Genomic DNA, 112610 nt, shown 5'->3' with positions numbered 1-112610 from the left:
CCACAGCGACCGTGTGTTGATCTGCTTGCCTTCCTTGACTTCACCGGCCAACTTCACCTGTGCGTCGAGTTTGCTGTAGAAGATTTCCAGCGGGCTCTGACCACCGACAACACCGGTCGTTGCGGAAGACTTGAGAAGTTCGAGAGCGTTTGCCATTTCGTTTAGTCCTTTGCACCAGCAGCACCATTGCTGCCGTGCTTCGGTCCTGCTACCAGAACGGGAACAGGGCAACCGGAGATTTACTCAAGCGAGCAATCTTTTTTCTCCATGCGACGGAGAAGACGAACAACTTGACCGGTACCCCATTCCGCACCACGTGGCGTCCGTATAGCGGCGGCGTTAAGGGCTTTAGCAATTGCTGCTGGCGTGTCGATGCCGCTGTCTATGAGCCCCTGTAGGACTTCTTGAAGCGATCCGGCGAAGGCATCTGCTTTAGCGATTTTATCGGGATGGGCGCCGCCAAGTTTGACCCCACGAGATTTCGCCACGGCCAGAGCCACTTTGACCCGCTTGCTGATCTGTTCGCGTTCCTCCTGTGCGACAGCTGCAAGGATACGTATTGTGAGTGGAGTGGCATGCGGCTGATCCACCGCAATAAAGTCTACACCGGCTTCCAGCAAATTGTTAATGAAAGCGGAGTTGCGAGACAGCCGGTCCATCTTCGCAATAAGCAGCGTGGCCTTGTTCGCCTTTGCATGATCTAGGGCCAATGCGATCTGTGGCCGGTCGTTTTTGCCCCCGGACTCAACTTCGGTGAACTCGGCTATTACATTGCCATTGGCGAAAGCCGCTACAGCATTGCGCTGCGCTTCGATCCCCAATCCGTCTGCACCCTGCTTCTGAGTGGATACACGGTAATATGCGACATACTGTTGTGGTTGCATTGGTTGCAGCGTCCTTGTGACATCGGTTAACTATCCGTTGTCTGCTGCCAAACTTTTTAAAGGGCGAGCGATCTTTTCGGTTGCCCTTTGACCCAAGTGGAAATAACGCGCGTGACGAATTCCTGACCGTTTTGGTGCGGAAATATCGGCGGGCAACTGGCTGCGGGCCGGTTGGTGTGTTGAGTTAATGGGAAGTGGATTGCAGCCCTGATATCGTACTGATCGGAATGCGCAGTGTTCCAATCGGAATTGCGGTTATTTCCGTTCCTGCCTGCTTCACGACCTTTCCGACGGCTAACGTTTGTTCGTCAAAGGAAGATGATCCCATACGACAAAGCCGTTGTTCTCAGCCCACTCCTTATACGTGGTCTTGCTCTGCTTGCTGATTGTGGCGCTGGGATTGCTGAAAACAAGAACGATTTCCCAATCCGGGTATGCCGCTCGTACTGCTTTCATCTTGGACCTGTCCGTGGATGGGAAAAAGCCCTTTGTTTCGATTATGCGCTTGGCTTTCTCATCGATGAAGTCAGGCAGATATGTTCGGTGTTTCGTCTCTGTGTATGGGAATTTGCGGGCTTCATACTCGTAGGAATTGCCGAGGATTTCTCCGACTTTCTTTTCCAGATTGTTGCGATAGCTAGGTGTTGTCATGCCACTAGTTATGTCGCGGGCATTGCCTTTGTTTCCGTTTTGTTCTAGGCTGGTTTTATGGCAAACTCATCAGAACTAAGCGAAACCATTTGCTCTCTTTTGCAGGAGAAAGCCGGGTTTGAACCCATCAATTTGCTGGAGATTGGGCCGACGCTCGTTGTGGATCTGGGCTTTACGCAGGAGCAGATTGTCAACGCCTTGTTCTGGCTGGTCTCGCAGAAGCAGATTGAATTGCTAGCTCATAACCGGGTGCGATTGCTGCCGAAGGAACCACCGGAGAACGTCTATAAGCGGGCATGAAAAAGCCCTAACTGAGTCCGGGCAGCTAGGGCAATTCAAACAGCGCGGGCATCAATCGTGGCCCGATGAATAACCACCACCGCGTCTGCCTTCTATTTAGCTGACATGGAAACACCACCCGAAACGACGAGTGGTGCGCCATGCAACAATCATTAAAAATGCCGCGACCATTCGCGACTTCATATTTAAGCAGGCATGAAAAAGCCCGCCGGGGTTAACAGCGGGCTTTCCTACGTGAATTTATGAAGCATGCCCTAACGATCAAATTGTGCATGTTCCATCAGGAACGACGTTCTATTTTGTCGCCCATATTTATGCGCCGATCACCGAGAAGCCCGATGGGATCGGCAAAGTTGTCTGTCCCGGTGCAAATCGCGACGTGATCTCGCAGCCAGTGAGGAATGCAAAACCTACGGGATATAGCATGTCCGTGCCGAGCATCGAGATATCAATGCCGCCGACACCTGTTGCGGGATCGAAAGGCTCGCTACCCTCAGCAGCTCCACCATTCCATGCGCCGTTGTTTCTGCGTACCCACATGCGGCGAGTATCCGCGTCGAAAGCAATGCCAACGATATCGCCGTTCTCGATCTGCCCCATGAAGGCGATATCCGTACCCATGTAGCGGATAGTTCCTTCATTGCTTTGGTAGCCAATCGCGTTCTCGTCCTGCCCCGGATCGATCCAGTCGGCTTCCAAGTGCGTGGCGTAATCGATGTTCATCAAGCCGATGCCTGTGAACTTGTCGTTGCCTACGCTGTTGTGGACAGTCTCGAAATACCACTTACCAGAGGACTTGCCGATTGCACCTCTTACGCAAGCGTTGGTGAAACCATTATCTGGCCAGTACACGGTGCGATCCGAGTTCTTCAACGCCAAACTCTTACTCATATCCGGCGTGAACCATGTCGGCGGTAGTGCCTGCCTTGTGCCAGGAGCGGTGATTGCCGCTTGTAGTGTTGGGCCGTAAATCCCTGCCAGCGCTGCATAGCCTGCATCGGTTAGGTGATTTCGGTCACTAGCGTACCACGTCGTATTGTTGGCGTCCGTTGCCATGTCAAAACGGCTATCAGCGGAGAAGTCGAAAAGGCCATCGCAATCCAAGTCGGAAGCCCAATATGCGCGAACCCACGTATTGAACTGGACATCAGCGACGTTCCAACTCTGGTAAGGTGCATCGCCTTCATTGCTCGCGATCATCGAGCCGACGATACGGCGTTGATAGCCCTTGCGTTTTGCCGCGACGAGTACACGACGCAGGTTCACATAAGCCTGACGGTCATTATAGCCCTGTGAGCGATCGTTTGCGCCGAGCATTACGCTGAACACATTCATGTCCTTCGTCTCATCGAACGCAGCGCCGCCGCGATCATCAAATTCATCAGCTACGTTCTGACCTGTGTAACCGCCCGTTGCGATGTTACTCAAGCTGTAGGTTGGACCAGCTGCCAGTGTTGCGACTGCTATCGGAGGATATGCATGAGCCTCGTCAGATGCCAATGCACCTGCTGTCAGGGAGTCGCCCTCTGACACGATCTTGATGAACTGAGCGGGCTGCTCAATCGGGCCGACTTCACTTGATGTCGCCACTGTCGAACCGCCGAGGTTGGTTGCTGTTACGCGGAAGGATACCAGTTTGCCCTTATCCGCGTTGTCCAGCGTGTAAGTGGTGTCGGTTGCACCGCTGATAGCAACGCCATCACGGAGCCATTGATAAGTGAGGCTTGGGCTGTTCGTCCATGTACCAGCGGAGCCCGTCAACGTCTTCGTGACCTGTGCGAGACCGGAGATCGATGGAGCTACCGTATTCGCTGGAACACTCTGGCTAACCGGTCCTACACTCGGAGTGAAGGCGTCGGTCGAACCCACAACGTTAGTCGCGGTCACTCTTGCATAGAAAGTCGAACCGAAATCGTCCGCGATCAACGCGAAGACATTGGCTGTAGCTCCTGAAAGCGCGGTGCCGTTCTTGAACCACTGATACGTATAGCTGGCCGGGGAGTTTGCCCAAGTGCCGGTCGATGTCATCAACGTGGAACCTACGAGAGCATTGCCAGTGATCGCAGGGAGAACCGTGTTCGCTGGCTTGACCGTGACCGGCTTAGCTGTAACTGCGCTGGTTGCTGCCGATGTCGCGCTAGCAGAGCCGAAACTGTTCGTTGCCGTTACAGTGACGGTGATGGTCTTGCCGACTTCATTGTCGGTTAGATCGTAGGTGCGGTTGGTTGCGCCGGAAATATTCGTTCCCGCCGCCTTCCATTGGTACGCATATCCGCTTGGGCTCTGTGTCCAAACGCCGAATGTCGTTGTGAGCGTGCTGCCGCTTTGGGCTGTGCCGCTGATCGCAGGGGCTGTCGAGTTCGTCGGTGCCGCTGTCGGTGGAGCCGGTGGGGTTATTGTACCTTGGGGGCTCAGCGAGAATGAAAAGCCGAAACCCATATTAGCGTGTCACCTGATATCCGCGAAGTTTCACACTCGTCGCTGATGGAGCGCGGGCATAAACCTTATCCGTCGCGTTCAGGGGGAAACTAATCGACACGTCGCGCTGACGGTCAAAATGCAGGAAGTCATCTGAGGTAGCAGCTGGTGTGGACTGTGCTACTGCGAGAAATACGCTTGTGCTTGTGGGATCGAGTTGAATGCCGCAACTGGCGATGGTCGTGCCATCAACGATCTGCGTCCATGCGCTAGAAGTTGCTGTTGCGGAGAATGTGTTTGTGACGGCCATACGGGGCACTCCTTCTGGAATTGTGCCCGTATTTAGCTGGATCCGTCAGATTGCAGCGTTTTAGCCGTTCGCGAGTTTGACCTCATTCGCTCTATCCTGCGTAGGAAACGCGAATGTCACAATCGCTCGGTAACTATCGCCTTCCTTTGCAAGGTTATGAACACCTACCGTCCGGTGGAAGTCGTTTGCATAGCGTCCCATTTCTCGGATCTCCATGTGGACCAAACGCGGGTGATCCGTGGTGGCTGCATATGCCAACTGGCGGTGAACCACACCATAATCGGGGCCGAGATCTGCGTGCCATTTCTCCTTTGCGCTCATACGAGGTGTTGTCGGCAAGATTGCAATCTCGGACATGTCAACAGAAGTCTGTGCGCGGCGTGGAGTGACAGCGATAGCGGGTTCTTCTTTCGGCATATCAACATGCTTTGATTGAGTGCCGAACAACGCGGCTACTATTTTGCGAATGATGCTCACGCTGCACCTCCATCCCATGTGAGTTTGAAGAGCATCGCGTCTGCACGGTTCGCAAACAGCAGATCGACGTAGAATGTTCTGAAATCTCGCAGTTCTGACATCGCTACGCCGATCACGTCATTGTCGCGCTCGTAGTAGAAATTGAACAGGTCGAGGAACCAAGCCCGCTTTGCTTCGTCTCCAAGCGGCAGCGGATATGTTTCGCTGTAAATGTTGTCGGAAATCCTGTCGAAACGGCAGAGCGGGTAGTTCAACAACCAGCCACCGCCTTCGGGAACCTCAAATCCCCATTTGATTCTGCACGGTTCGCTCATGCCTCACCTCCACCGTAGGAGAGTTTGAAGAGCATTGCCGAACGCTTGTCGGGAAATGCAAAGCAAACCTCGACCCCGCGTGTCATTGGAACTATGTGAGTGCCGGTCGTGACTGCCGGCTTCATCGCGAACTCATTCGCCACGACCCCTTGCAGAGCGCCGCTGTCAATTGCTGCAACTCGCAACGCTTCGGCCTCTTCAAAATTAGAGACTGAGTGCGTGAAGCGGCAAATGTGTCGGCGCTTCCAGAAATACACCTGCTTGTCCCAATGCGCTTCGATTTTATCGATATCGAAATATGGGGGAGAGTAACGTTTGACTGGCTGCATGATCACACCTCCTTCGCCGGAACCGCGATGCACTCGCCACCAACTGCCGTGATGATCTGATTGATCGCCGTCAACTGCTTCACGCTAAGGTCTTCACCACGACGGCCACGAACGTACTTGTGCGGCTTCTTCAACTTGTCAGAGACGCCCTCTAGCACCTCACGCAGCGTGGAAAACTTGCGCAGCTGACTTCCCCAAATGCCGCTGCTCTTGTCGAGAATGTTGTTCAGCGCGAGGAAATCCGTGGGGTGTGTCTTGTCCTGGCGGATGCGGTTCAAGCCATCCACCCATTGCGTGAGATCGCGATGCTCGTTGTCGCTCAATCGGACATATTGAACCGGCGCTTTTGTTGACGTTGATGGTCGCTCGATTAGCTCGGACACTGCGACTGTATCAACGATGCGTCCCGCAACACTTGCCGGGGCCTGTGCGGGGATATCGAATAGGTTTGTGTCTAGGTCTGTCATGGGAGTTTTCTCCTTCTTATTCTTGGGTCAGGATCAACAAGGCGCGCTTTGCGGCCTCGTAGTCGCTGATTTCTTCTGGTGCCTCGATAGCCTTCTCGGCTTCGAGCGCGTCGATGCGCTGGTTTAGATAGTCAATGCTGTTGACGAGATATTCGAGCCACTGCTTGGGGTTCGGGTGCGGATTGCCGACTGGTCTATTTGGTTTACGTGTCATTGGGATTTTCCTCCTTCTTATTGTTGGGAAAGTTTGGCGAGTAGAACGTCTTCACCGTCGAGCCACAAATTGCCAAATTTGTTCAGGTCTGCATGAGCACGACCTAATGCTTGGAATGCAATAAACGCTTCCTCGGTATTGAATCGAGTTCCACCAATGCCCCAGTGTTGGTCCGATTGAACGTTGCTGTCGTTTGCGATCGCTTCGTGTGCGTCCGCGACTTTTCTGAGATGAGCACGAAGCACTTCAAGCATCGCCGCATCGTTACGTGAGACGCGGACAGTAGCAGCACGGACACGCGCCATACCTGCCTGACGTGCCGCAACATGCTGTGGGGATTGCTTCTTACCCTTGAGCGCCTTTGAAACTGCCGCAGCCTTAGCCGCGACATGTTCCGGTGATTGAGTGTAGCCCTTCTTCGGCATCAGGAGTTACCTCCTTGGGACGGAGGTATCAGGCCGACGTTCTCCGAGCTGTCCATACGCACTATCTTGCCCGGATATACGTTGAGACGAGCATCAGCTGTGAAGGCTTCGACCTCTTCGTTCAGATGTTCGATGCTGTGGAGGAAGAATTCGATCCACTGTCTCGAATTCGCGCCGATGGGCGGTCGTGTTGGTTTCTTAGTCATTTGGGATTTTTCTCCTTCTTGTTTTTGTCTACGTAGTATTTATGCCTGAGCGCTCAGGACCGCCTCAAACAGCGTCAAACGGACAGTCTCAGTTTCGCGACGAGGAAATGATCACCGTCCTGATAGAACTGCTCCATCTGTGCGAGCCGTTGGTGTAGAAGGCGAAACTCATCCTCGAAACGATCCAGCAGATCATTGCATCGAGAGTATTTCGGATCGTCGTCATCGTAATGATCGCGTAGCGCCATGACCCAATCGTAATAAGTGCCAACGCGGGCATATCGTTTGTCGTGAGCAGTTCGCCAATCGACCCACAACAGGTGTTCGGCTTCGTCAAACTTGTATGGAAGTTCCGACATGCTCAGAACTCCTTCTTGATTTTCGACAGTTTGTCGCGAAGGATACTGCCGCTAGTAGCTTGCGGTGACGTCTTTGCTTTTGGTGCTTCCGGCAGCAACGCTTTGAAATTCTCCATCAGCGTTTTACCGTTTACGCACATGGACGAATTGCCGTCTCGCTGGAAACCGTTGTGTGCGCGGTACGCATCGATGAGCAGGTCTAGTTCGTGTGCCGGGATTTGACCAAGAAGTTCAAAGCGGGCTTCCTCAAGACGCTTGTGCGCCTCGCGAAGTGTCGCGGTTGTCATTGCGCTATGTGGCTTTGGGATCGCGGACAGTTCTTCAATTGTCTTGCGAACGGAATCATATCCGTAGTTGGACATTGGGTGTTCTCCTTGTTTTTGTTCTTATTTTTGGAGTTTACGTGATGCGATTTCGAAATCGCAATATTTGATTATCGGAAGTCTGCCTTTGTCTTGATCTTGAATTTCTTCTTCGCCGTGTCGAGATCAACGTCCAAGTGCTGACGAGCCGGATCGCGGTAAATGCCTTTTTTGAAGATCGTGCTTCCGGGCGTGCGGTTGAATTCGAAGTCCAGCGTGAGCGTGTAAATCTTGTCGTCGTAGAACAGGATTACAGTTGGCTCTTGGTTCTGGACTTGGAACATGATGCCCGCTGCGTAGCCGATGATTTCGCTGCTACCGTCGTCGCGGATCAACTCCTTGAGAACAGCCAGTTTCGGGGCAATTTCGTAAGCTACAAGCATGTTTGAATAGCGATCAAACTCGGCCTTGAAGTGCAGGTACCAAGGGTCGTTCTCGACTTCCATTTCCTTCAAGCGCTTGTTAATTTCACGGTTGCGGTTGAAGAAGTCGAGCATGAACACATCAGCGTCTTTGGCCGTCGTTGTTGGCTCGGCACGGATCATGAGTTTGGCGCGGTGGATAGTCGATTTTTTGCCACTGCCGCTGTTGTCGAACAGGTCGGTTTTGATTTCGTAGAATGTGCTGTTCTGCTCGTCGTCGGCGGGGGTCATGTCCGCGCAGCCATTGTCAACTTGCTCTTGTTCGGCGGATGAGCAGGGCGAAGTAGCCGTGACTTCACTGGCCGTCGTGGCGGATGCCGCGTGGCTCTTCACTCCGTATTCAGGTGTCGAACAGCCAACTTCACTAGAAGCGGTAACGCCTTCAGGCGCGCTTCTATTAAGTAACTTCTCTCCACTTGAATAACTTAATAGATGCGCGCCTTTATCCGCAAAAAAAGCACCAGATACGTCGGTTGCGCGTCCGCTCTTAATAGATGCGCGGCTGTCATCATTTGCAGCCCATTCCGATACGATCGATGTCTTTCCTTCGTTCGCACGAGCCATTGCACTCTGTTTTACCAGAGCCAAGATTTCCGCTGTAGTTTTACGATTGGTTGTCATTGCAGTTTCCATTCTTTTTCTTGTCGTTTGAAACAATGAACCCACCTGCTGTCGTCGGAGTAGCAAGTGGGTCCAAGTAGAAAAAGAGGAAACCAACGTTGTCTGCGGAGTTTTCGAACACTCCGTTTTCCGACGACGCTGTGTTCACATATTATTTATTGAATTTAACAGATAAACGCTTGAAATAGCGATATATTTCTTAATAGATGCGCGCCTTTTCTGCATTTAATCTCGCTGGTCAGCCAGTACATGCAGGATCAAATCTTCGCCACGCATATACGCTTCAAATGCTTCCCATTCCGCGCTTGTGATGTACGGGGTCCAGCTTGCCGTGATGGGTCCGAGGTTGTGAGTATGGCCGGGCGAAGAGAGCGAGTGCGAATGCCCTGACATCGCCGCGTATTGCTGTTGAAGGGCGATCTGCAACGCATAACTCTGGTGCTGACCCGACTGCGAATTGACCAGCCCGTTTAGCTGAGCGAACGACGAATAAGCCTGCTGCGCGAAGGCAACCCGTGTCAGGTGTTCCTCACGGTGTTCGGCCAATCGTGCCCATCTTCTTGAACAGGACGAAGGCAGCGACATCGTTGCGTGAGAGTTCTGTCTGGCTCATGCTGCGCCTCCTGTATAGGAGAGTTTCGCGACAATCGGATCGATGCCATCCAAATAAGCATTGGTCATGTAGTGATCAAAAGCGGCGAATTCCTTCTGGGCTTTGATAAAGGCCATTTGGAGTTGCCAGCCATCAGAACCGAGGATTTTCATGCCGTTGATCGACCGATATTTGTCAATCTCGGCTTCTAGTTCCTTGACGCGAATTTCATAAGGGTTCGGTGCGTTGTAATAATCTTGCCAGCGTTTCGCCAGATTGCTCGTCATGGGAATTTTCTCCTTCTAGTTACGGTCAACTATTTACCGGCTCAAAGAAAAACCCCACTGCTCTAGGAGGAAACAGTGGGGTCCCGTTCGGAGTGTGATCCCATGACTAGAAAGATCACAGACTATTTACCGATTTCGGCTTTCCACTCGGCCACCGTCAGCACACGGCTATCAGGATAGCCATCAACGGGATCACCAGCACGCGACGACCGACTGAGTTTCGTAGAGGGCTTCACTTTGGGTGAAGGCTTTTTCCGTGCGACTTGGAAATTCGTTGGCGAGTATGGCAGCTTGCTGTTGGGCCGTGACACGGTGGACGATCCGACACCGAGAAACTTATCGACCATCAGCGGATGATTGTCCCAAAATGCAAGCCAGCTGTCCTCGGTGAAATCCCAATGCCCTCTGTGAGCAGACCTGAGAACCTTGTACCATTTGATGTAGAATGCTTTTTGCTGCGCGTTCATTGCGGCTCCTTTTTCCCTCATTATGCAGCCGCTGAGCCGAGCTAGTCAGTATTGAAATGACTACGGACTCGACTGAATGCCGAGCCCGTTGAGCAGCCAGATTTCTGAATTCTTGAGGTGTTTGAAATCCGAAGGTATTTACCTGCCAATCGCTAAATACTGGCAGAACAGGCTTTCATGGTTTGCTCTGTTTTCCTCTTGTAGCCCTTCCCGCGCTTGTCATCGTGGGGAGGGTTTTTCGTTTCCCGGTAAATATCCAGACAACAACGTTTGGAGAACCACATGACTATCTACCTCATCTATTTCCTCGCCATCATCGGTATTATCGCGATCTGCTTTTTCGCCTTCGAGCAATTCAGACTTTGGAAGCACAGAAAGATTGTCTGGGGAGAATCATCGGAAGAAGAGCGCCGCAAGTGGGCGTCTGGTGCGCGCCATTATGAAATTCACGCACACGCACCGATTTTTGGTTTTTACCTGACCACCGATTACCTATACACCCGGCCGACGCTCGCGCGTCTAGACGTAACAAATATGCAATCTGTGGTCACCCGTGTTTCTGGATACCAAGCAGCTATTGAAACGCTCAATCGCGCACGAAACGAGTTTGGTGACAAAGCAGCTGAAGTCGTCGAGGTTCGAGCAATATCTGACAAATCACCAGAAATCGACTTAGCGTTTTTCTTCGCTAATGCCACCGATGCGATGATGTTCAAACTCGCAAATTCTTGACATGGAAATGCCCCGGAAGACCGGGGCATTATCGTTTCAGGGTTCTACGTAACCACCAGCACGACGAGCAGCCGCCGTGTATGCGGACAACGGTTTCGTCGGGTGCCAATGCAGGTCACGTTCGATCCGTAATCCCACCGGCCCGCGAATGCTCTCCAATTCCTCCACGCTGACATATCCGAGTTCAGGGGTGCCTTGGCCGAGATCGCAAAGGCCGAAGCACAAGCCATCGGGCTCCATTTCCGTGATGATCCATGTTGCACGCGCCCACGGCGTGAACCACTTCACCACCGGGATATGATCAGCTTCGCGTGCTTCGACATTGTTGCGGATCAACTGCGCACGTAGTTCCGGGGTCAACAGGATCATACCGAAGCCATCCCCTGCACTTCTACGGCAAACTGTTGTTCGATCAGTTTACGCTCTGCACGCCATTCCTTGACGCTCTGGAAGACTTGTTCGAATGCCTTGCCGTCGATCTTGCCCCAAACTCGAAACTTCATTTGCTCTACTCCTGTTTGTGTTAATCACAATCCAGAAGTATTTCCAGTTGAGTATCAGGGCGAGCGCTCATTCCATCCAAAGACAACCTTTTTATCAGCGTTTTCAACTGCTTAGATTTAGGTTGAGGGCAAAACGCACAATTGTTATATGCAGCGGCCCGCATTGCAACGGCACCGACAAGGCGGCGCTTCGCCTCGCAAGACTCGGCTACCGGGTCAAGGTAATGATCGGCGGCATGACCGGCTGGGCGGACGAAGGCTTCGATTTCGAAGCCGGATCGTCCAACGCGACAGCATAGCGGCGATCATATGCGCCGAACGGGGAGATTGAGTTTTCCGCGCCGGCGCGCATAGTCATCGCATGCTCAAGAGGTGGCCCGCATGACCCGTCATATCGTTGCCATCGGCCCGCTGCCGCCGCCGCTCCACGGCTTCTCCTTCGCCACAGCGGCGATGGTGGACCTGCTCTTGGAAGACCACACCGTCGTCACCAGCAACCTCTCGCCACCGGCAGGCGGTTCCCGCCTTTGGCGGCATCCGGCGAAGGTTGTCCGGGTCTTCGCCGCGCTCGCCAGCCTCGCACGCGAGCGCGGACGTCTAGACAAGGCCTGCTACCTCGCCTGCGACGGCGGCTTCGGCCAGCTCTACACGCTGCTCCTGGTGGCCTTCGCCCGGCTCTTCGCCTACCCGACTTACCTGCACCACCACAGCTTTCGCTATATCGACCGGCCGCGCCTCACCATGCGCGCCATCCTGGCGCTCGCCGCTCCCGACCTCATCCATGTCTTTCTCTGCGGCATGATGCGCGACCGCTTCGCCGACGCCTATGACAAGCGCCTGCACACCGCCATCATCTCCAACGCCGCCTTCGTGCCCCCGCAGAGCGAGGACGCGGCGATCCCCACCCGGCCACTGACCATAGGCATGCTCAGCAACCTCAGCCGCGCCAAGGGATTGGAGACGTTTCTCGATCTGCTGCGACAGGCAATCCTGCAGGGATTACCGATCCGCGCCGTCCTTGCCGGCCCGGCGACTGATAGCGCCGACCGCGCCATGATCGACGCGGCGCTGAATGAATTCGCCGGTGCGCTCGATTATCGCGGCCGCGTGCTTGGCGACGACAAGGCGAAGTTCTACCGCGATATCGACGTCTTCGTCTTCCCGACAACCTACGCCAACGAGGCCCAGCCCCTCGTCGTCTTCGAGGCCAAGGCCGCCGGAAACGACGTCATTGCCTTTGATCGCGGCTGCATCCGCAAGCAACTCGATGAGACCGATCTCCTCATCCCCGCCGACGGTGCGTTCACGGACATAGCCATCGCCTGGCTCTCGGAAATTCCCTCGGACGACAGGCGAGACCAGCGGAGACATGAGGTCCGGCAGGTCTACGAGATCAGGCAGAAAACCGCGCGCAGACAGGCGAAGTCCTTGATGCTGTGAAATTTCCTGCCCGGCGGGTGGAAATCTGGATGGCTTGACGCATATTTTCAATCCTGCTCATTAGAGATCTATCTCGCGTCCCGAACCGAAAACTGGAAATCCCACAGCATGCCCCCTTGCAGCGCGCTTCGCGCCCACCCCAGCGATTGCCACGCAGCGGCAGACGTTTTTCCAGTTCGCCCGATGGCAGACGCTGCCCCGTATGATCGGGAGCATGGCCCGTCGTGAACGAGAATTCGAGCGAGAATTTCGGCAAGGTCGACCTCACCAATTGCGACCGCGAACCCATTCACCGCCTGGGCGCGATCCAGCCTTTCGGCTTCCTGCTCGTCGTATCCTCGGACTGGATGGTGGCGCGCGCTTCCGCCAATCTCGAACAGTTCGTCGGCATCGCCTGCGATGAGATCATCGGCCAGCCTGTGTCGCGCGTCATCAGCGGCAAGACCATGCACACCCTGCGCAACCGGCTGAGCATCATGCGCGGCCCCGACGTGGTCGAGCGCCTCTTCGGCATCGAGCTTTCCGAAGGCGGCCCGCTCTTCGATATCGCCATCCACATGAGCGACGAGCAGGTGGCGATCGAGGCCGAGCCCTCGCAGGAGGGCGCGCAAGGCGGCTCGCCCGTGTCGATCCGCAGCATGATGGGCCGCCTCGACCAGGCCGAAACGCTGGAAGCCTTCTTCCGCGAAGGCGCCCGCCAGGCCCGCGCGCTGACCGGCTTCGACCGCGTCATGGTCTACCGCTTCGACGAAAGCGGCGCAGGCGAAGTGGTGGCGGAAGCAGCGCGCGCCGGCATCGGCTCGTTCCTCGGCCTGCATTACCCCGCCTCCGACATTCCCGTGCAGGCGCGGGCGCTCTACACCCGCAATCTCTTCCGCATCATCGCCGACATCGATGCCGTCAACGTGCCGCTTGTGCCGGAGATCGATGCGCATGGACGCTCGCTTGATCTCTCCATGTCGATCCTGCGCTCGGTGTCGCCCATCCATATCGAGTATCTGAAGAACATGGGTGTCGGCGCGTCGCTGTCGATCTCGATCGTTGTCGACGGCAAGCTCTGGGGCCTGTTTGCCTGCCACCACTACTCCGCGCGCCTGCCCTCCTTCGAGCGCCGCACGACATCGGAACTGTTCGGCCAGATGTTCGCGTCACGGCTGGAAAGCCGCGAGCGGCGGCTTGCGCTCGAGTTCGAAACCAAGGCCCGCCAGATCGCCGACCGGCTGCTCACCTCGGTCGCCGACAATGCCAGCCTGCTCGACGACCCCTCCTGGCTGATCGATGCGCTGGCCGACGCGATCCCCGCCGATGGCATCGGCGTCTGGATCAACGGCCGCTCCGCGCTGAACGGCATCACCCCGTCGCAGACCGAATTCGCCGAACTCGTCCGCGTCCTCAACCGCAACTCGGCCGGCCGCGTGTTTTCGACAGACAGCATCGCCGAGACGTGGCCGGGGACAATGTCCGGCGACATCGTGGCCGGGCTGATCGCCATTCCGATCTCGCGCTCGCCGCGCGACTACGTGGTCCTGTTCCGCCAGGAGATCGTGCGCTCCGTGCGCTGGGCCGGCGATCCGCACAAGCCCGTCGAATACGGCCCGAACGGCCCGCGTCTGACGCCGCGTAAGAGCTTCGAGACTTGGTCCGAGCTGGTGCGCCAGCACTCGCAACCCTTCTCTGCCGCCGAACGCCGCGTTGCCGAAACCATTCGCGTCACGCTGATCGAGGTGGTGCTGCGCCTGACCGACGAGGCGAACGCCGTGCGCCAGCAGGCCAACGAACGGCAGGAACTGCTGATCGCCGAACTGAACCACCGTGTGCGCAACATATTGAGCCTCATCAGCGGCCTTATCCGCCAGTCGCGCGGCACGACGGATAGCACCGACGAGTTCATCGGCCATCTCGAAGGCCGCGTGCAGGCGCTGTCGCGCGCCCACGACCAGATCACCCGCGACCACTGGGCGCCGGCGCCGCTGCGCGCGCTGCTGCAGGCCGAAGCCGCCGCCTATCTCGGCCCGAATGCCGCGCGCATCATCATGAACGGGCCGGAAGTGCTGCTGGCACCTCAGGCATTCTCCATCTCAGCGCTGGTGTTCCACGAACTGGTGACCAACAGCGCCAAGTACGGCAGCCTCTGCGACAGCGGCACGGTCGGGGTCGATTGGCACAAGGACGACGCCGGCAATCTCGTCATCCATTGGCGCGAAAGCGATGGCCCGCCCGTCAAGCAGCCGACCCGCCAGGGCTTCGGCACCACGATCATCCGCCGCTCGATCCCCTATGAGCTCGGCGGCCAGGCGGATGTGCGCTACGAGCCTGAAGGCCTTGAGGCGCATTTCCTGATCCCCGAGAAGTTCGCGACCTTCGCCGATGGCGCGGTGTCGCTTTTGCCGGAGCAATCGCTGCAATCGGCCAAGGCCATTCTGGAGACAATCAAAGACCGGCCGCTGGATGGGCTCGACATCCTGCTCGTCGAGGACAATCTCATCATCGCCATGGATGGCGAGGACATCTTCCTGCAACTCGGCGCCCATAGCGTGTCGCTTGCGCCAAATGTCTCGAACGCCTTGGCGGTCATCGACAGCCGCAAATTTGACCTGGCCGTTCTGGATGTCCATCTCGGCGAGGAAACGAGCATCGCCGTGGCCGAACGGCTGGCGGCAAAGGGCGTGCCGCTGATCCTGGCGACGGGTTATGGCGAAGGGGTATCGCAGGCATATGGCGCCCTCGGCGCCAATCTGCTGCAGAAGCCTTACACGATCGAGAGCGTCGCAAGCGCTTTGTCGCGCATCGCGCCGATCGTCAAATCATGACGCCGGCTGGTTCGTCCGCACGCTGAGACCATCCACGAAGAGCTGCTCGAGAAAACGCGCCGCGTCCTCGAACCGCCCCTCGCCCGATTGCCCCTGCCCAAGCACGGCGCGCACCTGCACGTCGAAGTCGGCGTAGTGCTGCGTCGTCGACCAGATCGAGAAGATCAAATGGTAGGGATCGCACTTGACGATCTTGCCGGCCTTGGCCCAGGCGCGGATGACCGCGGCCTTCTCGTCGACCAACTCCTTCAGCGGCCCCTTCAGCTCGTCCTCGATATGCGGCGCGCCCTGCAGCACCTCGTTGGCGAACAGGCGACTTTCACGCGGAAAATCCCGTGCCATCTCAAGCTTGCGGCGGATATAGCCGCGGATCTCGCTCTCGGGATTGCCTTGCGCATTGAAAGCGCGCAGCGGCTCGAGCCAAGTGAACAGCACGCGGTCGATCAGCGCCCGGTGCATCGCTTCCTTGGTGCGGAAGTAATAGAGCAGATTGGGCTTCGACATGCCCGCCACCTCGGCGATCTGGTCGATTGTCGAGCCGCGAAAACCGCTCACCGAAAACACATCGAGCGCCGCTTCCAGGATCTGTTCTTCTTTCTCCTCCTGGATGCGGGTGCGCCGCTGTGTTTTCGCAGCTCTAGGTATCGCCATGTCGCTAATTTTTCTCTTTCAAATTCAACTATTTCAGTCAACTTTAAACGGCGACCATCCGCTGCCGAAAAACCGGGCATATGCCCTGAATTTTGTCTGTATTTTTCCTGATTTTCGCCTTGAGCCCGACGCCGGAAGTTGTAATGTTTACCAGTCGGTCAAATTATCCGTCAGAAGCAAATCAAAGGCAACTGACGATTTTCAGACGCTAACAAAACAACAACGGCGCTGAAACTGACCACGGGAACAAGCGGACATGCCTCACGCATGCGCCGCATAAAACTGGTGAGGAATACGGATATGGTGGCAGCACCAGGCGAGAACATGCGCGTCAACGGGGACCGTCTCTGGGACAGTCTCATGGACATGGCGAAGATCGGCCCGGGGATCGCGGGCGGCAACAACCGCCAGACGCTGACCGACGCCGATGCCGAGGGCCGCAGCCTCTTCAAGACATGGTGCGACGCCGCCGGCATGACCATGGGCGTCGATAAGATGGGCACGATGTTCGCCACCCGCCCGGGCACCGATCCCGACGCGCTTCCCGTCTATGTCGGCTCGCATCTGGATACCCAGCCGACCGGCGGCAAGTATGACGGCGTGCTCGGCGTTCTGGCTGCGCTCGAGGTCGTGCGCACCATGAACGACTTGGGTATCAAGACCAAGCACCCCATCGTCGTGACCAACTGGGCCAACGAGGAAGGCGCCCGCTTCGCCCCCGCCATGCTCGCCTCCGGCGTCTTCGCCGGCGTCCACGACATCGACTACGCCTATTCCCGCAAGGATCCCGAGGGCAAGACCTATGGCGACGAGCTGAAGCGCATCGGCTGGCTCGGCGAGGAAGAGGTCGGCGCGCGCAGGATGCACGCCTATTTCGAATATCACATCGAGCAGGGTCCAATCCTCGAGGCCGAAAACAAGCAGATCGGCGTCGTCACCCACTGCCAGGGCCTCTGGTGGCTGGAATTCACGCTGACAGGCCGCGAAGCCCACACCGGCTCCACCCCGATGAACCTGCGCGTCAATGCCGGGCTCGCGATGTCGCGTATCATGGAAATGGTGCAGGCCGTGGCGATGGGCGAACAGCCGGGCGCCGTCGGCGGCGTCGGTCAGGTCTTCTTCTCGCCGAACTCGCGTAACGTACTTCCAGGCAAGGTGGTCTTCACCGTCGATATCCGCACGCCCGATCAGACCAAGCTCGACCGCATGCGCGCGACGATCGAGGCCGAGGCCGCCAAGATTTGCGAAGCGCTCGGCGTCGGCTGCTCGGTCGAAGCCGTCGGCCATTTCGACCCCGTCACCTTCGACCCGAAGCTGGTGGACGCCGTCCGCAACGCCGCTGACCGTCTCGGCTACAGCCACATGAACATCATCTCCGGCGCCGGCCACGACGCCTGCTGGGCCGCCAAGGTGGCGCCGGCAACCATGGTCATGTGCCCCTGCGTCGGCGGCCTCAGCCACAACGAGGCCGAGGAGATCTCCAAGGAATGGGCCTCGGCCGGCGCGGACGTTTTGTTCCACGCGGTGGTGGAGACGGCGGAGATTGTCGGATGACCATGCAGCCGCTATATTTGATACCGGCTGAACTCGCGGAGACCATTGCATGTCTTCCTCTACAGAAAACCTCGTCCTTGAACATCTGCGCGCGATCCGCGCCACGCAGGATCGTCACTCGGACGACCTCATCGAGATCAAGGAGCGACTTGGCTTTCTTGAACAGCAATATGCGAGCATTTCACGGCGTGTCGATCGCATCGATGAACGCCTTGAACGCGTCGAGCGCAGGCTCGATCTCGTGGAGACCTGACAGCAAGCAGTACCCGGTACGTCAATCCTATCCATCTCCCCGGTCGAACCTGATCAATAAGCTGGCGGGGGAGTTTATCCGATGATCGCACGCTTCGCGCCCGGAGCCCCCTCATCCGACCCTACGGGCCACCTTCTCCCCGCTGGGGAGAAGGGAAGCGAGGCGGCTGCGGCGTGTTCCCCCTTCTCCCCTCGGGGAGAAGGTGCCCGAAGGGCGGATGAGGGGGCCACGAGCGCGACGAAAATTATCCGGCCCGATATCCGCAAGCACCGTCCGGCCAAAACTACACAAGCGCGACAGCTTCGTCAGAATGAAACCGAGGAGGAGTACCACCTCTGGAGCGATCTGCGCGCCCGCCGGCTCAATGGCTACAAGTTCGCAAGGCAAGTTCCGCTCGGCCCGTTTATCGTCGATTTCCTCTGCCGCGAAGCCCGGCGGTCGTTGAGATTGATGGCTTCCAGCATGCCGAAAGCGCTGCCGATCAAGGCCGCACCGGGTGGCTCAATGCCAACGGCTACTCCGTCCTGCGCTTCTGGAATCAGGAAGTCTCACGCGAACGACGCTCGGTTCTCGAAACGATCCTGGCTGCATTGCAGGGCCGGATTGAATTCAGCACCGAACTGCCAAGCTTCTATTCACCTGCCGAAAAACGATAAAAACAGGGAACCCGACCAATGAGCACAGTCATCAAGAACGGCACCATCGTCACCGCCGACCTGACCTACAAGGCGGATGTGAAGGTCGATGGCGGCAAGATCGTCGAGATCGGGCCCAACCTCTCCGGAACAGAGACGCTTGACGCCACCGGCTGCTACATCATGCCCGGCGGCATCGATCCGCACACCCATCTCGAAATGCCCTTCATGGGCACCTATTCCTCCGACGACTTCGACAGCGGCACGCGCGCGGCCCTTGCCGGCGGCACCACTATGGTGGTCGACTTCGCCCTTCCCGCCCCCGGCCAGTCGCTGCTCGAAGCGCTCACCATGTGGGACAACAAGTCCACCCGCGCCAATTGCGACTATTCCTTCCACATGGCGATCACCTGGTGGAGCGAGCAGGTCTTCAACGAGATGAAGACAATCGTTCAGGACAAAGGCATCAACACCTTCAAGCACTTCATGGCCTACAAGGGCTCGCTGATGGTGAACGACGACGAGATGTTCGCTTCCTTCCAGCGCTGCGCCGAGCTTGGCGCGCTGCCGCTGGTCCACGCCGAAAACGGCGACGTCGTCGCCTCCATGTCGGCCAAGCTGCTCGCTGAAGGCAATAACGGCCCCGAGGCTCACGCCTATTCCCGCCCCGCCGAAGTCGAGGGCGAGGCCACCAACCGCGCCATCATGATCGCCGATATGGCCGGATGCCCCGTCTATATCGTCCACACCTCGTGCGAACAGGCCCACGAAGCCATCCGCCGCGCCCGTCAGAAGGGCATCCGCGCCTATGGCGAGCCGTTGATCCAGCACCTGACGCTCGACGAGACCGAATATTTCGACAAGGACTGGGACCACGCCGCCCGCCGCGTCATGTCGCCCCCCTTCCGCAACAAGCAGCACCAGGACAGTCTCTGGGCCGGCCTCGCCTCCGGCTCGCTGCAGGTCGTCGCCACCGACCACTGCGCTTTCACTACGGACCAAAAGCGTTACGGCGTCGGCGATTTCACCAAGATCCCGAATGGCACCGGCGGCCTGCAGGACCGCATGCCGATGCTCTGGACCTACGGCGTCAACACTGGCCGCCTGACGATGAACGAATTCGTCGCCGTCACCTCCACCAACATCGCCAAGATCCTCAACATCTACCCCCGCAAGGGCGCCATCCTCGTCGGCGCCGATGCCGACCTCGTGGTCTGGGACCCGAAGCGCTCCAAGACGATTTCGGCGAAAAGCCAGCAATCGGCGATCGACTACAACGTCTTCGAGGGCAAGCAGGTCACCGGCCTGCCGCGCTATACGCTGAGCCGCGGCGTTGTCGTGGTCGAAGAGGAGACGATGAAGACCCGCGAGGGCCATGGCGAGTTCGTCAAGCGCGAACCGGTCACCGCCGTCTCCAAGGCGCTCTCCACCTGGAAGGAAATCACCGCGCCGCGCAAGGTCGAACGATCCGGCATTCCGGCAAGCGGGGTGTGATCGATGGCGCGCGGCAGGCTGGTTTTTACTCTCGTTTCGCTGGCCGCGCTGACCTCCGCGGCAAGCGCCGACACCTTGCCGATCAAGGGGAGCTACGGCAACAAGGATGGATGCGCCTATGCCAAGTCGGGCGAATCCACCGGATCGGAAAATTTCTTCCTGCTGACATCAGAAGCCATCACCACGGCGGCCTCCGCCTGCACCATCGAGAAGGTGTTGAAGACCGAGGGCAAGAACTTCACCGCCAAGGTTTCTTGCGAGGCCGAAGGCGAAGAAACGGCAAGCGAGGACACGGCAAAGATCACCTATGGCCCGAAGGGCTATACGATTGGCTTCACCTCGGATGCCGGCATAAAGTGGGGGCCGCTGCCGCTATGCAAGTGACATCATACCGGCACGTTCCCATCCAGCTCCGGCAACAGCACGACGCTCTCCTGCTCGTTGGGATCGGTGCGCGCGATGATCGCCGTGCAGGGCGTGCTGCTGAGATTGGCCGGCAGGTGCGGCACGCCGGCGGGGATGTAGAACAGCTCACCGGCATGCACGATGACGTGGTGCTCGAGATCGTCGCCGTACCAGGTGTGCGCCTCGCCCGACAGCATGTAGATCGCCGTCTCGTGCGCCTCGTGCAGATGCGCCTTGGCGCGCACGCCGGGCGGGATCGTCAGGAGATGCATGCAGATGCCCTTGGCGCCGACCGTCTCGGCGGCAATGCCCTGGAAATAGCTCAGCCCCTGCTTTCCGTTGTAGGAATGGTCGGGGCGCACGATATGGCAGGTCGGTTTTGATGTCGCATCCATCGTCGTCCTCCTCAAAGCTTGCCGGCGCGGCCCAAACCGCCGCTCATGATATCACGCAAACCGCCGCCGCGCGGGGAAAACAGGATCGATCCGCATTGACGCAAGCTGCCTCCGTCGTATCCGCCAAGGATCTGTGTCTCACCTACCAGGCCAATGACGCGCCGGTGCATGCGCTGAGCAACGTCAACCTCGATGTCCGCAAGGGCGACTTTGTCTCCTTCATCGGCCCATCCGGCTGCGGCAAGACCACCTTCCTGCGCGTCATCGCCGATCTCGAGAAGAAGACCTCGGGCGATATCACAGTCAACGGCATGACGCCGGAGGAAGCCCGCAAGGCACGCGCCTACGGCTATGTCTTCCAGGCGCCGGCGCTCTATCCCTGGCGCACCATCGACAAGAACATCGCGCTGCCGCTCGAGATCATGAACTACCCGGCCGATGAGCGGCAGAAGCGCATCGCCGAGGCGCTCGATCTCGTCGGTCTGACAGGCTTCGAGAAGAAGTTCCCCTGGCAACTGTCAGGCGGCATGCAGCAGCGCGCCTCGATCGCGCGCGCGCTGGCCTTCGACGCCGATCTGCTGTTGATGGATGAGCCCTTCGGCGCGCTGGATGAAATCGTCCGCGACCATCTGAACGAGGAACTGTTGAAGCTCTGGGCACGCACCAACAAGACCATCTGCTTCGTCACTCACTCGATCCCCGAGGCGGTCTATCTGTCCACCAAGATCGTCGTCATGTCCCCCCGCCCCGGCCGCGTCACCGACATCATCGACTCGCCGCTTCCCCGCGAACGCCCGCTGGATATCCGCGAGACCCCGGAGTTCCTCGAGATCGCCCACCGCGTGCGGGATGGGCTGAGAGCGGGGCATAGTTATGAGCATTAGAGGCTTGCAGTCCGTGGCTACCCCCCTCTGCCCTGCCGGGCATCTCCCCCACAGGTGGGGAGATAGGCTGGGCGCAGCCGCTCGTTCCACTTTCAACGTTTGGCAGGGAGCAAGCCACGAGTCGATCTCCCCCCTTGTGGGGGAGATGTCCGGCAGGACAGAGGGGGGTAACCCACGGCACACCCTCGCCAATGCGAGGCAAGCCGCATGACCCCCGACACCCTCAAGGACAAGATCATCCCCGTCACCACCATCCTGGCCGCCCTCGTCGCCATCTGGTACGTCGCGGCCATCCTGATGAACGCCTCCTTCCAGCGTGACATGGACACCCGCGCCGGCCAGACCCCGACCACGATGGAGTTCATCGAAAAAACCCTCTCGCAGCCGAAGCCCCTCCTGCCCGCCCCGCATCAGGTGGCGCAGAACGTCTTCGAGAACACCTTCCTGCGCAAGCTCACGAGCAACCGCAGCCTCGTCTATCACTCGGGCGTCACCCTCTCCTCCACCGTGCTCGGCTTCACCCTCGGCACACTGCTCGGCATCCTCATCGCCGTCGGCATCGTCCATATCAAGGCGCTCGATCGCAGCCTGATGCCATGGATCATCACCTCGCAGACCATCCCGATCCTGGCGATCGCACCGATGGTGATCGTCGTCTTGGGCGCCATCAACATCACCGGCCTGATCCCCAAGGCGCTGATCTCGACCTATCTCTCCTTCTTCCCCGTCACCGTCGGCATGGTGAAGGGCCTGCGCTCACCCGAGGTCATGCTCCTCGACCTGATGCGCACCTATAACTCCTCCCCCGCCCAGACCTTCTGGAAGCTCCGCGTGCCCGCCTCTGTGCCCTATCTCTTCACCTCGATGAAGGTGGCGATCGCAGCCAGCCTCGTCGGCGCCATCGTCGGCGAGTTGCCGACGGGAGCGGTGGCCGGTATCGGCTCCAAGCTGCTCGCCGGCTCCTATTACAGCCAGACCATCGACATCTGGGCGGCGCTGATCGCCGGCTCGCTGCTGGCAGCACTATTGATCATGGTCGTCAGCATTGCTGCGAAGATCGTCGATCGCGCCATGGGCGGGAGGTCGGCATGAAGAACGCGTCCTGGCAGGCAATCGTCGCCCTCCTCCTCACCATCGCGGCCGCGGCAACGCTGCCGCTGTTCTCCACCACATCGGGCAAGCCGCCATCGACAGGCATGGCGGCGATCACCTTCATCCTGATCGCGGCATCCGCCCTCATCTCCCTGCTGCCGCAATCGAAGACCAGCCGCGCAACGGTGCTCTTCATCGGCGCCCATGGCGGCGCCTGGCTGCTGCTGTCGAGCCTGAGTGGGAACGAAGGCTACGCGGCAAAACCCTTCTTCCTGCTGATGGCGGCGTGCTGGCTGCTTGCCTGGCGCACGGTGAGCGAGATCGTCGAGATCAAAACCAGCTCGCGCGCCGATGATACCGCCCTACGGCTCTTGGTGCCCGCCATCTTCGGCGCCTGGATCCTGATCCTGTGGGAAACCGCCACCCGCGGCGCCGGCATCCCCTTCGTACTCCTGCCACCGCCGAGCGCGATTGCGGCGCGCATCGTCGGATCGCTCCCGATCCTCGGCGATGACGTCAGGCAGACGATCTTCAAGGCGGTGCTTGCGGGATATGTCATCGGCTGTGGCGCCGGCTTCGTCGTCGCCATCCTCGCCGATCGCGTCGCCTTCCTGCGCCGTGGCCTGCTGCCGATCGGCAACATGGTCTCGGCCCTGCCGATGATCGGTGTTGCTCCGATCATGGTCATGTGGTTCGGCTTCGACTGGCAGTCCAAGGCCGCCGTCGTCGTCATCATGACTTTCTTCCCGATGCTGGTGAACACCGTCGCCGGCCTTGCCGCATCCGGTCCGATGGAGCGCGACCTGATGCAGACCTACGCCTCCAGCTACTGGCAAACGCTCCTGAAACTGCGTCTGCCGGCGGCCATGCCTTTCATTTTCAATGCATTGAAGATCAACTCGACGCTGGCGCTGATCGGTGCCATCGTCGCGGAGTTCTTCGGTACGCCGATCGTCGGCATGGGCTTCCGCATCTCCACCGAGATCGGCCGCATGAATGTCGACATGGTCTGGGCCGAAATCGCCGTTGCGGCGCTGGCAGGCTCGATCTTCTATGGCGTCGTCGCCCTCGCTGAGCGGGCGGTGACGTTCTGGCATCCGTCTATCCGTGGTGGCTAGGCGTCGCTTATTCCCGACACTGGGGTCGGGCGTAAAGAAAGAAAAAGGGAACAAGAAAATGAAAAAACTGGTTCTTGCAATGATGGCGAGCGCCATGGCGATGGCGGCAAGCCACGCGATGGCCGCAGACAAGGTGACGCTTCAGCTGAAGTGGGTCACCCAGTCTCAGTTCGCCGGCTACTACGTCGCCAAGGAGAAGGGTTACTACGAGGAAGAAGGCCTCGACGTCGACATCAAGCCGGGTGGCCCTGATATCGCGCCTGAGCAGGTGATCGCCGGCGGCGGCGCCGACGTGATCGTCGACTGGATGGGCGGTGCGCTGGTTGCCCGTGAAAAGGGCGTTCCGCTCGTCAACATCGCCCAGCCTTTCCAGAAGTCCGGCATGGAACTGATCTGCCGCAAGGACGGCCCGATCAAGACCGAAGCCGACTTCAAGGGCCACACGCTTGGCGTCTGGTTCTTCGGCAACGAATATCCGTTCTTCGCCTGGATGAACAAGATCGGCCTGAAGACCGATGGCGGCAAGGACGGCGTGACCGTGCTGAAGCAGAGCTTCGACGTTCAGCCGCTCCTCCAGAAGCAGGCCGATTGCATCTCCGTCATGACCTATAACGAATACTGGCAGGCGATCGATGCCGGCTTCAAGCCTGAGGAACTGACGGTCTTCAACTACACCGCCATGGGCAACGACCTGCTCGAGGACGGCCTCTACGCCAATGAAGAGAAGCTGAAGGACCCGGCCTTCAAGGAAAAGATGGCCAAGTTCGTCAAGGCTTCGATGAAGGGCTGGAAGTACGCCGTCGAGAACCCCGATGATGCGGCAGGCATCGTCGTCGATGCCGGCGGTCAGGACGAAAACCACCAGAAGCGGATGATGAGCGAAGTGGCCAAGCTGATCGGCGACGGGTCAGGCAAGCTCGACACCACGCTCTACGACCGCACCGCCAAGGCCTTGCTGGACCAGAAGATCATCAGCAAGGAGCCGACGGGCGCCTGGACGCACGACATCACCGACGCGGCCGCCAAGTAACGGGCGGCGACCAAGTCGCATCGAATAAACAAGGAACGCGCGGGCTGGCACCGCGCGTTTCTCATTTAAATCATAAAAAATTCGTGGCGTTGTCGGATTAGCGTCGGCTGGCGCGTCATAGGAATGACGGAATTGCGGATCAACAAACCGAATGCCGGCATCACGGAATGGTGATTGATATCGGCCGTCGAGATTACTAATGTGCGCCGCGAGGAATTATTTTCTGCCGGGCTTGCGGGTGGTGCAAAACGATACCACCTACATGTCGGATTTGCCGGACGAGGGTCATCTTACGAAGTAAGATACGGCAATGATGCGGGAATATTTCTGAGCTTGCACTTACGGGAGAAGGCCTTCGCGAGCTGAGGACAAGGCGCGAGTTTGGCCAACCTTTTTCAAAGACTGGACAAAGACGCATGGTACGCATGACGCCTAAAACTCTACGCGCCTCCGCCCTGATCGCGGCTGCCTTTGCCGCATCGGTCGCTTTCGCGCAGGAAAACCAGCCGCCAAAGGCACAGCAGAACCTGCCCGTGATTGTGGTCACGACCGCCGCCAAGCGCGCGCTGGTCGATCGCGTCATCGGCACCGGCACGATCCGCCCGATCGAGGAAGTCTATATCCAGCCGCAGGTCGAGGGTCTCTCTATCCGCGCACTCAACGTCGATGTCGGCGACAAGGTCGAGGCCGACAGCACGCTTGCGACGCTGAACGATGATGCGCTGGTGCTGCAGAAGGCGCAGATGATGGCGACGAAGGCCAAGGGCGAGGCAAGTCTCGCCCAGCTCCGCGCCCAACTGGTTGAAGCCAAGGCCAATGCCGAGCAGGCCCGCCTGCAGCAGTCGCGCGCCGACGAGATGGGCAAGAAGGGAACGGTCTCCACCGCCCAGGTCGAGCAGGCCGACGCCACCGCGGCGACCGCCAATGCGCGCGTCTCCTCGGCGGAACAGGCAATTGAGGTTGCGATCGCCGACCTGAAGGTGATCGACAGCCAGATCGCCGATGCCGACCTGAAGCTCGCGCGCACGGACGTGAAGACGCCGGTGTCAGGCGTGATTTCGGCCAAGAACGCCCGCATCGGCGCCATTGCCGCCGGCACCGGCGAGCCGATGTTCACCGTCATCAAGGATAGCGCGATCGAGCTCGTCGCCGAGCTCTCGGAAACCGATATCCAGAAGATCAAGGTCGGTCAGCGCGCCATCGTGACGCTGTCCGGCAACCGCACGAAGATCGAAGGCAAGGTCCGGATCGTCTCCCCGACGGTCGACCAGTCGACCCGCCTCGGCCTCGTGCACATCTATATCGACGACGAGAGTGCTGCCCGCTCCGGCATGTATGCCAGCGCCGACATCATCGTCGCCGAAAAGAACGACATCGCCCTTCCCCTGTCGGCGGTCACCACTGGCCGTAACGGCTCCACCGCCCGCAAGGTCGAAGGCGGCGTCGTCAAGCAGGTGAAGGTGACGACAGGCATCCAGGATGGTGGCTTCGTCGAGATCTCGGAAGGCCTGAAGGAAGGCGACACCGTCGTCGCCAAGGCCGGCGCCTTCGTTCGCGATGGCGACAAGATCACCCCCGTCACCGAAGCCGTATCGGCACAATCGAACTGACCGAGGCCAATCCATGAATTTCTCCGCATGGTCGATCCGAAATCCGATTGCGCCGCTGCTCGCCTTCGCGCTGCTGGTGTTCGTGGGCATCCAGGCCTTCTACAAGCTGCCGATCACCCGCTTCCCGAATATCGACGTTCCCGTCGTTTCCATCACCGTCACGCAGAGCGGCGCCTCGCCGGCCGAGCTGGAAATGCAGGTGACGAAGGAGGTCGAGGACGCGGTCGCCTCGATCAGCGGCATCGATGAAATCCAGTCGACGGTCACCGACGGCCAGTCGCAGACGGTCGTCGTCTTCCGCATCGAGAAGCCGACCGCCGAAGCCGTTCAGGACACCAAGGACGCCGTCGACAAGATCCGCAGCGACCTGCCCGCAGGCATCGAGGAGCCGATCGTCACCAAGGTCGATGTCGAAGGACAGGCGATCCAGACCTTTGCCGTCTCGTCTCCAAACATGACACTCGAGGAGCTGTCCTGGTTCGTCGACGACACCGTCAAGCGCGCCCTTCAGGGCCAGCCCGGCATTGGCCGTATCGACCGCTACGGCGGCGCCGACCGCGAAGTGCGTGTCTCGCTCGATCCCGGCAAACTCGACGCCTATGGCATCACCGCCGCCGACGTGAACCAGCAGCTGCGCGGCACCAACGTCAACCTCGGCTCCGGCCGTGGCCAGGTCGCCGGCAACGAGCAGACGATCCGCACGCTCGGCGACACGCGCGACGTCTCGCAGCTCAACACCACCACGATCAGCCTGCCCAACGGCCGCTTCGTGAAGCTCTCCGAGCTCGGCACGATCGACGACACCTACGAGGAGCAGAAATCCTTCTCGCGCTTCAACGGCACCCCATCGGTCACCTTCGCCGTCTTCCGTGCGAAGGGCGCCAGCGAAGTCTCGGTTGCAGAAACCGTTTCGGAAAGCCTGACGGAGATCCGCAAGGCCAATCCGAACGTCAAGATCGAGATGGTGGATGACAGCGTCTACTTCACCTACGGCAACTACGAGGCAGCCCTTCACACGCTGATCGAAGGCTCGATCCTCGCCGTCATCGTCGTCTTCCTGTTCCTGCGCAACTGGCGCGCGACGCTGATCGCCGCCGTGGCGCTGCCACTGTCGGCCATTCCGACCTTCTGGATCATGGACATCATGGGGTTCTCGCTGAACCTCGTGAGCTTCCTGGCGCTGACGCTGGCGACCGGTATTCTCGTCGACGACGCGATCGTCGAGATCGAGAACATCGCCCGCCATATCAAGATGGGCAAGACGCCCTACAAGGCAGCGCTGGAAGCGGCAGACGAAATCGGCCTCGCCGTTATCGCCACCAGCTTCACCATTATCGCCGTCTTCGTGCCGGTGTCGTTCATGCCAGGCATCGCCGGCCAGTATTTCATCCAGTTCGGCCTGACGGTCGCCTTCTCCGTCTTCTTCTCGCTCGTTGTGGCGCGCCTCATCACACCCTTGATGGCCGCCTATCTGATGCGCGCGGAAGACGGCATGGAAGACCATCACGACAATGACGGCACGATCATGCGCGGCTATACGCGCCTGGTCACCGGCACCACACGCAAATGGTACTGGCGCTACACCACGCTGCTCTGCGCCATCGCCTTCCTGATCGGCTCGATGATGCTCTTGAGCCGCGTACCGGGCAGCTTCATGCCGCCGGACGATTCCTCGCGCGTCGTGCTCTCCGTCGAACTCCCGCCGAACGCAACGCTCGAAGACACGGCCGCCGCATCGACCAAGGTCTACGACGCCGTGCGCGGGATCGACGGTGTGGAAAGCGTCTTCGTTCTCGGCGGCGCCTCGCCCAAGGGCGATCTCGAGCTGCGCCGCGCAACCGTCCGCGTCATCCTCGGCAACATCGATCACTCGCTGCTGAAGACCCTCGTCAACAAGGGTCTCGGCGGGCTGCCTGTTATCGGCAACCTGATCCCGAAGATGGAAGAACACGGCCGCACGCGTCCGCAGTGGGATGTCGAAAAGGATATCTTCGCCGCTGTCCGCGGTATCCCTGACGTACGCATCTCCAAGGTCAACGACCGGGCCGAGCGCGACCTCACCTTCAACTTCCTCTCCTCCAACGAGGACGATCTGAACGAGGCCGTCAGTCTGCTGGAATCGAAGCTGCGCGCGTCGCCGATCCTGGCGAACGTCTCCTCCGAAGGCGCCCTGCCCCGTCCGGAGCTGCAGATCCGCCCGCGCATGGCCGAAGCCTCCCGCCTCGGCATCACGCCGCAGCAGATCTCCGAGACCATCCGCGTCGCCACCATCGGCGATATCGACGCCAACCTCGCCAAGATCTCGCTCGACGACCGGCAGATCCCGATCCGCGTGCAGGCATCGCTCAATGTCCGCCGCGATCTGGCCGCCATCCGGGCCATCAAGATCAAGACGGCGAGCGGCGCCAGCGTGCCGCTCTACAGCGTCGCCGATGTCGACTATTCGGAAGGTCCGAGCTCGATCAAGCGCAACAACCGCAACCGCGTCGTCGCCATCGGCTCCGACGTGCCCTTCGGTACCGCGCTCGATACCTCGACCGCCGAGTTCAAGCGCATCGTCTCTGAAACGCAGCTGCCGAAGAGCGTGCATCTGGCCGAAAGCGGTGACGCCAAGGTTCAGGGCGAAATGGTCCAGAGCTTCGGCAATGCCATGCTGATGGGCCTGATGCTGGTTCTGGTCGTGCTGATCCTGCTCTTCAAGGATGTGATCCAGCCCTTCACCATCCTGTTCTCGCTGCCGCTTGCGATCGGCGGCGTGGCACTGGCGCTGATCGTCACCCAGAACGCGCTCTCCATGCCTGTTCTGATCGGCATCCTGATGCTGATGGGCATCGTCACCAAGAACGCCATCCTGCTCGTCGACTTCGCGATCGAGATGAAGCGGCATGGGATGGAGCGTGTCGAAGCCATGGTGGAAGCCGGCCGCAAGCGCGCCCGCCCGATCATCATGACCTCGATCGCCATGTCGGCGGGCATGCTGCCCTCGGCGCTCGGCGTCGGCGAAGGCGGCTCGTTCCGCTCGCCGATGGCGATCGCCGTGATCGGCGGCATCATCGTCTCCACGGTGCTCTCGCTCGTCGTCGTCCCCTCCTTCTTCCTGATCATGGACGACCTCTCCCGCCTGCTCGGCTGGCTGTTCGGCCGCCTTGTCGGCAAGAAGGACGAAGAGCAGTTGCCGCTCTCGCCCGAGGAACTCACGACCGCCGTCACCAGCCTCGACGGCCGCGTCACCGCGATCGAGAAGCCCGACGACAAGAAGGGCAAATCCGGCGGCAACGTCGTCCGCCTGCCGCCCTTCGCAGCGGAGTAAACGCATCATACGAAAAAGCCGGGGTTCGCCCCGGCTTTTTCATTTCTTGCTCCCACTTGATGCAGATCAACTTTCCGCATGGCCATTCCGGCTATTTTAGCCGAATGGCAGGCGCGGCCTGCGACCGACGAATGTGGAGAAAGAGATGACGACGGGCTTGAAACTAAGCAATGTCCACAAGACCATGCTTGGCGAAACCATTCTTTTTTCCGGCCTCAACCGGGATGAACGCAACGCGCTTCTCGCCTGCGCGACCATCGTGCGCTACCAGATGCACGACATCCTGTTTCACCAGGGCGAACGGGGCGAGTATTTCTATTGCGTGCTGACGGGCTTCGCTCGGCTCTACCGGCTTGGCGGCGACAATCAGGAAGGCGATATCCGCATCTGCGAGCCCGGCGACAGCTTCGCCGAATGCCTTGTCACCGATGGCGGCGATTATCGCTATGGCGCCCAGGCCATGGAGCACTCGATCTTGGCGCGCTTCAATCTCGAACAGGTCCGTGCGTTGGTCGAGCACCGGCCGCATATCGGCATCGCGATCATGCGCAGCCTCTCTAAGCACCTGCTATCGACGATCGACTGCCTGGCGAGCGACCGCATGCAGACCGCACCCCAGCGCGTCGCGACCTATCTGCTCACCCATTGCAAGCAGGAAGGTCTTGAGGCGAAGATGCGGCTCCCCTTCCAGAAGAGCCTTCTGGCGCGAAAGCTCGGGCTGGCGCCCGAGGCGCTCTCCCGCGCCTTCTCCTCGCTGCGGGCCGCCGGCGTCACCGTCAGCGGCCGCTCGATCGAGATCAGCAATCTCAACGTCCTGAAGACGATACCGGCGATTACAAGCCGCCATGCACCTTGAGGAAGTCGACGATGGCGCCGATGCCGTCGCCGCGTTTCATGTCTGAGAACACGAAGGGGCGTGTGGCGCGCATGCGCGTCGCGTCCCGGTCCATCACGTCGAGATCGGCGCCGACATAGGGCGCAAGGTCCTTCTTGTTGATGACGAGAAGGTCCGACTTGGTGATGCCAGGCCCGCCCTTGCGCGGGATTTCCTCGCCCTGGCAGACAGAGATCACATAGATGGTGATATCCGCCAGATCAGGCGAAAAGGTCGCGGCCAGATTGTCGCCGCCCGATTCGATGAAGACCACGTCGAGATCGGGAATGCGCTCGTTGAGGCCGGCAATGGCCTGCAGGTTGATTGTGGCGTCTTCACGAATAGCGGTGTGCGGGCAGCCGCCCGTTTCCACGCCGACAATGCGCTCCGATGGCAGCGCCTGCATGCGCATCAGCGCCTCGGCATCCTCGGTCGTGTAGATGTCATTGGTGACGACGGCGACCGAATACTGGTCGCGCATCGCCTTGCAGAGCTTTTCCGTCAGCGCCGTCTTGCCCGAGCCGACCGGTCCACCGATGCCGACCCGCAGAGGTCCATTTCCTGATTTCATATCGTGCACTCCAATCGAGAATAATCATAGCGCGTCAACCGCAAGGCGGCCACCGGCAAATGGCGCAGATCGTTAGCGACAAGCGCCGCTATCACGACCGAAAAAGCCGCGTCGATTGCGTCTCGTGCCGTAGCGAGACGATATCGGCCTGCACCGTCGCCGAGCCCAGCTCATCGAGCGTCGAGCCCGCCGCCCGCCGCGCGAGCAGAGCGATATCCCCTTCCCGCGCCGCCACGATCGCGACGCCATCCTTCTGGCCGGCAACGCCGAGCCGGATACCGGCGGAGACGGCTTGCGAGACATAGGCGTGCAAGAATGCAGCGATCGCCTTTTCGGCGCCGATCCCATGCGCACCGGAAACGGCGCCGACGGCAACAGGATAAGCCACATGTTTCGGCAGCCGTGTGAACACCGCATCAGGCCATGCGCCGGCCGCCGACAGGAAGGCGTCGCCAAGCAACATCGTTTCCTGATGCCGCTCGCGCGATCCCGCCAACGCCTCGGCAAGCTCGGCCACCTCGGATAGCGCCGAAGCGTCGCCATGCATTCTGTTGCTCTCGGCAAGCAGCACGACGTCGTTCCAGACGGCGCCGTGATCCATCATGGCGCCCAGCCAATCACTGAGCGAGGCGGCATCGTGCACGAGCCCGTCATGCACCGAGCGCTCCAGCCCGCCCGAATAGGCGAACGAGCCCACCGGAAAGGCCGGCGAAAGCCATGCCATCAACCGCAGCAGGGCCTGCAGATCACCGTTCTCGGTCATGGCTCAGTCGTGCGAATGGTTGTGGCCGTGATCATGTCCATGGTCGTGCCCGTGGCCATGATCGTGTCCATGTCCATGCGAATGGTTGCCATGGGAATGATAGGCGCCGCGCGCCGGCTGGAACGGCTCGGTGACGTCTGACACCGTCGCGCCCAGTCCCTCTAGCATGGCGCGGATGACATGGTCGCGCAGGATCAGGATACGCTCTTCCTCGATCTGCGCACCCAGATGCCGGTTGCCGAGATGCCAGGCGAGCTCGATCAGATGCAGGCGATCACGCGCCTTGATCTCGAACAGCTTCTCGTCGGCCGCAACGATCTCCACCAGCTCGCCATCGCCGAGAACCAGCATGTCGCCATTGGCAAACAGCACCGGCTCCTTGAGGTCGAGCATGACCATCTCGCCATTGTCGAGATGCAGCAGCTTGCGCCTGAGGTGCCTCAGATCATGCGGCAGCACGACCTTGTGAGTGGGGTGGGAAGACGGCGTGCCGGCTGGCAGATAGGAGGTGATATACTGCATGATGTGTCCATTCCGGTTCAGGCGAGGAGCATGCAAAATCGGCTGGAACCGCGCAAGGGTCAAAACGCCGGTTTGCGCACTATACGCGTGTCGTTGCAACGCTTTAGTCTAATGAATGGCGGACGACCTGCCGTCGACATTGGTTTCATCCTGGCTGAGCCGCATGCGGCGCTGCAGGCCCTCGTCCTCGTGCACGACGCGATTGCGGCCGAGCGTCTTCGCCAGATAGAGCGCCTTGTCGGCCGCGGTATAGGCAGCCTGCGTGCTTCGCCCATCAAAAAGCTCCGCGATGCCGGCCGACATCGTGACATTGAAGCTGCAGCCATCGAGTGCGATCGTCCGTTCGGCAAGCCGGTTGCAGGCAGCCCGGATCTGCGCCACCCGCTCCTCTTTCAAGGGAGCAATGACGACAACCCCGAACTCCTCGCCGCCGAGCCGCGCGACAGTCGAGTCCGCGCTGAAAGCCGCCGACAGCTCCGCCGCGACGGCGACAATAACGGCATCGCCGCAGGCATGCCCATAGCGATCGTTGACAGCCTTGAAGCGGTCCACATCGAAAATCGCGAGACAAGCGGGCTCATCGACATCATCGAGCGCCTCGGTGAACGCCCGACGGTTCAGGAGACCGGAGAGCATGTCGGTGCGGCTCAGCTGCTCGAACTCGGCGCGCGAGACGCTGAGCTGATGCATGGCATAGCCTGCGACCAGGGCCAGCGCTCCTGATACGATCCCGCCGATCACCCAGGATAGCGCCACGCCATAGATCACCGCATGCTCCAGCGAAACCGGCAGCATACCGGCCCAATCGAGCGGCAACAGCAGCACCGCGATGACGAGCGAAGAGAGCATCACCGCGGCGAAACTCATCTTCAGCGCATAGGTATAAATCGTCAGGCGATTCCTGAAATCGCCGAGCTCCGCCTCGAGTAAAATGTGCATCCGAATCGACCTTCTAGCCCCTCGCCAAGTCTATTGATGAGACACGAACCGCTGCCGGGGTCTTAAGGGAATCACTAGGATTTTAGCGAGTTTTGTAAATTGTTCGTGCGCTGCACAATGGATCGAAACGCGACGAAAATGGCTCTGGAAATGGCCGCGAGGCCGCGCAGCTAAGAAATTGATAAATAACAGTTTTCAGGAATTCAATGGCCGCCACGTCCCATTTCGGACGCAACGCCCCATGGTGGAACAACACACAATTGCGATACAACTTTAAGAACGCATTGCTAAACGTGTATAAAGACATTGGCCGGCACCGGGGCGCCGGCCATTAAAGCTGATCAATACATGAAGTAGCGCTGCGCCATCGGCAGCGAGGTCGCCGGTTCGCAGGTGAGCAGCTCGCCGTCGGCGCGTACCTCGTAGGTCTCCGGATCGACCTCGATATGGGGCGTCAGGCTGTTGTGGATCATCGACGCCTTGGAGATGCCGCCGCGCGTGTTCTTGATCGCGACGAGATCCTTGGCGACCCCTAGGCGGCCCTTCAGGCCGGCGTCAAGCGAAGCCTGGCTGACGAAGGTGACCGACGAGTTGGTACGCAGCTTGCCGTAGGCCGCAAACATCGGGCGATAGTGCATCGGCTGCGGCGTCGGGATCGAGGCGTTCGGATCGCCCATAGGGGCTGCCGCGATCGAGCCGGCGAGCAGCACCATCTCGGGCTTCACGCCGAAGAAGGCCGGGTTCCAGAGCACCAGATCGGCGCGCTTGCCGACTTCGATCGAACCGATTTCGTGGCTTACCCCTTGAGCGATCGCCGGGTTGATCGTGTACTTGGCGATGTAGCGGCGGACGCGGAAGTTGTCGTTATCCCCCGTCTCCTCCTTCAGCGGACCGCGTTGACGCTTCATCTTGTCGGCCGTCTGCCAGGTGCGGATCGCGACTTCCCCGACGCGACCCATGGCCTGGCTGTCGGACGAGATGATCGAGAAGGCGCCGATATCGTGCAGGATGTCCTCGGCCGCGATCGTCTCCTTGCGGATGCGGCTTTCGGCAAACGCGATATCCTCGGGGATCGACGGCGACAGGTGGTGGCAGACCATCAGCATGTCGAGATGCTCGGAAATCGTGTTGACCGTGTAGGGCCGCGTCGGATTGGTCGACGACGGAATGACGTTCGACTGTCCGCAGATCTTGATGATGTCAGGTGCGTGCCCGCCGCCCGCCCCTTCCGTGTGAAAAGCGTGGATGGTGCGGCCCTTGAGCGCCCCGATCGTATCCTCGACGAAGCCGCTCTCGTTCAGCGTGTCCGTGTGGATCATCACCTGGATATCGTATTCGTCGGCAACCGAGAGGCAGCAATCGATCGCAGCCGGCGTCGTGCCCCAGTCCTCGTGCAGCTTCAGCGACGACGCGCCGGCCAGCACCATTTCTTCGAGTGCGGCCGGCAGCGAGGCGTTGCCCTTACCCGCGAGCGCGAGGTTCATCGGAAAGCCGTCGAAGCTTTCGATCATCCGCTCGATATGCCAGGCGCCGGTGCAGGTGGTGGCAAGCGTGCCGTGCGCCGGGCCAGAGCCGCCGCCGAGCATGCAGGTGATGCCGGACATCAGCGCTTCCTCGATCTGCTGCGGGCAGATGTAATGGATATGCGCGTCCATGCCGCCGGCGGTGATGATCTTGCCCTCGCCGGCAATCGCCTCGGTCGAGGGGCCGACGATGATGTTGACGCCCGGCTGCGTATCTGGATTGCCGGCCTTGCCGATGGCGTGGATGCGGCCGTTCTTCAGCCCGATATCAGCCTTGACGATGCCGGTATGGTCGATGATCACGACATTGGTGATGACGGTATCGACCGCGCCCTGCGCCCGCGTTGCCTGGCTCTGCCCCATGCCGTCACGGATGACCTTGCCGCCGCCGAACTTCACCTCTTCGCCATAGGTGGTGAAATCCTTCTCGATCTCGATGAAGAGCTCGGTATCGGCAAGCCGCACCTTGTCGCCGGTGGTCGGGCCGAACATGCCGGCATAGGCGGCGCGGGAAATCTTGTAGGGCATGGGTCAGGCTCCTTGGGAGGACGAACGGGATGCGGACGGATAAAACCGCGTGACGCGGCCGGCGGCGACGTAAGCGTCGACGAGCTGCCTTTCGGCGGCGAAGGGATGCCACTCCCAGCCTTGATGGCCGAAGCCGGCAAGCGCGATCGGGGCATCGGGAAATCGGTTCATGACCTCAGCGATCACGATCATGCCGCTGCTCGGCACGACGTAAGGCGCGGGGTCAAATGCGGCCAGCGCCTGGTCGACGCCATCATGAATCACTTTGTCAACGACCACATGCGTCTTGCCAGCGTCCTTGCAGAAGCTGCTGAATTGACTCGTATAGTCGTCGCAGAAATCGTCGAGCTCGGGATGCGAGATGGCAAGCGGGCCTTTCAGTGCGTCAAACTTCTCTGGATCGCGCACGCTCCAAATCTCCGAAGCTTCGACAACCGCGGGATGCGCGCGCCACGCTCCAGAAGACAGCATCGCCTTGGCGGGACGGCCGGTATTGCAGACGGCAACGACATCCGTGCGGCCGGGGCTCGCCTCATAGGATCGGCATTCGTTGAACCGGATGACGAAGCGTGCTGCGGCAACAGCCGCGGCCCCTTCCGCACCGATCTCACCATTGCCGACGATCATGATGCTCTCTGTCACCTCAGTTGCTCATCGCATCTTCGAGCGTCTTCAGCTCCTTAGTCCTGGCATCGGTCACGTTGGCGATGCAGCCGGCCACCAGCATCGGCTCCATCGTGCCGCCACGCGCCTGAAAGCCTTCGGCTTCGCATTGCGCATCACGGTAGGTGATCCAGGCACGCTGGGCAGTGACCAGAGCTTTTTCCGCACCCTTCATGTCGCCATCCTGATCGCTATCGATGGCGACCATCGCGGCGCGGGTCTTCTTGTATTGAACGTTGAGCGCCTTGTCGGCCTCGTCCTGACGCGCCCGCTCGCACAGCGTCATGTCGGTCTGCGTCGTCGGGCTTTTGCAGTCGATCTCCTCGGCGCCGGCGCTGCCGGCAGCCATCAGCGCCAGCAGCCCGAAACCCATAGGCATAAAGAAACGCATCATCTCCTCCCGAGACATGATCACAGCTTGCCCATCACCAACTGGCGGAAGCCGTAGACTTCGCGCTTGCCTGATAGCGGGATCAGCGTCACCGAACGGGTCTGGCCCGGCTCGAAGCGCACGGCGGTGCCGGCCGGAATATCGAGCCGCATGCCATGCGCCTTCTCGCGATCGAAGGAGAGCCCGGCATTGGTCTCGCCGAAGTGATAATGGCTGCCGACCTGAACCGGACGATCCCCGGTGTTCGACACCTCGATCGTAATCGTCGGCGCGCCGGCATTGAGTTCGATTTCGCCTGGTGCGGCAATGATTTCGCCTGGGATCATGATTTCTCCTCACGCAGCCTTCACGGGCGCGCAGCCCTCGGCCTTCAGCACGCGTTTCGTCGATGCCGGGTTGTTGATGAGCTTGCCCGCCGGGCGCACCGGCCGGCGCACCAGTTCGCCGCCGCAATTCGGGCAGATGCCTGAAAGCACGTTGTCGGCGCAGGCAGCACAATAGGTGCATTCGAAGCTGCACATCATCGCCTCGCGGCTTTCGGGCGGCAGGTCCTTGTCGCAGCATTCGCAATTGGGTCGAAGCTCGAGCATGGCGGCCTCAGCGGATGGGTTCGTGAACGGTCACAAGCTTCGTCCCGTCAGGGAACGTCGCTTCCACCTGCACGTCGTGGATCATCTCGGCGATGCCATCCATCACCTGGTCGCGGCCGATGACATGGGCGCCGGCTTCCATCAGCTCCGCCACCGGCCGGCCGTCACGCGCGCCTTCGACGACGTAGTCGGTAATCAGCGCGATGGCCTCGGGATAGTTGAGCTTGACGCCCCGCTCCAGCCGCCGCCGTGCGACCATCGCCGCCATCGAAATCAACAGCTTGTCTTTTTCTCTTGGTGTGAGGTTCATCGTGCATCCATCTGCTTGAACTAGAGATTCCAGACTTTCGGCACAGGCGCGCCGTTGCGCAAGGCTGAAATGATCGGGATCAGGATTTTTCGAAGAGCGAAGCCATCCGACGCCGCCAGCCGAACGACGAGCTTGCCCGCCCAGCAGCTGGCGCCGCCCATATGACCGTCGAGCAACGGCCTGACCGCATTGAGATAGCTTTCCGCCTGCAGTCCGACGTAGAGCAATGTAGCGAAGGCGACCTGGCCCGAAAGCACCGCCTGCTCGCGCGTCAGCGCCTGCACCTCGCCCGCGAACCTCAGATCCTCGGCATGGCAGAGCCGGCCTTCCCGGCGGATACGCCAGCGGTCGCGGAACAGCCCCGAGACAACCGCCTCGCCCATAGCCTTGCGCCCGAGCAGGATCGCTTCGACGGCCAAGAATTCCGCGCCCGCGTCGAGATCGACATCGAGGCGGCGATAGAGCGAGGAGCGATCGAAGAGGATCGTTTCCTGCGGCAGCCAGTCGACGCGCGCATTGGCGCCGACATGGATTTTCGTGGTGATCTCGGCTGTGCCGGCGGAAGCCTTGTAGATTTTCTCGCAGGCCTGTGTGGTCACGTCGATGCGCGTGCCGGGACCGGCCACGACGCTCCAGTCTATGCGGTCGCCACCGGTGAGCCCACCGGCCGTGTTGATGATGACGGCCTCCATCGAGGCATCGAAGGTATCCGGCAGCCGGATCTTCGCGGCGCCCTCCTGATAGAGCTCGCGGATGCGCGTGCGCCCGCCCAGCGACTTCGCGGCCAGATGCCCGCGGCCTTCGGCCCTTTGCGGTCTGGTGGATGCCGCGGCGTTCGTCATTCCATGCCCTTTTCATGCCGCCGGTTTGCCCGGCCGTTCTCATTCAATCCTGTAACTGATTGAAAGCAAGCAATTTCCATGCCGCGCGAAGGACGCCGCAATCCCGGCACCGGTCAACAGGGCGCATGTCGTCGAGTGCCTTTAAAAGCGGCGATTGCCGATCAGACGGTCAGATGCCGGCGCGCCTCCGGCGTATCCAGCGTCTCCGCCAGCCCCTCATGCACGATCTCGCCGCGATCCATGATGTAGACGTAATCGGCAAGCTCGCGGCAGAAATCGAGATACTGCTCGACCAGCAGGATCGCCATGCCGGTACTATCGCGAAGATAGCGGATCGCCCGGCCGATATCCTTGATGATCGACGGCTGGATGCCCTCGGTCGGCTCGTCGAGCACGAGGATCTTCGGCCGCGTCACCATCGCCCGCCCGATCGCCAGCTGCTGCTGCTGCCCGCCCGAGAGATCGCCGCCGCGCCGCCCGAGCATGGTCTGCAGCACGGGAAACAAGCTGAAGATGTCGTCGGGGATATTCTTGTCGCGGCGCGTAAGCGGGGCGAAGCCGGTCTCGAGATTCTCCTTCACCGTCAGCAACGGAAAAATCTCGCGCCCTTGCGGCACATAGCCGATGCCCTGCTTGGCGCGCGCATAGGGCGCTAGGCCGTTGAGCTTGGTGTCGTTGAAGGTCACCGTCCCTGAAGACAGCGGATGCTGGCCAGTGACGGCGCGAAGCAACGAGCTCTTGCCGACGCCGTTGCGGCCGAGCACGCAGGTGATCTTGCCCATCTCGGCCTTCAGCGAGATGCCGCGCAGCGCCTGCGCCGCGCCATAGTGGAGGTTTGCGTTTTCGACGGTCAGCATGGTGCCATCTCCTGGCGAATTGCGGATGTAAAGACCCCTCCCCAACCCCTCCCCACAAGGGGGAGGGACTGGGCTGCGGCGTCCATCGCCCCAAGCAGTCGTGAGCGGGCCTGGCAGAAAGGGTTCGCCCTGGTTAAGCCCCTCCCCCTTGTGGGGAGGGGTTGGGGAGGGGTTTTGCCTGCAACGAAAAGCGCCAACATCCCTCACCGCCCCAGATAATTCTCGATCACCTTCGGATCGGAACTCACAAAATCAATCGACCCCTCGGCCAACACCGAGCCTTCAGCGAGACACGTCACCTTCACCCCAAGATCGCGAATAAAGCCCATGTCGTGCTCCACGACGACCACCGACCGCGTCTTGGCGATCTCTTTCAAAAGGATCGCCGTCTCCGCCGTCTCCGCATCCGTCATCCCGGCCACCGGCTCGTCCACCAGCAACAGCTTCGGCTCCTGCGCGAGCAACATGCCGATCTCCAGCCACTGCTTCTGCCCATGGCTGAGATTGGCGGCGAGATCGTCGCGGCGATGCGTCAGGCGAACGGTCGCAAGGATCTCGTCGATGCGCGACCGATCCTCGCTCGACAACCGATAGAACAGCGTCGAAAACACGCCGCGCCTGCGATTCAGCGCCAGCTCGATATTGTCCCAGACCGTGTGGCTCTCGAACACCGTCGGCTTCTGGAACTTGCGGCCGATGCCGAGCTGGGCGATGTCGGCTTCGTCGAGCTTGGTGAGGTCGGTCTGGCCGTTGAAGAACACCTGGCCGGTGTCCGGCCGGGTCTTGCCGGTGATGATGTCCATCATCGTCGTCTTGCCGGCGCCGTTCGGGCCGATGATGGCGCGAAGTTCGCCCGGTTCGATCACGATAGACAGCGAATTCAGCGCCTTGAAACCGTCGAATGAGACGGAGACATTGTCGAGGTAGAGAACGCTGTTGGGTTTGACGTCAGGGATCATGGCGCTCACTCCGCGGGCTGGATTTCTGCGTCGACGCCGTCTTCGCGCTTGGCGGGCGGCGTGTCGCTGGAGGATGGCTTGCGCTTGCCGATATACTGACCGATCGTGCCGACGATGCCCTTGGGCAGGAACAGCGTAACGGCGACGAACAGACCGCCGAGCGCGAAGAGCCAGAATTCCGGGAAGAGGCCGGTAAAGATCGTCTTGCCGCCATTGACCATGATGGCGCCGATGATCGGCCCGATCAGCGTCGAGCGGCCGCCGACAGCCGTCCAGATGACGACTTCGATGGAGTTGGCCGGGGCGAATTCGCCGGGATTGATGATGCCGACCTGCGGCACGTAGAGCGCACCGGCGATCCCCGCCATCATCGCCGAGACGACGAAGGTGAAGAGCTTGAAGTGCTCGACGCGGTAGCCGAGGAAGCGCGTGCGGCTTTCCGCGTCGCGCACGCCGACCAGCACCTTGCCGAACTTCGAGCGCACGATGGCCGACGCGATCAGCAGCGACAGTGCAAGCAAAATCGCGGTGGCCGAGAAGAGCGCCGCGCGGGTGCCGTCGGCCTGGATGTTGTAACCGATGATATCCTTGAAATCGGTCAGACCGTTATTGCCGCCGAAGCCCATGTCGTTGCGGAAGAAGGCGAGCAGCAGCGCATAGGTCATTGCCTGGGTGATGATCGAGAGGTAGACGCCGTTGACGCGCGAGCGGAAGGCGAACCAGCCGAAGACGAAGGCGAGCAGCCCGGGCACGACAAGCACCATCAGCGCCGCAAACCAGAAATGGTCGAACCCATGCCAGAACCAAGGCAGTTCCTTGTAGTTCAGGAACACCATGAAATCGGGCAGGATCGGATCGCCGTAGCTGCCGCGCGTGCCGATCTGGCGCATCAGATACATGCCCATCGCATAGCCGCCGAGCGCGAAGAAGGCTCCGTGGCCGAGCGAGAGAATGCCGCAGAAGCCCCAGACGAGATCGAGCGCCAGCGCGAGCAGCGCATAGGTCAGATACTTGCCGAACAGCGACATGATGTAGGTCGGGATATGCAGAGGGCTTGATGCCGGCGTCATCAGGTTCAGGACCGGCACCAGCACGGCGAGCGCCAAGAGGATGAAGAGCGCGACGATGATCTTGCGATCGAGAGACCGGAGAAGGAAGGCCGTAATCATGCTTCCACCGCCCTTCCTTTGAGTGCGAAGAGCCCACGCGGCCGCTTCTGGATGAAGAGAATGATGAGCACGAGCACCAGGATCTTGCCGAGCACGGCGCCGGCGAAGGGCTCGAGGAACTTGTTGACGACGCCGAGCGACAGCGCCCCCACGAGTGTGCCCCACAGATTGCCGACGCCGCCGAACACCACGACCATGAAGCTGTCGATGATGTAGCTCTGGCCGAGATTGGGCGAGACGTTGTCGATCTGGCTGAGCGCCACGCCCGCCATGCCGGCGATGCCGGAGCCGAGCGCGAAGGTGAAGGCATCGACCCAGCCGGTGCGGATACCCATCGACGACGCCATTCGGCGGTTCTGCGTGACGGCGCGCATCTGCAGGCCGAAGGCGGAACGCTTGAGCAGCATCAGCAGCGTCACGAACACGGCCATCGAAAAGACGATGATCCACAGGCGGTTCCAGGTGATTGAGAGACCGCCGAGTTCGAACGCGCCCGACATCCAGCTTGGATTGCGCACTTCGCGGTTGGTCGGCCCGAAGATCGAGCGCACCGCCTGCTGCAGGATGAGCGACACGCCCCAGGTGGCGAGCAGCGTTTCCAGCGGACGTCCGTAGAGATAGCGGATCACGGTGCGTTCGATGACGAGGCCGACGAAGCCGGTGAAGATGAAGGCGGCGGGTACGGCGAAGGCCAGCGAATAGACTTCGAGGCTGGGGAAGGTCGAGGCGATATACTGCTGCACCACATAGGTCGTGTAGGCGCCGATCATCACCATCTCGCCATGCGCCATGTTGATGACGCCCATGACGCCGAACGTAATCGCAAGGCCGATGGCCGCAAGCAGCAGCACCGAGCCGAGCGACAGGCCGTACCAGACGTTCTGCACAACATCCCAGAGCGCCAGGCTGCGGTTGATCGTGTTGATATGCGTCTGGATCTCGCCCTTGAGTTCGTCAGGCGCGGTCGCCATGGCGGTCGTCAGGATCGTCAGCGCATTGCGACCGCCACGGGCGGCGATCGTGTCGATGGCGGCCTTCTTGTCCTCGGCGCCGACATCGCTCTTCAGCACCATCACGGCGCGGGCGGCCTCCATCGTCTCCTTGACCTCGCCGTCCTTCTCGGCGGCAAGTGCGGAGTTCAGCAGTTCGAGATTGGCGGGATCGGCATCGCGCAGCAGCCCCTGGGCAGCCGCGAGGCGGGCGCCGCGATCGGGGGAGAGCAGCGTCAGCTGGCTCATGGCCGAGGCGATGACGCCGCGCAGCGAATTGTTGATCCTGACCTTGGACATGTAGTCCGCATCGATATCGGCGACGGCCTCGCCGCTGATCGGATCGGAAAAGGTCGGCTCGTCCTCCGTGCCGCCCTGGAGCAGAACCGGGCCACCGCTTTCCGAATTCACGTAAAGCTGGCCGTCGCTGAGCTGCTGCAGGATCTGGCTGACATGGGCATCGCCGGATGCGACCAGCGCCTTGATGGCGACCTCGCGTTCCGGAAAATCGCCGACGCCGAGCGCGTCGACCAGCGCGTGGATATCTTCCTGCGCCTTCAGCGCCGTGGCGAATGCCGGCAGGGCCAGGCACAAGGTCAAAAGCAAAATCTTGATGGCGCGATACATCGGCTTTCTGCCTCGGTTATCGTTGGCCTTCCGGCGCAATCGGGAGAAATTCAGGCCTCTAACTCGGCAACTGCCGCCCGAAGCATCAAGGCCACGCTTCGGAGAGAGAACTTCCGCCCGGACAGGAGGGCCGGACGGAAGCTGTTTTCAGGCTTTTAGAGTGAAGGGGTGTCCACTCAGGAGCCCTTGCCGCCGCACTTGCCCGTTGCGACATTGAAGTTGCCGCAGTTCATGGGCTTGCGCCAATCGGAGATCAGGTCCTTGGAGTCAGGCAGGAAGTCGGACCATTCGTCGCCGACGACAGCAGGGGTCTGCTGGACGATTTCGAACTGGCCGTTCGCCTGGATTTCACCGATCAGCACCGGCTTGGTGATGTGGTGGTTCGGCATGACGGTGGCGTAGCCGCCCGAGAGGTTCGGAACCGTGGTGCCGATGATCGTGTCGAGAACCTTGTCGGTGTCGGTCGTGCCGGCAGCCTGGACCGCCTTAACCCATGCGTTGAAGCCGATATAGGCAGCTTCCATCGGGTCGTTGGTCACGCGCTTGTCGTTCTTGGTGTAGGCATGCCATTCCTTGATGAACTTCTTGTTCGCCGGGCTTTCGACCGATTCGAAGTAGTTCCAGGCAGCGAGGTGGCCGACGAGCGGCTTGGTGTCGAGACCGGCAAGCTCTTCTTCGCCGACCGAGAAGGCAACGACAGGGATGTCGGTTGCCTTGACGCCCTGGTTGCCGAGTTCCTTGTAGAACGGAACGTTGGCGTCGCCGTTGATGGTGGAGACGACGGCGGTCTTCTTGCCGGAGGCGCCGAATTCCTTGATCTTGGAGACTTCCGTCTGCCAGTCGGAGAAGCCGAACGGCGTGTAGTTGACGATGATGTCTTCCTTCGGAATGCCCTTCGAGATCAGGTAGGCTTCCAGGATCTTGTTGGTCGTACGCGGATAGACGTAGTCGGTGCCTTCGAGAACGAAGCGCTTAACGCCTTCCTTCTCCATCAGGTAGTCGACAGCAGGGATCGCCTGCTGGTTCGGAGCGGCGCCCGTGTAGAAGATGTTGCGCGAGGACTCTTCGCCTTCATACTGAACCGGGTAGAACAGGATGGAGTTGAGCTCTTCGAAAACCGGCAGGACCGACTTGCGCGACGAGGACGTCCAGCAACCGAAGACGGCCGCGACCTTGTCCTTTTCGATCAGCTCGCGTGCCTTTTCGGCAAACAGCGGCCAGTCGGAAGCCGGGTCGACGACGACGGCTTCGAGCTTCTTGCCGAGAAGGCCGCCCTTCTTGTTCTGCTCGTCGATGAGCATCAGCATGGCGTCTTTCAGCGTCGTTTCGGAGATCGCCATCGTGCCGGACAGCGAATGCAGAACGCCGACCTTGATGGTGTCGTCAGCCGCAACGGCTCCATGGAATGCGGCCGTGGCCGACATGACGGCGCCGAGCACGGCACCGGAAACATATGATCGCAGATTCATCTGGTTGATCCCCTCTTCTTGTTCCGACAACAGGCCTGAAACGGCGATTAACTGTTGCTTAAGGGACTATCCGGTGCTGCACTGCGAAAGCGTATACGCGAAATGACGTAGGTGACGGGGCGAAATGTGCAGTTTTGCGTTGCACCGCACTCTTAAGCCCCGCACTGTTCCATGTTACGAACGCATGACAAGGGGAACGAAGGGGCCGATTACGGGCATGGCAGCGCGGCAACGCATTATTCCGGTCAGGCGCGAATACAATCGCTGGGTCGCCAACCAGACGCTGGAAGACTATGCGCTGCGCTTCACCGCCAAGAGCGCCCGGCAGTTCTCCTCGCAGCGCATCTCGCAAACGGCGATCGGCGCCATCTCCTTCCTGGCGCTGGAAGCGATCGGCGGCGCCATCACCCTCTCCTACGGCACCACCAACGCCTTCTACGCCATCATCGTCGCGTCGATCGCCATGCTCGCCATCGGCCTGCCGATCAGCCGCTACGCGATCCGCCACGGCGTCGATATCGACCTGCTGACCCGCGGCGCGAGCTTCGGCTATATCGGCTCGACCATCACCTCGCTGATCTACGCCAGCTTCACCTTCATGCTGTTTGCGATCGAGGCGTCGATCATGTCCGGCGCGCTGGAGCTGACCTTGGGCATTCCCTTGTGGATCGGCTACATCATCAGCGCCGTCATGGTCATCCCGCTCGTCACCCATGGGGTCCGGCTGATCAGCCGCTTCCAGCTTTTGACGCAACCCTTCTGGATCGTCCTCAACATCCTGCCCTTCCTCTTCATCGCCGTGATGGACTGGGAGAAGTTCGATCTCTGGCGCGCCTTCTCCGGCATCCGCCATGCCTCTGGCCCGCCCGGCACCATCGCCCCCTTCGACCTCGTCGAGTTCGGCGCCGCCTCGGCCGTCATCCTGGCGCTGATGTCGCAGATCGGCGAACAGGCCGACTTCCTGCGCTTCTTGCCCCCGGAAAAGCAGACCAAGTGGCGCCACCGCCTCGCCGTCTTCCTCGCCGGTCCCGGCTGGGTGATCATCGGCGCACCGAAACTGCTCGCCGGCTCCTTCCTCGTCGTGCTCACTTTTGCTTCAGGTGTTCCCGCCGACCGTGCCGCCGATCCGGCGCAGATGTATCTCACCGCCTTCGGCTACATGATCCCCTGGCACAACGCCGCCCTTCTGCTGATGGCCGCCTTCGTCATGGTCTCGCAGCTGAAGATCAACGTGATGAACGCCTATGCCGGGTCGCTCGCCTGGTCGAACTTCTTCTCCCGTTTGACCCACAGTCACCCCGGCCGCGTCATCTGGCTGGTGTTCAACGTGGCGATCGCGCTGCTTTTGATGGAGCTCGGCATCTACCGGCTGCTTGAGGAGACGCTCGGCATCTTCTCGATCATCGCCATGGCCTGGCTTTGCACCATCTCGGCTGATCTCTTCATCAACAAGCCGCTCGGTCTCGCCCCTCCAGGCATCGAGTTCAAGCGCGCCCATCTCTACGACATCAACCCCGTCGGCCTCGGCGCCATGACGCTGTCGGCGACCATCGCGCTCATCGCCCACTTCGGCGCCTTCGGCACGATCGCGGCATCGCTCGCCCCATACATCACTCTCATCGTCGCCCTGATCGCCTCGCCCGCGATCGCCTGGGCCACGAAGGGCAAGTTCTACCTCGCCCGCAAGCCGCGCCAGAGCTGGAAGAACCTGACCAACATCACCTGTTCGGTCTGCGAACATCCCTTCGAGCCCGAGGACATGGCCTGGTGTCCCGCCTATGCCGCGCCGATCTGCTCGCTCTGCTGTTCGCTCGACAGCCGCTGTCACGACATGTGCAAGCCCAATGCGCATCTGAACGCGCAGGTCGGTTACGTCGCCAAGGCGGTGCTGCCCGAAACCATCGTCCAGAAGCTCACCACCCGCCTCGGCCGCTACGGCATCGCCGTCATTCTCGCGCTCACCGCTGTCGGCGCCATCCTGGCGATGATCGCGCATCAAGTCTCCGCGGCCTCGCCGGCAACAGCGGAAGTCGTCAACGGCACGATCCTGATCGTCTTCTTCGTCTTCGCCGTCATCGCCGGCGTCGTCTGCTGGTTTTATGTGCTGGCGCATGACAGCCGCGTCGTCGCCGAGGAAGAATCCTCGCGCCAGAACACGCTTCTGCTCAAGGAAATCGCCGCCCACAAGAAGACCGACGCCGCCCTGCAGGCCGCCAAGGAGACCGCCGAGGCCGCCAACCGCGCCAAGAGCCGATATGTCGTCGGCCTCAGTCACGAGCTGCGCACGCCGCTCAATGCCGTGCTCGGCTACGCCCAGATCCTCGAGCGCGACGAAACCATACCGACGCCGCGCCAATCCTCGATCAAGGTCATCCGCCGCTCGGCCGAACATCTCTCCGGCCTTATCGACGGCCTGCTTGACATCTCGAAAATCGAGGCCGGCCGCCTGCAGGTCTATTCTAACGAGATCAATATCCAGGATTTCCTCGACCAGATCGTCGACATGTTCCGCCCGCAGGCGCTCGCCAAGGGCTTGACCTTCAACCACCAGCGCGCGCCTGCCCTGCCCCAGTTCGTGCGTACCGACGAGAAGCGCCTGCGCCAGATCCTCGTCAATCTGTTGTCCAACGCCATCAAGTTCACCGACGAAGGCACCGTCACCTTCGACGTCGCCTATCGCAGCCAAGTCGCCACCTTCACCGTATCGGACACCGGCCGCGGCATCGCCGAGAAGGACCTGAGCCGCATCTATGAACCCTTCCAGCGCGGCGAGGCCGACAGCATCCGCCCCATGCCCGGCCTCGGCCTTGGGCTGACGATCACCCAGCTTCTGACCAACACGCTCGGCGGCGAAATCTCGGTGACCAGCGAAAAGGACAAGGGCTCGACCTTCAAGGTGCGCCTGATGCTCTCGGCCGTGCTGCGCGAGATGGCGGCCCCGCCGCAGGAAAAGAAGATCGTCAGCTATGACGGCCCGCGCCGCACCATCGTCGTCGTGGACGATAACGAGGATCACCGCGAGATGATGCGCGAGATCCTCGTCCCGCTCGATTTCGTCGTGCTGACGGCGGCCAGCGGCACGGATTGCCTGACGCTGATCGAAGGCATCCAGCCCGATCTCTTCCTCGTCGACATCCTGATGCCCGGGATGAACGGTTGGCAGCTGGTCTCGCGCCTGCGCGAAGCCGGCCAGACCGCTCCGATCGTCATGCTGTCGGCCAATATCGGCGACGCCGCTGCCCATGGCGACAGCGACGACAGCCACAATGACGCGATCGGCAAACCGGTCGACATCCGCCGCCTGCGCGACAAGCTCGCCTTGCACCTCGGCCTCAAATGGCTCTACGCCGAAGCGGCTCCCGCAACGCCTAAAAAGACCGAGCAAGTCCTGCAAAGTCCCGGCGACACGCATGTGCAGGAACTGCTGCGCCTCGGCGAGATCGGCTATATCAGGGGCATCGAGGCCAAGCTCGCCGACCTTGCCAAGGTGGAGGCAAATCAGCCATTTACCGAGGAACTTCGATCCTATGTCGCCGCCTTCGACCTGAACGGCTTCATGGCCTTCCTGCACCGCTTCGACGAAAAGGTGGAACACATTGGCTGAGCTCCCGCGCGACATCGTTCTGTTGGTCGACGACTCGCCGGAAGCGCTCGGCTTTCTTACCGACGCGCTGGAGCAATCCGGCTTCTCCGTATTGATCGCGACCTCCGGCCCGGCCGCACTCAACATCGTCGAGCGCATCACCCCCGACCTGATCCTGCTCGACGCGGTGATGCCCACCATGGACGGCTTCGAGACCTGCCGGCGGCTGAAGGCCAACCCGGCGATCAGCCAGATCCCCGTCATCTTCATGACCGGCCTGACCGAGACCGAACACGTCGTCCACGCGCTCGGCTCCGGCGGCGTCGATTATCTCACCAAACCGATCAACATCGATGAACTGCGCGCCCGCATCGGCGTGCACCTCAAAAACGCCCGCTCCGCGCAAAGCGCCCGCGTGGCGCTCGACGCCGCCGGCCGCCATCTGCTGGCGGTCAAGGGAGACGGCAACATCCACTGGTCGACGCCCCAGGCGACCCGCCTCGTCAACGCCGCCATGGGCAGCGACGACGGCATGGACACGGTGATCTCAACCATCGCCGCCTGGATGAAAGACCGCACCGCCTCCACCATATCAGTCGCCCATGGCGGCCAGGACGTGCTCCAGCTCGCCTTCCTCGGCACGATCGGCCCCGACGAATATCTCTTCCGCCTCACCGCCAGCCAGCGCGCCGACGACCAGGTGCTGCGCCAGCGCTTCGCGCTCACGAACCGCGAATCCGAGGTCCTGCTCTGGATCGCCAAGGGCAAGGCCAACCGCGACATCGGCGAGATTCTCGGCCTCTCCGCCCGCACGGTGAACAAGCACCTCGAGCAGATCTACGTCAAACTCGGCGTCGAAAACCGCGCTTCGGCGGCGGTCAAGGCGGCGCATGTGTTGCATGAGATGTAGGTGAGCGAGCCGCTCACACTTTAGAAAGCACACACGGATATCCTTGAGCGACGCCCGCAAGTTGGGCATGGCATCAAGATGATATCCGGCAGGTCATGAAGGACAGGCTTTATTATGTGGATCGGCTGCGGATTTCCGCCTTCGCGATCCTGATCCTCTATCACTCCTCGGCGGCCTTCTTCACCGACATGGGCTGGCTGATCCATAGCGATCGCACCAGCCCGGCGCTCTCGCTGATCATGGAATTCCCGCGCGCCTGGCGACTGGCTCTGTTGTTTTTCGTCTCCGGCATGGGTGCTGCCTTCTCCTTCCGCTCGGATTCCAGCCTCGCCTTCCTGCGCAAGCGCACCATCCGCCTGCTCGTTCCCCTGCTCTTCGCCATGGCCGTCCTCGTCGTGCCGCAGGTCTGGTACGAGCGCATGTACGAGACCGGCTATGACGGCTCGCTCATCAATTTCTGGCTGACGCGCTATTTCACGGAGGGCCGCTACCCGACCGGCAATTTCACCTGGGCGCACATGTGGTTCGTCGCCTATCTGCTTGTGATGTCGGTGATCTGCTACCCGATTTTTCTCTATCTGAGCCGACCCGAAAACAGGATCATGGCCTGGTTCGAACGCGTCGCGAAATCAGGCGCCATCTATCTCTTCTTCCTGCTGCCGCTCGCTCTCAATCTCGCTCTGTCGCCGCTCTACCCCAAGGAAACCAATGCGCTTTATAATGACGGCGCCTGGTTCGCGGTCTGGGCAAGCTGGTTCGGCCTCGGCTTCCTTGTCGCCCGCAATCACCGCAGCCTGATCGAGCCGATCATCGCCAAGCGCTATCTCAGCGCCGCCATCGCGCTAGCCGTGACGATGTTTCTCTATGCCTTCGCCTGGCTGGCGCCGGCCGAACAGGCGATCGGCAGCTATGCAGACGAAACCCCGCTCTTCAAGGCCGCGATCTTCCTGCTTGCCTGGTCGATGATCTTGACGCTGATCGGCTTCGCCGCCCGTCATTTCAACCAGCCGGACGCGCGGCTGGTCACGGTCAACCGGCTCGTCTTCCCGCTTTACATTATCCACCAGACGGTGATCGTCGGCGCGCTCTATTACGTGCTGCCGCTCGGCCTGCCGGCCGTGCCGAGCTTCATCATCATCGCTGCCGCGACCTTCGTGCTGTCGAGCCTCTTCGCCATCGCGGTGGACTTCATCCCCGGCCGCGCGCGCCTGCTCTTCGGCCTCGAAGCCAAACCGCGTGGTCCCTCGGGCGAGCGCAAGACTGTCGGCGCGCAGCGATAGGCTGGATCAGGCCACCTGGTCCGGCGGCTCGCGTCCCTCGAAGAAGGCCGTGATGTTGTCCACCACCTTCATCCCCATCGCATTGCGCGTCTCTTCGGTAGCACTACCAAGATGCGGCAGCAGAACCACATTTTCCATCGCGCGCAGCTTCTCCGGCACCTGCGGTTCAGCCTCGTAGACGTCGAGGCCGGCGCTGCGGATCACGCCAGTCTCGAGCGCAGCGATCAATGCCGCCTCATCGACCACATCGCCGCGCGCCGTATTGATCAGATAAGCACCAGGCTTCATCGCCGCGAAACGGGCTGCATTCATCAGGTGCCGGTTCTCAGCCCCACCTGGGCAATGCAGCGACACGAAATCGCTCGCGGCCAGCACCTCTTCCACGGTCGCTAGCTGCCGCGCGCCATATCGCGCCGCTTCCGCCGCATCGACCGTCGAGCGGTTGTAGAACACCACGTCCATGCCGAAACCAAAATGGCAGCGTTGCGCGAAGGCTTTGCCGATACGCCCGAAGCCGATGATCCCCACCGTCTTGCCCGTGACCTTGGAGCCGATCATATGCGTCGGGCACCAGCCTTTCCATTCGCCGGCCCGGATCTGCCGCTCGCCCTCCCCGCCGCGGCGCGCGACCGAAAGCAGGAGCAGCATGGCGATATCGGCAGTGCAATCGGTGAGCACACCAGGCGTGTTGGTCACCACGATGCCCTTGGCCTTCGCCGCCGCGATGTCGATGTGGTTGTAGCCGACGCCGAAATTGCCGAGGACTCTGGCCCGGATCTCGCCTTCGAAAACCGACGCCGGAAGCTTGTCCGACACGGTCGGCAACACGGCGTCGTGGGTGCGCAGCGCCTCGGCGATGGCTTCGGGCGACATCGGCAGGTCGTCGGTGTTGAAGGTCGCGTCGAAGCGTTCGGCAAGAGCGGCCTCGACGGCGGAGGGCCAGCGGCGCGTAAGCAGAATCTTGGGGCGGGACATGGCGTATCCGTATCGTCTGCGGCTGCGGGCCGACCGGCGGCAACCTGTTGAATTCGCCGGCGATCCTAACCGGATCATCCTCGATCGCAAGACCGGTAAGCGGCCGGGCGGTTCGCATTGTTGTCAAAACGAAAGAAGCCCGGTGCGAGACCGGGCTTCCAAGGTGAGAACGAAAGTTCTTACTTCGCGTCCTGCGGGAAGTAGGAGAACTTGCCGTCTGGACCCTTCTTCCATTCGTACATGACGTAGCCCGGGATCTTCGGGTCGCCCTTTTCGTCGAACGAGATTTCGCCGAGAACGGTCTTGAACGGACCCTTGGCCTTCATCGCTGCGGCAACGGCTTCGGCGTCGGTCGAAGCAGCTGCCTTGGCAGCTTCAGCGATCGTCTGCATGGCTGCGTAGGAGTACAGCGTGTAAGCTTCCGGGTTGAAGCCGGCAGCCTTGAACTTCTCGACGAGTGCCTTGTTGTCGGGGTTCAGCGTTGCGTCCGGGCCGAACGTGTTCAGCGTACCGGCGACTGCGTCACCAGCGATCGATGCCAGTTCGTTCGAAACGATACCGTCACCCGATACGAGCGTTGCCTTCAGGCCCTGGTCGGCAGCCTGGCGGATGATCAGACCAGCTTCGGTGTGGAGACCACCCCAATAGATGATCGAAACGCCAGCTTCCTTCATCTTGGCGATGAGGGCCGAGAAGTCCTTGTCGCCGACATTGATGCCTTCGTACATGGCTTCGGTGAGACCAGCGGCATTCATGGCCTTCTTGGTTTCGTCAGCGAGGCCCTGGCCGTAAGGAGTCTTGTCGTGAACGACAGCGATCTTGGCGTCCTTGAAATGGTCGGCGAGATACTTGCCGGCGATGCCGCCCTGCTGGTCGTCGCGACCGCAAGTACGGAACGTGTTCCACAGACCACGCTCGGTGAACTGCGGGTTCGTCGCAGCCGGGGTGATTTCGAGGATGCCGTTTTCAGCGTAAACTTCGGAAGCCGGGATCGAAACGCCCGAGTTGAAGTGGCCGATGACGAACTTGACGCCGTCAGCTGCGAACTTGTTGGCAACCGAGATACCCTGCTTCGGGTCGGACACGTCGTCGCCGAGCACGATCTTGATCTGCTCGCCATTGATGCCGCCAGCAGCGTTGATGTCGGCAGCTGCCTGCTCGGCACCCTTCTGGAGCTGTGCGCCGAACGCAGCGTTCGGGCCGGTCAGCGGACCAGCAACGGCAACCGTGATGTCGGCCCAAGCGTTGCTGCTGAAGGCGACCATCGCCGTCAGAGCCACTGCCGACAGAAGAGACTTCTTCATTATGTTACTCCCAGTTTTTTAGCGGGTTCCGTTCCATTACCCAGCGCATCACCCACTTTACTGCGCTGGGAAACCTGTTCCACTCGGAGAGGTAATTTGTCCCTAGATTCAACCGGCTGTCAATGTTTTGCCTTCCAGGAGAAGGGCGACGTCTTTTCGTAGAGCCAGTAGTAATTATTGACCATCTGATTGGTCCGGCGATAGCGGTATCCCGCCGTCGCGAAGATCAGGAGAAGGACGAAGTCGATGGCGTAATAGAACACGCTCAGCACAGGTCCGTCGAACAGCGCATGATGCAGAAACTGCATCGCAGCCGCCAGAAGCACGCTGTAGCCGATGACGATCGGATAGTCGCTCCAGCCATCGGCAGCAGCCTTGCCCGAACGCCACGCGGTCCAGAAGCCGATCAACACGACGATCAGGCGGATGACGCTGCGAACGCCGGTATCGCCTTCAAAGAAAAGTCCCTGCATATCAAAGTCTCCCCTTCGTCATGCTCAATGCCGTCCGCCTTCGAGATAGGCGGCGCGAACTTCAGGATTGGCGAGCAGCTCCTGGCCGGAGCCAGACATCGTCACCTTGCCGTTGACCATGACATAGGCCCGGTCGGACAACTTCAGCGCCGCGAATGCGTTCTGCTCGACGAGGAACACGGTGAGCCCCTCATCCTTGTTCAGCTTCTTGATCGCCTCGAAGATGCCCTTGACGATCAGCGGCGCGAGACCCAGCGACGGTTCGTCCAGAAGCAAAAGCTTCGGACGCGCCATCAGCGCGCGGCCGATCGACAGCATCTGCTGCTCGCCGCCCGAAAGCGTGCCGCCGCGCTGCGTCTGGCGCTCCTTCAGGCGCGGGAACATCGCGAAGATCTTCTCGACGTCTTCCTTGAAGTATTTCAGGTTATCGAGGCCGGCGCCCATCTGCAGGTTTTCCATCACGCTCATGCGCGGGAAAATGCGGCGCCCCTCTGGCGACTGCGCGATGCGCAGGCGGGCGATTTCGTGGGTCGGCATCTTGGTGATGTCGCGGCCTTCGAAGATGACCTTGCCGGCGCGCGCCTGCGGGCTGCCGCAGATCGTCATCATCAGCGTCGACTTGCCGGCGCCGTTGGCGCCGATCAGGCTGACGATTTCGCCCTGGTTGACGTGGACATCGATGCCGGCGAGCGCGCGAATGTTGCCGTAATAGGTTTCAACACCCTCGACCTTGAGAAGTGGCTGACCGGTCATCAGTGCGTACCTCCTTCGAGGTTTTCGACGTCTGCGATCACCTGTTCCACTTCCTCGTCTTCGACACCGAGATAGGCCGCGATGACCTTCGGATCGTTCTTCACATGGTCTGGCGTGCCATCGGAAATCTTCTGGCCGTATTCGAGCACGACGACGTGGTCGGAAATTTCCATGACCACGGACATGTCATGCTCGATCAGGAGCAGCGACGTGCCCTCATCGCGGATCCCGCGCAGAAGCGTGTTCAGCGTCAGCGATTCCTTCGGGTTGAGACCGGCGGCCGGCTCGTCCAGGCAAAGCAGCTCCGGTCCCGTGCACATGGCGCGCGCGATTTCCAGACGACGCTGAGCGCCGTATGGCAGGTCGCCGGCGGGATCGTCGGCGCGATCGATCAGATCGGCCTTTTCCAGCCAGTAGCGGGCAAGCTCGATCGCGTTCTTCGCTTCCGCGCTGTAGCGACCGATCCCGAGCAGGCCGAGAATGGTGTAGCCCGATGCCAGCATCAGCTTGTTGTGCTGCGCGACCAGAAGGTTTTCGAGAACCGTCAGGCCGGAGAACAACCGGATGTTCTGGAAGGTACGGGCGACCTTGGCTTCGCGGGTGATGCGAAAGTCCGGCAGACGCTCAAGCAGGTGTTCCCTGCCGTCCTTGTGGCGCATGGTGATCATGCCCATGGTCGGCTTGTAGAAACCGGTGATGCAATTGAACACGGTGGTCTTGCCGGCGCCGTTCGGACCGATCAGCGCGGTGATCTCGCCGCGCTTGGCCTCGAACGAGAAGTCGTTGATGGCCATCAGGCCGCCGAACTTCATCGACAGGTGCTCGACCTTGAGCAGGGTATCGCTGGACATGTTGGTTTCCTGAGGGCTCATCAACCGTGGCCCTCCTTGGTGAAGCTTCCCGATACCGATTTCCGTTCTTTCAGGAACGCCGTCGGTTCACGCGATCCGACGAAGCCGCGCGGCTTGATCAGCATGACGACGACCATCGCCAGACCAAAGAGCAGCATGCGGTAGAGTTCCGGCGTGAAGTCGGGCCCGAAGATCAGCTTCAGGAACTCCATTTCGCGCAGCATCTCGGTACCGCCGATCATGACGATCGCCGCGATCGCGATGCCGGTCAGCGAACCCATGCCGCCGAGAACGACGATGGCGAGGATGACGGCCGATTCAAGGAACACGAAGGATTCAGGCGAGACGAAGCCCTGGCGAGCGGCGAAGAAGGAGCCGGCGAAGCCGCCGAACATCGCACCCGTGGCGAAAGCCGTGAGCTTGGTCGTGACCGTGTTGATGCCGAGCGAACGGCAGGCGATCTCGTCTTCGCGAAGCGCTTCCCAGGCACGGCCGATCGGCATGCGGCGCAGGCGGATCGTCACGTATGCCGTCAGAAGGCACAGCGCCAGGATCAGATAGAAGAGGAAGATCTTGTAGTAGGCCGACGAGATCGGCAGGTGGAACAGCTTGGCGAAGCCGTGCGGGCTGGCATCGAAGGGAATGCCGAACAGCGTTGCCTTCGGAATGCTGGCGATACCGAACGTGCCCTTGGTCAGATCCGTCCAGTTTATGATGACGAGGCGGATGATTTCACCGAAGGCCAGCGTCACGATCGCCAGATAGTCACCGCGCAGACGCAGCACCGGGAAGCCGAGGATGATGCCCCAGAGACCGGCGAGAATGCCCGACAGCGGCAGAAGAACCCAGAAGGAAAGGCCGAAATAGCTGGAGAGCAGCGCGTAGGAATAGGCGCCGACCGCGTAGAAGGCGACGTAGCCAAGGTCGAGCAGACCGGCAAGACCGACGACGATGTTCAGGCCCCAGGCCAGCATCACGTAGATCAGGATCTGGATACCGAAGTTGTCGACCCACTTCAGCGAGCCCTGCGCACCGACCAGCGCCACGATGACGACGGGATAGAGCAGCAGCGCCAGAAGCGCGATCTTCAGGAAGTGGGCGTGGAAGAAGCCCTTCTTGTCGGAGATATCGAGCTCGCCGCTGCGCGCCTTGGCAAGCTTGCGGGCATCGAGATGCGGACGCAGGAACACCACGATCGCAAACCGGCCGACCGCCGCGATGGCGACGAAGACCGCGAGCAGGCCCCATCGCTGAACGACGACGAGTTCGTTGCTGATGTTCTGCTGCGTGCCGAGACCGACATAGAGAACGAACATGCCGAAGGAGATAACGGCTGCGAAGATAGCTTCTTTAATACCCTTCTGGACAAGTCCGGATGCGGGCTTGCCAGGGGCGTTTTCAACATTTGCCATGATCTTAAACCTTCTCGACTTCCGGCCGGCCCAGGATACCTGTCGGCTTGAAGATCAGCACGAAAGCGAGGATGGCGAAGGTCGCCACATCCTTGTAGGCGATGGTGAAGTAGGCCGACCACAGGCTTTCGATGAGGCCGATCATCAGACCACCGAGAACAGCGCCCGGAAGCGAACCGATACCGCCGAGAACGGCCGCCGTGAACGCCTTCACACCAGGCACGAAGCCGTCGTTGAAGTTCACCACGCCGTAGTACATCAGGTACATCGTGCCGGCGACGGCAGCGAGTGCGGCGCCCATGATGAAGGTCACCGAGATCGTCTGGTCGACGTTGACGCCCAGCAGCGCCGCCATCTTGCGGTCCTGCTCGGTGGCGCGCTGTGCGCGGCCAAGCGCCGTGTGATTGACGAGATACCAGAACACGGTGAGCAGCACGGCCGTGATGATGATGATCACGATCTGCTTCAGCGAGATGGTGACACCACCAATGTTATAGACACTGCTGATCAGCGGCGGGATCGGCTTGTTGCGCGGACCCTGCGTCACCTGGATGAAATTCGACAGCGTGATCGACATGCCGATCGCTGTGATCAGCGGCGCCAGGCGGAACGAACCGCGCAGCGGGCGATAAGCGACGCGCTCGATCGTCCAATTCCACAAACTCGTCATCAGCATCGCGATAAGCAGCATCAGCAGCAGCAGAACCGCGACCGGCAAACCAGCAAAAATCGATGTGAGGACGAGAAAGACGATAAGGGCGGCGAAGCCACCGATCATGAAAATATCGCCGTGAGCGAAGTTGATCATGCCGATGATGCCGTAAACCATCGTATAGCCGATAGCCACGAGGCCATAGATGGATCCAAGAGTCAGCCCATTAATGAGCTGCTGGACAAAATATTCCATATGTCTTTCCCCTGGACACAGAACCGTGAAAAGCCTGCGTCTCTTGTTATTAGAGCCCTTGTTGAGCCCTTGATTAAAGATTTCATACTGCTTTCAAGGCAAAAGGGAAGCGCAAAATTACAAAGCTCCAAAGTTCTTTACCGTTTTGGTGAAAATGACTTTTTGGCATCCATAAAGTTGATTTTTTCAACACAATCCGGCCTCCGACGCCACTTTTCACCGCAAATTCACTTTTCCCTGGGTTCTTTAGCCTTCGCCGATGGATGGAAAATCGTCAAAGCACACCTGCGTCCTTTTGCGACGGCGGACGAGCCGTGCAATGACGCGTGAAAACGACTATATGAGAAGCATGATGGAGAAGGGATCGAACCGACCCGCGATGCTCGAGACGTTTGAACGCGCCGCCCTTGAGGCCGGCAAGGCGATCATGGATGTGTACCGCGCAGGCTGCACGGCGGCCAGCAAGGCCGACAACAGCCCTGTCACGATCGCCGACGAGCAGGCCGAGCGGATCATCCTGGCGCATCTCTATCGCGATTTCCCCGATATTCCCGTCATCGCCGAAGAATCGGTCGCGGCCGGTATAGTGCCGGCGGTCGGCTCGTCGTTCTTTCTGGTCGATCCCCTGGATGGCACGCGCGAATTCGTCGACAAGCGGCCGGAATTCACCGTCAACATCGCCTTCATCGTCGATGGCCACCCGGCCGCCGGCATCGTCTTCGCGCCGGCCCTAGGCGTCGCCTTTCTCGGCGAGAACGGCACCGCCGAGAAGCTGCATATCGGCCCGGACTTCCGCGTCGAAAAGCGGCTGCCGATCAATGTGCGCCTCGCCAAGGCCGAGCGCACCGCACTCGCTAGCCGTTCGCATAACAGCCCGCAGACGGCGCGCTTCCTGGCCGAGCAGGCCATCTCGGAGTGCAAGAATATCGGCTCGTCGCTGAAATTCTGTCTTCTCGCGGAAGGAGAAGCGGACGTCTATCCGCGCTTCACCCGCACCATGGAGTGGGACACCGCGGCCGGCGATGCCATCCTGCGCGCAGCCGGCGGCTGCACTGTGACCCTCGACGGCCGCCCCCTCACCTACGGCAAGACCCGACAGGCCCACGACGCGGATTTTGCCAACCCCGATTTCATCTCCTGGGGCAACGCCCCCCGGCTTTGAACACGGGGATATTTCTCGCAAATATCCGTTTGAAATCAGCGCCAGGCCCCGCGCGCCGTCCCCGCTTCCCGACACACCCCTACGATTTGCGGCAGTGAAACCTGCCGCGAACACCGGAGCTCGATCGTGTCGGACCAGACCAACAACCTCGCCTTGCCCTACATCCTGCCGTCCCAGGCGCAGAAACACGTGCCGCATAACGAGGCGCTGCAACGTCTCGACACAGTGGTGCAGCTGGCGATCATCGCCGAACGCCAGGGACCACCCGAAACACCAGCCGAAGGCGACCGCTACCTCGTCGGCGCCGATCCTGAGGGCGCGTGGCTCGGCCAGCAGGGGCTCATTTCCGTCTGGCAGGATGGCGCATGGGCACATCTCTCGCCAAACCCCGGCTGGCGCGCCTTCTTTCTCGATACCCGTCAGCTCCGCGCTTTCGACGGGACGAACTGGAACGTCATCTCCCTCGATGCCGCCGGCTCGCTTCCCAAGATCGGCATCAACGCGACGGCAGACGAGATCAACCGGCTGGCGATCGCCTCCGAGGCAAGCCTTTTCACCCATTCAGGACAAGGCCATCAGCTAAAGATCAACAAGGCCGATCCGTCTCAGACAGGCACGCTTCTCTTTCAGACCAATTGGTCGGGCCGCGCCGAGATGGGCCTTGCGGGAGACGATGACTTTTCGATCAAGGTCAGCGGCGATGGCAATGATTGGTCGACAGCGCTCGTCGTGGCGCCGGATGGCGTCGTGCGCATGCCCTCGCGGCCGATCGTGCGGACATCGCCCGCTGCCGGCACAGTGTCTCCGCCACCGGCAAGCCGCACCGGCTTCACGGATATTTATGCGGGACAAGGCGGCTTCGAGCTCGATGCCGCCGTGCCGTCTGGCTCTGGCGCGCGGCTGATCGTCCCGGCCGACGGTTTCTATCTGCTGTCGCTTTCCGTCAGCACCCTCACCTCGCAAGGCCACGGTGTGGCAATCGAGATCAACGGCACCACCGTCGTCGCCAACGCAGGCGGACCCGCCTCGGCATCACCGGCCCGGCAGAGCGTTTCGACCATCGTTGAACTGCATGAAGGCGATTGGCTCGCATTGCTTCACAGCGGCACGGCGCAATATGAATTTGGACCGGCGAAGACCGAACTCTGCGCCGTCATGCTCTGAACGAGTTACAGCAGGCGGTAGCGGAATGCGCGAGCCACCGCCTGCATCCGATTGACGGAATCGAGCTTGCGCATCGCGCTCTTCAGATATCCGACCACGGTGTGCGGCGACAGCTCAAGTATGATGGCGATCTCGTCGCTGCTCTTGCCCGCCGCCGACCAGCGCAGGCATTCGATCTCACGGCTGCTGAGGTTCTCCAGCGGCTGCTCGGTCACCTGCAGGCGCGCATAGACGTCGAGGAATTCCATGGCGCTGAACACATGCGCCATCGCCTCCTCACGCGAAAGATCCGCCCGCGCGCCCGAAAACGCGAAAATATAGGGCTGGCGATCGGCGTCATGCAGCACGAAAGCAAATGTCCGGCGAAATCCGAGCTCGCGAAACAGTCCGGTGATCCGCTCGTTCTTCGGGTTGGTCACGCTGCTTTCGAACGCCCCGCCGCCAAACGATACCGGCAGGCTCGATTTCCTGAGCTCCGAGACAAGCGCACTATTGTGAAACAGGTCGTCTTCGTCATAGGCGGCAACGAGACTACCCGGCCAATTGCTGAAAATGTGATTTCCCGCAAAACCGCCATTGTCGCCATGGGGAAAGCCCGCGAACAAATAGTGGTTGAAACCCGCCGCCTTCGCCAGACGCGCGAGGCGTTCCTTGGGATCGGCTGGCGATGGACTGGATTTTTCTGGCGATAAAAAAGCAATATTGGCCGCGCCGTCCTGAACGGCGCGTTCTTCATTCCGCATCGATTTCGTCCTTCAAAGGCTAAACTTGCCTGAAAACGCTCTTCTGGCAGCAACAATCAAAGTATAGGAAAAGAAAAAATGTCACTTCGACGCTAGGCAAAGCCTGCATTTCTATTCCCAAGGCACGCAGAAACAACAATCGCGACGACACGCAACGTTCTATCTGCCGTTGGGGAGGCTTATAGTTTGATGGGGATCAGACAACTATTATTCATTGTGCATGGCTCCCATGCACCTATGACAAATTTACGCAAGGGAAGCCGTGCGCGAGGCGCGCATCAGCGCCATCATGCGACGCGGTTAAATTTATTATCAAAGTCTTACGACGCGTTTAGGCAATTTTTAAATGTGACAAGCTAGAGTGGCTCTCGTGGTCTTGAGTTGTGTAGAGAGTCCAATGACCGAAATGATACGTCCCCGAGTGAAATATGTCATCGGCCCCGATGGCAGCCCGCTGACGATTGCGGATTTGCCGCCGCCGAATACTCGGCGCTGGGTAATTCGCCGTAAGGCAGAGGTTGTCGCAGCTGTGCGCGGTGGCCTGTTGAGCTTGGAAGAAGCTTGCGAACGCTATACCCTGACCGTCGAGGAGTTTCTCTCCTGGCAGTCATCAATCAACAGCCATGGTCTTGCCGGCCTGCGCACCACGCGCATCCAGCAGTATCGCCATTGATTAACTATTGAAGTTGATTCCATTTCAGTTCGGGCCGACAGCACATCACAAGATGTGAAGCCGGCCCGAAGCTTTTGCTGCTATCCGGCGTTTATCTCATTGCCGAACTGAACCGACGCTCTGAAGCGCGGCCACCGTCCACAAAGACCACTCGGACAGCGGCTGCGCGAGCAAGGCTCGACATCTTCTTTTCACAAGCGCCGAACCACCTGCCTTCCCTTTCATCGAACAATCCGTCACCTTGAGCGACCTTTGCTTTGCGCCGGCGCCATGGCACGTTTGCTTCAACGCAACCGAAAGGAAGGCAGTCGGAATGAAGATCACCAACGAAGAACACGCATCGGGCGGCCGCTACGTCGCCGAGCTCGAAGGCCATCAGGCCGAAATGACCTATTCTCGCACATCCCCGACGCTCATCATCATCGATCATACCGGCGTGCCGGATGCGCTGCGCGGCAAGGGCGTCGGCCAGGCGCTGGCGCTGCATGCGGTCGAAGCCGCCAGAACCGGTGGATGGAAGATCATTCCGCTCTGCCCTTTCTTCAAGGCGCAGGCGCTTCGCCACGAAGAATGGCGCGACGTCATCAACTGATCTTCTGAAGTCGAGAAACGCCAAAAGCCATGTATGACGGACAGCACGCCCGTCATGCATGGCTTTTATGAGATGACACCCCAGATGCCCGAAGGCATCGATCATCCTGGCTTAGGCTCTTGCCCGAACCGCTCCGTCGCGCTCCTCGAGCGCGGCAGCGCGTGCATATTCCGCCTGCATCTCTTCGAGCGTCTGCTCCAAGGCCTCTTCCTGCATCCTCAGTTCCTTGATCGAAACCTGAAGATTGTCCGCGCGCTGGCGTGCTGCCTTCGCGAAGGTGGGATAGGCGAAGTGATTCGGGTCGGAAATGCCGGACTTCTTTTCCTCGACGACGATCTGGCTCTCCAGATCCTTCGTCATACGGTCAAATTCAGACATCATCATCTGCAACTGCTGCAGCTGACGACGCTTTTCGTTCACCTGAAACTCTTTCAGACGAACTAGGCTCTCACGCGACTTCATACGCATTACTCCAGTGATGCGAGACCCCGGCTTCACTTGAAACCGCCCATTAGCTGCCGCTGTCATGCGACTTGCCCAAAAAATTTCCCTCGGCGTTAACAAAAACCTACCGCTGGTAACCTTTCGTTTACGGGCATCGTTAATGATAGTGCCGATGATTTAAGGGTCGGTAAACACAACTACGCGATTTCCGGTCCGTTTCATTGGTGAGTCGAATGAATCGCTTGCCGGCCTTTCTTAATGTAACAGTTGAGAAGAGGGCCTTGCGGGTTCTCGTTGGAAAACAGCGGAATGGACAAAATATTTAATAAATTGATTACCTCTTGCCAGAGTGAATCAGAATTTGTTAACCATTTCGTGGCAGCTTCCAAATCACGCAGTGACATTTCTGTATCGCGTAGGGGCCAGACCACCTTTCGGCGGCGGTAAAGGGGATAAGAATGCGGGTACTACTCATCGAAGATGACAGCGCGACAGCGCAGAGCATCGAACTGATGCTCAAGTCAGAAAGTTTCAACGTCTACACCACCGATCTTGGTGAAGAAGGCGTCGATCTCGGCAAGTTGTATGATTATGATATCATCCTTCTTGATCTTAACCTTCCAGACATGTCCGGATATGAAGTGCTCCGCACTCTCCGTCTGTCCAAGGTTAAAACACCGATCCTGATCCTCTCCGGCATGGCCGGCATCGAGGACAAGGTTCGCGGTCTCGGCTTCGGTGCCGACGACTACATGACCAAGCCTTTCCACAAGGACGAACTGGTTGCTCGCATCCACGCGATCGTCCGTCGTTCCAAGGGTCACGCCCAGTCGGTCATCATGACCGGCGAACTGATCGTCAACCTCGACGCCAAGACCGTCGAAGTCGGTGGCCAGCGCGTTCACCTGACGGGCAAGGAATACCAGATGCTGGAGCTGCTTTCGCTCCGCAAGGGCACCACGCTCACCAAGGAAATGTTCCTGAACCACCTTTACGGCGGCATGGACGAGCCGGAACTGAAGATCATCGACGTCTTCATCTGCAAGCTGCGCAAGAAGCTTGCAAACGCTGCCGGCGGCGCAAACTACATCGAAACCGTCTGGGGCCGCGGCTACGTTCTGCGCGAGCCGGATGGCGCCGAGTACGCCGAAACAGCCTGATATCCGATTTCGGTCCCTACGCCGATCATCCCTAAAATCCCGCCTTCACGGCGGGATTTTTTGTGTCCATGAACACGTCTGAAACGACAAAAGCCGCCCTGAAGGCGGCTTCTGCATGTGGATCGAATGGGAATATCAGGCTGCGATGGCGCGATTGCCGAAGACCGCGGTCAGGATCTTGCGGTCGAAGGGCTTGAGCAGGAAATCTGTCGCCCCTGCCCGCTTGCCCATCATCAGCTTCTTCAGGTCGGCCTCGATCACGCAATAGTAGATCTTGACCTCCTTGCCGCCTTCCATGGCGCGAACCGCCACGATCAGATCAAGCGCTCCATCCATGGATGAATCGACGATCAGGTAATCGGGCAGCTCCACCTGGCAATGGGACAATGCTTCGCTGGCGCTGGAGGCTTCACTGACCATGAAGTCGAGTTCAGAGAGAATCCGCTTCCCGACTTTACGAACGACGTCCGACGAATCGGTGATCATGAACCTTTGCATCGCTGCTCCATTGCCCAGCTTCTGTCCCGGCGGGCATCTTCACGGGCAAGGATAGAAACATTCGGCTAAGGAAGTATTACTTCGATACAAGCAATGTGCCGGGAATCTATCCCGGCGCTGTTTTAGATCAGGCCGGAATGACTTCGGCGGTGAAGACGATCTCTTCGGCGCTGGCGCTATGGCCAAGCTTCATGCCGCACTCTTCCGCGAGAAGCACTGCGTAATAAGGCTGGATCGTGTGCGCATCGATCGCTTCTTCGATCTCACCGGTCGAAATCTCGACGAACTTCGGCGGCAGGCGCATCAGCTTGCCCTTGGCGACGAGCGTGAACTTGGCGTCGAATTCCGGGTTCTCGAGCGTGATATCGATCTGTCCACCGCGCGGAATGGAAGAATAAGCGACGAGGAACAGATTGAGCAGCAGCTTGACGCGGTTCTTCGCGATGATCGCGCGTGGTCCGTTCCAGACCACTTCGGTCTTCTTCTCGGCGGCGGCGAAATCCTTAGCGGCGCGTTCTGCCTCACCGGTATCGATCGAAGCGCCGACGGAGCCGGAAGCGCCGAAGGCAAGGCGTGCGAATTTGAGACGAACCGACGCGTTCAGCGCGCTGGTGCGGATAAGATCCATGGCGTCTGCATCGGCGCCGCCCTCGTCGAGCAGTTCAAGGCCGTTGTTGATCGCGCCGACGGGCGAGATGACGTCATGGCAAACACGGCTGCAGAGAAGCGCGGCCAGATCTGGGCCGGTCAGGGTAAGGTTTGGATTCTTCGACATCATTGTCTCCAAGAGGGCGGTGATTCATTCCGCCACACATATTGCTTCATCATTGCACGAAGTTTGCGAGCGTACTCGGCGCCATAATGACACCATATTTGGTAAACCGATTGTTAAGACCATCCGCGCAAAATGATAGAAACGCCGGAAACGGCACCATGTATCGACCATGATGAACGGATGACACCATGCGCCCCTCAATCCTAGGAAGATTCCTGGCCGACTGCCGGCGGGTCTCGATGCTCGCGATTTCGTGCCTGATGCTCGTCGCGACCCAGGCTGCGGCCCAGCAGGCCAGAAACGATCAATATTCGGTTCAGGAAATCGTCGACGCCGGCCATTCCTTCTTCGGCTCGACCAGCGGCGGCCTTGCCAAGGCCGTAGAGACTGCGTTCCAGAAGTACGGTTTGCCGAACGGCTACATTCTCGGCCAGGAAGGCTCCGGCGCCTTCATCGCCGGCCTGACCTATGGCGAAGGCCAGCTGAATACCAAGAACGCCGGCGAGCATCCGCTCTACTGGCAGGGCCCCTCGCTCGGCATCGACTACGGTGGCCAGGGCACGCGCGTCATGATGCTGGTCTACGACCTGCCCTCGACCGACGCGATCTATGCCCGCTTCGGCGGCGTCAGCGGCCAGGCCTTCGTCATCGCCGGCTTCGGCATGACGCTGCTCAAGAACAACAATGTTCTCGTCGTGCCGATCCGCACCGGCGTCGGCGCCCGCCTCGGCCTCAACGTCGGCTACATCAAGATTACCCCGAATCCGACCTGGAACCCCTTCTGACATCGTCGTCACGGCGAACTCTGTGTCGCCGTGACCCATCCGCCACTTGCCCTAACGGCGTTGGCCGCTTAATCATTGGCTGACGCAAATCAACTTCTGGAAGCAGTGGCCTCGCCGTGATCGAATACGCGCTCTTGTTCGGATTGGGCTTTCTGGCCGCGGCGTTCCTGGTTTTCCTCGTATCGCCTGCCGTTCATCGCCGTATCGTCTGGTACACGGAAAACCGCATGCGGGCGACGATGCCGCTCAGCCCCCAGGAAGTGCGTGCGCAAAAGGACATGGTCCGCGCGCTTTATGCCGCCGAAAACGCCCGCACCACACAGGATCTGATTCGCGAGCGCGAAAAGTCGATGTCGCTGCAGTTGAAGCACGACCAGATCGCCCGCGACGCCGGTCACTTCGCCTCCGAGATCAGCGCGCTTCAGGCCCAGATCGCCGACATGAGCGTCGAGGCTGCCGAACTGCGCTCGCATCTGCGCAAGGACGAGAACTATATCAGCCAGCTGAAGACGAGCCTGCACATCGCCGAACAGGCCAGTGCAGCCAAGGAAGGCGAGCTCGACGCGCTGCGTATCCGCCTGAACAAGATCGTCGAACAGACCGACAATCTGAAGATCGACATGGCTGCGCGCGAGACCGAGCTCGAAAACCTCAATTTCAAGCATAGCGGATTGCGCACCGAGCGCGACGAACTTCGCCAGGACGTCGGCCTGCTGCAGAAGCGCGCCAAGGATGCCGAACAGAAACTGACACAGCAGGAACACGCGGTTCTGCGCCTCGAAGACCGCGCCGAGCGCGACAAGGCGACCCTTGCCGACAAGGAAGCGCTTCTGACGCGCCGTCAGCAGGACCTGACCAAGCTCAAGGATCAGGTGAAGGCCGCCAATGCCGACATGCGCAAGGCAAACCGCGCGCTACGCTCCGCCGGCCTTGCTCCCCTCGTTCTCATCCCGCCGCAGGAAAAGCCCGTGCCGGAAGAAGCCCCGATCTCAGAACTCGACACCGCCGCGGTCGCAGCCCGCCTCGCCGAAGAAGTGCGCGCCCGCAGCGCCGCCGTTTCCGAGGAAATCCTCGCCGCCAGGCTGAACACCTCCAACGACGGCGCGATCCGCGAAGAGATCGCGACCATCGCCGCCGACATGGTGGCCCTGACCGCGATCAACGAAGGCAAATCCTCGCCGATCCGCGAGCTGCTGCCGGAGACGACGGAGACCAAGGAAGACGAGCGCATCGACCTCGCCCAGCGCGCCGCCACGATCCTGTCGCAGCCCGGCTGAGCCGCCAGCAGATCTCAGATACGCTTGGCCGTGGAAGACATGGCAAACAGCGCGATACCGGTCGCGGTCGCGACGTTGAGGCTATCGAGCCCCGGCGATTGCGGAATGCGGGCGCTGCGGAAGCGCGACAGCACCGCCTGCGGCAACCCCTCGCCTTCCGTGCCGACCGCCAGCGCCATGCGCTCCGAGGCCGGAATGGAGCGGATATCGACCTCGCCGCGCGGCGACAGTGTCCAGATGGCGAAATCCCGCTCGGCGAGTTGCGTGAGCAGCTCCACCGCGTCACCACCGCGTTGGTAGGGAACGCTCAACACCGATCCGACCGAAACGCGCATCGCCTTGCGATAGAGCGGATCGCACGAGGTCTCGTCGAGGAAGATCGCATCGGCATCGAACGCAGCCGCATTGCGGAACATCGAGCCGGCATTGTCGTGATTGGAAATGCCGCACCCGACCAGCACCAGCGAGCGCTCGGGCAACCGATCGATCAGCGCGCCAGACCGTGGCTGTCGCCGCCCCAGGGCCAGCACGCCGCGATGCAGATGGAAGCCGACGATACGGTCGAGCACATCCGCTTCCGCGATGTAGACGGGAACGTCATCAGGCAGCCGCTCGAGAATATCGGCAACGCCCTCGACGCGGTTGCGCAGCAAAAGCACCTTCTCGGCCGCGAAATCGCCGCCCGCCCGATGCGCCTCGGCCAGCATGCGCAGCACGACGGTGCCCTCGGCGATAAACCGGTTATGCCGCCCGGTCAGATCGCGCTCGCGAATATCGCGAAACTCGGCGATCTCAGGGTCGTCGGCATTGTCGATCGCAATCAGCCGAGGGGCCATCGTTATCAGCCGCCGTTGACAGTCACGTCGGCGATGATGCTTCCGGCCTTGATGTCGAACACCAGCGCTTTGGCCACGCCCTCGGCGGTCTTGCCGAAGAACATGATCTGGCCGCCCGAAAGCGAAGAGGACTGGAGAACGAAGCCGGCGGGCAGGTTTGCCGTCACGGAAACCGGCGCATCCGACGGAATCCCGGCTGATGTAATCGCGACCGGCTCCTTGGCCGGCGCCCGCATCGTCTTGTAGACAACCGCGCCGAAGACCGCCATAAGGCTCACGAACATGATGAAGCCCGAGACGATCTGCAGGCGGATCATCTTGCGTCGGACATTTTCCATTGCCGGATCGAGGGGCTTTTCTTCCTGATCGTCTTCTGGCTGGACATTCGTCATATATGGCGTTCCATTCTATAAAATACTTCGGAGAAGAAGCGTCTTGAGCGACCCCTTTAAACAAGCAGCCGGCAATATGAAAGTCCTGACGGCGGATGAACATGCCGAAGGCCGGCTTGATGCGTGGATGACGGCTCAGCTCGGCGAGGAATTCTCCCGCAGCCGCGTCAAGGTGCTGATCAAGGAAGGTCAGGTCACGTCGAAGGGATCAGTCGTCGCCGATCCGCAGAAGAAGGTCCGCCCCGGCGACGTCTTCGAGATCAACCTGCCCGAGCCCGAGGACCCGACGCCGAAGGGCGAGAATATCCCGCTCGACATTCTCTATGAAGACGACGACCTGATCGTCATCTCCAAGCCATCCGGCATGGTCGTGCATCCGGCCGCCGGCAACTGGAACGGAACGCTGGTCAACGCCCTGATCTATCACTGCGGCGATAGCCTGTCGGGCATCGGCGGCGTGCGCCGTCCCGGGATCGTGCACCGCCTCGACAAGGACACGACCGGCGTCATGGTCGTCGCCAAGAACGACGTCGCGCATCGCCATCTGTCGGCCCAGTTCGCCGACCACGGCCGCACCATGCCGATCGAGCGCGCCTACCAGGCCGTCGTCTGGGGCCGTCCGCGCACATTGACCGGCAGCATCGACGCGCCGCTCGGCCGCGACACCGGCGACCGCACCCGCCGCGCCGTCAAGCGCCCGGGCACCGCCGATGCCGACGAGGCGATCACGCATTACGAAGTGATCGAGCGTTTCCACGAGACGCCGGATGCGCTGTCGCTGGCCTCGCTGGTCGAGTGCCATCTGGAAACAGGCCGCACCCACCAGATCCGCGTTCACATGGCCCATATCGGCCATCCGCTCCTCGGCGACACCGTCTATGGCGCGGGCTTCAAGACCAAGGCCAATCTCCTGCCGGATGCCGCCAAGAAAGCGGTCAACAGTTTCGGCCGTCAGGCGCTGCACGCCTACATGCTGCAGTTCGAGCATCCACGCAGCGGCGAACTCATGCGCTTCGAGGTACCGCTACCCGACGATATGGTGGCGCTGGTCGACGCACTGCGCAATGCGGAGCTGTAACGGCATCGTGAAGCGGGCCTGAGCCTTGAACTACGGTATTGCCACACTTATCTCTACACTGACTTCGTGCGGGCTTTGACAGAGCCGCACGTTCCCGGTTCGCCTTCAAGACGCAGGGACGCGTCCAAGCGGGGATCGGAATTCAGATAGGAGGGTGCAAGAATGGCCCGAAGCAGTTTGCCGTCCATTACCGCCGGCGAAGCCGGTCTCAACCGTTATCTCGACGAAATCCGCAAGTTCCCGATGTTGGAGCCGCAGGAAGAATACATGCTGGCAAAGCGGTATTCCGAACATGGCGACCGCGAGGCTGCGCATCGTCTCGTCACCAGCCACCTGCGTCTTGTTGCCAAGATCGCCATGGGTTATCGCGGCTACGGTCTGCCGATCGGCGAAGTCGTGTCCGAAGGCAATGTCGGTCTGATGCAGGCCGTCAAGAAATTCGACCCGGAACGCGGTTTCCGCCTGGCAACTTATGCCATGTGGTGGATCAAGGCCTCGATCCAGGAATACATCCTGCGGTCCTGGTCGCTCGTGAAAATGGGCACCACCGCCAACCAGAAGCGTCTGTTCTTCAATCTGCGTCGCCTGAAGGGCCGTATCCAGGCCATCGACGAAGGTGACCTGAAGCCGGAACACGTGGCCGAGATCGCAACCAAGCTGCGCGTCTCCGAGGAAGAAGTGATCTCGATGAACCGCCGCCTGTCCGGCGACGCCTCGCTCAACGCGCCGATCAAGGCGTCGGAGGGCGACAGCGGCCAGTGGCAGGATTGGCTCGTCGACGATCATGACAGCCAGGAAGACGTGCTGATCGAGCAGGACGAACTCGACACCCGCCGGCGCATGCTGGCCAAGGCGATGAGCGTTCTGAACGACCGCGAACGCCGCATCTTCGAGGCACGCCGCCTCTCCGAAGATCCGGTGACGCTTGAGGACTTGTCGAGCGAGTTCGACATCAGCCGCGAGCGCGTGCGCCAGATCGAGGTCCGCGCCTTCGAAAAAGTCCAGGACGCCGTCCGCAAGGACGCGCTCGACCGCGCGAAGGCCGTCCGCGTCGTCGAAGCCACGGCGTAACCCAGACGGGTTTCCAATAAAGAAAGGGCGGGTCTCACGACCCGCCCTTTTTGTTTACAGGGTTCCCAGCACTGCCGCGCCCGCGAGCAGCAAGCCCGTCAGGATATTCGCCAGGAACAGCCGATAACTCACCTCTGGGCGAACAAGGTCGATCCGCCCGGTCTGCCACGCAAGATGGGCGGCAATCACCAGAATTCCGAGCATATAAGGCAGCGACATCCCGAGCAGCCAGCCGCCAAGTGCCCATGCGCCAACGGCCACGCCGTAGAAGACGCCAATGATCGCCTTGCCATGCCGACCAAACAGGATCGCCGTCGATTTCAGCCCAAGCCGGGTATCATCCTTGACGTCGACATAGGCATAGACCGTGTCGTAGCCGATCTGCCATGCAATCGCCCCGGCCCACATCAGGATGGCCCCAAGCGGGATGTGCCCGGCGACCTCGGCCCAGGCCATCAGCATGCCCCAGTTGAACGCCGCGCCAAGAACGGCCTGTGGCCAGTGCGTGAAGCGCTTGCAGAGTGGATAGATGAAGACGAGCGGAACAACACAGATCGCGACCAGCCGTGTGTAGGGCGACAGGAAGAACAGCAGCGAGGCAGCTAGCGCAAGCTGAACGGCGAGAAAGCTCAGTGCCTGCAGGATGTTGATCTGGCCATTGGCCAGGGGCCGGAAGCGCGTCCGCTCGACATGGCCGTCAAACTTGCGGTCGGCGATATCATTGACGGTGGAACCGGCGCTTCTCATCAGCAGGGCGCCGAGCGAAAATATCAGCAGCTGCCGAATATCGGGAAAGCCGTGCGACGCCTGAATGAGCGCCGCCCAGCATGGGAAAAGCGTGAGCCATATCCCAACGGGACGATCCAGCCGCGCCAGACGCGTATAGGGTCGCCATGCTCTGGGGAGCCTGCGCTCCACCCAGTCGTCGAGGTTGATATCGCTCAGATCCGGGCGGCTTGCAGCGGTCATCTTGTCCAAACTCCAAATCCAGAAAGCCCGGCAACGAAGGGCGCCGATCTCGTCAAAAAGGGCAAGTCTCGCGACCTGCCCTTTCTTGTCTGTTCAGTCTGAACGACTAGCCTTACTGGCTGGTCGAGACGTCGCCGGCTGCGTTCCATTCGCGGATGGCGGCGTTGAAGGCTTCGACGCCGGTCGGGCCTTTCTGCATGGTCAGGAGCGCGCGGCGGCCGTTGCGATAGGTGATCGGGATATCGATCCAGTCGCGCGTCGACAGAAGGTCGAGGTTGGCCTTGCGGGCGTCGGGATAATCGTTGAGCGCGATCATGTGGAAGTCGTCGGTGATCTTGGCGGGCACCGCGACAAGCGGATCACCACGATCCTGCTCGGTCCGCTTCATCGAAATGCGCTGAACGCTGTCGATCGCGCCACCTTCGAAATTCGCCGGCAGCGAGAACACCATCTCGACGATGTGGCTCGCCGGAAGCGAAGGATCGGAGTTGCGCTTGAAGTTGATCTGCGCCGTAAGGTTCCGCTCGGGCACCGTCAGCGTGCCCTGGACGGAAGCTTCCTGCTTGCCATCGGCGCCGGCTTCATGGTGCAGGCTCCAGACGATCGAGCCCTGGATCGCCGTCGGCGAACTCTGGCCGATGCGCTCCTCATAGAGGAACATCTTTTCGCTGGAACCGGCAGGCGCGGTCTGGCCGGCAGCGGGCGTCGCGGACGCTGCAGCGGCAGGCGCGGCCGTGCCGGAAGCGGCGGCCGGCGGTGTCGTGCCTGCGGCGGCCGGTGCGACCGGGTCGGCGGAAGCGACATTCTGCTCGGCGACGGACTTGCCTTCGGCGACCTGCGTGCTTGGTGCCGCGGCCGGGCCGCTATCGACCTCGGTGCCATCGGCCATCAGCCGCTGCGTGAACTTGTTGCCGGCGGCCGAACCGTCGGCGGAAGCCGCACCGTTCTGCGCGGCATCAGGCGTTGCACTAGCCGGCTTGGCATCGCTTGTCTGATCGGCCGGCGCTGTCGTGCCTGCAACAGGCGGCGTCTGCGCGGTCTGCGACGGTGCGGCGCTAACCAGACCCTTGACCATTTCGGTCAAGGCGGCCTGGTGCGTATAGGCGGCATAACCGCCGCCGCCGACAACGCCCAATGCGATCAGAAGCGCGATGATGGAGCCGATGCCGAAACGACGGCGCTTCGGCTCCATGCGGAAATTCTTGCCCTGGAACTTCGAGGCGATGTCATCGTCGCTGTTTCCAAGCGACAGGCCATCGTCATCCTCGGCAACGACGCCGCGATTGTCATAGCCGCGAAGCCGGGTTGCTTCCTGCCAGTCGTCGCCGGCCAGAGGCTCGTTCTTCGGCGTCGGCCCACCGTGAATTTCGGAGAAAAGATCGACATCCTCGTAGGAGGTGGCGGCCGGTGTCTTCTTGTCGTTGTCGATCGGCGGCAGATCGTCGAAGGCGGCGGCTTCCCAGGAGAAGCTCTCATTGGCGGCCGGCATCTTGGCCGGTGCAGCCGGTACCGGCGCCGACGCGTAGTCGATGCTCGACACCACCTCGTCGAAGGCGCGCGCCGCATCGTTGGCGGCAGGTGCTGCATGCGAGGTCTCGGAGAACTGGCGCAGCTCTTCGAGCGCCCAATCCGTCGGCTCAACCGTCTTCGTGGACGGTTCCGGCACTTCTTCCGCCGGCTCGTTCCAAACCGGATCGAAATGACCGGCGGCGTCGGCATGAATGGGATCGTCCTGCGTCTGCTCGACGAACTGATGCGGCGGCTCGAACACCGGAACCGGCTCGACGAGACGATTGCTCAGGTCGAAATCGCGCGCAACCGACTGCGCCCGCGGCGCGTCGTCGATAACAGGCTCTGCATAGGGCTCAACGTCGGGCGCGGCAGCGAAATCATGGCCATGCGTCTCGCGCGCGGCGTCATACTGCTCCTCGACCGGCATCTGCCAAGGCTCGACCGGCTCCGGCTCGGAGGCGGCGGACACATGCGGCGCTTCCTCGAACACGGGCTCGCCGTGCGAATGCGCGGGCTCGTGATAGACTTCAGGCTCGGGCTGAGCTTCCGGCTCTCCGTGAACCTCGGCGGCATGCACCGGCGCCGGCTCTTCGTAAACCGGCTCCTCATGCACGGCAGGCTCATCAGCAACCGGAGCCTCGGGCTCGACGGGCGCTTCGTAAGCCGGTTCCTCGTAAACGGGTTCTTCGTGCGCGGGCGCCTCGTAGGCCGGATGCTCGTAAGCCGGTTCGGCTTCCGGTGCCTCTTCCGCCTGTTCGGCGACTGGCTCCGGTGCTGCGGCAACCTCGGGCTCGGGCGCGGCTTCCGGCTCCGCCGGTGCTTCCGTCACCGGCTCGGCGACGGTGGCCTGATCCTCGGCCGGCAGTGCATCGGCATGCTCGGCTTCGACTTCACGAATGGCGGCTTCGAGCTTTTCCAGCTGGCGCTGCAGCATGGCCTCGGGCGGACGCGGCTTCATGTTCTCGAGCTGCCGCTGTACGGCACCGCGAGCACGCTCGTAAACCTTCACCCGCATATCGGGAGTGTTGTCGGTCAGGCCGTCAACCGCCCGCCGGATAACTGCGATAAAATCCGCCATACGTACTTTCTCTAAGAGTGTGGTTCGCCGCGCGAACCACACAAATAATCATATAAAACCTTAATCCTCAAAAGGATCGGTCACAAGTATGGTGTCATCGCGCTCAGGACTTGTAGACAGGAGAGCGACGGGGGCACCGATCAGCTCTTCAACCTGGCGGACATACTTGATCGCCTGGGCCGGCAGATCGGCCCAGCTGCGCGCGCCGACGGTCGATTCCTTCCAGCCCTCGAGCGTGATATATACAGGCTCGACGCGCGCCTGGGCAGCCTGACTGGCCGGAAGATAATCGATCTCCTTGCCGTCGAGCTTGTAGGCGACGCAGATCTTCAGTTCGTCGAGACCATCGAGAACGTCGAGCTTGGTGAGCGCGATACCCGTGATGCCCGAGGTCTTTACCGTCTGGCGAACCAGAACGGAATCGAACCAGCCGCAGCGGCGCGGACGGCCGGTATTGACGCCGACTTCGCGGCCAACGGTCGAAAGATGCTTGCCGACTTCGTCATCGAGCTCGCAAGGGAACGGACCTTCGCCGACGCGGGTCGTATAGGCCTTGGTGATGCCGAGAACATAACCGATCGCCGTCGGGCCGAGACCCGAACCGGCGGCAGCCTGACCGGCAACCGTGTTCGACGAGGTGACGAAGGGATAGGTGCCGTGGTCGTTGTCGAGCAGCGCGCCCTGCGCACCTTCGAACAGGATGCGGGCGCCGGCCTTGCGCTGGTCGTCGAGGATACGCCAGACCTGGTCGACATAGGGCAGAACCTGATCGGCCACGTCGTTCAGTTCCTTCTCCAGCGATTCCACCGAAATTTCCGGCAGGCCGAGGCCGCGGCGCAGAGCGTTGTGGTGCGTCAGCAGGCGGTCGATCTTGGCAGGCAGTGCTTCCTTGTCGGCAAGGTCGATGGCGCGGATCGCGCGGCGGCCGACCTTGTCTTCGTAGGCAGGGCCGATGCCGCGGCGGGTGGTGCCGATCTTGGTGCCGCTGTTGGAGGCAGCATCTTCACGGAAACCATCGAGATCGCGATGCAGGGAGAGGATCAGCGGCGCGTTGTCGGCGATGCGCAGCACCTCGGGCGATACGTTGACGCCCTGGGCACGCAGCTTCTCGACTTCGGCGACGAAATGATGAGGATCGACGACGACGCCGTTGCCGATGACGCTGAGCTTGCCGCGCACGAGGCCCGACGGCAGCAGCGCCAGCTTGTAGCTGACACCATCGATGACCAGCGTATGGCCCGCATTGTGTCCGCCCTGATAGCGCACGATCACATCGGCACGTTCCGAAAGCCAGTCGACAATCTTGCCCTTGCCTTCGTCACCCCATTGCGAACCGACCACAACTACGTTCGTCATTCACGTCTTCCTGTTAAAGGCGGATTTAACCGCTCCCTGCTCAAACCCGCGCATCTATAAGGCTTTGTTTTTGGGAAAGCGACCCTGTATTGCCGTCTGAATTGGCTTTTTACGTGACAAATCAGCTATTGGCAGGCTATTTGCCGCCATCGTCGGAGGAAGTTCTGCGCCCGCGCAGCCGACCGGGAGAGAATCGGCCGTGCAGTTTGCCGCCTACATATGCCTTGTCGTTGCCGCGATGTGCTGGGGTGGCAATACCGTTGCCGGAAAACTGGCGCTCGGTCACGTCAGCCCGATGATGCTGACTTCCCTGCGCTGGTTCGTCGCAACGGCGATCATTGCCGCCATATCCGTGCCGCAGCTGAAGCGTGACTGGCCGGTCGTGCGCAAAAACCTCCCTCTGCTCTTCTTCTACGGCATCGTCGGCTACACGCTCTTCAATGCCATGCTCTATTCCGCGGTAAAATATACGACCGCCATCAATGTCGCAATCGAGCAGGCAGGCATCCCGATGCTGATATTCCTGCTCAACTTCCTGTTCTTCCGCACCGGCGTGTCGCTGGCCCAGATCCTGGGTTTCGCGATGACCTTGCTCGGCGTGGCGCTGACGGCCGCCCACGGCAGCCTGACCACGCTCCTGGAGCTCGGCCTCAACACCGGCGACGGCCTGATGCTGGTCGCGGTCGCCGCCTACTCGGTCTACACCATCTTCCTGCGATGGAAACCGCCGCTCGACTGGCGCACGCTGATGGCGGTGCCGGCGCTCGGCGCCATGCTTAGCGCGCTGCCGCTTCTCGCCTGGGAGGCATCGAAGGGTGCGGCTCAGCTTCCCGACGGCACCGGATGGCTCATCACCATCTACACGGCGATCTTCGCCTCGCTGATGGCACAGGTCTTTTATATCAAGGGCGTCGAGTGGATCGGCGCCAACCGCGCGGCACTCTTCATCAATCTCGTGCCCGTCTTCGGCACGCTGTTCTCAGTCGCCCTGCTCGGCGAAACACTGCAGACGTTCCACATCGTGGCACTGGTGCTGACGCTCGGCGGCATCGCCATCGCCGAAAAGGGCCGCCCCAATCGCGTGGCCCCAGCGACGTCGGACGCGAGCTAGTTAGCCCAATTCCAGCGTGGTGACGCCAAAGACATTCTTCAGCGGAACGGTGGGAACGGCGCCGCGATACATACGCGCCGTCTCGAACACAGGCTCCAGCCCCATGCCGACGGCAAGCGCCACGGCGTCGCGATTGTCGGACGGGATATCGATGAACACCCGCGCGCCCTTCGCCTCCTGCCCGAGCGTGGAAAGCAGCGCCGCGGCGCTATCCGCATCGGCGGCAAACAGCGGCCCGATCTTGTATCCGTCATAACAGCGGCGGATCGTGCCATAGCCACGGATCTTGCCGCTCTTGCGCACGACGGCCGTGCGCCGATGCTTGCGGTTGGTGCACCACGAGGTCACGAAAGCCGGGCGCTGCGCCGAAAACACGCTGGCGTCATAACGCACCAGCCCATCCAGCTTGTCGGTCACGGGCGTGGCGGTCAGAGACGACGATGGCAACGCGCCGATCACGCCGCCATAACGAACCGTCTTGTAGGCTTCCTCGAAGCCGGCCTTGCGGTAATTCTCCTGCTGGGCGACGACGCCATCGAGCCCGATGCTGCGGCCATTCGCCGATGCGATGCCGGCATCCCAGATCGCCCTGCCGTAACCCTTGCCGCGAAATTCCGGGTGAACCATGTAGAGCCCGAGAAAGGCCAGGTCGTCGCCATACTTGACGACCGAGATCGAGCCGACGGGCACTTCGCCAACCGCGCCGACGAAAAACCCCGATGGATCCGCGTCATGAAACGGAAGCGAATCGTCGAGACCTGGATTCCACCCCTCCTGGCGCGCCCATTCGAGCACTAGCTCCAACTCACCGGGCCGCATGGGGCGAACGGCAAACTCCGAATTCATGCAATCTTCCCAATCAGGCCCACGGCGAGCGCACACAGGCGGCGTACTATTGTGAAATCAAGTCTAGCGGCCGCAAAACGCGATCGATGACCAGGAAACATGTTCTCTACGGAAGCGATCTGCATCGATCGACATGACGTCGGACACAGAAAACCTTCCGGCCGGAATCATCATGGAACAAGGAAACTGTAATCTCAAGATAATTACTTAAGACAACATGAAGGTAGCCACGCTTTGCGCGGCTCGACCGCAAAAGAACTTGCGCCGACAGCTCGTCCCCGTCTCCCGACACTGAACTAGGATGTTTTTCCCAATTCTTACAGGAGACCCGCAATGCTTCTCGGTATCGCCCTTTCGACTACTCAATCCCCCGCCCGGCAACGCCCCGGCCCTCGCACAATCATCGCATTCGGCGACAGCCTCACCGAGGGTGCCGGCGCATCATCCCGCGACACCACCTTCCCAGCCATCGCCGCCGGCCTCTTCGATCCGCCGAGGATGATCATCAATCGCGGCATCGGCGGCCAGACCTCGACCGAAATCGCGGCCAGACAAGGCGGCGTGCCGCTCAAGCTTGCCTTGGCCGGCGGCGATATCAGAAACCTCTATCCACATACCCGCGATTGGATGGAGAGGTTCGAGACCGGCATCGTCAACGGCCTCACCCATGAATGCATCAACAAGGGCACCGACGAAAACGGCCTGCCCTATGGCGACGTCAAGATCCACGGGACGGCAACCGCCGGCTTCACCGACATCGGCCGGCAGATCTACGGCGCCATCGCCGCCAACCACGCGGCGCAACCCGGCAACCCCTGGACGATCTCAAGCGCGATCCAGATGATCGCCGGCTCCACCTCAGGCGTAGCGGGCATGCGCCTGCTGCTGATCGAGGCCGACGAACTCGGCGGCTACCTCGCCGAAATCGCCGCGCCCGCTTTCGCCCTTGATGGCACGCGGAGCCACGTCACGGCGACGGCGACGAACACATACGGCTTCATCCGCTCCACGCATCTGCTCGACATCATCCCTGGAAGCACGATCGACGTCACCCTACGCATCTTCCCCGGCCAGTTCGAAAAGGGCGCGGCCGAGACAACGCTGCAGCTGACACCAGGCGATGGCGAAATCCCCGCCTATCACCCGGAGTTCTCGCGGCTCTATCGCTTCGATCAGGATAGCGACGGCTGGCTGCCGCGCCTCCAGGACGGCCACGCGGCACCGGTCTCGACGCTCGACGGCAGGCTGCTCGTCGAAAACGACGACGCCGGCGTGCTGCGCGGATGCGAACTCGCCATCGCCGAAATCCCCGGCGGCCAGATCATCCCGGGCGGCAAAACCATCCACCTCGCTTTCGACATTGAGATCATAGACGGCAGCGGCCAGGTCCATGTCGGCGGCCTCGGCGCACCGGGCGGCAGTTGGGCGACGACGACATCAGGCGGCGATCCGACATGGCCGATCCTGGCAAGCGGCCACTATGAACTGGTCTTCACCGCCGGCAATCTCGCCAGCGCAAACCCATCCTGCGGGGCAATCGCCTTCCTCAGCAGCGGAAGCCTTCTCCGCTGGTCGCTCGACAACATCGTCATCGAATGGGGCGACGAGACCCCGCAAGTGGAGGCCCTCTATCGATCGGTCGAGGCGCTGCACGGCACCAATGGCGCCATCGGCCTGCGCGGCACACTGGCCGGCGTGGAGGGCACGCTGACGAGCGATCGCGGCACGTGCCACCTGTTCACGCGTAGCCATGCGGGCGATGCCGTGGCCGTCGCATACGCCACGCCCTTCCACCCCAGCGATTTGACCACCGGCCAGATCCAATGGCTGTGGGCCGGCCGCAACAGTGCGGTCACACCCGAGACTGTTCTCTCCGACATCGAGGCCATGACGGCCCATGTGCCCGGCGGCCGCTACCTGATCGGCTCGATCTTGCCTTCAGCGTCTGATACCCCCGAAACCCGCCAGACCATCGCCGCCCTGAACGCCAATCTGGCCGCCCTCTACACGACACGCTTCGTCAATCTCCACGGCGCACTCGCAGCCGCAGCCAACCAAACGACCGAGGACCAACAGGACATCGCCGCCGGCCTCGTACCGAGGTCGCTACGCTCCGATGCGCTGCATCTGAACGACCAGGGCTATGCAATCGCCGCCGCAGCCTGGGTGTCGGCGACCACGGCTATGGGCTGGTGACGCGCGCGCAGCTATGAGCTGGCAACCCGGCCGCGGATCGGCCGCGCCGGATTACCCGCATAAACAGTCCGTGCGGCAAGATCGCTGAAGGCAACGCCCCGCGCGCCCAAAACCGCCCCCTCCCCGATCGAAACGCCGGGGCCGACAAAGGCCTCGGCCGCGACCCAGGCGTTCGCACCAATGCTGATCGGCCGAGCCGTAAGCTGAAACGACGCATCGTCGATATCATGCGACCCGGTGCACAGATGCGCGCCCTGTGAGATCACCGCGCCGCGTCCGATACGAACAGGCGCGATGCAGTAAATGATCGCCCCGCGACCGATCAGCGTGTTCTCCTCCATAATCAGATGCGGCGGGTACCAGATCCGCGCCGATCCATGCACCCGCGCATTGCGCGCCAGCCGCGCCCCAAACAGCCGCAACAGACACGCCCGCCACCAATGCAATGGCGCCGGCGTCCAGGCCGCGAGCAGTTCCCAGGTGATCCCCCAAGCCAGCCGCAATGCGCGATGCCTGGCACCAAAACTCGGCCCGCCCTCACGCGAGCCGGACTTCGAGGCGCCGAGTATGCCGAAATTCTCCTGCGCGTTACCGCTCATCGTCTCAACCGCTCTTGATAGAGCAGCGCCGGATAGACTTGGTCCCGGACCGGCCGGGACAGAGCCAGCACGACGGCGATCTGGCAGACGAACAACGGCAGCACGGCGCCGACAGGACCACGCAGAAGGATCGGCAAAGACGAGGCGATGAGAATACGCAACACGCTGACGCCGCCGAACGCGCCCCACTCCGCCGTCAACACCGACCGCAGCAGCATGGCCGCAACGACCCCGCCCAACGCGACGCCGGCAAAGCCGAAATCCATGTAGAGATCGCAGCCGACGAAGAAGGACAGGTTCGGCGTCCCGTACATGCCTGCCGCAAACAGCTCGTTGCCGACATCTAGCCCGCCCACGAGAGGCTTTCCGGGCCAGACCACGCGCGGCACGAAGAACAACAGGATGGCGACGAGCTTTTCGCCCCACATCTGATCATGCGCCGACATGAAGCGCACGGCATGAACCGCCATGTCGAAGACATCGACCGAGGGAATGTCGAAAAAGTTGCCGAAGACGGATATTTCGGAGAGACCACCCACGCCCTCCAATCCAAGCCGCGTGGTGATATTCAGCACGGGAAACAGGACCGTCAGCGCCAACAGCCCGACGGCATAAAACCACGCAGCCGCAACCCTGCCGCCGCAAAGCGCCAGCATGACCGGCCCCCAGACCGCCAGCAGCATGAAGCGCGGCGCATTGAACGGATTTCGCGCAACCGCCAGCAAGGCGATAACGAGAAGCAGCGGCACGAGAGAAATCAGTCGCGATCGGCACACATGAAACCGCACCGCGACAAGGCAAGCGGTCACCGATTGCAGTCCGAGAAAGAACAGGCCGCCGATGAAAGCTTGCGCCGGGTCCTGCTCCAGCCGCGACGACAACAACCGCTCCATTCCGCCTTCGGATGCGACGAAGGATGCAAAAGCAAACCCGTTCAAGGCCAGCAGAACCGGCATCGGCAATATTGAACCACCCGCCTCGGCGGCCGGCGCGTCTCGCTCCATCGGGACAAACAAAAACGGCAGGCAGAACAGGACGACGATCAGCATCGCGGCAATGAACTCGTGCGGCTCGTAGGCATAGGCCGTGATCGCGGTCGCGCCGCCGATCCGGTCCCCATTCATGCGCTGCAGAGGCGAGATCACGAAGTAGACAAAAAGGCAGAACCAGAAGACATCGCCGACCTCGAACTGGCGCGACCGAATGCGATACAGCCCGACCAGCACGATCAGAAACATCGGTAGCGTCAGCAGAACGACGAAGAGGCTGTCGGCGAAAGGCAGATTAGCCAGATAGAGCGCCGCGACGGTCCAGAGCCTGATCATGCGCTGACCCGCAGTGTCTTCAGCCCGTCCGCTCGCCGGAACACCGAAGCCCAGATGACCAGCGCCCCAACCACATGCGTTACCACCTCCGCCACCGCCAGCCCGGCAAGCCCGAGCAACGCCCCGAGACCAGCACTCGCCGCAAAACCGACCAGCATCGCAAGCACGGCGGCGACGGCCACGACCCGAAAGCGGCCAAGCCCCTGCGCCGCCTGCCCCAGCGTCTGCGACAGCGCGCCGGTCATCACCCCGGCGGAAAAGAGCGCCACCACCAGACCCGATTGCGCGAAGGCGCCGGTCATGAGCAAGAAGCAGGCGCCGCCCGCCAGCATCAATCCAAGCGTCAGCGCGATCGCAAGCAGCGTCGCCAACCGCTGCGCCTCAAAGCCCGCCCTAACCGTGGCATCACCCAGCCGAAGAGCACGGACCATATCGGGAAAGTGCGCGCGCCGCACGAACTCAAGGACCTGCGAGGCGGCGGCGGCGATCTGCCTGCCATAGACGAAAAGTCCCACACCCGCCTGCCCCAGAACCGCCGCGCAGACCACGATCTGAAAGCGGAACGACAGCTGCCCGGGCAGGATCGCAAGGAGCACGCTTAAGCCCTCACGGGCAAAGAGGCCGCAATCAGCGACGCTGACCGGCACCACACGCATCGAGCAGCCCAGCCACCAAAGCACGACCAGTTGCGCGACGACCGCGAAGGCGTAGCCAAGCGACAGCGCCACCCCGAGGATCACGCCCGCATCGGCCAATTGAGCGCCGGCCGCGACCAGCGCGATGGCGGACGCGATATAGGCAAGCATCCCGGTCAACCCGCTGATGCCGCTGAGCCCCAGCCCATCGAAGACGCCCGCCGCGTTGAACGCCGAGATCAACAGTGCCGGGATGGCGGCGGGAATATAGGCCCGCGAAAACCCGCCTCCGCCAAGCCATGCATAGACAAGCGCCGCCACCGACAGCACGAGTGCAACGCCAAGCCGAACAACCGATGCCTGCCAATAGCAGCGCCGCGGCACGTCCCGCATCTCGCTGTCCCCCGCCAGCGAAATCCGCCTTGCGACGACGACAGGCGAGCCGAAGTCGACGGTCATCAATGCCAGGATCGCAAAGGAGAAGTGCGTCGCGAACGCAGCCAGGAGATCAAGCACACCGCGATGGATCAGCCATGTCTGCGCCAGGAAGATCGATCCCTGCCCGACCGCGAAGCTCAGGATCAACAACGCCGCGTTGACCGAGCCGCGTGGCCTACCGCCCATGTCGGAGAACTTGCTCCACCGAGGAAAGGCGCGTCTCACGCAGCACTCCGCAGCAGCTGGCTTTCGATCCACGCATAGGTCTTTTCCAGACCATCCATCAGGCGCTGGGTCGGCCGCCAGTACAGTGTCTCGGCAATCAACCGATTATCCGATCTGCGTCCGCGAACGCCCATCGGACCGGCAACATGACGCTTGTGCAACCGCTTGCCGGCGATCTCGCACACCATGTCAACCAGGCGGTTAATGCTGACCATCTCCTCGGAGCCAATGTTGACCGGCCCGGCAAAATCCGAGCGCATCAGCCGGATCGTGCCCTCGATGCATTCGTCGATGTAGAGGAAGGAGCGCGTCTGCAGGCCATCGCCCCAGATATCGATCTCGCCGCCATGATCCGCCTGCGCAACCTTCCGGCAGATGGCCGCCGGCGCCTTTTCCTTGCCGCCATCCCAGGTTCCCGATGGGCCGAAGATGTTGTGGTAGCGAGCGATGCGGCAGGTCATGCCGTAGTTGCGGGCATAGGACTGATAGAGCCGTTCCGAGATCAGCTTCTCCCAGCCATATTCGCTGTCCGGTGCCGCGGGATAGGCGGAGGATTCCACGCAGTTCGGGTTGTCGGGATCGACTTGGTTGACGGCGGGATAGACGCAGGCAGACGAGGAGAAAAACACGCGCCCAACCCCACGCCGGCGGCACAGATCGGCGACATTGAGATTGATCGTCGCCGAATTGTGGATGATATCGGCATCGTGCTGGCCGGTGAAAATGTAACCGGCACCGCCCATATCGGCCGCCAGTTGGTAGACCTCGTCAAAATCGCGATCGATCACCCGTTCGCAGACGTCGATCAGCCGGAGATCTCCGACGATAAATTCGTCGGCCACGCTTTCCTCGTAGTCCGGCAGCTTCAAATCGACGCCGCGAACCCAAAAGCCGTCGCGTTTCAGTCGACGGACGAGGTGGCTGCCGATAAACCCTCCGGCGCCGCAGACAAGTGCAGTCTTCTCCAGCATGCAACGCCCCCCAGCGCTAGATTGCCTGTTTCTCCATCTGATAGAGACCGGCGAAAATCGCCTCGAAACGGTCGGTGATCGGCTCGATCGCGAAATGCGCCTCGGCATAAGAGCGACCATTCGCGCCGAGCCTGCGACGCAGCCCGGCATCGCCGGCAAGCCCACGCAGATTGTCGATGAACGCCGCCGCATCATCAGGATCCGACGCAAGGCCAGCATCGGCGCGCTCGATGAGACGCCGCGCCAGGTTGTTCCTTGGAACAGAGGCCAGCACCGGCCGGCCGCAGCCGAAATAGGTCAGCACCTTGGATGGCACGCAGAAAGCCCCGGCTCCCTCTTCGATCATCGCGATCAGAATATCGGCTGACCCGAGCAGATCGGACAGATCGGCAAACGGCACCCACGGCCTTACGCGCAGATTGGTGACACCTTCCGCGGCTGCCTTGCGCGTCAGGCTTTCGGCAATCGCGCCCTCGGAATGGACGTCGATCGCAACAGGCAGCGCTTTCGCCGCCTGCAGCAGCAGATCGGGATTGTGCTTGTAGCCAAGCGTGCCGGCATAGACCGCCCGGATCGGGCCATCGCCTCTTTCGCTCTCGGATACAACCGGTCCGATTGATCGCATCTCCTCCAGCGGCGCCCAGTTCTCAATGACGGAGATCCGACCGGGCGTGATGCCGTTCATCAGGAGATGCGGAACGAAGTCGCCGGTGATCGCGACGACATGATCGCTTTCTCTCAGCAGACCGAATTCGAGCCGCTGATATCGGCGCGCGACCGCGTTTCCGATCAGCGGAAACGCTGCGGGCAGAAAGCGGCCGATGGCCTCGCTGTAGATATCCTGCAGCCAGAACACGAACCGTGCTCCGCCGGCGCGCGCAGCCTTGTGAATGACGGCCTGCGTATCGAGCGGCGCATTGGCGGAAAGCACGATGTCTGGCCGGAACCGCCTGATCTCACCGGCCACCAGTCGTCCGAACTCGATCTCCTGCGCCCGCCGCTTCAGGAAGCTCGATTTCTGGAATGGCTCGGACAGTGAAAGGCCGGCGATACGAAACATGGGCGGATCATCCGGCCGCGCACCGAGGTCTCCCTTCGGCGTCTGGAAGCTTTCGGAATAGACGTGCAAAACCTCGCTCCCACGCCGCGCTAGCGAACGGGCGAGCTGCACCTGAAACGGATGACCGGAGTAATCATGGACGAGAATGCGCCTTGCACGGACCATGCGTCGCTCTTCAACGAATGAGTGAAATCGCTATTTCAAATGCCTGCAGTCGAGCGCCACCGAGAAAAGCCGGGGCGCAGCCATGACGCGAATAAGGTTGCATTTATGAATGAGTTAAACCTTTAGTAACGCAACTATCGTGTCAAGCGCATGCCGCCGATAAACGCCTGGATTGCACCTAAAGAGGTAGGCCACGGCGGGAGCGGTGGCTCCACCCCCCTACCCAGCATAGGCCGTGCGCCAAAGCGGCTTGGCCTTGAAGCTGAACCAATGGCGCTGGTCCTGCCCGTTCAGCACCGCGATCACAGGCGTACCGCCGCCGACATTCCCCTTCAGCGCCGCCACCGCCTTGCGAGCGACGTTCTGCGGCGTCCGCGCCCAGCGCACCACAAAGAGCGCGACGTCGCAGAGCCTCGCCAGATAGAGCGCATCCACCGCCGCCTCGACCGGCGGCGTGTCGATGACGACGTAGTCGAAATGCAGCCGCGCCCGAGCGAGAAGCGCTCGCACCCGCGCACTCATCAGCAGCTCGTCGGTGGCAAACTCCGCCGGCCGAGCGCCCAGTATGACGGAGAGGTTCGTGGCGTGGTCGACGGCCACCATGCTGGCGAGCCCCGGATCGGCCTCGCCGCGCAGCAGATTGACGAAGGCCGGTGTCGGCTCGCGATCGACATGACGGTGAATGCTGGGCTTCCGGAGATCGCAGTCGATGAGCAACGTGCGCTTGCCCGCAAGCGCATAGGTCCGCGCCAGCGCTGTGGCGAGCGTCGATTTCCCCTCCCCCGGAAGACTGGAGGACACCATGATGACGATGCCCTCCTCGCGGGCATCCTCCGTCACAGCATGCCGGCTGAGAAGCGCCTGCTCGACCGATACCCGGATGCGCCGGATAGATTCCGAAAAGACCGAGAGCGGCGCCGTCATGATCCGGTCGGAGAGCCCGCGCCCATGCGGCCGCTCCAGCTCGCCGCCCTCCTCATGCGGCACCACCGAGGCCAGCTGGATGTTCAGCACCGCCTCGACCTGATCCTCCCCGGTAAATCCGCCAACGAAGAACTCCCGCAGGAAACCCGCCCCGATACCGAGCCCAAGCGCGACAAGGCTCATGACGGCAAGGATCGCAGCAACCCTCGGATAGGACGGCTCGATCGGTGGCAATGCCTCCGAAATCACCCGGCTGTCGGCCAGTTGCAGGCTGGCCTGCGCCTCGAAATCCTGCAGTCGGGTGAGCAGGTTTTGATATTGCGCCCGCGCGATCTCAGCCGATTGCTGCAGGCTGTAGAATTGCGTCAACGTCTCGGAGGGTGTGGACAGCTGCGGCGTGCTTGTGGGCAGCGTGGCTGGCTTATTGAGTTGCGCATCGGCGACGCGTAGGGCCATGTTGGCGTTCGTGAAGGCATCGCGCATCCCGGCATTGGCGGCAAGGAAGCCATCCAGCCGCCCTTCGTGGCTTGCAAGACTGTCCTTGGCGGCACTCACCCGTGCCTGCAGGCTGTTGCGTGCCGCGATCGTGCTCGCCACCTTGGCGGCGATCTGATGCCTGATGTAAACCGACGCCACCCGATTGGCGAGAAGCGCGGCCTTCCCGGCATCCTGCGATGTGACGCCAATGGTGATGAGATAGGTCAGCCCCTCGCGACGAACGCGGACCGCCTCCTTGAACGAGGCCAGCGTCTCGCGCTCGGCGTCATCGGTGGTGTGAGAGGATGCGCCGCCGAAGCGAGCCAAGGTGCCGACAAAGCCGAGATAGCCCGATCGAGGTCTAAACTCCGGGTCATCAACGAGCTTGCCCTCGCGCACGACGTCGAGGAGCACCGCATCGGACTGCGCGATCCGCACCTCACCCTCCACCCGCGCGTTATCGGAAGCACTGGCAATGACCGCGCTATCCGGCGCCAGCAGGTTCTTGGCGCTGGTATCGACCACGACAAGCGCCTGCGCCGTATATCGCGGCGTCAACAAGATCAAGACGATAGCAGTGAGCGAGAGAATGGCTGCCGCAGTGGCCAAGACCACCCATATCTGGCGACGGAGAAGGCCCAAGATCATCCTGAGGTCGGCAATATCGCTCATACGAATGATATCCTCGGAAAATGAAACCCTATACCCGCTCCAGTATTTATGATGAAAAATTACCACAGAAGATTGAAGACATGACCCTAGATCAAAGTGGTAACCGCCGGAAGCCATCGGGCAGGCCCCGAAAGGCCTGCCCGATGATGTGTCTTATCTGTACGGCTCGAAGAATGCCTTGATCGCATCGACTTCGTTCGGCCGGATCTCGTGCCCGCCCGGATGCCATACAGTCGTCACATCAGCATTCTGGCGTTCGTAGTAATCAGCCAAAGCCTTCGTGACCGGCACGGGGCTGATCGGATCGCGTTCGCCGGCGGTGATCAGCACCTTGCGACCCGCCAGACCTGCGTTGGCCTTCGGCTGGAAGGGAATGAGCGGGTGCATCAGCGCCGACGCATCGAAAAGCCCCCTCTCGATCAGCACGTTGGCGAGAATATTGGCGCCATTCGAAAAGCCCAGTCCGAGGATCGCCGAAGCCTGGTGCTCCCTTGCGAGCTCGCTGACGTAACCCGCCATCTTGTCGGTCGCCCGCGCCAGATCGGCCATGTCGTAAACGCCCTCGCCGGTGCGCTTGAAGAAGCGCGCGGCGCCGTATTCCGACACATCCCCACGCGGCGAGACAATGGTTGCCTCGGGCAGAAGCTGCCGCGCGAAGTCGAAGAACTGGTTCTCGTCTCCGCCCGTCCCATGCAGGGTGAAAAGAATAGGCTTGCCCGCGGCACCGGCCTGCAGCCGGTGCACATATCCATGATCGGTCATATCGATATCCCTAGCTTATGCTTCCAGCGGTTCGAGGTGCTGTTCGAGCAGCGAGCGCAGATGCTCGTGCTGCGTCGGCAGCTTCAGCGCTTCGCCGAGATGCGCCGTATCCTCGTCCCGGTCGAAGCCCGGTTCGTTGGTGGCGATTTCAAACAGCACACCGCCTGGCGTGCGGAAATAGATCGCCCAGAAGTAATCGCGGTCGATAACCGGCGTCACCTGGTATCCGGTGTCCATCAGGGCCTTTCGGACCTCCAGCTGCTTTGCACGGTTTTCGACGGCGAAAGCGACGTGATGCACCGAGCCTGCACCCGGAAGCGCCCGCGAGATGTTCGGCATCGTCTCAAGATCGATCAGATGCGCGCCGTTGCCGCCTGGGATGGTCAGGCGCTTGACGCCGTCGCGCTCGTCCTGGACCTGATAGCCCATGAACTTCAAGAGTTCCGATGTCGCGCCGTCATCGCGCAGCCGCATGGCGACCGAGTGGAAACCGCGGATCGCATGATCCTGATCAACACCGCCATGCGTCCAGGGCAGACGGTTGTCGTCCTTGACCTCGACAAGCGCGAAGCCGTCGCCATCGGGACCGGCAAAGTTCAGCCGCTTCTCGCCGAATGTCTCTTCGGTCTTCAGACCGGTCACATTCAGTTTGGCGAGACGATCGCTCCAGAAGCCGATCGAACCCTCGGGAATGGAATAGACCGTCGTTCCGACTTCGCCGGTGCCGGGACGGCCCTGCGCCATCTTCGGGAACGGGAAGTAGGTCATGATCGTGCCCGGCGCGCCGTTCTCGTCGCCATAATAGAGGTGGTAGACGTCAGGAGCGTCGAAGTTGACGGTCTTCTTGACGCGGCGCAGACCGAGCGCGTGAGTGAAGAACTGATTGTTCGTCTGGGCGTTCGCAGCCATCGACGTAACGTGGTGAAGACCCTTGATCTGGTCGAGCATTTGAGACCCCTTTCTGGCCCGCCTGGCGGGCTGTTTGATGGGTCATAGATGATCTTTATCAGCGCGTTGGAATAGTCCCACTCACCGGAACGCATTGTCTACTTTTAGTGAACGACGAACACATGTCGTTCATCACAAGCTATTCATCGGCAGGATTCTCGGGAAGTTGCCAATCGATCGGCGAACGGCCACGCTCCTCGAGAAAGGCGTTCGCCTTGGAGAAGTGATGGCAGCCGAAAAAGCCGTTATGCGCCGAAAGCGGCGATGGATGCGGCGATTTGAGAACGAGATGCCTGGATGTATCGACGAACGCCGCCTTGCGCTGCGCATAGGCGCCCCACAAGATGAAGACCACGGCATCGCATTCATCGTTGACCTTGCGGATAACGGCATCGGTAAAGGTCTCCCACCCTTTGCCCTGGTGCGACGCCGCCTGCGCCTCCTCGACCGTCAGCACGCTGTTCAAAAGCAGAACGCCCTGCCGCGCCCAATGTTCGAGAAAGCCGTGACGCGCCGGCATAATACCGAGATCGGCCTGCAACTCCTTGTAGATATTGACCAGCGACGGCGGAATTCTAATGCCCGGCTGTACGCTGAAACACAGGCCATGCGCCTGACCCGCGCCGTGATAGGGGTCCTGTCCGAGGATCACGACCTTCACATCTTTAAGCGGCGTCAGGTCCAAAGCCCTGAAATATTCCGATCCCTTAGGAAAAATCCGTTTCCCCATCTGCTTTCGCTCGATAAGGAAGCTTCTCAGCCTTTGCATGTAGGGCTGCTCGAACTCGGTGGACAAGGCGCTCTTCCAGCTGTCTTCGAGTGCGATGGTCTGTTCATTCATGCAATTGCCTCCACCGGCTCGCCAAAAGCGAGCGACTAACTTGCGTCGAAAAGGGATTTGGCGGACATTTTACCGGTCGCCGGCCATCAAAGTTTACGAACTTTGCGTAATCTGCTTTCAAAGCGTGGACGATTTCAAGCGTTGCCGAGGGCTTATTCAGAATGAAATTTGGGACAAGCGGGCTTCGCGGCCTTTCCGAGGATCTGAAAGGCCGGGCTTCGGCGCTCTATGCGACGGCCTTTGGCCGCTATCTGCTTGAAAGCGGGCGGGCGAAGGCCGGAGACCCGATCCTCGTCGGCCGCGACTTTCGTGATTCCAGCCCTGAGATATCAGCCGACTGCATCAAGGCGCTCGGCAAACTCGGCTTTGCGATGATCGACTGCGGCACGGTCCCGACGCCAGCGCTGGCTCTCTACGGCCTGCATCTCGGCGCCGCCTCGCTGATGATCACCGGCTCGCACATCCCCGCCGATCGCAATGGTATCAAGTTCTATCGGCCGGATGGCGAGATCGACAAGGCCGATGAAGCCGCGATCACGGCAGCGGCAACCGATCTCGACCGCACCGGCTTCGATTGGCCGCTGGATGACCGGCAGGCCGAGGATCGGTCGAGCGCATGCCTCGACCTGTTCACGAAGCGCAACGCCAGCCTGCTGCCCGCCAATGCACTTGCTGGCCTGAAAGTCGGCGTCTACCAGCACAGCACCGTCGCGCGCGATCTCATGGTCAACCTGCTCGAGCACTTCGGCGCTCAAGTCACGGCTTTCGCGCGCTCCGAACACTTCATTCCCGTCGACACCGAAGCCGTCTCGGAAGAGACCGTTGCACTGCTGAAGCAGGCGGCACGCGACCACGGCCTCGACGCCATCGTGTCTGCCGATGGCGATGGCGACCGGCCGTTGGTCACCGATGAGACCGGCACCCCGCTGCGCGGCGACCTGCTTGGCCTGATCGCCGCCAACTTCCTTGGCGCGGACGCCGTGGTGACACCGGTGACCTCCAACTCCGGCATCGAAGCATCGGGATCGTTCAACGTCATCCGCACCCGCGTCGGATCGCCGTTCGTGATCTCAGGCATGCAGGAGGCGCTGGCATCCGGCAAGACCGGCGTCGTCGGCTTCGAGGCCAATGGCGGCACGCTGGTGGCAAGCGATTTCGAGCTCGATGGCACCACGCTGCTGGCCTTGCCGACCCGCGATTGCTTCCTGCCGGTGCTGGCGACGCTGGCACAGGCCGCGGCAAACAAGCGCCCCCTGTCGGTCGTCGCATCCGGCTACGCGCTCCCCTTCGCCGCCGCCGACCGGCTTGAGAACTTCCCGGTCGAGACCAGCGCCAAGCTGATGGCCCATCTGCGCGCGAGCCCGGCCAATCTCTCCGACTTCCTGCAGCCGATCGGCCAAGTCGACAGCATCAGCGACATCGACGGCCTGCGCGTGACGCTTGCCGACAAGCGCATCATCCATTTCCGCCCATCGGGCAATGCGCCGGAAATGCGCTGCTACGTGGAAGCGGAGACGGAGAGCGCGGCCGCCAACCTTCTTGCAGCCGGCCTCAAGCGCATCCGCATTTGGGCAACCACAAACTGATCAGCGATTAAAGACCATTCGAGGACACATCCAGATGACGCAGAAGATCGTTCCAGTAATCATGGCAGGCGGCAAGGGCACCCGCCTGTGGCCGCTGTCGCGCGCCACGGCCCCCAAGCAGTTCATCCGCTTCATCGGCGATACCACCCTTTTTCAGGAAACATTGCTGCGCGTTTCCGATAAGACGCTCTATGAGCCAGCGATCGTCATCACCAACGAGGAGTTCCGCTTCCTCATCGCCGAACAGGCTCGTGAACTCGATATCTCGCTGTCGAGCATCCTTCTGGAGCCGATGGCCCGCAACACGGGCGCTGCCGTTGCCGCAGCCGGCGCGCTCGTGCGCGACCGCTTCGGCGAAAGCGCGATCATGCATGTGCTGGCCTCCGACCACGAGATCGACGCCGACCAGGTCTATTTCGACGCGGTGCGCGCAGCGATCGCCGCCGCATCCGCAGGCAAGCTCGTCACCTTCGGCATCAAGCCGACGGGACCGGCAACCGGCTATGGCTATATCGAAGGCGGCGAAGCGCTGCCAAGCGGGGCGCTTTCCGTCAAGCGCTTCATCGAGAAGCCGCCGATTGAAAAAGCCGAGGAGATGCTTGCATCGGGCGGCTTCTACTGGAACTCCGGCATGTTCATGTTCCCCGTTTCCACACTTCTGAACGAGATGACGGCTTTCGCCCCAGCAGTCCTCAGAGCCGCCAGCGAAGCTGCCATCAAGGGCGTCAAGGATCTCGACTTTATCCGCCTCGACAAGGCGGCCTTTGCCGAAAGCCCCGATATCTCCATCGACTACGCAGTCATGGAAAAGACCAAGAACGCAGCCGTCGTTCCCTCTCCCTTCCAATGGTCGGATCTCGGCAGCTGGGATGCGATCTGGAAGAGCGGCAATCCTGACGAAAAGGGCAATGTCGCCGCCGAAAACACCACTGTCGTCAACACCCGCAACTCGCTGGTCATGACCCATGGCGTGCATCTCGCGGTCAACGGCATGGACGATGTCGCCGTCATCGCCAGCGAAGATGCTGTCTATGTCGGCCACCTCAAGGACAGCCAGGACGTCGGCGCCATCGTCAAGATGCTGGCCTCCAAGCCGGCGACATCAAAGCTCACCGAGACGCACCCGACCTCCTACCGTCCCTGGGGCGGCTACACATCGATCTTCAACGGCGACCGCTTCCAGGTGAAGCGCATCTTCGTCACCCCGGGCAAGAAGCTGTCGCTGCAGAAGCACCACCACCGCTCCGAGCACTGGATCGTCGTCAAGGGCACGGCGGAAGTGACGATCGGCGAGAACCTGCAGATGCTGCGCGAAAACGAATCGGTCTACATACCCCTTGGCGAAGTCCATCGCTTGGCCAATCCGGGCAAGATCCTGCTTGAGCTGATCGAAGTCCAGACCGGCTCCTATCTCGGCGAAGACGACATCATCCGTATCGTCGATGAGTTCGGCCGCAACTGACCTCTTGGTTGTCTTGAACTTATAAAATTACCTCTGTAACACCATCATGGCCTTGCCATCAGGCAGGGCTGTGATCGGCGTTTGAGGAAGAACTTTCATGCGTATTGTGATGATCGGCTCGGGCTATGTCGGCCTCGTCTCGGGAGCCTGCCTGGCGGATTTCGGCCATCATATCACCTGTGTCGACAAGTCGGCGGCCAAGATCGATGCGCTCGAAGCTGGCCAAGTACCGATCTTCGAACCCGGCCTCGACACGATCATCGCGCAAAATCGAGCCGCCGGGCGCCTGGATTTCTCCAAGGATCTCGCCGCACCAGTAGCCTCCGCCGACGTCGTCTTCATCGCGGTCGGCACGCCCTCGCGTCGTGGCGACGGCCATGCGGACCTCAGTTACGTCTATGCCGCCGCGCGTGAAATTGCCGCGTCCGTCGAAGGCTTCACCGTCGTCGTGACCAAGTCGACGGTTCCCGTCGGCACCGGCGACGAGCTTGAGCGCATCTTCCGCGAAGAGTTCCCCGACAAGGACATCGAGGTCGTGTCGAACCCGGAATTCCTGCGCGAAGGTGCCGCCATCACCGACTTCAAGCGCCCCGACCGCATCGTGCTCGGCACCGAGGAGCCGCGCGCCATCGAGGTCATGCGCGAAGTCTACCGCCCGCTCTACCTCAACGAAGCCCCGCTCTATTTCTGCGAACGCCGCACCTCCGAGCTGATCAAGTACGCGGCCAACGCGTTTCTCGCCATGAAGATCACCTTCATCAACGAGATCGCCGATCTCTGCGAGCAGATCGGCGCCGACGTGCAGAAGGTCGCCAAGGGCATCGGCATGGACAAGCGCATTGGCGACAAGTTCCTGCATGCCGGCCCCGGCTATGGCGGCTCGTGCTTCCCCAAGGACACGCTGGCGCTGGTCAAGACCGCGCAGGATCATGACAGCCCGATGCGGCTGATCGAGACCACCGTCGCCATCAACGACAACCGCAAACGCGCCATGGGCCGCAAGGTGGTCGCCGCCTGCGACGGCAATGTGCGCGGCAAGAAGATCGCCATCCTCGGCCTGACCTTCAAGCCGAACACCGACGACATGCGCGACGCGCCCTCGATCACCATCATCCAGGCGCTGCTCGACGGTGGTGCCACGGTCCACGTCTATGATCCCGAGGGGATGGATGCGGCGAAGGAGCTGCTCGGACCGGTCGTCTACGGCAAGGATCCCTATGAGATCGCCGAGGGCGCCGATGCGCTGGTGCTGGTCACCGAATGGGAGGAATTCCGCGCGCTCGACTTCAAGCGGCTGAAGACCCTGGTCAAGACGCCGGTGCTGGTCGATCTGCGCAACATCTATCCGATCGCCGAAGTCACCAGGCACGGCTTCAGCTACTTCGCGGTCGGCAAGAAGAGCAAGGCATAACCAACAGCAGGGCATGAGCATGCGGTATTTCATCACCGGAACGGCCGGTTTCATCGGCTTCCATCTCGCGCGCCGGCTGCTGCAGGACGGCTACGAGGTCACCGGCTTCGATGGCATGACGCATTATTACAACATCAAGCTCAAGCATATGCGCAACGCCGCGCTTGCCCAGTTCCCGGCCTTCACGCCGGTGACGGCGATGCTGGAGGATCGCGTAGCACTCGAACAGGCGGTCGCGGTCGCCAAGCCCGACGTGATGATCCATCTCGCCGCTCAGGCCGGCGTGCGCTACAGCAACGAGAACCCTGAGGCCTATCTCAACTCGAACCTCATCGGCTCGTGGAACATCCTGGAGATCGCAAAGAACACCGGCGTCTCCCATCTGATGCTAGCCTCGACCTCATCGATCTACGGCGCCAACCCGACCGTTCCCTTCCATGAGACCGACCGCGCCGACGAACCGCTCACCTTCTACGCCGCGACCAAGAAGTCGATGGAGCTGATGGCGCACAGCTACGCCCATCTCCACAAGATCCCGACCACCGCCTTCCGCTTCTTCACCGTCTACGGTCCCTGGGGCCGGCCTGATATGGCGCTCTTCAAGTTCGTCAAGAACATGCTGGAGGGCCAGCCGATCGAGATCTACGGCGAAGGCAAGATGAGCCGGGACTTCACCTATATCGACGATCTCGTGGAATCGGTCGTGCGCCTCTCGACCGTCATGCCCGCCGAGAGCAATCGCGTCGCATCGGAGAAGGTCGAGACGCTGTCGCATCAGGCGCCGTTCCGCATCGTCAACATCGGCGGCGGCCAGCCGATCAGCCTGCTCGACTTCGTCGATACGGTGGAAAAAGCCCTCGGCCATCCGGCCAAGCGCGTCATGCTGCCGATGCAGCAAGGTGACGTACCGCGCACCTACGCCAGCCCGGATCTCCTGCAGGCGCTTACCGGCTACACGCCGAGCACCTCGCTCGAACAGGGTGTGGCGGCTTTCGTGGAGTGGTATCTCGAAGCGCGCGGCGAACTCGACACCGCCGCCTGATCCTCAGCTCGCGACCAGCGCCAAGAACTTGCGGTCGATCTCGGCAGCCGGCGCGGGCCTGCTCAGCGCAAACCCTTGCAGCGCATCGCAGCCGAGCTTGGCCAACGTCGCGGCATGCCGCTCGGTCTCGACGCCCTCGGCGATCACCTTGACGCCGAGCGCCTTGGCAATCTCGATGATCGACTTCACCACCCGTCGCTGTTCGTCGGACGTATCGATCGCATCCACAAGCTGGCGGTCGATCTTCAGCCGCGTCGGGCGCAGCCTGACGAGGCCGATCAGCGAGGCATGACCGGAGCCGAAATCGTCGATCTCGATCTCGATGCCCATCAGCTTGATCCGGTCGACGCTCTGCATCATCTCGTCGTCGCAGTCGTCGAGGAAGATCGTCTCGATCAACTCGAAGACGATCGAATTGTCAGGGATATCAAGCGCTTCCAGATCGCTGATCAGCAGCGGATCGTAAAGCCGCTGGCCGGAGATGTTCACCGAAATCCTCGGCACATCGAAGCCATGCTGCTCCCATTCGCGCCGGTCCCTCAGAACGTGCCGGAGGATCGATGCGTCGATTTCGGCGGTCAGCCCATGCTCGTCGGCAACCTTCAGGAAATCCGCCGGCGCCAGAATGCCTCGCTCCCTGTGCCGCCAGCGCGCCAGTGCTTCGAGCCCGACGATCTCCCGCGTCCGGGCGTCGAATTGCAGCTGGTAATAGGGAACGATTTCGCCCGCCGTCAGCGCCAGCTTGAGCTCCTCGGCGATCCGCCGCTTGCCCATCAGCTCGTCCTTCAGCCGCTGCGTGAAGAACTCGATGCGGTCGCGCCCGCCGCTTTTGGCCGCATAAAGCGCCATGTCGGATTCGGCCAGAAGATTGGTATCGCCACGATCCGCCGACCATGAAATGCCGATCGAACTGCCCGATTGCAGCATCTCGTGGCCGAAGCGGATCTTCTTGCGCAACCGCTTCTGCACACGGCGCGCAATCTCTCGCAATTCGTCCATGCTCTCGAAGTTGACGAGCACGATGACGAATTCGTCGCCGCCGATGCGCGCCGCCATCCCGGTTTCCGGCAGCACAGCGGCGATCCGCAAGGCGGCCGCACGCAGCACGGCGTCGCCGGCGGCGTGGCCGTAGCTGTCATTGATCTGCTTGAACTCGTCGAGGTCGAGATGCAGCACCGCCAGCGTCGAGACACTTTCGTCTTCGGCGAGTTCGGCGATCCGCTTGTCGAAGAAGCGCCGGTTCGGCAGGCTGGTCAGGTAATCGTGCTCGGCCGCATGCTCGATGAGCGCCGTGCTCTCCTCGAGCGCCAGCGCACGGGCCTCGGCCACCTCGCGCTGCCGTGCCGCCTCGGCGTTGAGAAGCACGTCGGCGGTCACATCCCACTCCGCGCCAATGAACGACGGCGCTCCCTCCTCGCTCACATAGAAATGCGCACGCGAGCGGATATAGCGGATCTCGCCATTCGGCCAGATGATCCGGAACTCCGAATTATACTGGCCGCGCTTGGCGATGGCGTCATTGAATTCCTGGGTGGCACGCGCGCGATCATCGGGATGGATGGCATTCGACCAGATCGACGTCGGCACGGGCCCGCTGCGCTGGCCGGTCTGGTAGAGGCGATGCATCTGCACGTCCCAGGAGATCTCGTTTGATCGCAGATCATGCTCCCAGACACCGATCTGCGACGCATCGAGCGCAAGCTCCAAACGCCGTAGAAGATCTTGAAACTCCCGCTCCGAGCGTATGGAGTTCTTAGATGCCAAAGCCATTCATGCCTCACGCCACGTCAAAGCGAAATCCATCCCCGCTGCCCGCCAGCAACCACAATCACCTACCAGTGATTGCCAAGTGTGACATTAATTAGAACACCCTAAAAATCTATCAATGATTGCATGCCGGCGCGCCGGCACTATTTATTGTTCGTCAGGGACCGTACCGACCATCAGGATTTTCGGCCTCCACGGCCAGCCTTTCGCTCCAGATGCAGCAGCAATCCGCTGTGATCCGTATCGCCATTGCCATCCTCGACGAACGCGGCGAACTCGGCGCGCACGGCCTCGGTCAGAGGCAAGGTCAGCGCCAGGCTTTTCGCCTCGGCGGCGATATTGTTGAGATCCTTCAGCTGCAGCCTCGAAGGGCCGGCGCCGCCGAAATTGCGCTCCACCATACGTTGACCGTGAATCTCAAGAATTCGGCTCTCGGCAAAGCCGCCCCGGATCGCCCGGCGAAACGCTTCCGCCGACCCGCCACCGGCCTCGACCAGCATCATCGCCTCGGCCACAGCGCCGATGGTGATCGCCACGATCTGCTGGTTGCCGAGCTTGGCGAGCTGGCCGGTGCCGCTTGGCCCCACATGCGTCACCCGGCCGAGCGCGGAAAACACGTCGCTCAGCGCATCGACGACGTCGGCGCTGCCGCCCGCCATGATCGCAAGCGTACCTGCCGAAGCGCCGACGACACCACCGGAAACCGGCGCATCGAGATGGCGGACGCCGCGTTCGCCAAGCCTCGCCGCATGATCCCGCGCCGCCTCTGGCGTGATCGAGCTGCAATCGATGACGACCGCACCGGGCGCGAGCGCCTGTGCAACACCTTGCGAAAACAAGACGTCACCAACAGCATTGCCATCGCTGAGCATGGTGAAGACGACCGACGCCCCCTCAACGGCCAAAGCCGCTGTCGTCGCAACTGCGGCGCCATCGGCCCTCAGCGCTTCGGCCTTGGCGATGTCGCGATTCCAGGCGGTAACGGCAAACCCGGCATCGAGCAGACGCCGCACCATCGGCGCGCCCATCAGTCCGGTGCCCAGAAACGCGATCGCCCGTTGTTGACTGCTCATCGGATACTGCCTTCCATTTCGTCTTCCATATGTACGCGAATAATCTCTTCGAAGCTCGTCTCCGCCACGAAGCCGAGGCGCGTCGCCCGCTCCGGCGCAAAGGCCCGCGCCCAGCCGCCGACGATCCGCATCACCAGCTCGTCCGGCTCACGCCGGATCAGCGCCACCGCCTTGTCGCCCGCGATCGCGCGCAAAGCCTCGATCTGCTCGCCGACCGAGGCGCTGACACCGGGCATGGTCAGGCTTCGCTGCGCGCCGAGCGGCTCGAGATCGATGCTGGCAGCGTGGATCAGAAAGCCAACCGCCGAGCGCGGCGACGCATGCCAGTGGCGAACCGTATCCGGCACCGGAAGGATTGCCGGCTGGCCCGCCAGCGGCTCGCGGATGATGCCGGAGAAGAAACCGGAGGCCGCCTTGTTCGGCTTGCCCGGCCGAACACAGATCGTCGGCAAGCGAATGCCGACACCATCGATGAAGCCGCGGCGCGTATAGTCGGCAAGCAAAAGCTCGCTCATCGCCTTCTGCGTGCCGTAGCTCGTCAGCGGCGTCAGGTTGAAATCGTCGGGGATCACATCTGGCATCGGCGCGCCAAAGACGGCGATGGAGGAGGTGAAGACCACGCAGGGGCGGTATCCATCCTGCAGATGCGCCAGACGGATCGCCTCGAACAGCGCCCGCGTCCCCTCGAGATTGATGCCGTAGCCCTTCTCGAAATCGAGCTCGGCTTCGGCCGAAACGATCGCCGCGAGGTGGAAGATGATATCCGGCCGCGACCCGACGATCAGCGCCGCCTGCCCCGGCTGCGAGATATCGGCCGCACTCGCATCCACCCGCCCGGCAAAGCCGACAGGTGCTGCCGGCTCCACGACATCGACCAGCGTCAGCCGCCCGATCGTCTGCCCAGACAGTTGCCCGTCGGACACCAGCCGTTCGGTGAGTTTGCGCCCGATCATGCCGGCAGCGCCGATGATAGCGATATGCATGGAACCTCCTCTCGTGACAGGCGGCGAAGCAGTAACCACCCGTATCCCCTGACAATTGATAGGGCCGCCCGCGCCGATGCAAGCTCAAAAAGCCATGCTGCATTGCAAACAAAATGCTGGACATATCGCGCCGGATCCGTGAACCCGAGCCGACGAAACGCATAAGGATACCCACGATGAAACTTCCCCCGCTCCCCTACACCTCGCTCGATTGGCATGCGCTGCCGGCCACCGAACACAAGGGCGAAACCGGAACGGCGACATGGAGAACGCTGAACAACGGCGATGTCCGCATGCGCATTGTCGAGCTCTCGCCGGGCTATCTGGCGGACCACTGGTGCGACCGCGGCCACATCGTCTACGTGCTGGAGGGAGAGGTGACCAGCGAGCTGAAGGACGGCCGCAGCTTCGTGATGAAGCCGGGAATGGGATACACGGTCTCAGACCACGGCGACGCCGCCCACCGATCCAGGACGACATCCGGCGCCAAGATGTTCATCATCGACTGACCGCTCCTTCAAACAAACAAAGGGCGGAACTCGCGTCCCGCCCTTTGCTCTATTTACCCGTATCGGAAGCCTATTCGGCCGCCATCCGGATGACCTCGGCCCCACCGTGGCCGTTATGATCGTCGTCCTTGTGCTGCACCAGCGGACGGTTGCCCGCCAGCTTGCGGATCAGCACGTAGAACACCGGCGTCATGAAGATGCCGAAGAAGGTGACGCCGATCATGCCGGAGAACACCGCCACGCCCATGGCGGCACGCATCTCGGCACCCGCACCGGTCGATACGACGAGCGGCACGACACCCATGATGAACGCCATCGACGTCATCAGGATCGGGCGCAGACGCAAGCGGCTGGCCTCGACCGCGGCCTGAACAGGCGTACGGCCTTCGAATTCCAGCTCGCGGGCGAATTCCACGATCAGGATTGCGTTCTTCGCCGAGAGACCGACAAGGACGATAAGGCCGATCTGCGTGAAGATGTTGTTGTCTCCACCGGTGAGCCAGACGCCCGTCAAGGCCGCCAGCACGCCCATCGGCACGATCATGATGATCGCGAGCGGCAGTGTCAGGCTTTCATACTGGGCAGCCAGCACGAGATAGACGAGCAGCAGCGCCAGCGGGAAGACGAGCACGCCCGAGCTGCCGGCCAGGATCTGCTGGTAGGTCAGATCCGTCCACTCGAAGCCGATGCCCTTCGGCAGCGTTTCGTCGGCGATCCGCTCGATGGCTGCCTGTGCCTGGCCGGACGAGAAGCCCGGTGCCGGACCGCCGTTGATATCGGCGGCAAGGAAGCCGTTGTAGCGGGTCGTGCGTTCCGGTCCCGTCGTGGCATCGACCTTCAGCAGTGCCGACAGCGGGATCATCTGCCCCGAAGCCGAGCGCACCTTCAGCTGACCGATATCATCGGCATGGGCGCGAAACTGTGCATCTGCCTGCACGCGGACGCTATAGGTGCGGCCGAATGCGTTGAAGTCGTTGACGTAGAGCGAACCGAGATAAATCTGCAGCGTTTCGAAGACATCGGTCACCGACACGCCGAGCTGTTCGGCCTTGGCGCGATCGAGGTCAGCATAGAGCTGCGGCACGTTGATCTGGTAGCTCGAGAAAAGGCCGGCCAGCTCAGGCGTCTGGTAAGCCTTGGCGAGGAAAGCCTTGGTCGCTTCGTCCAGCGCGTTGTAGCCCAGGCCCGCCCGGTCTTCGAGCTGCAGCTTGAAACCACCCGTCGTGCCCAGACCCTGGACCGGCGGCGGCGGGAACATTGCGATGAACGCATCCTGGATCGCGCCGAATTTCTGGTTGAGCGTCATGGCGATCGCTCCGCCTGAGAGATCGGGCGTCTTGCGCTCCTCGAAGGACTTCAGCTTGACGAAGACGACACCGGCGTTCGAGCCGTTGGTGAAGCCGTTGATCGACAGGCCGGGGAACGCGATGGCGTGTTCGACGCCGGGCGTTGCAAGGGCAATGTCGCTCATCCGCTTGATCACGTCTTCGGTGCGATCGAGGCTAGCGGCGTCGGGCAGCTGCGCGAAGCCGATCAGGTACTGTTTGTCCTGCGCCGGCACGAAGCCGCCGGGAACGGCGTTGAACAAGCCATAGGTCGCACCCGCAAGCGCCAGATAGATCACCATGACGATGCTCTTGCGCGACACCAGCCCGCCGACACCCTTACCATAGGCATTGGAGCTGGCGCTGAAGGCGCGGTTGAAGCCGCGGAAGAACCAGCCGAACACGAAGTCCATGCCGCGCGTCAGCCAATCCTTCGGCGCATGGTGACCCTTCAGGAGAAGGGCGGCCAGAGCCGGGGAAAGCGTCAGCGAGTTGATGGCGGAAATCACGGTCGAGATGGCGATCGTCAGCGCGAACTGGCGATAGAACTGGCCCGACAGACCGGTGATGAAGGCCAGCGGCACGAACACGGCCACCAGCACCAGCGCAATCGCAATGATCGGGCCGGACACTTCCTTCATGGCCTTGTAGGTGGCGTCGCGCGGCGACAGGCCGTTTTCGATATTGCGTTCGACGTTTTCGACAACGACGATCGCGTCGTCCACGACGATACCGATCGCAAGCACGAGGCCGAACAGGCTGAGCGCGTTGATCGAGAAGCCGAAGACATACATGACGGCGAAAGTACCGATGATCGAGACCGGAACCGCGATCAGCGGAATGATCGAGGCACGCCATGTCTGCAGGAACAGGATGACGACGATGACGACGAGCGCGATGGCTTCGAGCAGCGTGTCGACGACCTTCTCGATCGAAGCGCGGACGAACTGCGTGGTATCGTAGACGATCTCGTACTTCACGCCTTCAGGCATCGCCAGCTGCAGCTCGTCCATGGTCTTGATGACCTGGTCCGAGATGGTGATGGCGTTGGAGCCGGGCGCCTGGAACACGGGGATAGCCACCGCCGACTTGCTGTCGAGCAGCGAGCGCAAGGAGTAATCCGAGGCGCCGAGTTCGACGCGCGCGACATCGCGCAGACGCGTGATCTCGCCATTGGCGCCGCTCTTGACGATGATGTTGCCGAACTCCTCGGGCGTCTGCAGACGACCCTGGGCGTTGACGTTCAGCTGAATGTCGACACCCGTGAGGCTCGGCGACGCACCGATCGTGCCGGCAGCGGCCTGCACGTTCTGGGCGCGGATGGCATTGGTGATGTTGCTCGCCGCCAGATTATGCTCGGCTGCCTTCTGCGGATCGATCCAGACGCGCATCGAATAGTCGCCCGACCCGAAGATCTGCACCTGGCCGACGCCCTCGATGCGGGCAAGCCGATCCTTGACGTTCAAAACGCCATAGTTGCGCAGATAGGTGATGTCGTAGCGATTATCCGGCGATGTCAGGTTCACCACCATCATCAGGTCGGGAGAACTCTTGACTGTGGTGATGCCGAGCGCGCGCACCTCCGTCGGCAGGCGGGGCTCTGCTTGGCTGACGCGGTTCTGCACCAGCTGCTGCGCCTGGTCGGGATTGGTGCCGAGCTTGAAGGTCACCGTCAGCGTCATCACGCCGTCGGATGTCGCCTGGCTGGACATGTAGAGCATGCCCTCGACGCCGTTGATCTGCTCTTCGAGCGGCGTGGCGACGGTTTCGGCGATGACCTTCGGGTTGGCGCCGGGATAGGTGGCGCGCACGACGATCGATGGCGGAACGACTTCCGGGTATTCGGAAATCGGCAGCGATCGCATGCCGATCAGGCCGGCGACCACGATGAGGACCGATAGCACCCCGGCAAACACCGGGCGGTCGACAAAGAATCTGGAGATATTCATTTCAAAGCCCTCTCCGGGATGAAATTTGGGATGCAACGACCCTCTCCGGCGGTTGGGATACCGCCGGTAGGGGTAGAACTGGATGCTTAAAAGGCCCTCTCTGGCCTGCCGGCCATCTCCCCCACAAGGGGGGAGAAGACGTGTGGCACTGTCCTGCCAAATCCTGGCTTGGGCGGTGCGGCAGGCTTAGCCCCTCCCCCTTGTGGGGAGGGATTGGGGAGGGGTCTGCGTCTTACTTGGCCGCGACCTTTTCTTCCATCTGCGGTGCCACCACCGCGCCCGGACGAATGCGCTGCAGACCGTTGACGACGATCTTGTCGCCGACGGCAAGGCCGTTTTCGATCACGCGGTCGCCACCCTCGGCAATGCCGAGCTGGACCGGCCGGTAGCTCACCTTGTTCTCGCCATCGACCACGAAGACGAACTTCTTGTCCTGGTCGGTGCCGATCGCCCGTTCGCTGACAAGGATCTTGTTCTCTGCCTTCGGCTGGCCCATGCGAACCCGCACGAACTGGCCCGGGATCAGCTTGCCACCGGGATTGTCGAACACGGCGCGAACGCCGATCGTGCCGCTGGAGGCATCCACCTGGTTGTCGATCAGCTGCAGCTTGCCCTTGATCGGCGTGCCCTCATCGGCAAGCGTGCCGACTTCGACGGGGATCTGTTCAAGGGCCGGAACCGCGCCATCGGCGGCGGGAAGCTGGGCAAGCGCCTTGGCGACCATGCCTTCGCTGGCGCTGAAGCTGGCGTAGATGGGATCGACGGAGACGAGCGAGGCCAGCTCCGACGAGGTCGATCCGGCCGCGACCAGATTGCCGACAGTCACTTCGAGCTTGCCGACGCGACCGGCAACGGGTGCCTTGACCTCGGTATAACCAAGCTCGAGCTCAGCCGAGCGAAGTGCGGCCTGCGCGGTGCGAAGACCGGCCTGCGCTTCGGTGAATGCGTTCTGCCGCTGGTCGAGATCGCTCTGCGAAATCGTCCGGTTGTCGGAAAGCCTGCGGCCGCGATCAAGCTCGATCTGTGCGAGATTGACCTTGGCTTCGGCCGACGCAACCTGTCCTTCGGCCTGCGATACGGCTGCCTGGTAAGGTGCCGGATCGATGGTGAAGAGCAGATCGCCGGCCTTCACCAGCGCGCCTTCGCGGAAATGCACCGACTGCACGGCACCGGCGACACGCGAGCGGATCTGCACGCGATCGACGGCTTCGAGCCGGCCGGAAAACTGCTCCCATTCGGTGACGTCGCGGCTGGCGACGACAGCGACGGTAACGGGCACGGCCGGCGGAGCGGCCTGTGCCTCGGCGGTTGCGGCAGTCGCGGTGCCGCTCATCGGCAGTTCGAAAAACAGTGCTGCGGCTGAAACGGACGCAACAAGGCTCAGACCGGCGCCCACAAGGGCCCAGCGCTTCTTACTGGACGTCATTTGTATTCTCCTTACGGCCCCCACGGCCGAGTATTGATCAGGTCTTCAAAGGTACGGGTTGCCTTCGCATGTCACGAACGAAGCTTCCAAATTCTTGGGTGATGCTTTCGCGCCAACCCGGAGGCTTGTCGGACGTCCCGCCGTAAATCGAAGGCCAGCCTGCCCCGGCGGGAGAGACATGCTGACGAACTGGTACGCCGGCCTGTTTCAGGCGATCGGCGAACCCAAGCGTCTCATCACGAAGGGGATCGTCCTTCGCAGTGAAGATCAGTGCGGGCGCGACGCCCGAGATGCGTGAACAGAGGCACGGCGCCGCATAAGGATGGCATCCGCCGCCGCTGAGATAATGGCTCCAGCCCGCGGCCCAGCGCTCGCGCATGCCGATGCTGTCGGCTTCGCGCATCGAGGACGATCCCATGAACGGATCGACCAGCGGAGAAATGAGAACTTGGCCATCGAGGGCGTCGGCATAGTGATCGCGAGCCTTGAATGCCACGCTGGCGGCGATGTTGCCACCCGCTTCCTCGCCGGCAACCAGCAGCGCGGAGTTGCGGTCACCGAGACCGGAGGCGCGCTTGTTGGCCATGTAGGAAAACAGCGAGTAGCCGACTTCGAGAGGCTTCGGAAAAACCCCGCCCATGGGAGCGTTGTAATCCGCGACGACCACGATGGCGCCAGCGCGTGCGATCGCTTCGGCAACCGCATTGTCCTGCAGCCCCGAGGACTGGAACGCACCGCCGTGGAAGTACAACACGATCGGCGAACCCTTGCCGTATTCGGCGCCCTGATAGATACGCGTCGACACGGGGCCAATGGCCACCTTGTCAAACACCATGTCTTTCACTTGCACCGTCATCGTATCGATCCTTGCGTCGCGGGTGTAATGTTGCCGTTGCAACATATTGCCCAAGGCGACGGCTTGCAATTTCTGAAAAAAAGATATTGTTATTCCACTCACGGAATAAGAAGCCTCAATACGATTACACTGTTCCGGATTTCGAACAATACCGCACTGCAACCTACTCAGGTGAATTCCGATGGACCAGCTCTCGGCAATGCGCGCTTTCATTCGCGTCGTGGAGACAGGCAATTTCACACGGGCCGCCGACACGCTCTCGATGCCCAAGGCGACGGTGACCAACCTCATTCAAGGGCTTGAAGCGCATCTGCACACCAAGCTCCTCAACCGCACCACCCGCCGCGTCATGGTGACGACCGACGGCGCGCTCTATTACGAACGCGCGGCCCAGATCGTCTCCGAGATCGCCGAGCTCGATGGCAGCCTCACCAACTCGCAAGGGCTCCCGAACGGGCGCCTGCGCGTCGAGATGGCCGGCGCCTTCGCCGACTGGATCGTCGTGCCGGCGCTTTGCGATTTCTATCAGAAATATCCCGATATCCGCATCGACCTCGGCGTCGGCGACCGCACCGTGGATTATCTCGCCGAGAACGTCGACTGCGCGCTGCGCGCCGGCACCCCGGCCGACCAATCCTTGATTGCACGCCGCGTATCCGAGGTGGAGCTCATCACCTGCGCCTCACCGCTCTACCTCGAGAAGTACGGAGCACCGGCGAGACCGGAAGAGCTTGAAAACGATCACTATTCAGTCAACTATTTCCGCGCGCAGACCAACCGGACGCTTCCGTTCGAATTCCGCAAAGACAACGAGGAGTTGGAGATCAATCCGCGCTATCTCGTCTCGGTCAACGACAGCAGGACCTTCGTGACGGCAGCCACCTCGGGGCTCGGCATCGCGCAGTTACCGCACTTCATGATCCGCAATGAGTTGGAAAGTGGTGCGTTGGTTCAGGTGCTGCCGGAGTGGAACCGTGAGCCGCTCGGGCTCTACATCGTCTATCCCCCGAACCGCCACCTCAGCAACAAGGTCCGCGTCTTCGTCGACTGGATGGTCAAGCTTCTGACCGACGCCAAGCTGGATGCCCGCTGACAGAACTGCGGCCCGCGAGGCGTTTACCTTCAACGGGCCGCAACCATGTGTTTTGCCATTTCTTCTTTCACTCTCTGCCGGGTCACCAGGGAACAATGGCTCGGCAGTTATTGAGGTCTGATGCGTAGGATTGGAGGAGTCCCGCACATCCCTACATTGCTAATATAGACAATCATGATGCAAATGTAAGGGGATATTGCGACCCCGCCGCTTCAAGGCGGAGCCTATCCCTATCCCCTTGCAGACGCTGGCATTTTTTAGCGCTTAATATCCACAACAGCGACCCGCCGGAAGGAGAGCGGCCCAACTGCCGCCCTCCCCAAGACACAAATCAGATCATGCCGCCATTGGCGCGCAGCACCTGGCCGTTGATCCAGGAGCCATCGGGACCAACGAGGAACGAGACGGCCGCGGCAATATCCTCCGGCGTGCCCAACCGCTCCAGCGGATTCATCTTCGCCATCCGCGCCACCAGTTCCTCGGACTTGCCGTTGAGGAACAGATCGGTGGCCGTCGGCCCCGGCGCAATCGCGTTGATGGTGATATCGCGGCCGCGCATTTCCTTGGCCATGATCCCCGTCATCGTCTCGACGGCGGCCTTGGTCGCGGCATAGACACCATAGGTTTCGAGCTTCAGCCCGACCACCGACGTCGAGAAATTGACGATCCGGCCGCCATCGCGCATCCGCTTGCCGGCCTCGCGCAGCGTGTTGAACGTACCCTTGAGATTGACGTCCATGATGCGCTGGAAATGCGCGTCGTCGGCATCAGCGATCGAAGAAAGCGCCATGATCCCGGCATTATTAACAAGCACGTCGACGCCCCCGAAGGCCGCCTCGGCCGCGTCGAACATCCGCCGCACGGCCTCCGCATCGCTGACATCGGCCTTCGCCGTCAGCGCCTTGCCGCCGCGCTTTTCGATGGCAACAGCCAGCTCTTCGGCCGGCGCTGCGTTGCCGGAATAGTTGATCACGACGGTAAATCCGTCGCGTGCAAGCCGATCGGCAATTGCCGCACCGATGCCTCTGGAGGCGCCGGTCACGATCGCAACCCTGTTTTCCGAAACCGTCATTGTCGTTCTCCTTGCTTGGAAGCGCGATATCGCGCCGTTGGAGAGAAGATGCCGCTTTTCCTGCGGCGGATAATCATCCATTATCCGCCATCACTATCCGGATATAGCGAACAGATAGATGGACAGATTCGATGCCATGCGCGTCTTTTGCCGTATCGTCGAGCGCCGCAGCTTCACCGCCGCCGCCGAGGATACGGGCCTGCCGCGCTCGACAGTGACCGACGCGGTCAAGCAGCTTGAGGCGCGCCTCGGCGTGCGCCTGCTGCAGCGAACGACGCGCCACGTGAGCCCGACGCTCGACGGCGAGGCCTATTACCGCCGCTGCCTGTCGATTCTCTCGGACATCGAGGATGCCGAGGGCGCCTTCGCCGGTGCCAAACCGAAAGGCATGCTGCGCGTCGATGTGCATGGCACGCTGGCGCGCCATTTCGTGCTGCCCAACCTGCCGTCCTTTCTCGAAGCCTATCCCGATATCGAACTCTATATGAGCGAGGGCGACCGTCTCGTCGATCTCGTGCGCGAGGGCATCGACTGCGTGCTGCGGGTCGGCATCCCCGCCGATAGCGACATGGTCGCTCGCCGTGTGGCGATGCTGGAGGAAGTCACGCTCGCCTCGCCTTCCTACCTCGCCCGCTATGGAACGCCGGAGCATCCCGACCGGCTCGACGGACACCGCATGGTCGGCTTTCACTCCAGCGCCACCGGCGCGCTGGTGCCACTCGAATTCCTCGTCGGCGGCCAGATCCGCAACATCACCCTGCCCGCGACGCTATCAGTCAACGCCGCCGAAAGCTTCCACGCGGCAGCGCGCCTCGGCCTCGGCATCATCCAGGTTCCGCGCTATCACGCCCAGCGCTATATCGACAACGGCGAGCTCCAGCCTATCCTGCAAGACTATCCGCTGACGAAAACGCCCGTCTCGCTGCTCTATCCGCGAAACCGCCAGCTCTCGCCACGCGTCCGCGTCTTCATCGAATGGTTGACGAAGGTGTTCGCGAGGCAAACATAGGCATACGAGAAAGACGTCGGCAAACCCATCATCGGGAGCAAAACCATGACCATCACAGACATAACAGTGAACGCACGCGAGGGCGGCTTCGTCGTCTTGTTCGGCGACAAGACCGGCAACAGCATTTCCGTGACGCTCTATAATGCCGCCACACCTGGCCTGACCCGCGACAACGCCGTCTCCCACGCCCGCCAGCTGCTGCTCGCGGCGCATGACAGCTCGGCCGGCGACGGTCCGCGCAGCAAGGATGCGGCAACGCTGGAGGAGGAACTGGACGAAGGCCTCGAAGACACCTTCCCGGCAAGCGACCCGGTCTCCGTCACCGGCTCGTCGATCCCGCTGCATGATCCGAAGCCCGGCCGATAGATCACATGGACGACGGGACAGGCGCGCTCGGCGCGGCACCGATTGCGGGCGACGCCCTCACCCGCTTCTTCGAGCGTGATGCGATCTCCGTCGCACGCGATCTTCTGGCCTGCCGCCTCACGGTCGGCGGCATCGGCGGACGCATCGTCGAAACCGAGGCCTATTTCCCCGATGACGAGGCCTCCCACAGCTTTCGCGGCCCGACACAGCGCAACGGCGCCATGTTCGGCCAACCGGGCAATGTCTATATCTACCGCATCTACGGCATGCACTGGTGCCTGAACTTCGTCTGCACCCCCGGCTCCGCCGTGCTCATCCGCGCCATCGAGCCCGAAATCGGCATCGCCACGATGATCGAACGCCGTGGCACCGACGCGCTTACTCAGCTTTGCAGTGGCCCCGGCAAGCTCTGCCAGGCGCTCGGCGTCACCATCGCCCTCAATGATCGCCTGCTCGACCACGACCCCTATTCACTGACGCCGACGGCACCGCCGCCGATCGTCAGCGGAAAACGCATCGGCATCACGAAAAATGCCGAAGCACCATGGCGCTTCGGCATTTCAGGGTCTCGCTATCTCAGCAAACCATTTCGCTGATCACTCCATCACGGCGCTGTGGTCCATAACAGGCGCCACCTTGGGCTTGCGCAGCAACAGCACCAGCGGAATGACCGCCAGCGACATGATCATCAGCAGCTTGAAGTCATCAATATAGGCGATAACAGTCGATTGCAGCGTGATCAGCTCGTTCAGCGCCGCGCGACCGGCGGCCGTAAGCGGGCTCATCCCTTGCGCGGCCGCCGCGTCGAAGGCGTGGTTGAACGGCGTGACATAGGCGGCGATGTTCTCGTGGTTTACCTGCGCGTTTTCGACCAAAAGCGCCGAGACGATGGAGATCCCCACGCTCGAGCCAATGTTTCGCGACAGGTTGTAGAGACCGGTACCGTCGCCGCGCATCTCCGCCGGCAGCGTCGAAAACGCGATCGTCGTCAGCGGCACGAACAGGAAGCCGAGCCCGGCGCCCTGGATGAAGCCGACAGAGACGATCGTCCACTGCGAGACATCGGGCGTCCAGCCGGTCATGTCATACATCGCCCATGCCGTCAGCCCGAGGCCGAGCACCAGAAGCAGGCGCGTATCCACCTTGCCGATCAACCGGCCGACGATAAACATGCACAGCATGGTGCCCATGCCGCGCGGCCCCATGACGATACCAGCGGTGATGACGGGATAGCCCATCAGCGTCTGCAGGTAGGGCGTCATCAGCGCCAGCGAGGCGAGATAGGTGATCCCGATCACGAAGATGAAGATCATGCTGACGGAGAAGTTCCGGTCGAGAAACAGCTTCGGATTGACGAAGGATTTCTCCGCCGTCAGCGTGTGCACGACAAGCAGATAGAAGGCCGCGGCGCAGATGATCGCCTCGATCATGATCTCGCCCGAGGCGAACCAGTTGAGCTGTTCGCCGCGATCGAGGAAGAGCTGCAGCGACGCGATGCCGAGGCTCATCATCCCGAAGCCAAACCAGTCGAGCTTGGCAAGCGCGTCCAGTTTCGTCTCGGTCACGTAGATCATGATGCCGGCAAAGGCGAGCGCCCCGATCGGCACGTTGATATAGAACACCCAGCGCCAGCTGATGTTGTCGGTCAGCCAGCCGCCGATGACGGGACCGAGCACCGGCCCGACCATGACCGACACGCCGAACAAGGCCATGGCGGAGCCGCGTTCTTCCGGCGTGTAGATATCGAGCAGAATGCCCTGCGACAGCGGCACCAGCGATGCGCCGAACAGGCCCTGCAACAAGCGGAAGCCGACAATCTGGTTCAGCGATTGCGCCAGACCACAGAGCACGGAAGCCACGACGAAGCCGGTGATCGCCGTCAACAGCACCTTCTTGCGGCCGAACTTGGCGGCAAGAAAGCCCGACGGCGGCGTCATGATGGCGGCCGCGACGATGTAGGAGGTCAGAACCCAGTTGATCTGGTCGGCGCTCGCCGAAACGCTGCCCTGAATATAGGGCAACGCGACGTTGGCGATCGTCGTATCCAGCGCCTGCATGATGACGGCGAGGATGACGCAGGCCGTGATCATGCCGCGATTGGCGACCGGGACGAAGGGCGCGGAGGCAGCGTTACTCATGATCTCCGCCCGAGCGGCCCAGAAGCTTGGACACGAAATCCGGCAGGCCGCGCGCGTGGCCGGTATCGACATCAACGACCGTGCTCATGCCGACGCGAAGCGGCGGCTTGCCGGCGGCATCCTCGATGCTGACGCGCATCGGAATACGCTGCACGACCTTGACCCAGTTGCCCGTCGTGTTCTGCGCCGGCAGCAGCGAGAAGCTGGAGCCGGAAGCCGGGCTGATGCTCTCGACCTTGCCCTTCCAGGTCACACCCGGATAGGTGTCGACATAGATGGTGGCCGTCTGGCCGGGCTTCACATAGGTGAGCTCGGTTTCCTTCGGGCTGGCGTCGATCCAAAGATTGTTGGTGGCGACCAGCGAGAAGGCCTGCGTCGATGCTTCGAGATAGGAGCCCGGCTGCAGTGCGTTGACGTTGGTGGCGATGCCATCGAACGGCGCCCGGACGACACTGTGATCGAGCTGGCGCTGCGCGTCGTCGACCTTTGCCTGGGCCTCGAGATAGAGTGGGTTCTGCTCGGCCGGCTGGTCGGCATTGCCGCCGAGCTGGGCGAGCGTGGCGGCCGCCTGCGCCTTGGCCACAGCGACCTTCTGCTGACCCGCCTGCAGGTTATGCTTCGCCTGGTCGAACGCCGTGCGGGTGGCCGCGGAGCTGTTCAGCAGGTTCTGCTGGCGGTCGAACTCGGTCTGGAAATAGGGAATGTCGGCCTCGGCCTGGGTGATCTCGGCCAGCGACTGCTGGTAGCTTGCTTCCAGGTTGAGGATCTGGTTGCGCACCGCGCCGAGCTGCGCCTTGGCGCCATCGAGTGCGATCTTGAACACGTCCTGGCGAAGGCTGAACAGCACCTGCCCCTGCTTCACCGCTTCGTTTTCATGCACGTTGATCGTGTCGACGATACCGGAAACGTCGGTGGTCAGCCCAACCATATCGGACTTGATGTAGGCGTTGTCGGTCGACATCACCTGGCCGCCATTGACGTAGTAATAGCCGCCGACCACGAGCGCGACCGGCAGCAGCGCAAACAGCACCGGCCGGGTCATGCTGCGCTTGCGGCGCGGCGGCGTGGTCACGGGTGGCGCCACAGTGGTGACAGGCGCCGGAGTGGACGATGGCGCCTCGGCGACAGTTTCCTCGCGAGGAGAAACCTCGTTCGTTTCGGCAGCAGTCTTGCCGGCAGCAGTATTGGCATCGGCGTCGGACACGACGCGCAGGGGAGTTTTATCAGCCATGGTTGGTCTCGTTTTCGGCCAATGCCAGGGGGGTCCGGCAGGCCTGCACTAGGTTGGTCTTCATCTGCGACAGGATTTGGAAAAGCTGCTCCCGTTCTTCCGCGGAAACATCCTCCAGGGCTTCGCCTCGCGTCACATCGCCAAGTCCGCGCATTTCCGCCAGAAGCGGATGTGCCTCCTCGCGCATGTAAAGCAGCCAGATCCGGCGGTCCGTCGGGTGCTGGCGGCGCTCGATCAGCCCGCGCTCGGCGAGCTTGTCGAGAATGCGTACAAGTGTGATCGGCTCGATCTCCAGCATCTCCGCCAGCCCGCCCTGATGTATCCCCTCATTGTTGGAGAGATACGCCAGCGCCTGCCACTGCGACGACGTCAGCCCAAGACCCTTCGCCCGCTGCTCGAAACGCTTTCGAAGCAGACGTGCGACATCATGGAGGAGGAAGCCGAGGGTCGGATTGCTGTTCATTGAAGACTGCGCGAATAGTAAGCACACTTATAATGTGCCTAGATATATTGAGCAGGTGCAACATACAAGTCACCTTCGGTTGATTATTGCTAATGTGCGGCCAAATTGTCGCACCCGGCTAAGGAACCTAGCGCCGAAACCGGCAAGCGTTGGCGGCCCGCCGATACTCTCCCTGATTTCAACGGCCGTGAAAATTTCAACCCACCGGGATTTGCTTTTCGTCAAGACACCCGTTTATATGGAAATCCAGAGGCTTACCGGGTGGGGACCTTCCCGGCCAATCGATCTCAACGGCATGCAAGTCGTGAGCGCTATCAGCGCCACGAATGTAAGACAGCATTAGAAATAGGCGAGCGACACACAGTCGCTCGAGTACCGCCTGACATGAAACGCATTCTTTCAGCATAGTCATGGCGGCGTGTTTGGCCGCCCGAATGGGGAGCCGCCATGCCTTTCTCGCTTCGATACGTCTTGGCCTTCAGCAGCGTCGCGTTCTTACCCCTCGCCTCATCCGCCCAGCAGGCCGCCTCTCCGCCGCCGCCACCGGTTACCGTGGCCAAGCCCGTGGTGCGCGAAGTTGTCGATAACGACGAGTTCATCGGCCGCTTCCAGGCGGTCGACGAGGTCTCGGTGCGCGCACGCGTCGGCGGCTATCTGAACGAGGTCGATTTCACCGATGGCGCGCTGGTGAAGAAGGGCGACAAGCTCTTCGTCATCGACCAGCGCCCGTTCGTCACCGCGCTCAACGAGGCCAATGCCGCGCTCGAAGTCGCCAAATCCACCCAGACCTACGCCGAAGCACAGTTCAACCGTGCGCAGAGCCTTGCCACCAGCGGCAGCCAGTCGGTCTCGACGCTCGACGATCGCCGGCGTGAGTGGCTCTCCGCGCAGGCCAATGTCCGCGGCGCCCAGGCAACCGCCGACCGCGCGGCGCTTGACATGGAATATACGACGATATCGGCGCCGCTCAGCGGCCGCATCGACCGCCGCCTGATCTCGACAGGCAATCTGGTGCAGGCGGACCAGACAATCCT

The 112610-nt window shown here is 61.3% G+C and carries 114 protein-coding genes and 2 pseudogenes (2 of these 116 cut by a window edge); 42 read left to right on the top strand and 74 right to left on the bottom strand.

Going from position 1 to position 112610, the window contains the following annotated elements; translation table 11 throughout:
- The 3 genes from D460_RS0103645 to D460_RS0103635 all read right to left on the bottom strand — a co-directional run.
- Window positions 1-156, bottom strand: partial view of a hypothetical protein gene (locus tag D460_RS0103645; RefSeq protein ID WP_018897146.1) — the 5' end (the start) only. Its footprint begins 225 nt before the window's first position; only the first 156 of its 381 coding nucleotides appear in the window; its start codon is at window positions 154-156; its stop codon lies off the left edge, out of view.
- Window positions 157-239: 83 nt separating this feature from the next.
- The gene (locus tag D460_RS0103640; RefSeq protein ID WP_018897145.1) at window positions 240-884 is read right to left on the bottom strand and encodes a recombinase family protein; all 645 of its coding nucleotides are present in this window, start codon (window positions 882-884) and stop codon (window positions 240-242) included.
- A 294-nt stretch (window positions 885-1178) separates the two neighbouring features.
- Window positions 1179-1535: an endodeoxyribonuclease gene (locus D460_RS0103635; protein ID WP_018897144.1), complete on the bottom strand. Its 357-nt coding sequence runs from the start codon at window positions 1533-1535 to the stop codon at window positions 1179-1181.
- Between the two features lie 57 nt (window positions 1536-1592).
- Between D460_RS0103635 and D460_RS32510 the strand changes: the two genes are divergently transcribed.
- Window positions 1593-1835 carry a hypothetical protein gene (locus D460_RS32510; protein ID WP_018897143.1) on the top strand — a complete coding sequence of 81 codons (243 nt, stop codon included), beginning with the start codon at window positions 1593-1595 and terminating at the stop codon, window positions 1833-1835.
- A gap of 312 nt (window positions 1836-2147) precedes the next feature.
- Here D460_RS32510 and D460_RS34405 read toward each other — a convergent pair whose 3' ends face one another.
- The 15 genes from D460_RS34405 to D460_RS0103555 all read right to left on the bottom strand — a co-directional run bounded on the left by D460_RS34405 (window position 2148) and on the right by D460_RS0103555 (window position 10105).
- Window positions 2148-4274: a GDSL-type esterase/lipase family protein gene (locus tag D460_RS34405; RefSeq protein WP_245267709.1), complete on the bottom strand. Its 2127-nt coding sequence runs from the start codon at window positions 4272-4274 to the stop codon at window positions 2148-2150.
- A gap of 1 nt (window position 4275) precedes the next feature.
- The gene (locus tag D460_RS35825; RefSeq protein WP_155947667.1) at window positions 4276-4563 is read right to left on the bottom strand and encodes a hypothetical protein; all 288 of its coding nucleotides are present in this window, start codon (window positions 4561-4563) and stop codon (window positions 4276-4278) included.
- A 60-nt stretch (window positions 4564-4623) separates the two neighbouring features.
- The gene (locus tag D460_RS32500) at window positions 4624-5040 is read right to left on the bottom strand and encodes a hypothetical protein (RefSeq protein ID WP_018897141.1); all 417 of its coding nucleotides are present in this window, start codon (window positions 5038-5040) and stop codon (window positions 4624-4626) included.
- Window positions 5037-5354, bottom strand: coding sequence for a hypothetical protein (locus D460_RS0103615; protein WP_018897140.1), 318 nt, complete (start codon window positions 5352-5354; stop codon window positions 5037-5039). The genes D460_RS32500 and D460_RS0103615 overlap by 4 nt, the downstream gene beginning before the upstream one ends.
- Window positions 5351-5683, bottom strand: a complete 333-nt coding sequence (locus tag D460_RS0103610; protein WP_018897139.1) for a hypothetical protein — start codon at window positions 5681-5683, stop codon at window positions 5351-5353. Before D460_RS0103610 ends, D460_RS0103615 begins: the two co-directional genes overlap by 4 nt.
- 2 nt (window positions 5684-5685) lie before the next feature.
- Window positions 5686-6150, bottom strand: a complete 465-nt coding sequence (locus D460_RS32495; RefSeq protein ID WP_018897138.1) for a hypothetical protein — start codon at window positions 6148-6150, stop codon at window positions 5686-5688.
- A 16-nt stretch (window positions 6151-6166) separates the two neighbouring features.
- Window positions 6167-6364 (bottom strand): hypothetical protein, encoded by a 198-nt coding sequence (locus D460_RS0103600; RefSeq protein WP_018897137.1) that lies wholly within the window; start codon window positions 6362-6364, stop codon window positions 6167-6169.
- A gap of 17 nt (window positions 6365-6381) precedes the next feature.
- Complete coding sequence (locus tag D460_RS32490; RefSeq protein WP_018897136.1) at window positions 6382-6789, bottom strand: hypothetical protein; 408 nt, start codon at window positions 6787-6789, stop codon at window positions 6382-6384.
- On the bottom strand, window positions 6789-6995 hold the full coding sequence (locus tag D460_RS0103590) for a hypothetical protein (protein WP_018897135.1): 207 nt from the start codon (window positions 6993-6995) through the stop codon (window positions 6789-6791). Before D460_RS0103590 ends, D460_RS32490 begins: the two co-directional genes overlap by 1 nt.
- A 74-nt stretch (window positions 6996-7069) precedes the next feature.
- On the bottom strand, window positions 7070-7354 hold the full coding sequence (locus D460_RS0103585) for a hypothetical protein (RefSeq protein ID WP_018897134.1): 285 nt from the start codon (window positions 7352-7354) through the stop codon (window positions 7070-7072).
- A gap of 2 nt (window positions 7355-7356) precedes the next feature.
- Window positions 7357-7716, bottom strand: a complete 360-nt coding sequence (locus D460_RS32485) for a hypothetical protein (protein WP_018897133.1) — start codon at window positions 7714-7716, stop codon at window positions 7357-7359.
- 71 nt (window positions 7717-7787) lie between these two features.
- Window positions 7788-8759 carry a hypothetical protein gene (locus tag D460_RS35820; RefSeq protein WP_155947666.1) on the bottom strand — a complete coding sequence of 324 codons (972 nt, stop codon included), beginning with the start codon at window positions 8757-8759 and terminating at the stop codon, window positions 7788-7790.
- Between the two features lie 225 nt (window positions 8760-8984).
- On the bottom strand, window positions 8985-9305 hold the full coding sequence (locus tag D460_RS0103570; protein WP_018897131.1) for a hypothetical protein: 321 nt from the start codon (window positions 9303-9305) through the stop codon (window positions 8985-8987).
- A gap of 63 nt (window positions 9306-9368) precedes the next feature.
- Window positions 9369-9638, bottom strand: coding sequence for a hypothetical protein (locus D460_RS0103560; RefSeq protein WP_018897130.1), 270 nt, complete (start codon window positions 9636-9638; stop codon window positions 9369-9371).
- A gap of 122 nt (window positions 9639-9760) precedes the next feature.
- A complete protein-coding gene (locus D460_RS0103555) occupies window positions 9761-10105 on the bottom strand; it encodes a hypothetical protein (protein ID WP_018897129.1) in 345 nt (114 codons plus the stop codon).
- 282 nt (window positions 10106-10387) lie between these two features.
- Here D460_RS0103555 and D460_RS0103550 point away from each other — a divergent pair, with 282 nt between their 5' ends.
- Complete coding sequence (locus tag D460_RS0103550) at window positions 10388-10837, top strand: hypothetical protein (protein ID WP_018897128.1); 450 nt, start codon at window positions 10388-10390, stop codon at window positions 10835-10837.
- A gap of 36 nt (window positions 10838-10873) precedes the next feature.
- On the opposite strand, the gene D460_RS0103545 is transcribed toward D460_RS0103550, so the two are convergent.
- Together D460_RS0103545 and D460_RS36330 are read right to left on the bottom strand one after the other, a co-directional pair.
- Window positions 10874-11206, bottom strand: a complete 333-nt coding sequence (locus D460_RS0103545; RefSeq protein ID WP_018897127.1) for a DUF2958 domain-containing protein — start codon at window positions 11204-11206, stop codon at window positions 10874-10876.
- Complete coding sequence (locus D460_RS36330) at window positions 11203-11340, bottom strand: hypothetical protein (protein WP_018897126.1); 138 nt, start codon at window positions 11338-11340, stop codon at window positions 11203-11205. The genes D460_RS0103545 and D460_RS36330 overlap by 4 nt, the downstream gene beginning before the upstream one ends.
- Between D460_RS36330 and D460_RS37150 the strand changes: the two genes are divergently transcribed.
- From D460_RS37150 to D460_RS0103525, 3 genes are all read left to right on the top strand, one after another.
- A complete protein-coding gene (locus D460_RS37150; RefSeq protein ID WP_348625616.1) occupies window positions 11301-11639 on the top strand; it encodes a rhodanese-like domain-containing protein in 339 nt (112 codons plus the stop codon). The genes D460_RS36330 and D460_RS37150 overlap by 40 nt on opposite strands.
- An 82-nt stretch (window positions 11640-11721) precedes the next feature.
- Entirely contained in the window at window positions 11722-12780 is a 1059-nt protein-coding gene (locus D460_RS0103530; protein WP_018897124.1) for a glycosyltransferase family 4 protein, read from the top strand.
- A 224-nt stretch (window positions 12781-13004) separates the two neighbouring features.
- The gene (locus D460_RS0103525) at window positions 13005-15590 is read left to right on the top strand and encodes an HWE histidine kinase domain-containing protein (RefSeq protein ID WP_018897123.1); all 2586 of its coding nucleotides are present in this window, start codon (window positions 13005-13007) and stop codon (window positions 15588-15590) included.
- On the opposite strand, the gene D460_RS0103520 is transcribed toward D460_RS0103525, so the two are convergent.
- Complete coding sequence (locus D460_RS0103520; RefSeq protein ID WP_018897122.1) at window positions 15585-16241, bottom strand: TetR family transcriptional regulator C-terminal domain-containing protein; 657 nt, start codon at window positions 16239-16241, stop codon at window positions 15585-15587. The two genes, D460_RS0103525 and D460_RS0103520, sit on opposite strands and share 6 nt — an antisense overlap.
- 300 nt (window positions 16242-16541) lie before the next feature.
- Here D460_RS0103520 and D460_RS0103515 point away from each other — a divergent pair, with 300 nt between their 5' ends.
- The 5 genes and pseudogenes from D460_RS0103515 to D460_RS0103500 all read left to right on the top strand — a co-directional run bounded on the left by D460_RS0103515 (window position 16542) and on the right by D460_RS0103500 (window position 20561).
- A complete protein-coding gene (locus tag D460_RS0103515; protein ID WP_018897121.1) occupies window positions 16542-17795 on the top strand; it encodes a Zn-dependent hydrolase in 1254 nt (417 codons plus the stop codon).
- Between the two features lie 49 nt (window positions 17796-17844).
- On the top strand, window positions 17845-18048 hold the full coding sequence (locus D460_RS0103510) for a hypothetical protein (protein WP_018897120.1): 204 nt from the start codon (window positions 17845-17847) through the stop codon (window positions 18046-18048).
- 84 nt (window positions 18049-18132) lie between these two features.
- A pseudogene (locus D460_RS32480) lies at window positions 18133-18704 on the top strand (endonuclease domain-containing protein).
- Between the two features lie 18 nt (window positions 18705-18722).
- Complete coding sequence (gene hydA, locus D460_RS0103505; RefSeq protein WP_018897119.1) at window positions 18723-20177, top strand: dihydropyrimidinase; 1455 nt, start codon at window positions 18723-18725, stop codon at window positions 20175-20177.
- Between the two features lie 3 nt (window positions 20178-20180).
- The gene (locus tag D460_RS0103500; RefSeq protein ID WP_018897118.1) at window positions 20181-20561 is read left to right on the top strand and encodes a hypothetical protein; all 381 of its coding nucleotides are present in this window, start codon (window positions 20181-20183) and stop codon (window positions 20559-20561) included.
- A 2-nt stretch (window positions 20562-20563) separates the two neighbouring features.
- Here the strand turns inward: D460_RS0103500 and D460_RS0103495 are convergent, their stop codons facing one another.
- Window positions 20564-20977, bottom strand: coding sequence for a cupin domain-containing protein (locus D460_RS0103495; protein WP_018897117.1), 414 nt, complete (start codon window positions 20975-20977; stop codon window positions 20564-20566).
- A 95-nt stretch (window positions 20978-21072) separates the two neighbouring features.
- Here D460_RS0103495 and D460_RS0103490 point away from each other — a divergent pair, with 95 nt between their 5' ends.
- From D460_RS0103490 to D460_RS0103455, 7 genes are all read left to right on the top strand, one after another.
- Window positions 21073-21861, top strand: a complete 789-nt coding sequence (locus tag D460_RS0103490; protein ID WP_026282748.1) for an ABC transporter ATP-binding protein — start codon at window positions 21073-21075, stop codon at window positions 21859-21861.
- A 207-nt stretch (window positions 21862-22068) separates the two neighbouring features.
- Window positions 22069-22953: an ABC transporter permease gene (locus D460_RS0103485; protein WP_018897115.1), complete on the top strand. Its 885-nt coding sequence runs from the start codon at window positions 22069-22071 to the stop codon at window positions 22951-22953.
- Window positions 22950-24071 (top strand): ABC transporter permease, encoded by a 1122-nt coding sequence (locus tag D460_RS0103480; RefSeq protein WP_018897114.1) that lies wholly within the window; start codon window positions 22950-22952, stop codon window positions 24069-24071. Before D460_RS0103485 ends, D460_RS0103480 begins: the two co-directional genes overlap by 4 nt.
- 58 nt (window positions 24072-24129) lie before the next feature.
- A complete protein-coding gene (locus D460_RS0103475) occupies window positions 24130-25101 on the top strand; it encodes an ABC transporter substrate-binding protein (protein ID WP_018897113.1) in 972 nt (323 codons plus the stop codon).
- 416 nt (window positions 25102-25517) lie between these two features.
- The gene (locus tag D460_RS0103465) at window positions 25518-26711 is read left to right on the top strand and encodes an efflux RND transporter periplasmic adaptor subunit (protein WP_018897112.1); all 1194 of its coding nucleotides are present in this window, start codon (window positions 25518-25520) and stop codon (window positions 26709-26711) included.
- Between the two features lie 13 nt (window positions 26712-26724).
- Window positions 26725-30021, top strand: coding sequence for an efflux RND transporter permease subunit (locus tag D460_RS0103460; protein ID WP_018897111.1), 3297 nt, complete (start codon window positions 26725-26727; stop codon window positions 30019-30021).
- Window positions 30022-30166: 145 nt separating this feature from the next.
- The gene (locus tag D460_RS0103455) at window positions 30167-30877 is read left to right on the top strand and encodes a Crp/Fnr family transcriptional regulator (protein ID WP_018897110.1); all 711 of its coding nucleotides are present in this window, start codon (window positions 30167-30169) and stop codon (window positions 30875-30877) included.
- Here the strand turns inward: D460_RS0103455 and ureG are convergent.
- The 16 genes and pseudogenes from ureG to urtA all read right to left on the bottom strand — a co-directional run bounded on the left by ureG (window position 30855) and on the right by urtA (window position 44607).
- Window positions 30855-31466 carry an urease accessory protein UreG gene (gene ureG, locus D460_RS0103450; protein WP_018897109.1) on the bottom strand — a complete coding sequence of 204 codons (612 nt, stop codon included), beginning with the start codon at window positions 31464-31466 and terminating at the stop codon, window positions 30855-30857. The two genes, D460_RS0103455 and ureG, sit on opposite strands and share 23 nt — an antisense overlap.
- A gap of 91 nt (window positions 31467-31557) precedes the next feature.
- Window positions 31558-32229 (bottom strand): urease accessory protein UreF, encoded by a 672-nt coding sequence (locus D460_RS0103445; RefSeq protein ID WP_018897108.1) that lies wholly within the window; start codon window positions 32227-32229, stop codon window positions 31558-31560.
- A gap of 3 nt (window positions 32230-32232) precedes the next feature.
- Window positions 32233-32751: an urease accessory protein UreE gene (ureE, locus tag D460_RS0103440; RefSeq protein ID WP_018897107.1), complete on the bottom strand. Its 519-nt coding sequence runs from the start codon at window positions 32749-32751 to the stop codon at window positions 32233-32235.
- 108 nt (window positions 32752-32859) lie between these two features.
- A complete protein-coding gene (locus D460_RS32475; RefSeq protein ID WP_018897106.1) occupies window positions 32860-33690 on the bottom strand; it encodes a GGDEF domain-containing protein in 831 nt (276 codons plus the stop codon).
- A 341-nt stretch (window positions 33691-34031) separates the two neighbouring features.
- On the bottom strand, window positions 34032-35741 hold the full coding sequence (ureC, locus tag D460_RS0103430) for an urease subunit alpha (RefSeq protein WP_018897105.1): 1710 nt from the start codon (window positions 35739-35741) through the stop codon (window positions 34032-34034).
- A 3-nt stretch (window positions 35742-35744) separates the two neighbouring features.
- Window positions 35745-36368 (bottom strand): hypothetical protein, encoded by a 624-nt coding sequence (locus tag D460_RS0103425; protein ID WP_018897104.1) that lies wholly within the window; start codon window positions 36366-36368, stop codon window positions 35745-35747.
- A 16-nt stretch (window positions 36369-36384) separates the two neighbouring features.
- Window positions 36385-36795, bottom strand: coding sequence for a lysozyme inhibitor LprI family protein (locus tag D460_RS0103420; protein WP_026282747.1), 411 nt, complete (start codon window positions 36793-36795; stop codon window positions 36385-36387).
- 20 nt (window positions 36796-36815) lie between these two features.
- Window positions 36816-37121, bottom strand: a complete 306-nt coding sequence (locus D460_RS0103415) for an urease subunit beta (protein WP_018897102.1) — start codon at window positions 37119-37121, stop codon at window positions 36816-36818.
- A 9-nt stretch (window positions 37122-37130) separates the two neighbouring features.
- Window positions 37131-37385 carry a DUF1272 domain-containing protein gene (locus tag D460_RS0103410; RefSeq protein WP_018897101.1) on the bottom strand — a complete coding sequence of 85 codons (255 nt, stop codon included), beginning with the start codon at window positions 37383-37385 and terminating at the stop codon, window positions 37131-37133.
- Between the two features lie 7 nt (window positions 37386-37392).
- Entirely contained in the window at window positions 37393-37695 is a 303-nt protein-coding gene (locus D460_RS0103405; protein WP_018897100.1) for an urease subunit gamma, read from the bottom strand.
- Between the two features lie 20 nt (window positions 37696-37715).
- The gene (locus D460_RS0103400) at window positions 37716-38537 is read right to left on the bottom strand and encodes an urease accessory protein UreD (RefSeq protein WP_018897099.1); all 822 of its coding nucleotides are present in this window, start codon (window positions 38535-38537) and stop codon (window positions 37716-37718) included.
- Between the two features lie 161 nt (window positions 38538-38698).
- The gene (gene urtE / locus D460_RS0103395; protein WP_018897098.1) at window positions 38699-39394 is read right to left on the bottom strand and encodes an urea ABC transporter ATP-binding subunit UrtE; all 696 of its coding nucleotides are present in this window, start codon (window positions 39392-39394) and stop codon (window positions 38699-38701) included.
- 203 nt (window positions 39395-39597) lie between these two features.
- Entirely contained in the window at window positions 39598-40353 is a 756-nt protein-coding gene (gene urtD / locus D460_RS0103390; RefSeq protein ID WP_018897097.1) for an urea ABC transporter ATP-binding protein UrtD, read from the bottom strand.
- A 104-nt stretch (window positions 40354-40457) separates the two neighbouring features.
- Window positions 40458-41522, bottom strand: a pseudogene (urtC, locus tag D460_RS0103385) (urea ABC transporter permease subunit UrtC); the annotation flags it as partial.
- Complete coding sequence (gene urtB / locus D460_RS0103380; protein ID WP_018897095.1) at window positions 41519-43138, bottom strand: urea ABC transporter permease subunit UrtB; 1620 nt, start codon at window positions 43136-43138, stop codon at window positions 41519-41521. The gene urtB and the pseudogene urtC, both read right to left, overlap by 4 nt.
- 176 nt (window positions 43139-43314) lie before the next feature.
- Window positions 43315-44607, bottom strand: a complete 1293-nt coding sequence (gene urtA / locus D460_RS0103375) for an urea ABC transporter substrate-binding protein (protein WP_018897094.1) — start codon at window positions 44605-44607, stop codon at window positions 43315-43317.
- 217 nt (window positions 44608-44824) lie between these two features.
- Here urtA and D460_RS0103370 point away from each other — a divergent pair, with 217 nt between their 5' ends.
- The 3 genes from D460_RS0103370 (at window position 44825) to D460_RS0103360 (ending at window position 50380) form a co-directional block, all read left to right on the top strand.
- Window positions 44825-48211 (top strand): ATP-binding protein, encoded by a 3387-nt coding sequence (locus tag D460_RS0103370; RefSeq protein WP_018897093.1) that lies wholly within the window; start codon window positions 44825-44827, stop codon window positions 48209-48211.
- Window positions 48204-49100, top strand: a complete 897-nt coding sequence (locus D460_RS0103365; RefSeq protein WP_018897092.1) for a response regulator transcription factor — start codon at window positions 48204-48206, stop codon at window positions 49098-49100. The genes D460_RS0103370 and D460_RS0103365 overlap by 8 nt, the downstream gene beginning before the upstream one ends.
- A gap of 95 nt (window positions 49101-49195) precedes the next feature.
- A complete protein-coding gene (locus tag D460_RS0103360; RefSeq protein ID WP_018897091.1) occupies window positions 49196-50380 on the top strand; it encodes an acyltransferase in 1185 nt (394 codons plus the stop codon).
- Between the two features lie 6 nt (window positions 50381-50386).
- Here D460_RS0103360 and D460_RS0103355 read toward each other — a convergent pair whose 3' ends face one another.
- The 7 genes from D460_RS0103355 to D460_RS0103325 all read right to left on the bottom strand — a co-directional run bounded on the left by D460_RS0103355 (window position 50387) and on the right by D460_RS0103325 (window position 57055).
- Complete coding sequence (locus tag D460_RS0103355) at window positions 50387-51355, bottom strand: D-glycerate dehydrogenase (RefSeq protein WP_018897090.1); 969 nt, start codon at window positions 51353-51355, stop codon at window positions 50387-50389.
- 179 nt (window positions 51356-51534) lie between these two features.
- Window positions 51535-52659 (bottom strand): branched-chain amino acid ABC transporter substrate-binding protein, encoded by a 1125-nt coding sequence (locus tag D460_RS0103350; protein ID WP_018897089.1) that lies wholly within the window; start codon window positions 52657-52659, stop codon window positions 51535-51537.
- A 119-nt stretch (window positions 52660-52778) separates the two neighbouring features.
- Window positions 52779-53132, bottom strand: a complete 354-nt coding sequence (locus D460_RS0103345) for a DUF6867 family protein (RefSeq protein WP_018897088.1) — start codon at window positions 53130-53132, stop codon at window positions 52779-52781.
- Between the two features lie 24 nt (window positions 53133-53156).
- Window positions 53157-53885 (bottom strand): ABC transporter ATP-binding protein, encoded by a 729-nt coding sequence (locus D460_RS0103340; protein WP_018897087.1) that lies wholly within the window; start codon window positions 53883-53885, stop codon window positions 53157-53159.
- Window positions 53885-54757, bottom strand: a complete 873-nt coding sequence (locus D460_RS0103335; RefSeq protein WP_026282746.1) for an ABC transporter ATP-binding protein — start codon at window positions 54755-54757, stop codon at window positions 53885-53887. The genes D460_RS0103340 and D460_RS0103335 overlap by 1 nt, the downstream gene beginning before the upstream one ends.
- Window positions 54757-56148 carry a high-affinity branched-chain amino acid ABC transporter permease LivM gene (gene livM, locus D460_RS0103330; RefSeq protein ID WP_018897085.1) on the bottom strand — a complete coding sequence of 464 codons (1392 nt, stop codon included), beginning with the start codon at window positions 56146-56148 and terminating at the stop codon, window positions 54757-54759. Before livM ends, D460_RS0103335 begins: the two co-directional genes overlap by 1 nt.
- 4 nt (window positions 56149-56152) lie before the next feature.
- Window positions 56153-57055, bottom strand: a complete 903-nt coding sequence (locus D460_RS0103325; RefSeq protein ID WP_018897084.1) for a branched-chain amino acid ABC transporter permease — start codon at window positions 57053-57055, stop codon at window positions 56153-56155.
- Between D460_RS0103325 and D460_RS35815 the strand changes: the two genes are divergently transcribed.
- The 3 genes from D460_RS35815 (at window position 57056) to D460_RS0103315 (ending at window position 59381) form a co-directional block, all read left to right on the top strand.
- On the top strand, window positions 57056-57385 hold the full coding sequence (locus D460_RS35815) for a hypothetical protein (RefSeq protein WP_155947664.1): 330 nt from the start codon (window positions 57056-57058) through the stop codon (window positions 57383-57385).
- 49 nt (window positions 57386-57434) lie between these two features.
- Window positions 57435-58217, top strand: a complete 783-nt coding sequence (gene cysQ, locus D460_RS0103320; RefSeq protein ID WP_026282745.1) for a 3'(2'),5'-bisphosphate nucleotidase CysQ — start codon at window positions 57435-57437, stop codon at window positions 58215-58217.
- Between the two features lie 126 nt (window positions 58218-58343).
- Window positions 58344-59381: a DUF2793 domain-containing protein gene (locus tag D460_RS0103315; protein WP_018897082.1), complete on the top strand. Its 1038-nt coding sequence runs from the start codon at window positions 58344-58346 to the stop codon at window positions 59379-59381.
- A gap of 5 nt (window positions 59382-59386) precedes the next feature.
- Here D460_RS0103315 and D460_RS0103310 read toward each other — a convergent pair whose 3' ends face one another.
- Window positions 59387-60124: a LuxR C-terminal-related transcriptional regulator gene (locus D460_RS0103310; RefSeq protein WP_018897081.1), complete on the bottom strand. Its 738-nt coding sequence runs from the start codon at window positions 60122-60124 to the stop codon at window positions 59387-59389.
- Window positions 60125-60521: 397 nt separating this feature from the next.
- Here D460_RS0103310 and D460_RS0103305 point away from each other — a divergent pair, with 397 nt between their 5' ends.
- Window positions 60522-60797 (top strand): DUF1153 domain-containing protein, encoded by a 276-nt coding sequence (locus D460_RS0103305; protein ID WP_007533628.1) that lies wholly within the window; start codon window positions 60522-60524, stop codon window positions 60795-60797.
- A gap of 313 nt (window positions 60798-61110) precedes the next feature.
- Window positions 61111-61389, top strand: a complete 279-nt coding sequence (locus D460_RS0103300) for a GNAT family N-acetyltransferase (RefSeq protein WP_018897079.1) — start codon at window positions 61111-61113, stop codon at window positions 61387-61389.
- 111 nt (window positions 61390-61500) lie between these two features.
- On the opposite strand, the gene D460_RS0103295 is transcribed toward D460_RS0103300, so the two are convergent.
- The gene (locus D460_RS0103295; RefSeq protein WP_018897078.1) at window positions 61501-61851 is read right to left on the bottom strand and encodes a hypothetical protein; all 351 of its coding nucleotides are present in this window, start codon (window positions 61849-61851) and stop codon (window positions 61501-61503) included.
- A gap of 440 nt (window positions 61852-62291) precedes the next feature.
- On the opposite strand from D460_RS0103295, the gene ctrA reads away from it, so the two are divergent.
- Window positions 62292-62993: a cell cycle two-component system response regulator CtrA gene (gene ctrA, locus D460_RS0103290; RefSeq protein ID WP_003542362.1), complete on the top strand. Its 702-nt coding sequence runs from the start codon at window positions 62292-62294 to the stop codon at window positions 62991-62993.
- A gap of 135 nt (window positions 62994-63128) precedes the next feature.
- Here the strand turns inward: ctrA and D460_RS0103285 are convergent, their stop codons facing one another.
- Both D460_RS0103285 and D460_RS0103280 read right to left on the bottom strand, forming a co-directional pair.
- On the bottom strand, window positions 63129-63491 hold the full coding sequence (locus tag D460_RS0103285) for a response regulator (RefSeq protein ID WP_018897077.1): 363 nt from the start codon (window positions 63489-63491) through the stop codon (window positions 63129-63131).
- A 127-nt stretch (window positions 63492-63618) separates the two neighbouring features.
- Entirely contained in the window at window positions 63619-64269 is a 651-nt protein-coding gene (locus D460_RS0103280; protein ID WP_026282744.1) for a histidine phosphotransferase family protein, read from the bottom strand.
- A gap of 185 nt (window positions 64270-64454) precedes the next feature.
- Here D460_RS0103280 and D460_RS0103275 point away from each other — a divergent pair, with 185 nt between their 5' ends.
- Together D460_RS0103275 and D460_RS0103270 are read left to right on the top strand one after the other, a co-directional pair.
- Entirely contained in the window at window positions 64455-65051 is a 597-nt protein-coding gene (locus tag D460_RS0103275) for an EipA family protein (RefSeq protein WP_026282743.1), read from the top strand.
- A gap of 116 nt (window positions 65052-65167) precedes the next feature.
- On the top strand, window positions 65168-66328 hold the full coding sequence (locus tag D460_RS0103270) for a hypothetical protein (protein WP_018897074.1): 1161 nt from the start codon (window positions 65168-65170) through the stop codon (window positions 66326-66328).
- 14 nt (window positions 66329-66342) lie between these two features.
- Here the strand turns inward: D460_RS0103270 and D460_RS0103265 are convergent, their stop codons facing one another.
- The gene (locus tag D460_RS0103265) at window positions 66343-67164 is read right to left on the bottom strand and encodes an RNA methyltransferase (protein WP_018897073.1); all 822 of its coding nucleotides are present in this window, start codon (window positions 67162-67164) and stop codon (window positions 66343-66345) included.
- Window positions 67165-67169: 5 nt separating this feature from the next.
- On the bottom strand, window positions 67170-67556 hold the full coding sequence (locus D460_RS0103260; RefSeq protein ID WP_018897072.1) for a hypothetical protein: 387 nt from the start codon (window positions 67554-67556) through the stop codon (window positions 67170-67172).
- 43 nt (window positions 67557-67599) lie between these two features.
- Here D460_RS0103260 and D460_RS0103255 point away from each other — a divergent pair, with 43 nt between their 5' ends.
- A complete protein-coding gene (locus D460_RS0103255; RefSeq protein ID WP_026282742.1) occupies window positions 67600-68634 on the top strand; it encodes an RluA family pseudouridine synthase in 1035 nt (344 codons plus the stop codon).
- Window positions 68635-68796: 162 nt separating this feature from the next.
- Window positions 68797-69705, top strand: coding sequence for an RNA polymerase sigma factor RpoH (rpoH, locus tag D460_RS0103250; RefSeq protein ID WP_018897070.1), 909 nt, complete (start codon window positions 68797-68799; stop codon window positions 69703-69705).
- 54 nt (window positions 69706-69759) lie between these two features.
- Here rpoH and ubiA read toward each other — a convergent pair whose 3' ends face one another.
- From ubiA to D460_RS0103235, 3 genes are all read right to left on the bottom strand, one after another.
- Window positions 69760-70674: a 4-hydroxybenzoate octaprenyltransferase gene (ubiA, locus tag D460_RS0103245; protein WP_026282741.1), complete on the bottom strand. Its 915-nt coding sequence runs from the start codon at window positions 70672-70674 to the stop codon at window positions 69760-69762.
- A gap of 112 nt (window positions 70675-70786) precedes the next feature.
- Window positions 70787-73264 (bottom strand): hypothetical protein, encoded by a 2478-nt coding sequence (locus tag D460_RS0103240; RefSeq protein ID WP_018897068.1) that lies wholly within the window; start codon window positions 73262-73264, stop codon window positions 70787-70789.
- A gap of 60 nt (window positions 73265-73324) precedes the next feature.
- The gene (locus tag D460_RS0103235; protein WP_018897067.1) at window positions 73325-74620 is read right to left on the bottom strand and encodes an adenylosuccinate synthase; all 1296 of its coding nucleotides are present in this window, start codon (window positions 74618-74620) and stop codon (window positions 73325-73327) included.
- A 199-nt stretch (window positions 74621-74819) separates the two neighbouring features.
- Between D460_RS0103235 and D460_RS0103230 the strand changes: the two genes are divergently transcribed.
- The gene (locus D460_RS0103230) at window positions 74820-75731 is read left to right on the top strand and encodes a DMT family transporter (RefSeq protein ID WP_018897066.1); all 912 of its coding nucleotides are present in this window, start codon (window positions 74820-74822) and stop codon (window positions 75729-75731) included.
- Here the strand turns inward: D460_RS0103230 and D460_RS0103225 are convergent, their stop codons facing one another.
- Window positions 75732-76577, bottom strand: coding sequence for a GNAT family N-acetyltransferase (locus tag D460_RS0103225; RefSeq protein WP_018897065.1), 846 nt, complete (start codon window positions 76575-76577; stop codon window positions 75732-75734).
- Window positions 76578-76910: 333 nt separating this feature from the next.
- On the opposite strand from D460_RS0103225, the gene D460_RS0103220 reads away from it, so the two are divergent.
- Window positions 76911-78773, top strand: coding sequence for a hypothetical protein (locus D460_RS0103220; RefSeq protein ID WP_018897064.1), 1863 nt, complete (start codon window positions 76911-76913; stop codon window positions 78771-78773).
- A gap of 11 nt (window positions 78774-78784) precedes the next feature.
- Here the strand turns inward: D460_RS0103220 and D460_RS0103215 are convergent, their stop codons facing one another.
- The 9 genes from D460_RS0103215 to ung form a co-directional block, all read right to left on the bottom strand.
- Complete coding sequence (locus tag D460_RS0103215; protein WP_018897063.1) at window positions 78785-79372, bottom strand: DapH/DapD/GlmU-related protein; 588 nt, start codon at window positions 79370-79372, stop codon at window positions 78785-78787.
- A complete protein-coding gene (locus D460_RS0103210) occupies window positions 79369-80697 on the bottom strand; it encodes a hypothetical protein (RefSeq protein WP_018897062.1) in 1329 nt (442 codons plus the stop codon). The genes D460_RS0103215 and D460_RS0103210 overlap by 4 nt, the downstream gene beginning before the upstream one ends.
- Window positions 80694-81995, bottom strand: a complete 1302-nt coding sequence (locus D460_RS0103205; RefSeq protein ID WP_155947663.1) for a hypothetical protein — start codon at window positions 81993-81995, stop codon at window positions 80694-80696. Before D460_RS0103205 ends, D460_RS0103210 begins: the two co-directional genes overlap by 4 nt.
- Complete coding sequence (locus D460_RS0103200) at window positions 81992-82966, bottom strand: NAD-dependent epimerase/dehydratase family protein (protein WP_018897060.1); 975 nt, start codon at window positions 82964-82966, stop codon at window positions 81992-81994. The genes D460_RS0103205 and D460_RS0103200 overlap by 4 nt, the downstream gene beginning before the upstream one ends.
- 16 nt (window positions 82967-82982) lie before the next feature.
- On the bottom strand, window positions 82983-84191 hold the full coding sequence (locus D460_RS0103195; RefSeq protein ID WP_018897059.1) for a glycosyltransferase family 4 protein: 1209 nt from the start codon (window positions 84189-84191) through the stop codon (window positions 82983-82985).
- 219 nt (window positions 84192-84410) lie between these two features.
- On the bottom strand, window positions 84411-86264 hold the full coding sequence (locus D460_RS0103190; RefSeq protein ID WP_018897058.1) for a Wzz/FepE/Etk N-terminal domain-containing protein: 1854 nt from the start codon (window positions 86262-86264) through the stop codon (window positions 84411-84413).
- A gap of 153 nt (window positions 86265-86417) precedes the next feature.
- A complete protein-coding gene (locus D460_RS0103185; RefSeq protein WP_018897057.1) occupies window positions 86418-87026 on the bottom strand; it encodes an alpha/beta hydrolase in 609 nt (202 codons plus the stop codon).
- 15 nt (window positions 87027-87041) lie between these two features.
- Entirely contained in the window at window positions 87042-87974 is a 933-nt protein-coding gene (locus D460_RS0103180) for a VOC family protein (RefSeq protein WP_018897056.1), read from the bottom strand.
- 139 nt (window positions 87975-88113) lie between these two features.
- Window positions 88114-88815 carry a uracil-DNA glycosylase gene (ung, locus tag D460_RS0103175; RefSeq protein ID WP_018897055.1) on the bottom strand — a complete coding sequence of 234 codons (702 nt, stop codon included), beginning with the start codon at window positions 88813-88815 and terminating at the stop codon, window positions 88114-88116.
- Between the two features lie 161 nt (window positions 88816-88976).
- On the opposite strand from ung, the gene D460_RS0103170 reads away from it, so the two are divergent.
- The 4 genes from D460_RS0103170 (at window position 88977) to D460_RS0103155 (ending at window position 94316) form a co-directional block, all read left to right on the top strand.
- Window positions 88977-90401 carry a phosphomannomutase gene (locus D460_RS0103170; protein WP_018897054.1) on the top strand — a complete coding sequence of 475 codons (1425 nt, stop codon included), beginning with the start codon at window positions 88977-88979 and terminating at the stop codon, window positions 90399-90401.
- A 34-nt stretch (window positions 90402-90435) separates the two neighbouring features.
- Window positions 90436-91863, top strand: a complete 1428-nt coding sequence (locus tag D460_RS0103165) for a mannose-1-phosphate guanylyltransferase/mannose-6-phosphate isomerase (RefSeq protein WP_018897053.1) — start codon at window positions 90436-90438, stop codon at window positions 91861-91863.
- 97 nt (window positions 91864-91960) lie between these two features.
- Window positions 91961-93274: a UDP-glucose/GDP-mannose dehydrogenase family protein gene (locus D460_RS0103160; RefSeq protein WP_018897052.1), complete on the top strand. Its 1314-nt coding sequence runs from the start codon at window positions 91961-91963 to the stop codon at window positions 93272-93274.
- Window positions 93275-93293: 19 nt separating this feature from the next.
- The gene (locus D460_RS0103155; protein ID WP_026282740.1) at window positions 93294-94316 is read left to right on the top strand and encodes an NAD-dependent epimerase/dehydratase family protein; all 1023 of its coding nucleotides are present in this window, start codon (window positions 93294-93296) and stop codon (window positions 94314-94316) included.
- A 3-nt stretch (window positions 94317-94319) separates the two neighbouring features.
- Here the strand turns inward: D460_RS0103155 and D460_RS0103150 are convergent, their stop codons facing one another.
- The 3 genes from D460_RS0103150 to denD all read right to left on the bottom strand — a co-directional run bounded on the left by D460_RS0103150 (window position 94320) and on the right by denD (window position 98139).
- Window positions 94320-96086 (bottom strand): GGDEF domain-containing phosphodiesterase, encoded by a 1767-nt coding sequence (locus D460_RS0103150; RefSeq protein WP_196809315.1) that lies wholly within the window; start codon window positions 96084-96086, stop codon window positions 94320-94322.
- Between the two features lie 173 nt (window positions 96087-96259).
- On the bottom strand, window positions 96260-97156 hold the full coding sequence (locus D460_RS0103145) for an NAD(P)-dependent oxidoreductase (protein WP_018897049.1): 897 nt from the start codon (window positions 97154-97156) through the stop codon (window positions 96260-96262).
- A complete protein-coding gene (denD, locus tag D460_RS0103140) occupies window positions 97153-98139 on the bottom strand; it encodes a D-erythronate dehydrogenase (RefSeq protein ID WP_018897048.1) in 987 nt (328 codons plus the stop codon). The genes D460_RS0103145 and denD overlap by 4 nt, the downstream gene beginning before the upstream one ends.
- Window positions 98140-98315: 176 nt before the next feature.
- On the opposite strand from denD, the gene D460_RS0103135 reads away from it, so the two are divergent.
- Window positions 98316-98648: a DHCW motif cupin fold protein gene (locus tag D460_RS0103135; protein WP_018897047.1), complete on the top strand. Its 333-nt coding sequence runs from the start codon at window positions 98316-98318 to the stop codon at window positions 98646-98648.
- A 70-nt stretch (window positions 98649-98718) separates the two neighbouring features.
- On the opposite strand, the gene D460_RS0103130 is transcribed toward D460_RS0103135, so the two are convergent.
- The 3 genes from D460_RS0103130 to D460_RS0103120 all read right to left on the bottom strand — a co-directional run bounded on the left by D460_RS0103130 (window position 98719) and on the right by D460_RS0103120 (window position 104204).
- Window positions 98719-101922, bottom strand: a complete 3204-nt coding sequence (locus tag D460_RS0103130) for an efflux RND transporter permease subunit (protein ID WP_018897046.1) — start codon at window positions 101920-101922, stop codon at window positions 98719-98721.
- Window positions 101923-102154: 232 nt separating this feature from the next.
- On the bottom strand, window positions 102155-103348 hold the full coding sequence (locus tag D460_RS0103125; protein WP_018897045.1) for an efflux RND transporter periplasmic adaptor subunit: 1194 nt from the start codon (window positions 103346-103348) through the stop codon (window positions 102155-102157).
- Window positions 103349-103385: 37 nt separating this feature from the next.
- Complete coding sequence (locus D460_RS0103120; RefSeq protein ID WP_018897044.1) at window positions 103386-104204, bottom strand: alpha/beta hydrolase; 819 nt, start codon at window positions 104202-104204, stop codon at window positions 103386-103388.
- A 181-nt stretch (window positions 104205-104385) separates the two neighbouring features.
- On the opposite strand from D460_RS0103120, the gene D460_RS0103115 reads away from it, so the two are divergent.
- Window positions 104386-105297, top strand: coding sequence for a LysR family transcriptional regulator (locus tag D460_RS0103115; RefSeq protein ID WP_018897043.1), 912 nt, complete (start codon window positions 104386-104388; stop codon window positions 105295-105297).
- A 331-nt stretch (window positions 105298-105628) separates the two neighbouring features.
- Here D460_RS0103115 and D460_RS0103110 read toward each other — a convergent pair whose 3' ends face one another.
- A complete protein-coding gene (locus D460_RS0103110) occupies window positions 105629-106369 on the bottom strand; it encodes an SDR family oxidoreductase (protein WP_026282738.1) in 741 nt (246 codons plus the stop codon).
- Window positions 106370-106487: 118 nt separating this feature from the next.
- Here D460_RS0103110 and D460_RS0103105 point away from each other — a divergent pair, with 118 nt between their 5' ends.
- Genes D460_RS0103105 through D460_RS0103095 form a run of 3 tightly spaced genes read left to right on the top strand, consistent with a single transcriptional unit; the run spans window position 106488 to window position 108340 of the window.
- Entirely contained in the window at window positions 106488-107378 is an 891-nt protein-coding gene (locus D460_RS0103105) for a LysR family transcriptional regulator (protein WP_018897041.1), read from the top strand.
- Between the two features lie 45 nt (window positions 107379-107423).
- The gene (locus D460_RS0103100; protein WP_018897040.1) at window positions 107424-107744 is read left to right on the top strand and encodes a hypothetical protein; all 321 of its coding nucleotides are present in this window, start codon (window positions 107424-107426) and stop codon (window positions 107742-107744) included.
- Between the two features lie 5 nt (window positions 107745-107749).
- Window positions 107750-108340 carry a DNA-3-methyladenine glycosylase gene (locus tag D460_RS0103095; RefSeq protein ID WP_018897039.1) on the top strand — a complete coding sequence of 197 codons (591 nt, stop codon included), beginning with the start codon at window positions 107750-107752 and terminating at the stop codon, window positions 108338-108340.
- On the opposite strand, the gene D460_RS0103090 is transcribed toward D460_RS0103095, so the two are convergent.
- Genes D460_RS0103090 through D460_RS0103080 form a run of 3 tightly spaced genes read right to left on the bottom strand, consistent with a single transcriptional unit; the run spans window position 108341 to window position 111576 of the window.
- Entirely contained in the window at window positions 108341-109882 is a 1542-nt protein-coding gene (locus D460_RS0103090; RefSeq protein WP_018897038.1) for a DHA2 family efflux MFS transporter permease subunit, read from the bottom strand.
- The gene (locus D460_RS0103085; RefSeq protein WP_018897037.1) at window positions 109875-111113 is read right to left on the bottom strand and encodes an HlyD family secretion protein; all 1239 of its coding nucleotides are present in this window, start codon (window positions 111111-111113) and stop codon (window positions 109875-109877) included. Before D460_RS0103085 ends, D460_RS0103090 begins: the two co-directional genes overlap by 8 nt.
- A complete protein-coding gene (locus tag D460_RS0103080; protein WP_018897036.1) occupies window positions 111106-111576 on the bottom strand; it encodes a MarR family transcriptional regulator in 471 nt (156 codons plus the stop codon). The genes D460_RS0103085 and D460_RS0103080 overlap by 8 nt, the downstream gene beginning before the upstream one ends.
- 447 nt (window positions 111577-112023) lie before the next feature.
- On the opposite strand from D460_RS0103080, the gene D460_RS0103075 reads away from it, so the two are divergent.
- Window positions 112024-112610: the 5' end (the start) of an efflux RND transporter periplasmic adaptor subunit gene (locus D460_RS0103075; RefSeq protein WP_018897035.1), read on the top strand. Its footprint extends 592 nt past the window's final position; 587 of the gene's 1179 nt are visible here — the first part of the coding sequence; it begins with the start codon at window positions 112024-112026; its stop codon lies off the right edge, out of view.

This window comes from Rhizobium sp. 2MFCol3.1, from assembly GCF_000377565.1.
Taxonomy (GTDB): Bacteria; Pseudomonadota; Alphaproteobacteria; order Rhizobiales; family Rhizobiaceae; genus Rhizobium.
Note: the sequence above shows the minus strand (reverse complement) of the source record. Positions and strands in the feature narration are given on the sequence as shown.

Excerpts from the sequence above, each read along its gene's own strand:
- D460_RS0103360 (WP_018897091.1), top strand. The coding sequence starts at position 49,196 with ATGAAGGACAGGCTTTATTATGTGGATCGGCTGCGGATTTCCGCCTTC.
- D460_RS0103485 (WP_018897115.1), top strand. The coding sequence starts at position 22,069 with ATGACCCCCGACACCCTCAAGGACAAGATCATCCCCGTCACCACCATC.
- D460_RS0103110 (WP_026282738.1), bottom strand. The coding sequence starts at position 106,369 with ATGACGGTTTCGGAAAACAGGGTTGCGATCGTGACCGGCGCCTCCAGA.
- D460_RS0103400 (WP_018897099.1), bottom strand. The coding sequence starts at position 38,537 with ATGACGAACGCCGCGGCATCCACCAGACCGCAAAGGGCCGAAGGCCGC.
- D460_RS0103590 (WP_018897135.1), bottom strand. The coding sequence starts at position 6,995 with ATGACTAAGAAACCAACACGACCGCCCATCGGCGCGAATTCGAGACAG.
- D460_RS0103415 (WP_018897102.1), bottom strand. The coding sequence starts at position 37,121 with ATGATCCCAGGCGAAATCATTGCCGCACCAGGCGAAATCGAACTCAAT.
- D460_RS0103300 (WP_018897079.1), top strand. The coding sequence starts at position 61,111 with ATGAAGATCACCAACGAAGAACACGCATCGGGCGGCCGCTACGTCGCC.
- D460_RS0103465 (WP_018897112.1), top strand. The coding sequence starts at position 25,518 with ATGGTACGCATGACGCCTAAAACTCTACGCGCCTCCGCCCTGATCGCG.
- D460_RS0103120 (WP_018897044.1), bottom strand. The coding sequence starts at position 104,204 with ATGACGGTGCAAGTGAAAGACATGGTGTTTGACAAGGTGGCCATTGGC.
- cysQ (WP_026282745.1), top strand. The coding sequence starts at position 57,435 with ATGCTCGAGACGTTTGAACGCGCCGCCCTTGAGGCCGGCAAGGCGATC.
- D460_RS0103345 (WP_018897088.1), bottom strand. The coding sequence starts at position 53,132 with ATGCAGGGACTTTTCTTTGAAGGCGATACCGGCGTTCGCAGCGTCATC.
- D460_RS0103145 (WP_018897049.1), bottom strand. The coding sequence starts at position 97,156 with ATGAGCAGTCAACAACGGGCGATCGCGTTTCTGGGCACCGGACTGATG.
- D460_RS32490 (WP_018897136.1), bottom strand. The coding sequence starts at position 6,789 with ATGCCGAAGAAGGGCTACACTCAATCACCGGAACATGTCGCGGCTAAG.
- D460_RS0103100 (WP_018897040.1), top strand. The coding sequence starts at position 107,424 with ATGACCATCACAGACATAACAGTGAACGCACGCGAGGGCGGCTTCGTC.
- D460_RS0103600 (WP_018897137.1), bottom strand. The coding sequence starts at position 6,364 with ATGACACGTAAACCAAATAGACCAGTCGGCAATCCGCACCCGAACCCC.
- D460_RS0103420 (WP_026282747.1), bottom strand. The coding sequence starts at position 36,795 with ATGCGTTTCTTTATGCCTATGGGTTTCGGGCTGCTGGCGCTGATGGCT.
- D460_RS0103350 (WP_018897089.1), bottom strand. The coding sequence starts at position 52,659 with ATGAAGAAGTCTCTTCTGTCGGCAGTGGCTCTGACGGCGATGGTCGCC.
- D460_RS0103370 (WP_018897093.1), top strand. The coding sequence starts at position 44,825 with ATGGCAGCGCGGCAACGCATTATTCCGGTCAGGCGCGAATACAATCGC.
- D460_RS32510 (WP_018897143.1), top strand. The coding sequence starts at position 1,593 with ATGGCAAACTCATCAGAACTAAGCGAAACCATTTGCTCTCTTTTGCAG.
- D460_RS0103115 (WP_018897043.1), top strand. The coding sequence starts at position 104,386 with ATGGACCAGCTCTCGGCAATGCGCGCTTTCATTCGCGTCGTGGAGACA.
- D460_RS0103305 (WP_007533628.1), top strand. The coding sequence starts at position 60,522 with ATGACCGAAATGATACGTCCCCGAGTGAAATATGTCATCGGCCCCGAT.
- livM (WP_018897085.1), bottom strand. The coding sequence starts at position 56,148 with ATGGCAAATGTTGAAAACGCCCCTGGCAAGCCCGCATCCGGACTTGTC.
- D460_RS0103340 (WP_018897087.1), bottom strand. The coding sequence starts at position 53,885 with ATGACCGGTCAGCCACTTCTCAAGGTCGAGGGTGTTGAAACCTATTAC.
- D460_RS0103195 (WP_018897059.1), bottom strand. The coding sequence starts at position 84,191 with ATGGTCCGTGCAAGGCGCATTCTCGTCCATGATTACTCCGGTCATCCG.
- D460_RS0103500 (WP_018897118.1), top strand. The coding sequence starts at position 20,181 with ATGGCGCGCGGCAGGCTGGTTTTTACTCTCGTTTCGCTGGCCGCGCTG.
- D460_RS35815 (WP_155947664.1), top strand. The coding sequence starts at position 57,056 with ATGTCTTTCCCCTGGACACAGAACCGTGAAAAGCCTGCGTCTCTTGTT.
- urtE (WP_018897098.1), bottom strand. The coding sequence starts at position 39,394 with ATGCTGACCGTCGAAAACGCAAACCTCCACTATGGCGCGGCGCAGGCG.
- D460_RS0103260 (WP_018897072.1), bottom strand. The coding sequence starts at position 67,556 with ATGACGAATGTCCAGCCAGAAGACGATCAGGAAGAAAAGCCCCTCGAT.
- D460_RS0103445 (WP_018897108.1), bottom strand. The coding sequence starts at position 32,229 with ATGACCGAGAACGGTGATCTGCAGGCCCTGCTGCGGTTGATGGCATGG.
- D460_RS0103160 (WP_018897052.1), top strand. The coding sequence starts at position 91,961 with ATGCGTATTGTGATGATCGGCTCGGGCTATGTCGGCCTCGTCTCGGGA.
- D460_RS0103310 (WP_018897081.1), bottom strand. The coding sequence starts at position 60,124 with ATGCGGAATGAAGAACGCGCCGTTCAGGACGGCGCGGCCAATATTGCT.
- D460_RS0103235 (WP_018897067.1), bottom strand. The coding sequence starts at position 74,620 with ATGACGAACGTAGTTGTGGTCGGTTCGCAATGGGGTGACGAAGGCAAG.
- hydA (WP_018897119.1), top strand. The coding sequence starts at position 18,723 with ATGAGCACAGTCATCAAGAACGGCACCATCGTCACCGCCGACCTGACC.
- D460_RS0103480 (WP_018897114.1), top strand. The coding sequence starts at position 22,950 with ATGAAGAACGCGTCCTGGCAGGCAATCGTCGCCCTCCTCCTCACCATC.
- D460_RS0103170 (WP_018897054.1), top strand. The coding sequence starts at position 88,977 with ATGAAATTTGGGACAAGCGGGCTTCGCGGCCTTTCCGAGGATCTGAAA.
- D460_RS0103530 (WP_018897124.1), top strand. The coding sequence starts at position 11,722 with ATGACCCGTCATATCGTTGCCATCGGCCCGCTGCCGCCGCCGCTCCAC.
- D460_RS0103085 (WP_018897037.1), bottom strand. The coding sequence starts at position 111,113 with ATGGCTGATAAAACTCCCCTGCGCGTCGTGTCCGACGCCGATGCCAAT.
- D460_RS0103080 (WP_018897036.1), bottom strand. The coding sequence starts at position 111,576 with ATGAACAGCAATCCGACCCTCGGCTTCCTCCTCCATGATGTCGCACGT.
- D460_RS0103545 (WP_018897127.1), bottom strand. The coding sequence starts at position 11,206 with ATGATCCTGTTGACCCCGGAACTACGTGCGCAGTTGATCCGCAACAAT.
- D460_RS0103495 (WP_018897117.1), bottom strand. The coding sequence starts at position 20,977 with ATGGATGCGACATCAAAACCGACCTGCCATATCGTGCGCCCCGACCAT.
- D460_RS0103475 (WP_018897113.1), top strand. The coding sequence starts at position 24,130 with ATGAAAAAACTGGTTCTTGCAATGATGGCGAGCGCCATGGCGATGGCG.
- D460_RS32475 (WP_018897106.1), bottom strand. The coding sequence starts at position 33,690 with ATGCACATTTTACTCGAGGCGGAGCTCGGCGATTTCAGGAATCGCCTG.
- urtB (WP_018897095.1), bottom strand. The coding sequence starts at position 43,138 with ATGTATCGCGCCATCAAGATTTTGCTTTTGACCTTGTGCCTGGCCCTG.
- D460_RS0103615 (WP_018897140.1), bottom strand. The coding sequence starts at position 5,354 with ATGAGCGAACCGTGCAGAATCAAATGGGGATTTGAGGTTCCCGAAGGC.
- D460_RS0103225 (WP_018897065.1), bottom strand. The coding sequence starts at position 76,577 with ATGAATTCGGAGTTTGCCGTTCGCCCCATGCGGCCCGGTGAGTTGGAG.
- D460_RS0103585 (WP_018897134.1), bottom strand. The coding sequence starts at position 7,354 with ATGTCGGAACTTCCATACAAGTTTGACGAAGCCGAACACCTGTTGTGG.
- D460_RS0103155 (WP_026282740.1), top strand. The coding sequence starts at position 93,294 with ATGCGGTATTTCATCACCGGAACGGCCGGTTTCATCGGCTTCCATCTC.
- D460_RS0103460 (WP_018897111.1), top strand. The coding sequence starts at position 26,725 with ATGAATTTCTCCGCATGGTCGATCCGAAATCCGATTGCGCCGCTGCTC.
- D460_RS0103335 (WP_026282746.1), bottom strand. The coding sequence starts at position 54,757 with ATGAGCCCTCAGGAAACCAACATGTCCAGCGATACCCTGCTCAAGGTC.
- D460_RS0103185 (WP_018897057.1), bottom strand. The coding sequence starts at position 87,026 with ATGACCGATCATGGATATGTGCACCGGCTGCAGGCCGGTGCCGCGGGC.
- D460_RS0103610 (WP_018897139.1), bottom strand. The coding sequence starts at position 5,683 with ATGCAGCCAGTCAAACGTTACTCTCCCCCATATTTCGATATCGATAAA.
- D460_RS32485 (WP_018897133.1), bottom strand. The coding sequence starts at position 7,716 with ATGTCCAACTACGGATATGATTCCGTTCGCAAGACAATTGAAGAACTG.
- D460_RS0103135 (WP_018897047.1), top strand. The coding sequence starts at position 98,316 with ATGAAACTTCCCCCGCTCCCCTACACCTCGCTCGATTGGCATGCGCTG.
- D460_RS0103215 (WP_018897063.1), bottom strand. The coding sequence starts at position 79,372 with ATGAGCGGTAACGCGCAGGAGAATTTCGGCATACTCGGCGCCTCGAAG.
- D460_RS0103515 (WP_018897121.1), top strand. The coding sequence starts at position 16,542 with ATGGTGGCAGCACCAGGCGAGAACATGCGCGTCAACGGGGACCGTCTC.
- D460_RS0103105 (WP_018897041.1), top strand. The coding sequence starts at position 106,488 with ATGGACAGATTCGATGCCATGCGCGTCTTTTGCCGTATCGTCGAGCGC.
- D460_RS0103520 (WP_018897122.1), bottom strand. The coding sequence starts at position 16,241 with ATGGCGATACCTAGAGCTGCGAAAACACAGCGGCGCACCCGCATCCAG.
- urtD (WP_018897097.1), bottom strand. The coding sequence starts at position 40,353 with ATGATCCCTGACGTCAAACCCAACAGCGTTCTCTACCTCGACAATGTC.
- D460_RS0103265 (WP_018897073.1), bottom strand. The coding sequence starts at position 67,164 with ATGGCCCCTCGGCTGATTGCGATCGACAATGCCGACGACCCTGAGATC.
- D460_RS35825 (WP_155947667.1), bottom strand. The coding sequence starts at position 4,563 with ATGGCCGTCACAAACACATTCTCCGCAACAGCAACTTCTAGCGCATGG.
- D460_RS0103240 (WP_018897068.1), bottom strand. The coding sequence starts at position 73,264 with ATGGCGGATTTTATCGCAGTTATCCGGCGGGCGGTTGACGGCCTGACC.
- D460_RS0103280 (WP_026282744.1), bottom strand. The coding sequence starts at position 64,269 with ATGATGTCGAAGAATCCAAACCTTACCCTGACCGGCCCAGATCTGGCC.
- rpoH (WP_018897070.1), top strand. The coding sequence starts at position 68,797 with ATGGCCCGAAGCAGTTTGCCGTCCATTACCGCCGGCGAAGCCGGTCTC.
- ung (WP_018897055.1), bottom strand. The coding sequence starts at position 88,815 with ATGAATGAACAGACCATCGCACTCGAAGACAGCTGGAAGAGCGCCTTG.
- ubiA (WP_026282741.1), bottom strand. The coding sequence starts at position 70,674 with ATGACCGCTGCAAGCCGCCCGGATCTGAGCGATATCAACCTCGACGAC.
- D460_RS0103285 (WP_018897077.1), bottom strand. The coding sequence starts at position 63,491 with ATGCAAAGGTTCATGATCACCGATTCGTCGGACGTCGTTCGTAAAGTC.
- D460_RS0103125 (WP_018897045.1), bottom strand. The coding sequence starts at position 103,348 with ATGACGTCCAGTAAGAAGCGCTGGGCCCTTGTGGGCGCCGGTCTGAGC.
- D460_RS0103275 (WP_026282743.1), top strand. The coding sequence starts at position 64,455 with ATGCGCCCCTCAATCCTAGGAAGATTCCTGGCCGACTGCCGGCGGGTC.
- D460_RS0103090 (WP_018897038.1), bottom strand. The coding sequence starts at position 109,882 with ATGAGTAACGCTGCCTCCGCGCCCTTCGTCCCGGTCGCCAATCGCGGC.
- D460_RS0103150 (WP_196809315.1), bottom strand. The coding sequence starts at position 96,086 with ATGGCTTTGGCATCTAAGAACTCCATACGCTCGGAGCGGGAGTTTCAA.
- D460_RS0103130 (WP_018897046.1), bottom strand. The coding sequence starts at position 101,922 with ATGAATATCTCCAGATTCTTTGTCGACCGCCCGGTGTTTGCCGGGGTG.
- D460_RS0103425 (WP_018897104.1), bottom strand. The coding sequence starts at position 36,368 with ATGATCGTCGGCAATGGTGAGATCGGTGCGGAAGGGGCCGCGGCTGTT.
- D460_RS0103200 (WP_018897060.1), bottom strand. The coding sequence starts at position 82,966 with ATGCTGGAGAAGACTGCACTTGTCTGCGGCGCCGGAGGGTTTATCGGC.
- ureE (WP_018897107.1), bottom strand. The coding sequence starts at position 32,751 with ATGCAGTATATCACCTCCTATCTGCCAGCCGGCACGCCGTCTTCCCAC.
- D460_RS0103550 (WP_018897128.1), top strand. The coding sequence starts at position 10,388 with ATGACTATCTACCTCATCTATTTCCTCGCCATCATCGGTATTATCGCG.
- D460_RS0103295 (WP_018897078.1), bottom strand. The coding sequence starts at position 61,851 with ATGAAGTCGCGTGAGAGCCTAGTTCGTCTGAAAGAGTTTCAGGTGAAC.
- D460_RS32495 (WP_018897138.1), bottom strand. The coding sequence starts at position 6,150 with ATGACAGACCTAGACACAAACCTATTCGATATCCCCGCACAGGCCCCG.
- D460_RS0103165 (WP_018897053.1), top strand. The coding sequence starts at position 90,436 with ATGACGCAGAAGATCGTTCCAGTAATCATGGCAGGCGGCAAGGGCACC.
- D460_RS0103325 (WP_018897084.1), bottom strand. The coding sequence starts at position 57,055 with ATGGAATATTTTGTCCAGCAGCTCATTAATGGGCTGACTCTTGGATCC.
- D460_RS0103210 (WP_018897062.1), bottom strand. The coding sequence starts at position 80,697 with ATGATCAGGCTCTGGACCGTCGCGGCGCTCTATCTGGCTAATCTGCCT.
- D460_RS0103355 (WP_018897090.1), bottom strand. The coding sequence starts at position 51,355 with ATGTCCCGCCCCAAGATTCTGCTTACGCGCCGCTGGCCCTCCGCCGTC.
- D460_RS36330 (WP_018897126.1), bottom strand. The coding sequence starts at position 11,340 with ATGAAGTTTCGAGTTTGGGGCAAGATCGACGGCAAGGCATTCGAACAA.
- denD (WP_018897048.1), bottom strand. The coding sequence starts at position 98,139 with ATGCATATCGCTATCATCGGCGCTGCCGGCATGATCGGGCGCAAACTC.
- D460_RS34405 (WP_245267709.1), bottom strand. The coding sequence starts at position 4,274 with ATGGGTTTCGGCTTTTCATTCTCGCTGAGCCCCCAAGGTACAATAACC.
- D460_RS0103180 (WP_018897056.1), bottom strand. The coding sequence starts at position 87,974 with ATGCTCGACCAGATCAAGGGTCTTCACCACGTTACGTCGATGGCTGCG.
- urtA (WP_018897094.1), bottom strand. The coding sequence starts at position 44,607 with ATGAATCTGCGATCATATGTTTCCGGTGCCGTGCTCGGCGCCGTCATG.
- D460_RS0103405 (WP_018897100.1), bottom strand. The coding sequence starts at position 37,695 with ATGAACCTCACACCAAGAGAAAAAGACAAGCTGTTGATTTCGATGGCG.
- D460_RS0103455 (WP_018897110.1), top strand. The coding sequence starts at position 30,167 with ATGACGACGGGCTTGAAACTAAGCAATGTCCACAAGACCATGCTTGGC.
- D460_RS0103635 (WP_018897144.1), bottom strand. The coding sequence starts at position 1,535 with ATGACAACACCTAGCTATCGCAACAATCTGGAAAAGAAAGTCGGAGAA.
- D460_RS0103560 (WP_018897130.1), bottom strand. The coding sequence starts at position 9,638 with ATGACGAGCAATCTGGCGAAACGCTGGCAAGATTATTACAACGCACCG.
- D460_RS37150 (WP_348625616.1), top strand. The coding sequence starts at position 11,301 with ATGCCTTGCCGTCGATCTTGCCCCAAACTCGAAACTTCATTTGCTCTA.
- D460_RS0103510 (WP_018897120.1), top strand. The coding sequence starts at position 17,845 with ATGTCTTCCTCTACAGAAAACCTCGTCCTTGAACATCTGCGCGCGATC.
- D460_RS0103190 (WP_018897058.1), bottom strand. The coding sequence starts at position 86,264 with ATGAGCGATATTGCCGACCTCAGGATGATCTTGGGCCTTCTCCGTCGC.
- ureC (WP_018897105.1), bottom strand. The coding sequence starts at position 35,741 with ATGCCCTACAAGATTTCCCGCGCCGCCTATGCCGGCATGTTCGGCCCG.
- D460_RS35820 (WP_155947666.1), bottom strand. The coding sequence starts at position 8,759 with ATGACAACCAATCGTAAAACTACAGCGGAAATCTTGGCTCTGGTAAAA.
- D460_RS0103640 (WP_018897145.1), bottom strand. The coding sequence starts at position 884 with ATGCAACCACAACAGTATGTCGCATATTACCGTGTATCCACTCAGAAG.
- D460_RS0103555 (WP_018897129.1), bottom strand. The coding sequence starts at position 10,105 with ATGAACGCGCAGCAAAAAGCATTCTACATCAAATGGTACAAGGTTCTC.
- D460_RS0103410 (WP_018897101.1), bottom strand. The coding sequence starts at position 37,385 with ATGCTCGAGCTTCGACCCAATTGCGAATGCTGCGACAAGGACCTGCCG.
- ctrA (WP_003542362.1), top strand. The coding sequence starts at position 62,292 with ATGCGGGTACTACTCATCGAAGATGACAGCGCGACAGCGCAGAGCATC.
- ureG (WP_018897109.1), bottom strand. The coding sequence starts at position 31,466 with ATGAAATCAGGAAATGGACCTCTGCGGGTCGGCATCGGTGGACCGGTC.
- D460_RS0103095 (WP_018897039.1), top strand. The coding sequence starts at position 107,750 with ATGGACGACGGGACAGGCGCGCTCGGCGCGGCACCGATTGCGGGCGAC.
- D460_RS0103220 (WP_018897064.1), top strand. The coding sequence starts at position 76,911 with ATGCTTCTCGGTATCGCCCTTTCGACTACTCAATCCCCCGCCCGGCAA.